This window comes from Oryzobacter faecalis (genome assembly GCF_046764005.1).
Taxonomy (GTDB): domain Bacteria; phylum Actinomycetota; class Actinomycetes; order Actinomycetales; family Dermatophilaceae; genus Oryzobacter; species Oryzobacter faecalis.
In genome coordinates this window covers 54,860-167,702 of sequence record NZ_JBKOFW010000001.1, presented here as the reverse complement: position 1 = coordinate 167,702, position 112,843 = coordinate 54,860, and the positions used below count along the sequence as shown (strand labels likewise).

106 protein-coding genes and 2 tRNA genes (2 of these 108 cut by a window edge) are annotated in these 112,843 nt (G+C 72.8%); 31 read left to right on the top strand and 77 right to left on the bottom strand.

What is annotated here, in order from left to right:
* A protein-coding gene (gene glgB / locus ACK8HX_RS00820) for a 1,4-alpha-glucan branching protein GlgB (RefSeq protein ID WP_411938744.1) crosses the window boundary here: on the top strand, nt 1-1,496 show its 3' portion. Its footprint begins 706 nt before the window's first position; 1,496 of the gene's 2,202 nt are visible here — the last part of the coding sequence; its start codon lies off the left edge, out of view; it ends in the stop codon at nt 1,494-1,496.
* Here glgB and ACK8HX_RS00815 read toward each other — a convergent pair.
* The 3 genes from ACK8HX_RS00815 to sqr are packed head-to-tail and all read right to left on the bottom strand — an operon-like array spanning nt 1,489 to nt 3,621.
* Nucleotides 1,489-2,040, bottom strand: coding sequence for a DsrE/DsrF/DrsH-like family protein (locus ACK8HX_RS00815; RefSeq protein WP_411938743.1), 552 nt, complete (start codon nt 2,038-2,040; stop codon nt 1,489-1,491). The genes glgB and ACK8HX_RS00815 overlap by 8 nt on opposite strands.
* 2 nt (nt 2,041-2,042) lie before the next feature.
* Nucleotides 2,043-2,357, bottom strand: a complete 315-nt coding sequence (locus ACK8HX_RS00810; RefSeq protein ID WP_411938742.1) for a TusE/DsrC/DsvC family sulfur relay protein — start codon at nt 2,355-2,357, stop codon at nt 2,043-2,045.
* Between the two features lie 22 nt (nt 2,358-2,379).
* Entirely contained in the window at nt 2,380-3,621 is a 1,242-nt protein-coding gene (sqr, locus tag ACK8HX_RS00805; protein WP_411938741.1) for a type III sulfide quinone reductase, selenoprotein subtype, read from the bottom strand.
* Between the two features lie 116 nt (nt 3,622-3,737).
* On the opposite strand from sqr, the gene pgm reads away from it, so the two are divergent.
* A complete protein-coding gene (gene pgm / locus ACK8HX_RS00800) occupies nt 3,738-5,402 on the top strand; it encodes a phosphoglucomutase (alpha-D-glucose-1,6-bisphosphate-dependent) (protein WP_411938740.1) in 1,665 nt (554 codons plus the stop codon).
* Between the two features lie 98 nt (nt 5,403-5,500).
* Here pgm and ACK8HX_RS00795 read toward each other — a convergent pair whose 3' ends face one another.
* The 8 genes from ACK8HX_RS00795 to ACK8HX_RS00760 form a co-directional block, all read right to left on the bottom strand.
* Nucleotides 5,501-5,893: a YciI family protein gene (locus tag ACK8HX_RS00795; RefSeq protein ID WP_411938739.1), complete on the bottom strand. Its 393-nt coding sequence runs from the start codon at nt 5,891-5,893 to the stop codon at nt 5,501-5,503.
* Nucleotides 5,890-7,152: an ATP-grasp domain-containing protein gene (locus tag ACK8HX_RS00790; protein ID WP_411938738.1), complete on the bottom strand. Its 1,263-nt coding sequence runs from the start codon at nt 7,150-7,152 to the stop codon at nt 5,890-5,892. Before ACK8HX_RS00790 ends, ACK8HX_RS00795 begins: the two co-directional genes overlap by 4 nt.
* 30 nt (nt 7,153-7,182) lie before the next feature.
* Nucleotides 7,183-7,929: an esterase family protein gene (locus ACK8HX_RS00785; RefSeq protein ID WP_411938737.1), complete on the bottom strand. Its 747-nt coding sequence runs from the start codon at nt 7,927-7,929 to the stop codon at nt 7,183-7,185.
* A gap of 60 nt (nt 7,930-7,989) precedes the next feature.
* Complete coding sequence (locus ACK8HX_RS00780; RefSeq protein ID WP_411938736.1) at nt 7,990-9,021, bottom strand: alpha/beta hydrolase; 1,032 nt, start codon at nt 9,019-9,021, stop codon at nt 7,990-7,992.
* Nucleotides 9,022-9,024: 3 nt separating this feature from the next.
* A complete protein-coding gene (locus ACK8HX_RS00775; RefSeq protein WP_411938735.1) occupies nt 9,025-10,017 on the bottom strand; it encodes a co-chaperone YbbN in 993 nt (330 codons plus the stop codon).
* Nucleotides 10,018-10,059: 42 nt separating this feature from the next.
* Nucleotides 10,060-11,088 (bottom strand): hypothetical protein, encoded by a 1,029-nt coding sequence (locus ACK8HX_RS00770; RefSeq protein ID WP_411938734.1) that lies wholly within the window; start codon nt 11,086-11,088, stop codon nt 10,060-10,062.
* The gene (locus ACK8HX_RS00765) at nt 11,085-11,789 is read right to left on the bottom strand and encodes a hypothetical protein (protein ID WP_411938733.1); all 705 of its coding nucleotides are present in this window, start codon (nt 11,787-11,789) and stop codon (nt 11,085-11,087) included. Before ACK8HX_RS00765 ends, ACK8HX_RS00770 begins: the two co-directional genes overlap by 4 nt.
* A gap of 138 nt (nt 11,790-11,927) precedes the next feature.
* Nucleotides 11,928-12,443, bottom strand: coding sequence for a MarR family winged helix-turn-helix transcriptional regulator (locus ACK8HX_RS00760; RefSeq protein ID WP_411938732.1), 516 nt, complete (start codon nt 12,441-12,443; stop codon nt 11,928-11,930).
* Between the two features lie 120 nt (nt 12,444-12,563).
* Here ACK8HX_RS00760 and ACK8HX_RS00755 point away from each other — a divergent pair, with 120 nt between their 5' ends.
* Both ACK8HX_RS00755 and ACK8HX_RS00750 read left to right on the top strand, forming a co-directional pair.
* The gene (locus ACK8HX_RS00755) at nt 12,564-13,298 is read left to right on the top strand and encodes an HAD family hydrolase (protein ID WP_411938731.1); all 735 of its coding nucleotides are present in this window, start codon (nt 12,564-12,566) and stop codon (nt 13,296-13,298) included.
* Between the two features lie 11 nt (nt 13,299-13,309).
* Nucleotides 13,310-15,880 (top strand): glycoside hydrolase family 65 protein, encoded by a 2,571-nt coding sequence (locus ACK8HX_RS00750; protein ID WP_411938730.1) that lies wholly within the window; start codon nt 13,310-13,312, stop codon nt 15,878-15,880.
* 49 nt (nt 15,881-15,929) lie between these two features.
* Here the strand turns inward: ACK8HX_RS00750 and meaB are convergent, their stop codons facing one another.
* Both meaB and ACK8HX_RS00740 read right to left on the bottom strand, forming a co-directional pair.
* Nucleotides 15,930-16,910, bottom strand: a complete 981-nt coding sequence (meaB, locus tag ACK8HX_RS00745; protein ID WP_411939329.1) for a methylmalonyl Co-A mutase-associated GTPase MeaB — start codon at nt 16,908-16,910, stop codon at nt 15,930-15,932.
* A 5-nt stretch (nt 16,911-16,915) separates the two neighbouring features.
* Nucleotides 16,916-18,115 carry an acetyl-CoA C-acetyltransferase gene (locus ACK8HX_RS00740; protein ID WP_411938729.1) on the bottom strand — a complete coding sequence of 400 codons (1,200 nt, stop codon included), beginning with the start codon at nt 18,113-18,115 and terminating at the stop codon, nt 16,916-16,918.
* Nucleotides 18,116-18,251: 136 nt separating this feature from the next.
* Here ACK8HX_RS00740 and mce point away from each other — a divergent pair, with 136 nt between their 5' ends.
* Together mce and ACK8HX_RS00730 are read left to right on the top strand one after the other, a co-directional pair.
* Complete coding sequence (mce, locus tag ACK8HX_RS00735) at nt 18,252-18,695, top strand: methylmalonyl-CoA epimerase (RefSeq protein WP_411938728.1); 444 nt, start codon at nt 18,252-18,254, stop codon at nt 18,693-18,695.
* 162 nt (nt 18,696-18,857) lie between these two features.
* On the top strand, nt 18,858-20,345 hold the full coding sequence (locus tag ACK8HX_RS00730) for an MDR family MFS transporter (protein WP_411938727.1): 1,488 nt from the start codon (nt 18,858-18,860) through the stop codon (nt 20,343-20,345).
* Here ACK8HX_RS00730 and ACK8HX_RS00725 read toward each other — a convergent pair.
* On the bottom strand, nt 20,332-22,341 hold the full coding sequence (locus tag ACK8HX_RS00725) for a hypothetical protein (protein WP_411938726.1): 2,010 nt from the start codon (nt 22,339-22,341) through the stop codon (nt 20,332-20,334). The genes ACK8HX_RS00730 and ACK8HX_RS00725 overlap by 14 nt on opposite strands.
* Nucleotides 22,338-23,651, bottom strand: coding sequence for a glycoside hydrolase family 15 protein (locus ACK8HX_RS00720; RefSeq protein ID WP_411938725.1), 1,314 nt, complete (start codon nt 23,649-23,651; stop codon nt 22,338-22,340). The genes ACK8HX_RS00725 and ACK8HX_RS00720 overlap by 4 nt, the downstream gene beginning before the upstream one ends.
* Nucleotides 23,652-23,819: 168 nt before the next feature.
* On the opposite strand from ACK8HX_RS00720, the gene ccrA reads away from it, so the two are divergent.
* Nucleotides 23,820-25,160, top strand: a complete 1,341-nt coding sequence (gene ccrA / locus ACK8HX_RS00715; protein WP_411939328.1) for a crotonyl-CoA carboxylase/reductase — start codon at nt 23,820-23,822, stop codon at nt 25,158-25,160.
* A gap of 95 nt (nt 25,161-25,255) precedes the next feature.
* On the top strand, nt 25,256-26,599 hold the full coding sequence (locus tag ACK8HX_RS00710; protein ID WP_411938724.1) for an AI-2E family transporter: 1,344 nt from the start codon (nt 25,256-25,258) through the stop codon (nt 26,597-26,599).
* An 82-nt stretch (nt 26,600-26,681) separates the two neighbouring features.
* Here ACK8HX_RS00710 and ACK8HX_RS00705 read toward each other — a convergent pair whose 3' ends face one another.
* The 4 genes from ACK8HX_RS00705 to ACK8HX_RS00690 all read right to left on the bottom strand — a co-directional run bounded on the left by ACK8HX_RS00705 (nt 26,682) and on the right by ACK8HX_RS00690 (nt 32,982).
* Entirely contained in the window at nt 26,682-26,960 is a 279-nt protein-coding gene (locus tag ACK8HX_RS00705) for a hypothetical protein (RefSeq protein WP_411938723.1), read from the bottom strand.
* A 23-nt stretch (nt 26,961-26,983) separates the two neighbouring features.
* Entirely contained in the window at nt 26,984-29,500 is a 2,517-nt protein-coding gene (locus ACK8HX_RS00700) for a GcvT family protein (RefSeq protein WP_411938722.1), read from the bottom strand.
* Between the two features lie 1,166 nt (nt 29,501-30,666).
* Nucleotides 30,667-32,445 carry a 3-hydroxyacyl-CoA dehydrogenase family protein gene (locus ACK8HX_RS00695; RefSeq protein ID WP_411938721.1) on the bottom strand — a complete coding sequence of 593 codons (1,779 nt, stop codon included), beginning with the start codon at nt 32,443-32,445 and terminating at the stop codon, nt 30,667-30,669.
* A gap of 117 nt (nt 32,446-32,562) precedes the next feature.
* On the bottom strand, nt 32,563-32,982 hold the full coding sequence (locus ACK8HX_RS00690; RefSeq protein ID WP_411938720.1) for a hypothetical protein: 420 nt from the start codon (nt 32,980-32,982) through the stop codon (nt 32,563-32,565).
* Nucleotides 32,983-33,066: 84 nt separating this feature from the next.
* Here ACK8HX_RS00690 and nucS point away from each other — a divergent pair, with 84 nt between their 5' ends.
* The gene (nucS, locus tag ACK8HX_RS00685) at nt 33,067-33,762 is read left to right on the top strand and encodes an endonuclease NucS (protein ID WP_411938719.1); all 696 of its coding nucleotides are present in this window, start codon (nt 33,067-33,069) and stop codon (nt 33,760-33,762) included.
* 12 nt (nt 33,763-33,774) lie between these two features.
* On the opposite strand, the gene ACK8HX_RS00680 is transcribed toward nucS, so the two are convergent.
* On the bottom strand, nt 33,775-34,083 hold the full coding sequence (locus tag ACK8HX_RS00680; protein WP_411938718.1) for a hypothetical protein: 309 nt from the start codon (nt 34,081-34,083) through the stop codon (nt 33,775-33,777).
* Nucleotides 34,084-34,147: 64 nt separating this feature from the next.
* On the opposite strand from ACK8HX_RS00680, the gene ACK8HX_RS00675 reads away from it, so the two are divergent.
* A complete protein-coding gene (locus tag ACK8HX_RS00675; protein WP_411938717.1) occupies nt 34,148-34,699 on the top strand; it encodes a type 1 glutamine amidotransferase domain-containing protein in 552 nt (183 codons plus the stop codon).
* Here the strand turns inward: ACK8HX_RS00675 and ACK8HX_RS00670 are convergent.
* Together ACK8HX_RS00670 and ACK8HX_RS00665 are read right to left on the bottom strand one after the other, a co-directional pair.
* Nucleotides 34,668-36,743, bottom strand: a complete 2,076-nt coding sequence (locus tag ACK8HX_RS00670; protein ID WP_411938716.1) for a protein meaA — start codon at nt 36,741-36,743, stop codon at nt 34,668-34,670. The two genes, ACK8HX_RS00675 and ACK8HX_RS00670, sit on opposite strands and share 32 nt — an antisense overlap.
* Nucleotides 36,744-36,858: 115 nt before the next feature.
* Entirely contained in the window at nt 36,859-37,206 is a 348-nt protein-coding gene (locus ACK8HX_RS00665; protein WP_411938715.1) for an STAS domain-containing protein, read from the bottom strand.
* 148 nt (nt 37,207-37,354) lie between these two features.
* Between ACK8HX_RS00665 and ACK8HX_RS00660 the strand changes: the two genes are divergently transcribed.
* Nucleotides 37,355-37,975, top strand: coding sequence for a cob(I)yrinic acid a,c-diamide adenosyltransferase (locus ACK8HX_RS00660; RefSeq protein ID WP_411938714.1), 621 nt, complete (start codon nt 37,355-37,357; stop codon nt 37,973-37,975).
* 5 nt (nt 37,976-37,980) lie between these two features.
* Here ACK8HX_RS00660 and ACK8HX_RS00655 read toward each other — a convergent pair whose 3' ends face one another.
* The 19 genes from ACK8HX_RS00655 to ACK8HX_RS00565 all read right to left on the bottom strand — a co-directional run bounded on the left by ACK8HX_RS00655 (nt 37,981) and on the right by ACK8HX_RS00565 (nt 54,573).
* The gene (locus tag ACK8HX_RS00655; protein WP_411938713.1) at nt 37,981-38,787 is read right to left on the bottom strand and encodes an ABC transporter permease; all 807 of its coding nucleotides are present in this window, start codon (nt 38,785-38,787) and stop codon (nt 37,981-37,983) included.
* On the bottom strand, nt 38,784-39,686 hold the full coding sequence (locus ACK8HX_RS00650) for an ATP-binding cassette domain-containing protein (RefSeq protein ID WP_411938712.1): 903 nt from the start codon (nt 39,684-39,686) through the stop codon (nt 38,784-38,786). The genes ACK8HX_RS00655 and ACK8HX_RS00650 overlap by 4 nt, the downstream gene beginning before the upstream one ends.
* Before the next feature lie 97 nt (nt 39,687-39,783).
* Nucleotides 39,784-40,215: a DUF2550 family protein gene (locus ACK8HX_RS00645; RefSeq protein WP_411938711.1), complete on the bottom strand. Its 432-nt coding sequence runs from the start codon at nt 40,213-40,215 to the stop codon at nt 39,784-39,786.
* A 25-nt stretch (nt 40,216-40,240) separates the two neighbouring features.
* A complete protein-coding gene (locus tag ACK8HX_RS00640) occupies nt 40,241-40,510 on the bottom strand; it encodes a F0F1 ATP synthase subunit epsilon (RefSeq protein WP_411939327.1) in 270 nt (89 codons plus the stop codon).
* On the bottom strand, nt 40,507-41,964 hold the full coding sequence (gene atpD, locus ACK8HX_RS00635) for a F0F1 ATP synthase subunit beta (protein WP_411938710.1): 1,458 nt from the start codon (nt 41,962-41,964) through the stop codon (nt 40,507-40,509). The genes ACK8HX_RS00640 and atpD overlap by 4 nt, the downstream gene beginning before the upstream one ends.
* Before the next feature lie 14 nt (nt 41,965-41,978).
* On the bottom strand, nt 41,979-42,878 hold the full coding sequence (locus ACK8HX_RS00630) for a F0F1 ATP synthase subunit gamma (protein ID WP_411938709.1): 900 nt from the start codon (nt 42,876-42,878) through the stop codon (nt 41,979-41,981).
* 84 nt (nt 42,879-42,962) lie between these two features.
* The gene (gene atpA / locus ACK8HX_RS00625; protein ID WP_411938708.1) at nt 42,963-44,609 is read right to left on the bottom strand and encodes a F0F1 ATP synthase subunit alpha; all 1,647 of its coding nucleotides are present in this window, start codon (nt 44,607-44,609) and stop codon (nt 42,963-42,965) included.
* Nucleotides 44,610-44,698: 89 nt separating this feature from the next.
* A complete protein-coding gene (locus ACK8HX_RS00620) occupies nt 44,699-45,511 on the bottom strand; it encodes a F0F1 ATP synthase subunit delta (protein WP_411938707.1) in 813 nt (270 codons plus the stop codon).
* The gene (locus tag ACK8HX_RS00615) at nt 45,511-46,095 is read right to left on the bottom strand and encodes a F0F1 ATP synthase subunit B (protein WP_411938706.1); all 585 of its coding nucleotides are present in this window, start codon (nt 46,093-46,095) and stop codon (nt 45,511-45,513) included. The genes ACK8HX_RS00620 and ACK8HX_RS00615 overlap by 1 nt, the downstream gene beginning before the upstream one ends.
* 53 nt (nt 46,096-46,148) lie before the next feature.
* Entirely contained in the window at nt 46,149-46,358 is a 210-nt protein-coding gene (atpE, locus tag ACK8HX_RS00610) for an ATP synthase F0 subunit C (protein ID WP_215511021.1), read from the bottom strand.
* Between the two features lie 85 nt (nt 46,359-46,443).
* Nucleotides 46,444-47,277, bottom strand: a complete 834-nt coding sequence (gene atpB, locus ACK8HX_RS00605) for a F0F1 ATP synthase subunit A (protein ID WP_411938705.1) — start codon at nt 47,275-47,277, stop codon at nt 46,444-46,446.
* Nucleotides 47,278-47,392: 115 nt separating this feature from the next.
* Nucleotides 47,393-47,845 (bottom strand): hypothetical protein, encoded by a 453-nt coding sequence (locus ACK8HX_RS00600; RefSeq protein WP_411938704.1) that lies wholly within the window; start codon nt 47,843-47,845, stop codon nt 47,393-47,395.
* Between the two features lie 126 nt (nt 47,846-47,971).
* Nucleotides 47,972-49,360 (bottom strand): sugar transferase, encoded by a 1,389-nt coding sequence (locus ACK8HX_RS00595; protein WP_411938703.1) that lies wholly within the window; start codon nt 49,358-49,360, stop codon nt 47,972-47,974.
* Between the two features lie 13 nt (nt 49,361-49,373).
* Entirely contained in the window at nt 49,374-50,666 is a 1,293-nt protein-coding gene (locus ACK8HX_RS00590; protein WP_411938702.1) for a serine hydroxymethyltransferase, read from the bottom strand.
* A complete protein-coding gene (locus ACK8HX_RS00585) occupies nt 50,659-51,432 on the bottom strand; it encodes an L-threonylcarbamoyladenylate synthase (protein ID WP_411938701.1) in 774 nt (257 codons plus the stop codon). The genes ACK8HX_RS00590 and ACK8HX_RS00585 overlap by 8 nt, the downstream gene beginning before the upstream one ends.
* A 278-nt stretch (nt 51,433-51,710) precedes the next feature.
* Nucleotides 51,711-52,583 (bottom strand): peptide chain release factor N(5)-glutamine methyltransferase, encoded by an 873-nt coding sequence (prmC, locus tag ACK8HX_RS00580; protein ID WP_411938700.1) that lies wholly within the window; start codon nt 52,581-52,583, stop codon nt 51,711-51,713.
* The gene (gene prfA / locus ACK8HX_RS00575; protein ID WP_411938699.1) at nt 52,580-53,656 is read right to left on the bottom strand and encodes a peptide chain release factor 1; all 1,077 of its coding nucleotides are present in this window, start codon (nt 53,654-53,656) and stop codon (nt 52,580-52,582) included. The genes prmC and prfA overlap by 4 nt, the downstream gene beginning before the upstream one ends.
* 103 nt (nt 53,657-53,759) lie before the next feature.
* Nucleotides 53,760-53,975: a 50S ribosomal protein L31 gene (gene rpmE / locus ACK8HX_RS00570; RefSeq protein ID WP_411938698.1), complete on the bottom strand. Its 216-nt coding sequence runs from the start codon at nt 53,973-53,975 to the stop codon at nt 53,760-53,762.
* Between the two features lie 253 nt (nt 53,976-54,228).
* Nucleotides 54,229-54,573: a hypothetical protein gene (locus tag ACK8HX_RS00565; protein ID WP_411938697.1), complete on the bottom strand. Its 345-nt coding sequence runs from the start codon at nt 54,571-54,573 to the stop codon at nt 54,229-54,231.
* 731 nt (nt 54,574-55,304) lie between these two features.
* Between ACK8HX_RS00565 and ACK8HX_RS00560 the strand changes: the two genes are divergently transcribed.
* Nucleotides 55,305-56,159: an LLM class flavin-dependent oxidoreductase gene (locus ACK8HX_RS00560; protein ID WP_411938696.1), complete on the top strand. Its 855-nt coding sequence runs from the start codon at nt 55,305-55,307 to the stop codon at nt 56,157-56,159.
* An 86-nt stretch (nt 56,160-56,245) separates the two neighbouring features.
* The gene (locus ACK8HX_RS00555; protein WP_411938695.1) at nt 56,246-56,647 is read left to right on the top strand and encodes a GNAT family N-acetyltransferase; all 402 of its coding nucleotides are present in this window, start codon (nt 56,246-56,248) and stop codon (nt 56,645-56,647) included.
* A gap of 83 nt (nt 56,648-56,730) precedes the next feature.
* Here ACK8HX_RS00555 and rho read toward each other — a convergent pair whose 3' ends face one another.
* The 7 genes from rho to ACK8HX_RS00520 form a co-directional block, all read right to left on the bottom strand.
* Complete coding sequence (gene rho / locus ACK8HX_RS00550; protein WP_411938694.1) at nt 56,731-58,566, bottom strand: transcription termination factor Rho; 1,836 nt, start codon at nt 58,564-58,566, stop codon at nt 56,731-56,733.
* A gap of 235 nt (nt 58,567-58,801) precedes the next feature.
* The gene (gene thrB / locus ACK8HX_RS00545; protein ID WP_411938693.1) at nt 58,802-59,749 is read right to left on the bottom strand and encodes a homoserine kinase; all 948 of its coding nucleotides are present in this window, start codon (nt 59,747-59,749) and stop codon (nt 58,802-58,804) included.
* 2 nt (nt 59,750-59,751) lie between these two features.
* Entirely contained in the window at nt 59,752-60,855 is a 1,104-nt protein-coding gene (gene thrC, locus ACK8HX_RS00540) for a threonine synthase (RefSeq protein WP_411938692.1), read from the bottom strand.
* Nucleotide 60,856: 1 nt separating this feature from the next.
* The gene (locus ACK8HX_RS00535) at nt 60,857-62,170 is read right to left on the bottom strand and encodes a homoserine dehydrogenase (RefSeq protein ID WP_411938691.1); all 1,314 of its coding nucleotides are present in this window, start codon (nt 62,168-62,170) and stop codon (nt 60,857-60,859) included.
* Between the two features lie 27 nt (nt 62,171-62,197).
* Nucleotides 62,198-63,637, bottom strand: a complete 1,440-nt coding sequence (gene lysA, locus ACK8HX_RS00530; RefSeq protein WP_411938690.1) for a diaminopimelate decarboxylase — start codon at nt 63,635-63,637, stop codon at nt 62,198-62,200.
* 10 nt (nt 63,638-63,647) lie between these two features.
* Nucleotides 63,648-65,294 carry an arginine--tRNA ligase gene (gene argS, locus ACK8HX_RS00525; RefSeq protein WP_411938689.1) on the bottom strand — a complete coding sequence of 549 codons (1,647 nt, stop codon included), beginning with the start codon at nt 65,292-65,294 and terminating at the stop codon, nt 63,648-63,650.
* Between the two features lie 10 nt (nt 65,295-65,304).
* Nucleotides 65,305-65,733, bottom strand: a complete 429-nt coding sequence (locus ACK8HX_RS00520) for a response regulator (RefSeq protein WP_411938688.1) — start codon at nt 65,731-65,733, stop codon at nt 65,305-65,307.
* A gap of 66 nt (nt 65,734-65,799) precedes the next feature.
* Here ACK8HX_RS00520 and ACK8HX_RS00515 point away from each other — a divergent pair.
* Nucleotides 65,800-65,871 (top strand) — tRNA-Arg (locus ACK8HX_RS00515).
* Nucleotides 65,872-66,093: 222 nt separating this feature from the next.
* On the opposite strand, the gene ACK8HX_RS00510 is transcribed toward ACK8HX_RS00515, so the two are convergent.
* The 3 genes from ACK8HX_RS00510 to ACK8HX_RS00500 all read right to left on the bottom strand — a co-directional run bounded on the left by ACK8HX_RS00510 (nt 66,094) and on the right by ACK8HX_RS00500 (nt 68,932).
* Nucleotides 66,094-66,423, bottom strand: a complete 330-nt coding sequence (locus tag ACK8HX_RS00510) for a hypothetical protein (protein WP_411938687.1) — start codon at nt 66,421-66,423, stop codon at nt 66,094-66,096.
* A 113-nt stretch (nt 66,424-66,536) separates the two neighbouring features.
* A complete protein-coding gene (locus tag ACK8HX_RS00505; protein ID WP_411938686.1) occupies nt 66,537-67,574 on the bottom strand; it encodes a hemolysin family protein in 1,038 nt (345 codons plus the stop codon).
* Nucleotides 67,571-68,932 (bottom strand): hemolysin family protein, encoded by a 1,362-nt coding sequence (locus ACK8HX_RS00500; protein WP_411938685.1) that lies wholly within the window; start codon nt 68,930-68,932, stop codon nt 67,571-67,573. Before ACK8HX_RS00500 ends, ACK8HX_RS00505 begins: the two co-directional genes overlap by 4 nt.
* A gap of 146 nt (nt 68,933-69,078) precedes the next feature.
* Between ACK8HX_RS00500 and ACK8HX_RS00495 the strand changes: the two genes are divergently transcribed.
* The 5 genes from ACK8HX_RS00495 to ACK8HX_RS00475 all read left to right on the top strand — a co-directional run bounded on the left by ACK8HX_RS00495 (nt 69,079) and on the right by ACK8HX_RS00475 (nt 75,847).
* A complete protein-coding gene (locus ACK8HX_RS00495) occupies nt 69,079-70,047 on the top strand; it encodes an ABC transporter ATP-binding protein (protein ID WP_411938684.1) in 969 nt (322 codons plus the stop codon).
* On the top strand, nt 70,044-70,844 hold the full coding sequence (locus ACK8HX_RS00490) for an ABC transporter permease (RefSeq protein ID WP_411938683.1): 801 nt from the start codon (nt 70,044-70,046) through the stop codon (nt 70,842-70,844). The genes ACK8HX_RS00495 and ACK8HX_RS00490 overlap by 4 nt, the downstream gene beginning before the upstream one ends.
* A gap of 144 nt (nt 70,845-70,988) precedes the next feature.
* Nucleotides 70,989-74,963 carry a multifunctional oxoglutarate decarboxylase/oxoglutarate dehydrogenase thiamine pyrophosphate-binding subunit/dihydrolipoyllysine-residue succinyltransferase subunit gene (locus tag ACK8HX_RS00485; protein WP_411938682.1) on the top strand — a complete coding sequence of 1,325 codons (3,975 nt, stop codon included), beginning with the start codon at nt 70,989-70,991 and terminating at the stop codon, nt 74,961-74,963.
* Between the two features lie 27 nt (nt 74,964-74,990).
* Nucleotides 74,991-75,167, top strand: a complete 177-nt coding sequence (locus ACK8HX_RS00480; RefSeq protein ID WP_411938681.1) for a DUF6104 family protein — start codon at nt 74,991-74,993, stop codon at nt 75,165-75,167.
* Nucleotides 75,168-75,175: 8 nt separating this feature from the next.
* Complete coding sequence (locus ACK8HX_RS00475; RefSeq protein ID WP_411938680.1) at nt 75,176-75,847, top strand: GDSL-type esterase/lipase family protein; 672 nt, start codon at nt 75,176-75,178, stop codon at nt 75,845-75,847.
* A 51-nt stretch (nt 75,848-75,898) separates the two neighbouring features.
* On the opposite strand, the gene ACK8HX_RS00470 is transcribed toward ACK8HX_RS00475, so the two are convergent.
* The 4 genes from ACK8HX_RS00470 to rfbB form a co-directional block, all read right to left on the bottom strand.
* A complete protein-coding gene (locus ACK8HX_RS00470; protein ID WP_411938679.1) occupies nt 75,899-76,756 on the bottom strand; it encodes an alpha/beta fold hydrolase in 858 nt (285 codons plus the stop codon).
* 173 nt (nt 76,757-76,929) lie between these two features.
* On the bottom strand, nt 76,930-77,898 hold the full coding sequence (locus ACK8HX_RS00465) for a zinc-binding dehydrogenase (protein ID WP_411938678.1): 969 nt from the start codon (nt 77,896-77,898) through the stop codon (nt 76,930-76,932).
* 10 nt (nt 77,899-77,908) lie between these two features.
* Nucleotides 77,909-78,763, bottom strand: coding sequence for a dTDP-4-dehydrorhamnose reductase (rfbD, locus tag ACK8HX_RS00460; protein WP_411938677.1), 855 nt, complete (start codon nt 78,761-78,763; stop codon nt 77,909-77,911).
* A complete protein-coding gene (rfbB, locus tag ACK8HX_RS00455; protein WP_411938676.1) occupies nt 78,763-79,770 on the bottom strand; it encodes a dTDP-glucose 4,6-dehydratase in 1,008 nt (335 codons plus the stop codon). The genes rfbD and rfbB overlap by 1 nt, the downstream gene beginning before the upstream one ends.
* A gap of 85 nt (nt 79,771-79,855) precedes the next feature.
* Between rfbB and rfbA the strand changes: the two genes are divergently transcribed.
* The gene (gene rfbA, locus ACK8HX_RS00450; RefSeq protein ID WP_411938675.1) at nt 79,856-80,728 is read left to right on the top strand and encodes a glucose-1-phosphate thymidylyltransferase RfbA; all 873 of its coding nucleotides are present in this window, start codon (nt 79,856-79,858) and stop codon (nt 80,726-80,728) included.
* On the top strand, nt 80,728-81,345 hold the full coding sequence (locus ACK8HX_RS00445; RefSeq protein WP_411938674.1) for a dTDP-4-dehydrorhamnose 3,5-epimerase family protein: 618 nt from the start codon (nt 80,728-80,730) through the stop codon (nt 81,343-81,345). The genes rfbA and ACK8HX_RS00445 overlap by 1 nt, the downstream gene beginning before the upstream one ends.
* Here ACK8HX_RS00445 and ACK8HX_RS00440 read toward each other — a convergent pair.
* Together ACK8HX_RS00440 and ACK8HX_RS00435 are read right to left on the bottom strand one after the other, a co-directional pair.
* On the bottom strand, nt 81,317-81,934 hold the full coding sequence (locus tag ACK8HX_RS00440; protein ID WP_411938673.1) for an arsenate reductase/protein-tyrosine-phosphatase family protein: 618 nt from the start codon (nt 81,932-81,934) through the stop codon (nt 81,317-81,319). The two genes, ACK8HX_RS00445 and ACK8HX_RS00440, sit on opposite strands and share 29 nt — an antisense overlap.
* A 17-nt stretch (nt 81,935-81,951) precedes the next feature.
* The gene (locus ACK8HX_RS00435) at nt 81,952-83,139 is read right to left on the bottom strand and encodes an NAD(P)-dependent malic enzyme (RefSeq protein WP_411938672.1); all 1,188 of its coding nucleotides are present in this window, start codon (nt 83,137-83,139) and stop codon (nt 81,952-81,954) included.
* Nucleotides 83,140-83,450: 311 nt separating this feature from the next.
* Here ACK8HX_RS00435 and ACK8HX_RS00430 point away from each other — a divergent pair, with 311 nt between their 5' ends.
* Genes ACK8HX_RS00430 through sodN form a run of 5 tightly spaced genes read left to right on the top strand, consistent with a single transcriptional unit; the run spans nt 83,451 to nt 86,978 of the window.
* Nucleotides 83,451-84,368 carry an ABC transporter substrate-binding protein gene (locus ACK8HX_RS00430; RefSeq protein WP_411938671.1) on the top strand — a complete coding sequence of 306 codons (918 nt, stop codon included), beginning with the start codon at nt 83,451-83,453 and terminating at the stop codon, nt 84,366-84,368.
* A gap of 4 nt (nt 84,369-84,372) precedes the next feature.
* The gene (locus ACK8HX_RS00425; RefSeq protein ID WP_411938670.1) at nt 84,373-85,317 is read left to right on the top strand and encodes an amino acid ABC transporter permease; all 945 of its coding nucleotides are present in this window, start codon (nt 84,373-84,375) and stop codon (nt 85,315-85,317) included.
* Complete coding sequence (locus tag ACK8HX_RS00420; RefSeq protein WP_411938669.1) at nt 85,317-86,222, top strand: amino acid ABC transporter ATP-binding protein; 906 nt, start codon at nt 85,317-85,319, stop codon at nt 86,220-86,222. The genes ACK8HX_RS00425 and ACK8HX_RS00420 overlap by 1 nt, the downstream gene beginning before the upstream one ends.
* On the top strand, nt 86,219-86,575 hold the full coding sequence (locus ACK8HX_RS00415) for a S24 family peptidase (protein ID WP_411938668.1): 357 nt from the start codon (nt 86,219-86,221) through the stop codon (nt 86,573-86,575). Before ACK8HX_RS00420 ends, ACK8HX_RS00415 begins: the two co-directional genes overlap by 4 nt.
* A 7-nt stretch (nt 86,576-86,582) precedes the next feature.
* Nucleotides 86,583-86,978 carry a superoxide dismutase, Ni gene (gene sodN, locus ACK8HX_RS00410; RefSeq protein ID WP_411938667.1) on the top strand — a complete coding sequence of 132 codons (396 nt, stop codon included), beginning with the start codon at nt 86,583-86,585 and terminating at the stop codon, nt 86,976-86,978.
* Nucleotides 86,979-86,999: 21 nt separating this feature from the next.
* Here the strand turns inward: sodN and manA are convergent, their stop codons facing one another.
* From manA to ACK8HX_RS00390, 4 genes are read right to left on the bottom strand one after another with little or no spacing between them, the layout of a single operon-like run.
* Complete coding sequence (manA, locus tag ACK8HX_RS00405; protein WP_411938666.1) at nt 87,000-88,157, bottom strand: mannose-6-phosphate isomerase, class I; 1,158 nt, start codon at nt 88,155-88,157, stop codon at nt 87,000-87,002.
* A gap of 36 nt (nt 88,158-88,193) precedes the next feature.
* Nucleotides 88,194-89,525 (bottom strand): HD-GYP domain-containing protein, encoded by a 1,332-nt coding sequence (locus tag ACK8HX_RS00400; RefSeq protein ID WP_411938665.1) that lies wholly within the window; start codon nt 89,523-89,525, stop codon nt 88,194-88,196.
* Nucleotides 89,522-90,802: an HD-GYP domain-containing protein gene (locus ACK8HX_RS00395; protein ID WP_411938664.1), complete on the bottom strand. Its 1,281-nt coding sequence runs from the start codon at nt 90,800-90,802 to the stop codon at nt 89,522-89,524. Before ACK8HX_RS00395 ends, ACK8HX_RS00400 begins: the two co-directional genes overlap by 4 nt.
* 23 nt (nt 90,803-90,825) lie before the next feature.
* Nucleotides 90,826-90,960 (bottom strand): hypothetical protein, encoded by a 135-nt coding sequence (locus ACK8HX_RS00390; RefSeq protein ID WP_411938663.1) that lies wholly within the window; start codon nt 90,958-90,960, stop codon nt 90,826-90,828.
* Nucleotides 90,961-91,111: 151 nt separating this feature from the next.
* On the opposite strand from ACK8HX_RS00390, the gene ACK8HX_RS00385 reads away from it, so the two are divergent.
* Complete coding sequence (locus ACK8HX_RS00385) at nt 91,112-91,186, top strand: 50S ribosomal protein bL37 (protein ID WP_009775747.1); 75 nt, start codon at nt 91,112-91,114, stop codon at nt 91,184-91,186.
* Between the two features lie 77 nt (nt 91,187-91,263).
* Here the strand turns inward: ACK8HX_RS00385 and rsrA are convergent, their stop codons facing one another.
* From rsrA to ACK8HX_RS00365, 4 genes are all read right to left on the bottom strand, one after another.
* Nucleotides 91,264-91,533, bottom strand: a complete 270-nt coding sequence (gene rsrA, locus ACK8HX_RS00380) for a mycothiol system anti-sigma-R factor (protein ID WP_411938662.1) — start codon at nt 91,531-91,533, stop codon at nt 91,264-91,266.
* Nucleotides 91,530-92,165, bottom strand: coding sequence for a sigma-70 family RNA polymerase sigma factor (locus tag ACK8HX_RS00375; RefSeq protein WP_411939326.1), 636 nt, complete (start codon nt 92,163-92,165; stop codon nt 91,530-91,532). Before ACK8HX_RS00375 ends, rsrA begins: the two co-directional genes overlap by 4 nt.
* A 109-nt stretch (nt 92,166-92,274) precedes the next feature.
* Entirely contained in the window at nt 92,275-92,895 is a 621-nt protein-coding gene (locus tag ACK8HX_RS00370) for an alpha/beta hydrolase family protein (RefSeq protein WP_411939325.1), read from the bottom strand.
* 5 nt (nt 92,896-92,900) lie between these two features.
* On the bottom strand, nt 92,901-93,734 hold the full coding sequence (locus ACK8HX_RS00365) for an SOS response-associated peptidase (RefSeq protein WP_411938661.1): 834 nt from the start codon (nt 93,732-93,734) through the stop codon (nt 92,901-92,903).
* A gap of 89 nt (nt 93,735-93,823) precedes the next feature.
* On the opposite strand from ACK8HX_RS00365, the gene ACK8HX_RS00360 reads away from it, so the two are divergent.
* The 3 genes from ACK8HX_RS00360 to rsgA are packed head-to-tail and all read left to right on the top strand — an operon-like array spanning nt 93,824 to nt 96,679.
* Nucleotides 93,824-94,366 carry a DoxX family protein gene (locus tag ACK8HX_RS00360; protein WP_411938660.1) on the top strand — a complete coding sequence of 181 codons (543 nt, stop codon included), beginning with the start codon at nt 93,824-93,826 and terminating at the stop codon, nt 94,364-94,366.
* Entirely contained in the window at nt 94,353-95,645 is a 1,293-nt protein-coding gene (gene aroA / locus ACK8HX_RS00355; RefSeq protein ID WP_411938659.1) for a 3-phosphoshikimate 1-carboxyvinyltransferase, read from the top strand. The genes ACK8HX_RS00360 and aroA overlap by 14 nt, the downstream gene beginning before the upstream one ends.
* Nucleotides 95,645-96,679: a ribosome small subunit-dependent GTPase A gene (gene rsgA, locus ACK8HX_RS00350; RefSeq protein ID WP_411938658.1), complete on the top strand. Its 1,035-nt coding sequence runs from the start codon at nt 95,645-95,647 to the stop codon at nt 96,677-96,679. Before aroA ends, rsgA begins: the two co-directional genes overlap by 1 nt.
* 61 nt (nt 96,680-96,740) lie before the next feature.
* Here the strand turns inward: rsgA and ACK8HX_RS00345 are convergent, their stop codons facing one another.
* From ACK8HX_RS00345 to ACK8HX_RS00325, 5 genes are all read right to left on the bottom strand, one after another.
* On the bottom strand, nt 96,741-97,943 hold the full coding sequence (locus ACK8HX_RS00345; protein ID WP_411938657.1) for an ABC transporter ATP-binding protein: 1,203 nt from the start codon (nt 97,941-97,943) through the stop codon (nt 96,741-96,743).
* On the bottom strand, nt 97,936-98,973 hold the full coding sequence (locus ACK8HX_RS00340) for an ABC transporter ATP-binding protein (RefSeq protein ID WP_411938656.1): 1,038 nt from the start codon (nt 98,971-98,973) through the stop codon (nt 97,936-97,938). The genes ACK8HX_RS00345 and ACK8HX_RS00340 overlap by 8 nt, the downstream gene beginning before the upstream one ends.
* A 10-nt stretch (nt 98,974-98,983) precedes the next feature.
* Nucleotides 98,984-99,913, bottom strand: coding sequence for an ABC transporter permease (locus tag ACK8HX_RS00335; protein WP_411938655.1), 930 nt, complete (start codon nt 99,911-99,913; stop codon nt 98,984-98,986).
* Nucleotides 99,906-100,835, bottom strand: coding sequence for an ABC transporter permease (locus ACK8HX_RS00330; protein WP_411938654.1), 930 nt, complete (start codon nt 100,833-100,835; stop codon nt 99,906-99,908). The genes ACK8HX_RS00335 and ACK8HX_RS00330 overlap by 8 nt, the downstream gene beginning before the upstream one ends.
* A gap of 209 nt (nt 100,836-101,044) precedes the next feature.
* Nucleotides 101,045-102,703 carry a peptide ABC transporter substrate-binding protein gene (locus ACK8HX_RS00325; protein WP_411938653.1) on the bottom strand — a complete coding sequence of 553 codons (1,659 nt, stop codon included), beginning with the start codon at nt 102,701-102,703 and terminating at the stop codon, nt 101,045-101,047.
* A 240-nt stretch (nt 102,704-102,943) separates the two neighbouring features.
* Between ACK8HX_RS00325 and hisN the strand changes: the two genes are divergently transcribed.
* A complete protein-coding gene (gene hisN / locus ACK8HX_RS00320; protein WP_411938652.1) occupies nt 102,944-103,750 on the top strand; it encodes a histidinol-phosphatase in 807 nt (268 codons plus the stop codon).
* Here hisN and ACK8HX_RS00315 read toward each other — a convergent pair.
* The 7 genes from ACK8HX_RS00315 to ACK8HX_RS00285 form a co-directional block, all read right to left on the bottom strand.
* Entirely contained in the window at nt 103,747-104,262 is a 516-nt protein-coding gene (locus ACK8HX_RS00315; RefSeq protein WP_411938651.1) for a methylated-DNA--[protein]-cysteine S-methyltransferase, read from the bottom strand. The genes hisN and ACK8HX_RS00315 overlap by 4 nt on opposite strands.
* Nucleotides 104,252-105,610 carry a M16 family metallopeptidase gene (locus tag ACK8HX_RS00310; RefSeq protein ID WP_411938650.1) on the bottom strand — a complete coding sequence of 453 codons (1,359 nt, stop codon included), beginning with the start codon at nt 105,608-105,610 and terminating at the stop codon, nt 104,252-104,254. Before ACK8HX_RS00310 ends, ACK8HX_RS00315 begins: the two co-directional genes overlap by 11 nt.
* Nucleotides 105,607-106,911: a M16 family metallopeptidase gene (locus ACK8HX_RS00305; RefSeq protein WP_411938649.1), complete on the bottom strand. Its 1,305-nt coding sequence runs from the start codon at nt 106,909-106,911 to the stop codon at nt 105,607-105,609. The genes ACK8HX_RS00310 and ACK8HX_RS00305 overlap by 4 nt, the downstream gene beginning before the upstream one ends.
* A gap of 51 nt (nt 106,912-106,962) precedes the next feature.
* The gene (locus tag ACK8HX_RS00300; protein ID WP_411938648.1) at nt 106,963-108,390 is read right to left on the bottom strand and encodes an NAD(P)/FAD-dependent oxidoreductase; all 1,428 of its coding nucleotides are present in this window, start codon (nt 108,388-108,390) and stop codon (nt 106,963-106,965) included.
* 148 nt (nt 108,391-108,538) lie between these two features.
* Entirely contained in the window at nt 108,539-109,936 is a 1,398-nt protein-coding gene (locus ACK8HX_RS00295) for an exonuclease/endonuclease/phosphatase family protein (protein WP_411938647.1), read from the bottom strand.
* Between the two features lie 237 nt (nt 109,937-110,173).
* Nucleotides 110,174-110,250: transfer RNA gene (locus ACK8HX_RS00290), tRNA-Met, on the bottom strand.
* Between the two features lie 77 nt (nt 110,251-110,327).
* Nucleotides 110,328-112,843 carry the 3' portion of a UPF0182 family membrane protein gene (locus ACK8HX_RS00285; protein WP_411938646.1) on the bottom strand. It continues 532 nt past the right edge of the window, so only the last 2,516 of its 3,048 coding nucleotides appear in the window; its start codon lies off the right edge, out of view — the gene reads right to left on this strand; it ends in the stop codon at nt 110,328-110,330.

Here is a 112,843-nt window from a genome sequence, read left to right as displayed (position 1 = left end):
ACTGGATGACGCGACGCCGGGACACCGACCCGCACAGCGGCCCGATGAGCGTCTACGAGGTGCACCTCGGCTCGTGGCGGCAGGGGATGTCGTACCGCGACCTCGCCGAGCACCTCGTCAACTACGTCGTCGACCTCGGCTTCACCCACGTCGAGCTGCTGCCCGTCATGGAGCACCCGTACGGGCCCTCGTGGGGCTACCAGGTCACGGGCTACTACGCCCCCACGGCCCGGTTCGGCACGCCGGACGACTTCAAGTACCTCGTCGACCGGCTGCACCAGGCCGGCATCGGCGTCCTCCTCGACTGGGTCCCCGGGCACTTCCCGCGCGACGCCTTCGCGCTGGCCCGGTTCGACGGCCTCCCGCTCTACGAGCACCCGGACCCGCGGCGCGGCGACCAGCCGGACTGGGGGACCCACGTCTTCGACTTCGGCCGGCTCGAGGTCCGCAACTTCCTCGTCGCGAACGCGCTGTACTGGCTCGAGGAGTTCCACATCGACGGGCTGCGCGTCGACGCCGTCGCCTCGATGCTCTACCTCGACTACTCGCGCAAGGACGGCGAGTGGATCCCCAACGTGCACGGCGGCCGCGAGCACCTCGAGGCGATCGGCCTGCTCCAGGAGGCCAACGCCACGGCGTACAAGCGCGTCCCCGGCATCGTGACCGTGGCGGAGGAGTCGACGTCGTGGCCGGGGGTCACGAGGTCGACGTCCGCCGGCGGGCTGGGCTTCGGGCTCAAGTGGAACATGGGCTGGATGAACGACACCCTCCGCTACCTGCACGAGGAGCCGATCCACCGCCAGTACCACCACAACCTGCTGACCTTCTCGCTCATGTACGCGTTCAGCGAGAACTTCGTCCTGCCGATCAGCCACGACGAGGTCGTCCACGGCAAGGGGTCGCTGCTCACCAAGATCCCCGGCGACCGCTACGACCAGCTGGCGACGCTGCGGGCCTTCCTCGCCTACATGTGGAGCCACCCCGGCAAGCAGCTGCTGTTCATGGGGTGCGAGTTCGCCCAGCCGGGCGAGTGGGCCGACGGTCGTTCCCTCGACTGGTGGCTGCTCGACCACGCGGCGCACTTCCGGGTGCACAACCTCGTCAAGGAGCTCAACCGGGTCTACCGCGAGCACCCGGCCCTGTGGGCGCTCGACAGCCAGCCCGCCGGCTTCCGCTGGCTGGACGCCGACGACAACACCGGCAACCTGCTGTCGTACCTGCGCTTCGCGCAGGCCGACGGCTCCGGCGACGTCGTGGCGACCGTCGTCAACTACGGCGGCGAGGACAAGGCGTGGGTGCGCGTCGGCCTGCCCCGCGGGGGGCGCTGGGAGGTCGTCCTCGACACCAACGGGTTCGACGAGCACGGGTCGGCCAGCCAGGCCGGCATCGTCCTCGAGGCCGAGAACACGCCGTGGAACGACCAGCCGTACTCGGTGACCATCGGGGTCTCGCGGCTCTCGGCCGTCTACCTCACCCCCGTCGCCGAGGTCAGATGAAGAGCAGCTGGGCGCCCTCGGTGAGCTCGATGAAGTCGCTCGCGGAGATGATGCCCTCGACACCCTCGTAGAGGTCGTCCTGCGTCAGGTGGTTCATGTCGGCCGACATCCGGCAGGCCCACAGGTGCGCTCCCGAGCCGTGGAGCAGGTCGAGGAACTCGGGGACGTCGGGGACGTCGAGCTCGGCGATCTGCCGGCGCATCATCCGGGTCGCCATCGACGTGGCACCGGGCAGAGCGCCGAGCATGTGGTGGATCCCGATGCCGCTGTGGCCCGGAGGGTGCATTGCGGTGTTGCCGACGAAGCTGAACTTCAGGTCGCCCATCGTCGCCCTCGTGATGATGTCGAAGCCCCAGAAGGTGAAGAACAGGTGGACCTCGACACCCTCGCCGACGGCGGCGTTCGCGAGGATCAGCCCGGGGTACGCCATGTCGAGGTTGCCCTTGGAACAGATGATGGCGAGCCTGCGCCCGCTCGTGGCCGGGTCGTCGAAGGACGGGACGACGAGGGTGTCGTCGCTCGGGGCGGTGTCGGTGGCGGTCATGGTCACACGCATCCCTTCGGCTTGGGCAGGCCCGCGACGTAGGCGAGCTTCTTCGCGGGCTTGCCGGGGAAGAGCACGAAGAGGTCCTTGACGGGCGTCCCGGTCTGCGCCGAGACCCGGCGCAAGGTGGCGGTCTCGCCCTGGGCCTCGTGGTCGGCGCGCAGGAACCTGATGAGGCGCCAGTGCGCGTCGGTGAGCTCGAGCCCGATGAGGCGGGCGAGCTCAAGTGCGAGGTCCTCGGTCCACTGCTGCGGGTGGGTGAGGAAGCCCTCGCCGTCGACGTCGACCTGGTGGCCGGCGATCGTCGTGGCGGTCATGACTGCTCCTTCCGGTGGGGGTTCAGGCGGGGTGCTTGCCCGCCAGGGACATCTCGGCGGGCAGGCCGAGCGGGCGGCCGGGCAGGAGGGCATTCCAGTAGAGGTGGCGGAACGCCAGCTTGCCCAGGTGGTTGAGCCGGGACTCGCCGAGGAGGGTCAGGGGACCGACGACCGGGAGGGGGAACCGACCGGCGAGCGGCTCGGTGTCGTAGTTGAAGTCGAGGAGCAGCGCCTTGCCGTGGCCGGACTCGACGAAGCAGTTCGCGTGACCGTCGAAGCGCCGGCCCATCGGGCGTCCGGCGACGCGGTCGAGGAAGTTCTCGACGAACACGTCGACGGAGAAGTGGGCGACCGACCCCGCCTTCGACGTCGGCAGGTCTGCGGCGTCGCCGAGCGCCCAGACGTCCGGGTGGGCCCGTGACTGCATCGTGTGGGGGTCGACCGGCACGTAGTTGAGCTCGTCCCCCAGCCCCGAGCGCGCGACGAAGTCGGCACCCATGTTGAGCGGGACCGTGACGAGCTGGTCGTACGCGACCTCGCGCTCGTCGTAGGAGACGAGGACGCGGCGGTCCTGGTCGATGCGCTCGACCAGGAAGTCCGGCTCGACGAGGATGCCCTTGCTCTCGAGGAGGTGGCCGAGGGTCCGGCTGGCCACGGGCTTGGTGAACGCGCCGTCGAGCGGGGTGACGAAGACGAGCTCGGTCGCCTCGCGCAGCCCTCGCCGGCGGAGCCAGTCGTCGGCGAGGAAGGTGAACTCCAGGGGCGCCACCGGGCACTTGATCGGCATCTCGGTGACGTGGACGACGAGCCGGCCGCCCGTGAACCGCTCCAGCTGCTCGCGCAGGTCGAGCGCGCCCTGGAAGGTGTAGAACTCGCCGATCTCGCGGTGCCACTGGGGCCCCAGCGTGCCGGGCACCTGCTCGGGGTGGGGGGAGGTGCCGGTCGCGACGACGAGCTCGTCGTACGTGAGCACACGGCCGCCCTCGAGGTGCACGGCGCGGGCGGTCGGGTCGACGCGCTCGACGGCCAGGCGCACGACCTCCACGCCCTGCCTCACGAGCTCGCTCGCGCGGCGTCGCACCTGGTCCGGCCGGGTCAGCCCGAACGGCAGGAACAGGTACCCCGGCTGGTAGTCGTGGTGCGAGGCCGGGTCGACGACCGTGACCGACCACTCGGCGGGGTCGAGCTCCCGATGCAGCCGGTTGACCACCATCGTCCCCGCCGTGCCGCAGCCCAGGACCACCAGCCTCTTCGTCGTCGTCATACCTCATTACTACTCTCCGTAGTACCTCCGCTCCACCCCGATGAGGCCCTGCCGCCTGTGATCCCCACGACATCGGAGGGTGACCGCGCGCGGGCCGGTCTGGAAGGATCGGCGCCATGAGCTCGCCCCGCGCCGGACAGCCGGCGGAACCCTCGGACCTCGTCGACCTCAGCTCCCTCGTCACCGCGTACTACACGCGACAGCCGGACCCCGAGAACGTCGACGAGCAGGTCGCGTTCGGCACGTCGGGGCACCGGGGGTCGAGCCTTCGGACGTCGTTCAACGAGGCCCACATCCTCGCCACGACGCAGGCGATCTGCGACTACCGGAAGGCCCAGGGGTACGACGGCCCGCTGTTCATCGGGCGCGACACGCACGGCCTGTCGGAGCCCGCCTGGGCGTCCGCCCTCGAGGTGCTCGTCGCGAACGACGTCACGGTCCTCGTCGACGCCGCCGACCGCTACACCCCGACCCCGGCGGTCTCGCACGCCATCCTCGTGGCCAACCGCGGCAAGGTCACCGGGGTCGACGGGATGCCGGCCGGTGCGGGTCTGGCGGACGGCATCGTCGTCACCCCCTCGCACAACCCGCCGAGCGACGGCGGCTTCAAGTACAACCCCCCGCACGGCGGTCCCGCCGACTCGGACGCGACGAAGGTCATCGCGGCCCGCGCCAACGAGCTGATCCGTGGCGGTCTCGCCGACGTGAAGCGAGTTCCGTTCTCGCGGGCCCGTTCCGCCGTCTCGACCTACGACTTCCTCGGCACCTACGTCGACGACCTGCCGAACGTCCTCGACGTCGACGCGATCCGCTCCGCCGGTGTCCGCATCGGCGCCGACCCGCTCGGCGGCGCGGCCGTCGACTACTGGGGCGCCATCGCCGAGCGGCACCGGCTCGACCTCACCGTGGTCAACCCGCTCGTCGACGCGACGTGGCGGTTCATGACCCTCGACTGGGACGGCAAGATCCGGATGGACTGCTCGTCACCGTCGGCGATGGCCTCGCTCATCGCCCGCCGCGACGAGTACGACATCGCGACCGGCAACGACGCCGACTCCGACCGGCACGGCATCGTCACCCCCGACGCCGGCCTCATGAACCCCAACCACTACCTCGCGGTGGCGATCCAGTACCTCTACGGCGGGGCCCGCCCGGACTGGCGCGCCGACGGCTTCATCGGCAAGACGCTCGTGTCGTCCTCGATGATCGACCGCGTCGCCGCCGACCTCGGCCGCCGACTCGTCGAGGTGCCCGTCGGGTTCAAGTGGTTCGTCCCGGGGCTGCTCGACGGGTCCGGGCCGTTCGGCGGCGAAGAGTCGGCCGGGGCGTCGTTCCTGCGGCGCGACGGGTCGGTGTGGACGACCGACAAGGACGGCATCCTCCTCGCCCTCCTCGCCTCCGAGATCCAGGCGACCACCGGCACGAGCCCCAGCGAGCACTACCGCTCGCTCGTCGAGCGCCACGGCGAGCCCGCCTACGCGCGCATCGACGCCGCGGCCTCGCGCGAGGAGAAGGCCAAGCTGGCCGCCCTCTCTCCCTCCGACGTCACGGCGACGACGCTCGCCGGCGAGGAGATCACCGCCCGGCTCACTGAGGCCCCCGGCAACGGCGCGGCGATCGGTGGCCTCAAGGTCGTCACCGCGTCGGCGTGGTTCGCGGCCCGGCCGAGCGGCACCGAGGACGTGTACAAGATCTACGCCGAGTCGTTCAAGGGGCCCGAGCACCTCGCGCGGGTCCAGGCCGAGGCCAAGGAGGTCGTGGGCGCCGCCCTCGGCGCCTGACCGTTGACACCGTCCGCCCTGCCCGTCCCGCCTCCGGTCGAGGTATTCGCCCGGTCTCCGACACCGGCCGAAGACCTCGACCCGTCGGACGCCTGCCGTCAGAGGTCCTCGAAGGCGACCCGCTCCCCCACCGGCCCGTCCTGCTCCGGGAAGGCGACCCGCCCCGCCGAGACGGCCCACCGGGCCGTGTCGACCCGGAACCGCCCGGCGAGGACGGCCGGGTCCTGCTCGGCGTGACGACGGGCCTCCTCCGGGGACACCGTCCAGAGCGACATCCCGCGGATCGTGTCGTCGCTCTTGTCGAGCAGCGGCCCGTTCGCCGCCACGAGCCCGCGCTCCCAGAGCGCGTGCAGGTACGCGAGGTGGGCGTGGTGGAGGGCGGTCGACGCCTCCTCGTCGAGGTCCGGCGGGCTCTCCCCGCTCCTCAGGTACACGACGGTGCGGACGTCGAACTCCTCCGGGACACCGTGCGGGCGGACCGGCTCGGTCACGCGGACCGCCCTGCGAGAGAGTCCTGCTCGTCGCTGACCCACATCCCGAGCAGCCCGCCGAAGTGCGCCTCGAACCGGTCCCACTCGTGCGGTGGGTAGGTCTGCTGGATCGTCGAGGTGAGGAGGGTGCGGAAGTCGGGCCCGGAGATCCACTCGAGCACCATCTCGTCGAGGTGCGGCAGCGTCGACTCGCAGAACGCCCGGTAGCGCTCGGTCTCGAAGTAGTCGTCGGCGAGGGACTGGTAGGCCGCGAGCCGCCCGGCGTAGTCGAGGACCTCGTCGTCGGCGACGGCGAACCACGGCCCCGTCTCGACCTGGGTGCGCGGCGACCGCCCGGTGACGACACAGAACGCCGTCCACCGCAGCAGCGCCTTCATCGCCCACGGGAAGTAGTAGTGCAGCGAGGTGACGGCGACGTCGGGACACGCGTTGGCGTAGTCGATGGGGTGGACGACGCCGTCCTTGACGAGCATCTCGCACGAGTTGAACTCCCAGCGGAAGAAGGCGTTGACCGTCTGGCTGATCGTCACGACCTCGCGGCCCACCTCCTCGGAGAGGAACCCGTGCCGGACGGCGTACCGGTGGTGCATCGGCTCGTCGGGCTGGAACTTCATGACCATCGTCTCGGGCCCGATGGTCAGCGACCGGGCGAAGTGCTCGAAGTCCGGCACCGACGCCTGCAGGTGCATGAGCATCTCGCCGGAGTCGTCGTACGCCTGGTGGAGGTCGGCCCGGTCCTTGACCTGCGAGACCCCGCGCCAGCCGCCGCCGTCGAACGGCTTCATGAACAGCGGGTACCCGAGCGAGTCGGCGATCGAGTCGAGGTCGAACCCTCGGTTGTACTTGGCCGACGTGTAGGCCCACCGGGCGTTGTCGACGGGGTTCTTGTACGGCACGAGCACGGTCTCGGGCACGTTCATGCCGAGGCGCATGAGGGCGCAGTAGGCCGAGTGCTTCTCCATCGACTGGAAGGTGAACGGGCTGTTGAGCAGGTACACGTCGTCCATGAGGGCGACCTTCTTCAGCCACTCGCGCGGGTGGTAGTACCAGTGGGCGAGCCGGTCGATGACGAGCTCGTGGCGGGGCTTGTCGCGCAGGTTGAACGGCTCGATGCTCACCCGCTCGGTCGTGATCGAGTGGCGCGTCCCGTCGGGGGCGGTGAGGACGCCGAGCCGCCGGGCGAGCGCCTCGAACGTCGTCGGCCAGTCCTCCTCGGCGCCGAGCAGCAGGCCGACGAGGTGGTCGGTGGTGGAGGCCACGGTCAGTTCTCCTTCGGTGGGACGCAGCGGTCAGACGAAGCGGGGCAGGTGGTGCGCGAGCTGGCGGTGCCACCACGGCCAGTCGTGGGCGCTGTCGTGGCCCCACACGTCGAGCTCGTGGCGGATCCCCCTGCGCGTTAGCAGGTCCGCGAAGGCCCGGGTGGACGACAGCGCCCGCGTGGGTGACTCCTCGAAGGGGCCCTGACCGACGACGAGGAGGATCGACGCACGGGAGCGAACCCAGTCGAGGTGGTCGCCCTCCATGTTGGCGACGTAGGCCGAGGGGTTGGCGAAGTACGTGGCGTCGCCGAGCTCGCCCCACCCGTTCCACGTCGTCGGGTCGTAGTTGCCGGAGAGCCCGATGGCGACAGGGGCGACGTCGGCGCGCTGCAGCGTCGTGTGGACCGCGTGGTAGGCGCCGAGCGAGACGCCGACGGTGACGACCTCGCTGTCACCCCCGGTCTCGGCGACGACGTGGGGCAGCACCTGCTCGGACACCCAGGCCGCGTACACCCCGGCCCGGTGGGCGCGTTCCTCGGTGGGAAGGTCCCGGTTCGACCAGGACCAGGCGTCGAGGGAGTCGACGCAGAACAGGCTGACCCGCCCCTCGTCGACGAGCCACCGGACGGCGTCGAGCATCCCGTTGCCCTCGGCGTCGTGCGCTCCCCCGGCCTCCGACGGGAAGAGGAGCACCGGCCTCCCCCACGACCCGTGGCGCACGACCTCGAGGGTCGCGTCGTGGCCCGGGACGGGCAGTCGGACGCTGCGGGTCTCCATGCGCCCACCCTGCCGCCCGGGGGACGGCCTCGCAACCACGCCCCCCGACCGCCACCGGCGTCACCACACGCGCTGGAGGACCTCCGTGAGGGTGGGGTCGAGGGCGTCGCGCCAGGCGGTGTAGTTGTGCAGGTCCGGCACCTCGCGCAGGCGCACCTCGTGCCCGGCGCGGGTCAGGGCGCTCGCCATGTCGCGGTTGTTGGCGAGGTTCTCCTCGAGCGTGCCGCACGTCATCCCGACGACGAGGGGGTGCTCGACGTGGCGCATGTCGAGGAGCGACTGCACCGTGCGCGAGATCCGCCCGAACCAGCGGTAGCCGCTCTCGGAGTCGTCGTGGCGCACCTGGAAGAACGACCCCGACTGCGCGAGGACGCCGCCGGTGCGGGGAGAGGCGAGGACGCCGAGGAGGAGCGCGGTCAGGCCCCCGAGGCTGGCCCCGGCGACGACGACCGGCGACCTCCGGGCGAAGCGGGCGTCGATCCGGTCCAGGCCGGCCTCCGCCACGGTCCGCAGGTACTGCGGCGACCCCGAGTACCACGCGTCACGGAGCACCGGGTGCGCGAGCGCGACCCGGTGCGGCGGGAGGTCACCGGACGCGACGAGGGCCGCCGAGTAGGTCGTCAGCGAGGCGAGCGAGTCGTACTCGGGGCCGTCGTGGACGAGGAGGAGGGGCGCCGGCTCGTCCTCCGGGAGGTCGGCGGGCGCCCAGACCGTGACGGGCACCTCGTCGGCGGTCTCCCCGACGAGGCTGAGGTCGGTGAGCCGCCCCTCGACGACCGGCGCGTCGAGCCACCACGGGGGTGCGTAGCCGGGCAGCTCGAGGACGCTGCGGTCACCGAACGCGGTGGCGACCCGGGCCGGGTTGAGCGGGTCGAGGACCGTCTCCGTCTCCGCACCACGGGAGACCGCGAACCGGTACTCCACGCGCTGCACCGGCGGCCGGGGCAGGTACAGGTGCCACCCGTCACCGTCGCGGTGCAGCGAGCGCGGACCCGGGACGGCGGGGTCGCAGTCGAGGTCGACGGCGGTGACCTCGGCGTCGTCGGGGTCGAACCGGAAGCGGACGAGACCGCCCCCGAGGGTCGTCGTCACCGCTCAGAACAGGGCGCTCATGAGCGCCGTGCGGCCCTTGCGAACCCGCTCGTCGTGGTTGCCCACGACCGCGAACAGGTCGAGCAGGTGGGTGCGGACCCGGTCGCGCTCCTCGCCCGACGTCGACCGGACGAGGTCGAGGAGGCGGGTGAAGGCGTCCTCGACGTGCCCGCCGAGGACGTCGAGGTCGGCCACCGTCATCGCGGCGTCGAGGTCCGAGGGGTCGGCGGCCGCGGCCGCCCGAACCGCCTGGGCGTCGACCCCGCTCGTGCGCTCCATGAGCCGGACCTGCGCGAGGCCGAGCTCGGCGTCGTGGTCCTTCGGGTTCTCGGCGAGGGCCTGTTCGTAGGCCGCGACGGCGGCGGCGTGGTCGCCGCGCTCGATGGCGTCGAAGGCGGCCTGGTGCAGCGGCGGGAGGGCGTCGTCCTCCTCCGCACCCTCGACCGGGGCGAGGTCGACGCGCCCGGTGATGCCGTTCTGGACGGCCGCCTGGAGGAGCTGGTCGAGGACGGCACGCACCTCGGACTCGGGCTGCAGGCCCGGGAAGAGCGGCACCGGCTGCCCCTGGAGGAGCCCGAACGTCGCGGGCACCGTCGGCTGCCCGAAGGCCTGGACGAGGAGCGGCTGGAAGGCCTGGAGCAGCTCGGGCTGGGCGGACAGGTCGGCGGTGAGGACGAGGACACGACCCTCGAGCCCGGCGGCGACGCGGGCGACGGTGTCGACGAGCTCGCGGGTCTGCGGGTGCTCCGAGGACCACAGGACGAGGACCCCCGCGACCTGGAGGGTGCGGCCCAGGGCGCTCTGGAGGTTCGTCGCGTCGACCTCGACGACGAGGCCGTCGGGGATGGAGCCGCCCGGGGCTGCGCCTCCTGCGGGCGCGGCCCCGGCGGGCGCGGCCCCGGCGGGCGCGCCGGTGGGGGCACCGGCGGCCGGGCCGCCCATCGCGGAGAGGTCGACGGCGCCGCGGGTGCCGGCGGGACGGGGGGTCTCGGTCATGGACCCGATTCTGTCAAACGCGGTGGTGGTGCAGGCGGCGGGTCAGCGCCCGGTCCCGGAGACGAGCAGCTCGCTCGCCCCGATGACGCTCGCGGCACCGCTCTCGGGGACGACGACCGCGACGGCCTCGAGGTTCTCGAGCTTCATCGACCGCGTGACCTTCGCCTTGCCGACGACGTCGGCGTACTCCTTGGGGAGGACGAGCTCCTTGGCCGTCGGCTTCAGCGTGATCGTGTCGGTGCGCTTGACGAGGGCGAACGTCACGGCGCCACCGTCGGCGAGGCGGAAGGTCAGGGCGTGCTCGAGCTGCGGGGAATGCACCTGGGACAGCGTCGCGAGCTTGCCGAGCGCCTTCGCCTGCCCGGCCGCGGCCCGGGTCAGGCCCTCGGCGAACGGGTCGGTGACGTCGACGACCTTCGTCGGCCTCGGCTTCGGGTACGCGAGCGCGCCGGCCCACGCCTTGAGGACGGCCTCCGGCGAGGCCGCGAGGCCCTCCTTCGAGCCGGTGTCGAGCAGCGGCGCCCCCTCCGAGGCCGACCCGACGGCGGGGAGCTGCGCCCCGGCGAACATCGGCACGGTGGCCGCGATCCGGAAGGCCTCATCGGGCTGCTCCGAGAGCAGGACGTGGAGGTACTGGGTGTTGTCGTCGGCGTCGAGGCTCGTCGCGAGGATGGCCCTCGGCCAGGCGCGGCCCTGCGACTGGGCGAGCACCTTCGGGGTCGGGCCGGTCACGAGGGCGGTGCCGGTCGGCGGCTGCGCCTTGCGCGCGGCGCGGGCCTCGGCGAGGGTCAGGGCGTCGCCGGTGAAGGTCCTCGCGCGGGCGGCCTTCTGCGCGGCCGCGTCGCCGTCGGCCGGGGCCTCGGCGGCCGTGAGCAGCCGGGTCGCGATGGCGGTGGCGCCGTCGGTGTCGAGCGGCGCCGCGGCGGTGCGCTCGGCCGGGGCGGGCTCGATCCCGACGAGGGCGTCGGTCGCGGTGCCGCAGCCACCGGCCACGAGCGCGACGGCGAGGGCCCCGACGACGGGGAGCAGGCGGGCGGCGGGACGGGCGGGACGGGGAGTGGGGCGGCTCATCGGGCGGCCTCCTCGGGGTCACGGGGCAGGGCGACGGTCTGCTCGGCGTCGGAGCGGGCCGGCACCGGGGGTGCGACCTCGAGGTGGTGCTCGTCGCCCTCACGGGACGCCCGCCGCGGCCACAGGAGCAGCACGCCGACGACGAGGACGAAGAGGCCGACGAGCGCGGCGACGACGGCCTCGACGAACCAGGTCTTGTCGGTGATGGTGAGGGTCAGCGACTGCAGCGGGGCGCCGTCGGTCGTGGCGACGAGGGTCTCGGGGGCCTCGTCCTGCTGCACCGTGAGGGTCACCGGGCCCTCGGCGTCGTCCTGCTGGCGCCACAGGTCGGCCGTGCCGAGTCCCTCGCTCGCCGGGCCGGATCCGCGGGTCGCGGTGGTGAGGAGCCAGTCCTGCACCTCGACGCCGGTGACCTCCGTGTGGCGGGCGTCCCCCAGCACGGCGGTCGCGTCCGAGGGGTTGGCGAGCGCCATCCAGGCCCGGGTTCCGGCGGCGGGCGTCGCCGTGACGACGACGTCGGCGTCGACGCGGTTGAGGACGTCGGGCCGGATGACGACGGGCTCGGCGCCGTCCGGTCGCACGGTGAACTCCGCGGTGCCGGAGCTCCCGAGCTGGGTCGCGAACCACACGCCGAGGGCGGTGAGCGCCAGGCCGGCGAGGGCCAGGAGCGCACCGACGACGCGTCTGACGACAGTGAGCATGGGGTGTTCCTTGTGCTGGTTCCGGGGCGTCCCGGGCACCGGCCCGGGGGTGAGGCTGCCTTCCACCATGACAAACCCCGAGGGGCCGCGACAAATCCCTCGTGCGCGGAGGTGACCGAGGCCACGCCCGGCGACGGCTCAGTCGTCGAAGTCGCGTGACCCCACGCGCACCAGCCGCAACAGGGCGTACAGCGCCTCGTGCTGGTCCTCGTCGAGCATCGACAGGCCGAAGTCGGCCGCCTCGAGGTCGGCGGTGACGGCCTCCATGGCCTCGCGACCGGCGTCGGTGATGACGGCGAACGCGCCGCGCCGGTCGGCCGGGTTCGGCACCCGCTCGACGAACCCCTGGGCGGCGAGGCGCTGGACGATGTTCGTCGCGCTCGTCGGGTGCACCATGAGCCGCTCCCCGATCCGCGACATCGACAGCCGGCCCTCGCGGCTGAACGCGAGGAGGACGAGGGCCTCGTAGCGCGCGAAGGTGAGGCCGTGGCGCCCGGCGATGGCGTCGAACTGTCCGAGGAGCAGCTGCTGCACGCGCATGACCGACGTCGCCGTCGCCATCGACACCGCCCGCGACTGCGGGCCCCACCGCTTCCGCCACAGCTCCGCGGCCCGGGCGATCGGGTCGAAGGGCAGGCGGACGGGCTGGCTCACAGCGTGCACGCTAGCCGAGGCGGGAGCGCCCCTCGCGGACCGACCGCTCGGCGAACGCTGCGGACCGCGACCGCGAGGCGCGTTGCGCAAGCGCTCTCGCCCTCCCTAGCGTTGCGGCCCATGAGCGGTTCCCCCGTGACCTGGACCGACCACGCCGCGGTCCTGTTCGACCTCGACGGCGTCCTCACCCCCACCGCGGAGGTGCACCGGCGCGCGTGGGCCGAGATGTTCGACGCCTTCCTCGCCTCGTGGTCGGGTGAGGGGGACACCTCGCCGTGGACCGAGCAGGACTACTACGACCACGTCGACGGCAAGCCGCGCTACGACGGCGTCCGCGACCTCCTCCTCTCGCGCGGGATCACGCTGCCGGAGGGTGCGCCCTCCGACGCGCCCGACGCCGTCACCGTGTGCGGGCTCGGCAACCGCAAGAACGACGCGTTCAACGCCGTCCTCGACCGCGACGGCGTCGAGCCCTACCCCGGCTCCGTCGCCCTCCTCGACGTGCTGCGCGACCTCGGCACCCCGCTCGCCGTCGTCTCCTCCTCCGCCAACGCCCCGGCCGTCCTCGAGGCGGCGGGCCTGGCCGACCGGTTCGTCACGGTCGTCGACGGGCGGGTCGCCGGCGAGCTCGGCCTGGCCGGCAAGCCGGCGCCCGACACCTTCGTCCACGCGGCGCAGGAGTGCGGCACGGTCCCCGCGCGGGCCGTCGTCGTCGAGGACGCCGTCTCCGGCGTGCGGGCCGGCGCGGCGGGCGACTTCGCCCTCGTCATCGGGGTCGACCGGGGGGCGGGCGCCGACGCGCTCACGGCCGCGGGCGCCGACGTCGTCGTCGCCGACCTCGGGGTCCTCGCGTGAAGGCGGGGCACGTGACGGGCGACCCGCTCGACCGCAGCCGCTTCCCCGCCGACCCGTGGCGGCTCGTCGAGCGCGACTTCGACCCCTCCGACCTCGGCGTCACCGAGACCCTCTTCTCCGTGGCCAACGGCTACATCGGGATGCGCGGCAACCCCGAGGAGGGCCGCGAGGCGTTCGAGCACGGGACCTTCGTCAACGGCTTCCACGAGACCTGGCCGATCCGGCACGCCGAGGGGGCCTTCGGCTTCGCCCGCACCGGGCAGACCATCGTCAACGTCCCCGACGCCAAGCTGATGAAGCTCTACGTCGACGACGAGCCCCTCGTCATCGGGATGGCCGACCTCGAGCGCTACGAGCGCACCCTGGACTTCCGCGACGGCATCCTGCGCCGCTCCCTGCTGTGGCGCACGCCCTCGGGCAAGCGGGTCCTCGTCGACTCGACCCGCATGGTGTCGATGACCCAGCGCCACCTCGCCGTCCTCACCCTCGAGGTGACGATGCTCGAGGGCGACGCCCCGGTCCTGGTCTCGAGCCAGCTGCTGAACCGGCAGGACGGCGAGGACGAGTACCACGAGCCGGCGCAGGGCCGGGTCGCGACCGCCGACCCCCGCAAGGCGGGCGTGTTCGAGGGGCGCGTGCTCGTGCCGCGGGTCCACCGGGCCACGGAGGACCGGATGACTCTCGGCTACCGGTGCGCGAACTCCGGGATGACGGTCGCCGTGGCGGCCGACCACACCCTGCTCACCGACGACCCCTACGAGGTCGTCGTCCGCGCGGAGGAGGACCTCGCGAAGATGGTCTTCCGGGTGGACGCCACGCAGGGGCGCACGGTCCGGATCGAGAAGACCGTCGCGTACCACACCTCCCGCAGCTTGCCGGTGCGCGAGCTGTCCGACCGGTGCGACCGCACGCTCGACCGCGCGGCCCGCTACGACGTCGACCACTACCGCTCGGAGCAGCGGGCCTGGTACGACCGGTTCTGGGAGCGCAGCGACGTGGAGATCGGCTCCGAGGACCCGGAGACGACCGCCGTCCAGCAGGCGATCCGCTTCAACCTGTTCACGCTCGCGCAGGCCGCCGGCCGCGCCGACGGTCAGGGGGTCCCGGCCAAGGGCGTCACGGGGTCCGGCTACGAGGGCCACTACTTCTGGGACAGCGAGGTGTACGTCGCGCCCTTCCTCACCTACACCAGCCCCGACCTCGCCCGGAACCTCATGCACTTCCGCAGCCGGATGCTGCCCGCCGCCCGCGACCGGGCCCGCGAGCTGTCCCAGCGCGGCGCCCTCTTCCCGTGGCGGACGATCAACGGCGAGGAGGCGTCGGCCTACTACGCGGCCGGGACCGCCCAGGTCCACATCGACGCCGACGTCGTCCACGCCCTCGTGCAGTTCGTCAACGCGAGCGGCGACGAGGGGTTCCTCCTGCGCGACGGGCTGCCGATCCTCGTCGAGACCGCTCGCCTGTACGCCGACCTCGGGTTCTGGCGGAACAACGGCGCCCGGTCCTTCCACATCCACGGGGTCACCGGCCCGGACGAGTACACGACCGTCGTCAACAACAACCTGTTCACCAACGTCATGGCCCGCGACAACCTCGAGCAGGCGGTCGCCTGGGTCGAGTGGGCCCGCACCGAGCACCCCGACGAGTACGCGCGCCTCGCGCAGAAGCTGCACCTCGACGACAGCGAGATCGCCGAGTGGGCCGAGTGCGCCGGCGGGATGCACATCCCCTTCGACACCGGCCTGGGAATCCACCCCCAGGACGACTTCTTCCTCGACCGCGAGGTCTGGGACCTCAGCCGGACCCCGGACGAGCTGCGGCCCCTGCTCCTGCACTACCACCCCCTCGTCATCTACCGCTTCCAGGTGCTCAAGCAGGCCGACGTCGTGCTCGCCCTGTTCCTCCAGGGCGACCGGTTCACCGCCGAGGAGAAGCGCAAGGACTTCGAGTACTACGACCCGATCACCACGGGCGACTCCACGCTGTCGGCCGTCGTCCAGTCGGTCGTCGCGGCGGAGGTCGGCTACCACGAGGTCGCGTGGGACTACTTCCTCCAGGGGCTGTTCGTCGACCTCGCGAACCTGCACGGCAACACCGTCGACGGGCTGCACATCGCCTCCACCGGCGGGGTGTGGGCCTCGCTCGTCAACGGCTTCGCGGGGATGCGCGACCACGACGGGCGGCTGCGGTTCGACCCGCGCCTGCCCGACCGGTGGTCCTCGCTCACCTTCCCCCTCACGTGGCGGGGCACGCGGGTGCGGGTCACGCTGACCCCCGACGCGCTGCGGCTCGAGGTCGAGGACGGACAGGTCCCGGTGGCGGTCGACGTCCGGGGCGAGGCGCACGAGGTGGCGCCGGGTGCACCGGTCGAGGTCGCCCTCGACGGCCACGGCGAGCGGCTCGCCGGGGTGCTCGGGGACCGCCCGAAGACCGGGGGCACCCGAGCCGACGGCAGCCGGATCACGGCGGGGGTCCCCGACCCCATGCCGCTCGAGGAGGGCGAGGTGCCCGAGCCGCTGCTCACCGAGACGGGGATCCCCGACCCCGGGCTGTCCGACGCCACGCTCGCCGGCCACGGCTGAGGCCCACCGGCCGACCGCCCGCCCGTGGCCGGGGCCGGGCGGCGCCGCGTCACCCGGGATCGGCGGCGGTGGTGTCAGAGGTACCGGCGAGCGCGTCGGCCGCGGCGTACGGGTCGAGCCGACCCGCGACGACGTCGGCGGCGAGCGCGTCCAGCCGCGCCCCGTCGATGCCGCCGAGCCGCCGTCGCACGGCCTCGAGGGCCAGCGCCTCGACCTCACGGGCCGCCCGCCGGGTCCGCCGCCGACGCAGCCCGGCGTCGCCGAGGTGGGCGAGGTGGTCCGCGAGCGCGCCGACGACGTCCTCGACGCCGGTGCCGCTCAGGGCCTCGGTCCGCAGCACGGGCGGACGCCACGTGCCGGGCTCGGACCTGTCCGCGAGGGAGACGGCGTGCCGCAGGTCGCGCACCGTTCGGTCGGCGCCCTCGCGGTCGGCCTTGTTGACGACGAGGACGTCGGCGACCTCGAGGATGCCGGCCTTGGCCGCCTGGATGCCGTCCCCCATCCCCGGTGCGAGCAGGACGAGGGTCGTGTCGGCGGTCGACGCCACCTCGACCTCGCTCTGGCCCACCCCGACCGTCTCGAGGAGGACGACGTCGCACCCCGCGGCGTCGAGCACTCGCACGGCCTGCGGCGCCGCCCACGACAGACCGCCGAGGTGGCCACGCGCGGCCATCGAGCGGATGAAGACCTCGGGGTCGGCGGCGTGGTCGGACATCCGGATCCGGTCGCCGAGCAGCGCTCCCCCGGAGAAGGGCGAGGACGGGTCGACCGCGAGCACCCCGACGCGCGCGCCGCGGGAGCGGTAGGCCGCGACGAGCGCGTTCGTCGTCGTCGACTTCCCGACCCCCGGCGCCCCGGTGATGCCGACGACGTGGGCCCGGCCGGTGTGCGGGGCGAGCGCGGCCATGACCTCGCGCAGCGCGGGGTGGGCGTCCTCGACGAGGGAGATGAGACGCGCCACCGCACGCGGACGCCCCTCCCTCGCGTCGGACACGAGGGAGGGGACGTCGACGTCGCGGGCTGCCTTCAGCGGCGTCAGCCCTGCGCGGGGACCTTGACGACGAGCGCGTCGCCCTGGCCGCCGCCGCCGCACAGGGCGGCCGCGCCGATCCCGCCGCCGCGGCGCTTGAGCTCGAGGGCGAGGTGGAGGGTGATGCGGGCGCCGGACATGCCGATCGGGTGGCCGAGGGCGATGGCGCCGCCGTTGACGTTGACCCTGTCCTCGTCGAGGCCGAGCTCCTTCGTCGAGGCCAGGCCGACCGCGGCGAACGCCTCGTTGATCTCGACGAGGTCGAGGTCGGCGGGCGAGATGCCCTCGCGCTCACAGGCCTTGGCGATGGCGCGGGCCGGCTGGCTCTGCAGGGTCGAGTCGGGACCGGCGACGACGCCGTGCGCGCCGATCTCGGCGAGCCAGTCCAGGCCCAGCTCCTCGGCCTTCGACCTCCGCATGACGACGACCGCGCAGGCGCCGTCGCTGATCTGCGAGGCCGAGCCGGCGGTGATGGTGCCGTCCTTGCGGAACGCGGGGCGCAGGCCGCCGAGCGACTCGGTGGTCGTGTCGGGGCGGATGCCCTCGTCAGCCTTGAACTCGAGCGGCTCGCCCTTGCGCTGCGGGATGGAGACCGCGACGACCTCGTCGTCGAGGAGCCCGTCCTTCCAGGCGCGGGCGGCGAGCTGGTGGCTGCGCGCCGCGAAGGCGTCCTGCTCCTCGCGGGTGAAGGCGAGGTCGCCGGTGTTCGCCGACTCGGTGAGCAGGCCCATCGCCTGGTCGGTGAAGGCGTCCCACAGCCCGTCCTGCGCCATGTGGTCGTGGAGGGTGACGTCGCCGTACTTGAACCCGTCGCGGCTCTTCTCGAGCAGGTGCGGGGCGTTCGTCATCGACTCCTGCCCACCCGCGACGACGACCTCGAACTCGCCCGCACGGACGAGCTGGTCGGCGAGAGCGATGGCGTCGACCCCGGAGAGGCAGACCTTGTTGATCGTCAGCGCGGGCACCGACATCGGGATGCCGGCCTTGACCGCCGCCTGCCGGGCGGGGATCTGGCCCTCACCGGCCGTGAGGACCTGGCCCATGATCACGTAGTCGACGGCCTCCGGGGCCACACCGGCCTTCTCCAGGGCGCCCTTGATGGCGATGCCGCCGAGGTCCGAGCCGCTGAAGCCCTTGAGCGAGCCGCTCATCCGCCCCATCGGGGTACGGGCGCCGGCGACGATGACGGTCGGGTCGGTGGACATGAGGAGGCCTCCGGAGGTGGTGTCTGAGGGGACGTCCTCGACTGTAGTGCGGCGGCCGGACGCTGCCATCCCCGGAGGTCGGTGACCCTCGCCACCCGTGCGGCGGGACGCCCCGACACGCTCCTACGCTGGCCCCATGAGCGAGCTCCCCACCGACCTCTTCACCGCGATCGACCACGTCGGCGTCGCCGTCGCCGACCTCGACGAGGCGGTCTCGTTCCACGAGCGGGTCTACGGGATGCGCAAGCTCCACGAGGAGGTCAACGAGGAGCAGGGCGTCCGAGAGGCGATGATGGCGGTCGGCGACTCGGGGTCGTGCATCCAGCTCCTCGCGCCCCTCTCCCCCGAGTCGACGATCGCGAGGTTCCTCGAGCGCAGCGGCCCGGGCATCCAGCAGCTCGCGTACCGCGTCGCCGACCTCGACGCCGTGAGCGCCACCCTGCGCGAGCGTGGCCTGCGCCTGCTCTACGACGCCCCGAAGCGCGGCACGAGCAACAGCCGGGTCAACTTCATCCACCCCAAGGACGCGGGCGGGATCCTCGTCGAGCTCGTCGAGCCAGCGCAGGTTGCCGCACACTGACCCGGGCCGGGGGCCGGTCGCCGCGAGGCGCGCCGGCCCGGCGGCCCGGCGGCGGAATAAACCGGTCGTCCGGGTGACTTGCGACACGTAGCCTCGAGCTGCCGGCCCTCCCCGACGACGTGACGGACCGGGCACCCAGACCGACCCACCGTCAGGACCCCCGTGACCTCGCCTGCCCCGACCGCACCCGCCCCCGCGGGCACCGACCCCGTCACCCCGGCCGGCGAGGCCCGCGCACCCGCGCGCGGCACCCCGCCCGTCATCCGGTGGCTCGTCCTCGCGACCTTCGTCGTCATCCTCAACGAGACGATCATGATCAACGCGATCCCGCGGCTCATGAGCGACCTCGGGGTCACGGCGCAGGCCGCCCAGTGGCTCTCCACCGCCTTCATGCTGACGATGGCGGCCGTCATCCCGGTGACCGGCTGGTTCCTCCAGCGCTTCGCGACCCGCACCGCCTACCTCACGGCGATGGCGACCTTCCTCACCGGCACGGCGCTGGCCGCCGTCGCCCCGAGCTTCGAGGTGCTCCTCGGTGCGCGCATCGTCCAGGCGGGCGGCACGGCGGTGATGATCCCGCTCCTCATGACCACCCTCATGACCGTCGTGCCCGAGCGCGACCGCGGCCGGGTCATGGGCAACGTCACGCTCGCGATGTCGGTGGCACCCGCGATGGGTCCGGCGGTGTCCGGCGTGGTCCTCCAGGCCGGCTCGTGGCGCCTGCTGTTCCTCCTCGTGCTCCCGATCGCCGCCGCCGTCACGTGGGCCGGGTTCCGCCGGCTGGAGAACGTCGGCGAGACGACCCCGGGTGAGGTCGACTGGCTCTCGGTCGTCGTCGCGGCGCTCGGCTTCGGCGGGCTCGTCTACGGGCTCAGCCGGTTCTCCGAGGGTGAGGTCGGCACGCCGGTCGCGCTCATCGTCGCCGGCCTGCTCGCCATCGCCGGCTTCGCCCTGCGCCAGCGCTCGCTGCAGCGCAGCGGCTCACCGCTCATGGACCTTCGCGTCCTGACGCACCGCACCTACGCGCTCTCGCTGGCCCTCATGGCCGTGTCCTTCATGTCGATGCTCGGCGCGATGATCCTGCTCCCCATGTACCTGCAGGAGGTGCGGGGGCTGAGCCCGCTCCAGACCGGCCTGCTCGTCATGCCGGGCGGTCTCGCGATGGGCCTGCTCGGCCCGACGGTCGGGCGCGTCTTCGACCGCCTCGGCGGGCGGGTGCTCGTGGTCCCGGGGGCGGTCGGGCTCGTGCTGGCCCTCGCGGGCCTCGCCCAGGTCGGTGCCGGGACGCCGTACGCCTTCGTCCTCGGCGTGCACGTCCTGCTGTCCGTCGCGCTGGCCGCGGTGTTCACCCCGGTGTTCACGCTTGGGCTGGGTTCGCTTCCGGCACACCTGTACTCGCACGGGAGCTCGATGCTCGGCACGCTCCAGCAGGTCGCCGCCGCCTTCGGCACGGCCCTCGTCATCACGGTGATGACGACCCGCGCCACCTCCCTCGCCGCGGTCGGGACCGACGAGGTCGGCGCCCTCCTCGGCGGGCTCCGGTCGGCGTTCCTCGTCGGCGCGGTGATCTCGGTGGCCGTCATCGCCCTCGCCGTCCTGCTGCCCAACCGCGCGGCCAACCCGGAGGGCGCCCCCGTCACCGGCCACTGACCCGGTCCGCCCCGCTCCTCGCGCCCGCTGCGACGAGGAGCGGGGCGAGGACGGCCGCGACGAACGCGGGGATGACGAGCCCGGAGTCGTTCACGGCGAAGCCGACCAGGGCCATGACCGCGGCACCGCGCAGGACGACGCCCCCCGGCGCGCTCGGTCCTCGCCCGGTGCGCCACGCGACCGTGACGAGGACGAGGGCGGCCACCGTCATCGCCAGCAGCGGCGGAGAGCCGAGGTTGGCGAGGTTCTGGGCGACCTTGCGCCCGACCACCTCGTCGGCACCACCGGTGACGACCGTCTCGACGAACGCTCCGAGGTGGGTGCGGGAGCCCGCCGGACGGAGCCAGTCGAGGACGGCCACCCCGGCGACGAGCGCCACCGACCCGAGCGCCGCCAGCACGACGCGAACGACGGTGAGCCGCAGGCCTGTTGCTGTCGCGAGGACGAGCAGCCCGCCGAGTAGCAGCCCCGGCGGGCCCCCGAAGTCGGCGCCGAGGCTCGGCAGGGCCTCGAGGCCGAGGGCGGCGACGAGGACTCCGAGCCCGAGCGCGGGTCCACCCCACCGGCCGAACCGGCCCGGGGCCGCCAGTGCCGCGACGACGGCGAGCACCGCGACCCCGTAGAGCGCGAACGAGGTGTTCCCGAACCCGTAGAACCGCCCCCCGACGGTGGGGTTCTGCCCGAACACCGACCCCAGCTGGAGCCGCGACCCGAGGAGGACGTCGCCGCCGAGGACGAGGAGCGTCACGACCGCGACGACGAGCAGGCCGCCGAGGTGGCGCCGGCGCTCGGCCAGCAGGGCGGCCCCACCGACGAGGGCCACCACGCCCAGCAGGAGGGCGACGAACGCGGCCGCCGGGGCACCCGACCGCCACCACGGCACGAGGTTGGCGACGAAGGTCGCCACCGGCACCGACGCGACCGCCACGCCGGCGACCACGAGGCCTCGAGGGAGGGGCGTCCCGGCCTCCCTCCGCCACCACACCACGGCCACGGCGAGGCACCAGAGCGCGAACCCCGCGGCGAGCCAGCCGGTCACCTGCGGGCTGACCGACCGCAGGGTGGCCGCCCTCTCCTCGAAGCCGACGCGGTCGGCCACCCGCTCGGCCACCGGCGAGCCGTCTGCCGAGGCGGTGAGGACTCGGCCGGTCACCCCCTCCGTCCCGGCCCCGGCGCGCGCGAGCGCGGTCGCCGTGAGGTCCTGGAGCTGGGCCACCCCGGGCTGACGCGTCGAGGCCGAGCTGAGCAGGCCCGCAGGGAAGGAGGGCCCCGCGGCGACGACCGCGCGCGGGCGCACCGGGGAGACGCCGTCGCCCAGACCGGCCACGACGACGTCGGCGCCCGATGCGTCCGCCACGGCGACCACCCGCCCGACGAGGTCGTCGGCGCGGGCGAGCACGGTGGTCCGGGCCGGCCCCTCCGTCGGCAGCACCTCGCCGTCGATGAGGGTGATGACGCAGTCGAACCGGTCCGGCAGCGCCTCCGAGTGGTGGGCGACCCGCCCCGACGCGTCGGCCCCCCCGATGGCGGCTCCCGGGCCCACCGTCGCGACGCACCCGCCCGCCGCCGCGACCGCCGTGCCCAGCGTCCCCGGCCGCGCCCCGTAGCCGGCGCCACGCGCGGCCGCCACGAACTCCTCCCAGAGCGGGACGGTCCCGCCGACGACGGGGCCGGGGTCTCGGCAGCCCGCGAGCGCGTCGGCGGCCCGGCGGCCCGAGGAGAGCGTGAGCCACCCGTCGGTCGCGCACGAGGTGCTCCGGACCGCCCGGACGGTCAGCGAGCCGAGGGAGCCGCGGTCGGCGAGGCCGGTGACGTGGGGCAGGTCGCCGTCCCGGACGTCGGACCAGGTGAGCCCGGGGATCCCGACGACGACGAGCGGGCGGGCGTCCTCCGAGCCGGCCGCCGCCGGGGTCGCGGTCGCCGCGGCGAGCGTGAGCCCGAGGAACGCGACGAGGGTGACGACGAGGCCCGCCCACGACGAGCCGCGCCTCGTCATCGGGCGCGCACCTCCTCGTGCCGGGCGATGACGACGAGGGCGGCGGTCCAGGCCAGCGGCGCGACCGCGGCCGGCCGACCGTCGTGGAGGACCTTCTCCGGGTAGGAGCCGGCGTCGGTCCGGTGCGCGCCGAGCCAGGTGAGGAGGGCGTCGGCCTTGCCGGCGTGACCGTTCGCCGCCCAGGCCGACGCGAAGAGCGCCGTCTGCGGGGTCCAGCTGACGCCGTCGTTCTTCCACTCCTCGCCCGGCGCCAGGCCGCCCGCCGGGCGCAGCATCGCGGTCTGGGCCCGGTCGAGGGCGGACAGCACCTCGACGTCGGCCGCGGTGGGCCCGATCGGGGGCACGAGGAACGCCACGGCGGCATCGGGCGCCGACCCGCCGAGCCGCCGCGGGTAGCCGCCCGGCCCGAACCGGTCGCGGACGGCCGCGGCGAGCACCTCGGCGGCGCGGGCCGTGCGGTCGGCCAGGGCCATCTCGCCGACGTACGGCAGGACGTCACCGACGCAGCGCAGCCCGGCGAGGACGGCCGCGGCCGTCCCGAGGGTCAGGGTGTCCTCGACGCGCTCCCAGTAGTCCGACGACGGCTGCGGCAGGTCGGTCTCGCCGTCGATCGAGGCCAGCAGGCGGCGGGCGCAGCGCACGAGCATCGGCCGCAGGGGCGCGAGCCTGTCGACCGCTCGCTCCGGGTCGGCCGCGGCGATCTGGGCGGCGCCCCAGACGACCCACCCGGTGCCGTCGAGCTGCGGCACCCGGTCATCCGGCCGCCGCCGCCTCGAGATGTCGTAGCGGGCCTCGAACCAGCCGTCACGTCGCTGGACCCGCTGGAGGAAGCCGAGGTGTCGCGCCGCCTGGTCGGCGTGACCGGCCCGGGCGAGCGCGGCCGACGCGAACGAGACGTCCCGGGGCCAGGCGTACCGCCAGCGGTCGGTCCAGCCGGCCACCGACACCGGGAGACCGTCCGAGAGCACGCGCAGGTCGAGCAGCGCCGAGCGCAGCAGCCCGTCGCCGTCGTCCAGGCGCCGTCGAACCCAGGGGGCGCAGTCCTCCAGCCAGGCCCGCTCGTCCTCGACGAGGCGGTTCGTGAAGGGCCGGCCGGCGAGCACGCGGGTCCCCGGCACGACCCGGTCGGCGTGGCCCCGCGGGACGAGCTCGCGGGCGCCGCCGCCGGAGAAGGCGACCGTCTCGCTGTAGAGGAGGATCTCGGCCCGCATGATCCGCTGCGTGATGCTCCAGTGCGCGGCCGCCGAGTAGGCCCCCACACCGACCGCGCCGAGCACCGCTCGACGGGGGGTGAGGAACGAACCGGCCACGACCGCACGGTATCCCGGGCCCCCGAACGCCGTCCCCGACCCCGGTGAGCCGGATCACGTCGTGAGCGCCGTCATAGGTCCCCGCCCGCGTCCCGCGGTGGCCGCTAGGTTCGCCGGCAGGTGTCTGCCGACGACGCTGTCCGACTCAACTCCAAGGAGCACGACCGCATGGACCAGATCCGCGAGGCCATCCTCTCCGGGGACCGGAGCGAGGCCACCTACGCCGGCATCGCCATCCCCGAGGCGTACCGGGCCGCCACGGTGCACAAGGACGAGGTCGAGATGTTCGCCGACCTTCCGACGAAGGAGAAGGATCCCCGCAAGTCCCTCCACGTCGAGGACGTCCCGGTCCCCGAGCTCGCCCCCGGTGAGGCCCTCGTGGCGGTCATGGCGAGCGCCATCAACTACAACACCGTGTGGACCTCGATCTTCGAGCCGGTCTCGACCTTCGGCTTCCTCGAACGCTACGGGCGCACCTCGGAGTTCGCCAAGCGGCACGACCTGCCGTACCACGTCGTCGGCTCCGACCTCGCGGGCGTCGTCCTGCGCACCGGCCCCGGCGTCACGAAGTGGAAGCCGGGCACCGAGGTCGTCGCGCACTGCCTCTCGGTCGAGCTCGAGGACGCCGAGGGCCACGACGACACGATGATGGACCCGCAGCAGCGGATCTGGGGGTTCGAGACGAACTTCGGCGGCCTCGCCGAGCTCGCGGTCGTCAAGGCGAACCAGCTGATGCCCAAGCCCGCGCACCTGTCGTGGGAGGAGGCCGCCTCCCCCGGCCTCGTCAACAGCACCGCCTACCGCCAGCTCGTCAGCAAGAACGGCGCCGCGATGAAGCTCGGCGACCGCGTCCTCATCTGGGGGGCGTCCGGCGGTCTCGGCTCCTACGCGACCCAGATGGCCCTCGCCGGGGGCGCCACCCCGATCTGCGTCGTCTCCTCCCCCGAGAAGGCCGAGATCTGCCGGTCGATGGGCGCCGAGCTCATCATCGACCGGTCCGCCGAGGGCTATCGGTTCTGGAACGAGGACAACACCGCGCAGGACCCCAAGGAGTGGCAGCGCCTGGGCAAGAAGATCCGCGAGCTCACCGGCGGCCACGACGTCGACATCGTCTTCGAGCACCCGGGCCGCGAGACCTTCGGCGCCTCGGTCTACGTCGCGCGCAAGGGCGGCACGATCGTCACCTGCGCCTCGACCTCCGGGTACCTGCACGAGTACGACAACCGCTACCTGTGGATGAACCTCAAGCGGATCGTCAGCTCGCACTTCGCGAACTACCGCGAGGCGTGGGAGGCCAACGACCTCGTGGCCCGCGGCATCGTCCACCCGACGCTGTCGAAGACCTACCGGCTCGAGGACGTCGGGCAGGCCGCGCTGGACGTCCACCGCAACGCCCACCAGGGCAAGGTCGGCGTCCTCACCCTCTCGCCCGAGCCGGGGCTGGGGGTCACCGACACCGACAAGCGCGCCCGCTTCGAGTCGGCCATCAACCGCTTCAGCGACGCCTGAGACCACGTCCCGACGGCGAGGGAGACCCACCCTCCCGGTCCCGTCGTCGCAGGCCCGGGCGCCACTAGGGTGGCCGCGGGAGGTACGACGTGGACGTGTCGAGGCTGTGGGCTCCGGTCACCCGGTGGGGTGAGTTCCGGCGGCGTCAGCTCGCCGCGCTCGAGGAGAGCAACCGCATCGCGGCCCGGGCCGCCGACGCCTCCGACCCCGGCGCACCGTCCTCCGGCGCCGGGAAGGAGCTCGACGGCGGCGACACGGTCGACGAGCTCCTCGCCGAGGCCGAGGGCGGTCCGGCGGCGGGCGCGTCCGGTCCGCCGCCCGGTCCGCCGGACGGTCCGCCGGACGGTCTGCCGTCCGGCGCGCTGCCCGGGGGCGCGCCCTTCGGTGTCGTGGGACGGCCGCTGAACCGGCACTCGCCCTTCTACATCGGGTTCTTCGGCGCCACCGGGGCGATGCTCGCGGTGGGGCTCTGGCACATGGTCGGCCGGCTGACGACGACGCTCACCGTCCTCGTCGTCGCGGTCTTCCTCACCCTCGCCCTCAACCCGATCGTCGACCGGCTCGTCGCCCGCGGGGTGCGCCGGTCCGGGTCGGTGACGATCGTCTTCTCCGGCGTCATCGTCGTCTTCGTCCTCCTCGGCTTCCTCGTGATCCCGCCCGTCGTGGCCCAGGGGGCCGAGCTGGCCCAGAGCGCGCCCGGATGGGTCCAGGACACCCTCAACAGCCGGTGGGTCCGCGAGCTCGACCGCAACTACGACGTCATCGACAAGCTCCAGGCCGAGCTGTCGGCGAAGCTCGCGGACCAGCGGTTCCTCGAGGGGATCCTCGGCGGTCTGCTCGGAGCCGGACGCGCCGTCGTCAGCGGGGCGTTCCAGGTGCTGACCATCCTCGTCCTCACCCTGTACTTCCTCGCGTCGCTCCCCCGCGTCAAGCACGCCGCCTACGCGGTGGTCCCTGCCTCGCGACGCACCCGCGTCGTGTCGCTGTCCGAGGAGATCATGCGGCGCGTCGGCTCCTACGCGATCGGCCAGGTCGCCATCGCGACCCTCAACGCGGTCCTGTCGTGGGTGATGATGTCGATCGTCGGCATCCCCTACGCCGCCGTCCTCGCCGTGTCGGTGGGCCTCCTCGGCCTCATCCCGATGGTCGGCGCCACCCTCGGCGCGGTGCTCGTCTGCCTTGTCGCGTTCTTCGACGAGCCGCAGAAGGCGATCGTCGCCGGCGTCTACTACCTGGTCTACCAGCAGATCGAGAACTACCTCGTCGCACCGAGGATCATGCAGCGCACGGTGTCGGTGCCCGGACCGGTCACCGTCGTCGCAGCCCTCGTCGGCGGCGCGCTGCTCGGGGTGCTCGGCGCCCTGCTCGCCATCCCCGTGGCGGCGGGGCTGCTCCTGCTCTACGAGGAGGTCCTCGTCCCCCGCCAGCGCCAGCACTGAGCCGGGACACACACCCTCCCGTCCGGACACCGACCAGGACGTCGATCTCGGTACGGCCCCCTCGCCCGGGACGACGACCGGGTCAGGGGCGGGCGGAGTGGCGCGCCTGCCAGCAGCGCGAGTGCCAGTGACGCCGCTGCTCGACCCCGCCCACGCCCTCGGCGGGCCACACGACGACGTGCGCCACCCCCGGCGGCAGCCCTTGGTGGCAGCCCGGGCAGGTGTACTCGCGGGTGGAACTCGCGCCGGTCAGCTGCCGCACGTACCAGGGCCGCCCGCCCCAGGACTGCGTCGACACCTCGCCGGAACCGCCGAGCGGGCGCGACTCGAGGTCACGGCGTCGGCGGTTGGCGCGGGGCATCGCGCCATCCTCCCAGACGCGCGTCAGGCGAGGACGCGGGCACTCCTGGGGTCGTAGAGGGGACGCAGGGAGACCCGGGCCGGATGACGCGTGCCGGCGACGTCGACCTCCCACGACCCGTCGGCGAGCCACTGCGCGGTCACCGGCCCGTCGTGACCGACGAAGGCGAGGCCGACCGCCGCCCCGAGCGTCCAGCCGTACGAGGCGGCCCGCACGTACCCGACGACGACGCCGTCGCGCAGCACCGGCTCGGCGTGGAACAACAGCGGCTCGGGGTCGTCGAGGAGCACCTGCACGAGGCGCTCGTGCGGGGTGCCGCGCTCCTTGGCGGCGCGCGTCGCCTCCTGCCCCACGAACCCGCCCGGCTTGTCGAGGGCGACGGCGAACCCGAGCCCGACGCCCCACACGTCGTCGGTGTTGTCGATGTCGTGGCCGTAGTCGCGGTAGGCCTTCTCCATGCGCAGGCTCGACAGCGCGCGGAGGCCGACGGGCGAGATCCCGTGTGCCGCACCGGCATCCAGTACCGCATCCCAGACGTCGATGGCCCGGTCGGCGGGGACGTAGAGCTCCCAGCCCAGCTCGCCGAGGTAGGTGATGCGGACGGCGAGCACCTCGACACCCGCGAGCTCGACCCGCCGGGCGTCCCGGAAGGCGATCGCCGTAGCGCTCCAGTCCGTGCCGGGGGCGGCGGCGGCGAGGGTGTCACGGCTCGCGGGGCCCTGCACGGTGAGGAGCGCGAGGTCGGTCGTGACGTCCTCGACGGTGGCAGCCGCGTCACCGACCCCCTGGCGGAGCAGCCCCTCGACCCTCCCGTGAGCCGTGTCCGAGGCGACGAGGAGGAAGTCGTCCGCGGCGAGACGGGTGACCGTGACGTCGGCGAGGATCCGGCCGTCGTCGTCGAGCCACTGGGTGTAGGTGATGCGGCCGTCGGCGGCGTTGACCGCGCCGGCCGAGAGCCGGTCGAGGACGTCACCCGCGTCCGGACCCCGGACCGCGAGCTTGGCCATGAACGACATGTCCATGAGGCCGACCCGCTCGCGGACCGCCTCGTGCTCGGCCTTCCACCGTGGGTACCAGGGGCGGTGGCCCCAGCCGGGCTCACCCGGGTCGGGGGTCTCGCCCTCCCCCGCGTACCACTCCGCCGACTCCCACCCGCTGACGTCGCGCAGCTTGGCCCCGTGGGCGACGAGGCGGTCGTGGACCGGCGAGCGGAAGGCACCGCGCGCCGTCCTCAGCTCGATGCCGGGGGCGTGCGATCCGTAGACCGTGCCGAGGACCTCTGCCGTGCGCTCGCGGCGCCGCGTGGGGTCGAGCTGCCAGTCCCGGAAGCGGGCGACGTCGATGCCCGTCACGTCGACGTCGGGGCGACCGGTCGCCATCCACTGCGCGACGACCCGGCCCAGACCGCCCGCCGACAGCACGCCCACCGAGTTCAGCCCGGCGCACACGAAGTAGCCGTGGATGCCGGGCGCCTCCCCCACGGCTGGCGAGAGGTCCGGGGTGAAGGACTCCGGGCCGCAGAAGAAGGTCCGGATGCCGACCGTCTCGACGACCGGGACCCGGCTCACCGCCCTCTCGACGAACGGCGCCATCCGGTCCCAGTCGGGCTGGAGGGTCGTGAAGCTCGCGTCCTGCGGGATGCCGTCGACCTTCCACGCGGCGGCCACCGGTTCGAAGAGCCCGACCATCATGCCGCCGCCCTCCTCGCGGTAGTAGCCGTACGCGGCGGGATCCTCGAAGACCGGCGCGTCGGGGCTCATGCCGTCGATCGGCTCGGTGACGAGGTAGTAGTGCTCGGCCGCCTGGTTGGGCACGACGACGCCGTTGCGCTGGCCGAGCTCGCGGGCCCACATCCCGGCACAGTTCACGACGAGCTCGCACTCGACGTCGCCGGCAGCGGTCCGCACGCCCACGACCTCCTCGACGAGACCGCGCGGGCGCGTGAGCACCTGCTCGACCGACACGCCCTCGACGACGCGGACGCCGAGGTTCCGCGCCCCGCGGGCCAGGCTCATCGTCAGGTCGACCGGGTTGACCCGGCCGTCACCGGGGACGTGGAAGCCCGCGAGGAGGTCGTCGGTGCGGGCCAAGGGGAACAGGTCGGCCATCTCGCGGGGGCCGATCTCCTCGACCTCGAGGCCGAGGTGGCGCTGGAACGCGGCGACCCGGCGGTACTCCTCGAGCCGGTCCGCGTCGGCCGCGGCCTCGATGAGCCCGACCGGCTTGAACCCGGTGGCGACGCCGGTCTCCTCCTCGAGGCGCGCGTAGAGGTCACGCGAGTAGAGGCGAAGCCGCGTGCTCGTCTCGCTGAAGGAGCCGAAGCACGTCATCAGGCCGGCCGCGTGCCACGTCGTGCCGGAGGTGAGCCGGTCGCGCTCGAGGACGAGGACGTCGGTGACGCCCAGGTGGGCCAGGTGATAGGCGATCGAGGTCCCGATGACCCCGCCGCCGATGACGACGACACGCGCTCGGGCGGGCAGGTCGGGCGTCCGGAGGGGGGAGGTCTGCGGGGCGGCGGGGTCCGGGTCAGCGCTGCTCACCCGCGCGACTCTAGTGACCGACCCACCTGCGCCTCCACGACCCCGCCCGCCTCCACCATGCAGGACACGCCGACAAACGGGGCTGGCAATCGGCGTGTCCTGCAACCCGAGGAGGGCCTGTGGATGACGCCACCGCGGCTCGCCGTCGATGCGTCACCGTGGCGAGGTGCCCGCGGCCCGACCTCGACGCTTCCCCGGCGTGGTGTTCACCCCGGACGAGCTCGTGCGCAGCGACGCACCGCTCTGGCACCTGCGGGACCCCGCGCTCGTCACCGCCACACGGGGTGTTCGACGCGTGGGCAGACCCTCGACCACGCGGGAGCGGGCGGAGGTGGTGGCCCGCGTCCTGCGGCACGGGCAGGTGTTCTCCCACGTCACGGCCGCCGTGCTGTGGGGCCTGCCCCTGCCCCGCCCGCTCGAGGACCGGGGCGCGCTCGACGTCATCGGGCCGACCGGCAAGGCCGTGGTGCGCCGCAGGGGGTGCATCGGCCACCTCGGCGTCGAGGTGCGCGAGACCGACACCGCTGCGGGCGTCCCCGTCACCGGCCTGGCCGACACGTGGGTCGATCTCGGGTCGGTCCACGCGAGGCCACTCACGGTCGACGACCTGGTCGTGGCCGGCGATGCGGCCCTCGCCCGAGGCGTGTCGACCGACGCCCTCCGTGCAGCGCTCGACCGCAGGGGGCGCGTGCCGGGTGCGGGCCGGCTCCGGCAGGCCCTGGACCTCGTGCGACCCGGGGTCAGGTCACCGATGGAGTCACGGACGCGACTCGTCGTCGTTCGGGCAGGCTTCCCCCACCCGCGGGTCAACGCCGCCGTCCACGACCGCCACGGCGGCTGGCTGCTCGAGGGGGACCTCGTGTGGGATGCCGAGCGCGTCATCGTGGAGTACCAGGGCGAGGTCCACGGCGGCATCGGGGCGCGCTCGGCGGACGCGCACCGCCGTGGGCTCGCCGAGGCCGAAGGGTGGTCGTCATCGAGGTCTTCGCGGCGGACCACACGAGTACGACCCGCCGCGACCTCTTCCTGCGCAGGCTCCACCTGGCCCTCACCCGCTCGATCCCTGCGCCCTGACACCTCCCCAGGTCGCAGGACACGCCGACATCTCGGGCGTGTTGTCGGCGTGTCCTGCTACGCGGAGCGGGCCGAGGGGGGAGAGAACTGGGTCAGGCGTGGGTGCGGAAGCCGCGGCCGGTCTTGCGGCCGAGGTAGCCCGCCGTCACGAGGTGCTCCAGCAGCGGCGCCGGCGCGAACCCGGGCTCGCGGAACTCGAGGTACAGCTCGCGCTGGATCGCCAGCGACACGTCGAGGCCGACCACGTCGAGCAGCTCGAACGGCCCCATGGGCAGCCCGCACCCGGTCTTCATCGCGGTGTCGATGTCGTCGGCCGTGGCGTAGTTCGCGGCGAGCATCTTCACGGCGTCGTTGAGGTACGGGAAGAGCAGCGCGTTGACGATGAAGCCCGAGCGGTCCCCGCACGTCACCGCCACCTTGCCGACCCGCGCGCAGAGGTCCTGCACGGTCGCCACGACGTCGGGCGCGGTCGAGACGGTGTGGACGACCTCGACGAGCTTCATCACCTGGGCCGGGTTGAAGAAGTGCATCCCGACGACGTCCTCGGGCCGCGAGGTGACCTTCGCGCAGTCGATGACGGGCAGCGAGGACGTCGTCGTCGCGAGGACTGCACCGGGCTTGCAGATCCGGTCGAGGTCGCGGAAGAGGTCCTGCTTGACCTCGAGGTCCTCGGCGATCGCCTCGACGACGAGGTCGGCGTCGGCGAGCGCCTCGCGCCCGGTGGCACCGGCGACCCGGCCGAGCAGGGCGTCGGCCTCCTCGGCCGTCATCCGCCCCTTCTCGACCGCCCGGGCACAGCTGCGGCCGAGCGAGGTCACCACGGCGGCCACCTTCTCGTCGGAACGGGCCACGAACGTCACGGGGAACCCGGCCCTGGCGAAGACCTCGATGATGCCGGTCGCCATCGTCCCCGACCCGACGACGCCGACCGAGGCGACCGGTCGCAGCGTGACCCCGCTGGGCACCCCGCCGGTCGGCGTCCGGGCGTCGGCGACGACCTGGGGTGAGCCCGGCTCGGCATAGGTGTAGAAGCCGCGCCCGGACTTCCGCCCGAGCAGTCCGGCCGAGACCATCTGCTTGATGATCGGGCTCGGCGCGTGGAGGCGGTCGCGTCCCTGCTTGTACATCGTGTCGAGGATCTCGTAGGCCGTGTCGAGGCCGATGAGGTCGAGCAGCTGGAGCGGGCCCATCGGGTAGCCGCAGCCGAAGCGCATCGCCGCGTCGAGGTCCTCGCGGGTGGCGTAGTGCGACTCGACCATCGACACCGCGTGGTTGAGGTATCCGAAGAGCAGGGCGTTGGCGATGAAGCCGGCCTTGTCGCCGACGACGACGGGCCGCTTGCCGATCCGCTCGGCGAGCGCCTTGACGTCCTCGAACACGTCGTCGGCGGTCACGACCGTGCGGATGACCTCGACGAACTGCAGGACGGGCGCGGGGTTGAAGAAGTGCATGCCCACGACCCGCTTGGGGTCCGACGTGGCGACCGCGATCTCGGTGACCGGGAGCGAGGAGGTGTTCGTCGCGAGGACCGCGTCCGGCCCGACCACCTTGTCGACCCGGCTGAGGACCTCCTTCTTGAGGTCGAGGTGCTCCGGGACGGCCTCGACGACGAGCTGGCAGTCGGCGAGGTCGTCGAGCGAGGTCGTGAAGCGCACGCGCGCGTGGAGGGCGTCGTGCTCCTCCTGGGTCATCTTCCCGCGGGCGAGCGCGCGGCCGGTGGAGCCACCGAGCACCTGCTTGCCGTGCTCGACACCGGCGTCGTCGATCTCGACCGCCACGACGTCGATCCCGTTGCGGGCGAACACCTCCACGATGCCCGCACCCATCGTGCCGAGTCCGATCACACCCACGCTGGTGAAGTCACGCGCCATGCCGGCGATCCTCCCAGAGCCCCGACCCCCCGACGAGGGCACCCCGGCGTGACGCTGCCCACCCCACGCGCGGGTGCGACGGACGTCACGTCGGGGCCGCGGTCACGTCGGGCGGGGTCACCAGTCGTGACCGGCGGCCACGAGCTCGGCCTCGAGCGCGAGGCGCTCCCCCGACGGCAGCGGCGGCAGCCCGACGTCGGTCTCGACGCCGACCCGTTCGCACAGCTGGAGGAGGAGGCAGTCGTACGCCGCGAGCGCTGCCCGCATCCGCATCGCGCGGTGCGGTGCGTCGCCCTCCTCGACCCGCCGGACCTCGGCCTCGAGGCGCCGCAGCTCCATCGCGAGGAGGACCGACGGCAGGGGCTCGGGCTCGCGGCGCCGCCGGACCCTGGCCCACGCGCGCGAGGCGGCGGGGACGAGCGGGCGCACGAGCCAGGGCGGTGGTCCGCCCCCGACCCACCGGACGCACTCGGCGAGGAGGATGAAGCAGACCGAGGGCAGCGCGACGAGCAACCCGGTCGCCAGGGCTGCCCTCATCGGCCTCACCTCTGCCGACAGTGTGCGCCCCGCACCCGGGGCACGGCAACGGAAGGCCATTCGCGCTGTCTAGGATGGGCGACCGTGCGCCTGGTGATCGCGACGTGCAGCGTCGACTACGAGGGGCGGCTCACCGCCCACCTCCCGCTCGCGACCCGCCTCCTCCTCGTCAAGGCCGACGGGTCGGTGCTGGTCCACTCCGACGGCGGCTCGTACAAGCCGCTCAACTGGATGTCGCCGCCGTGCGCGATGGCCGAGGTCGAGCCGGACGAGGCCGAGGCCGCCGAGGGTGTCACCGCCGTCTGGGTCGTCCAGCACGCCAAGTCCGAGGACCGGCTGCGCGTTCGCCTCCACGAGGTCCACAGCGACAGCAGCCACGACCTCGGGGTCGACCCCGGGCTCGTCAAGGACGGTGTCGAGGCCCACCTCCAGAGACTCCTCGCCGAGCACATCACGACCCTCGGCGAGGGGTACACGCTGACCCGACGCGAGTACATGACGCCCATCGGCCCGGTCGACATCCTGTGCCGCGACGGCTCGGGCGCCACGGTGGCGGTCGAGATCAAGCGCCGCGGCGAGATCGACGGCGTCGAGCAGCTGACCCGCTACCTCGAGCTGATGAACCGCGACCCGCACCTCGCGCCGGTGAGCGGGGTCTTCGCCGCGCAGGCCATCAAGCCGCAGGCACGCACGCTCGCCGAGGACCGCGGCATCCGCTGCGTCGTCCTCGACTACGACGCGCTGCGCGGGATCGACGACACCGAGCACCGGCTGTTCTGAGGGCCCGGGCGGTCAGCCCTCGTCCGCGTCGTCCCAGGGACGCACGAGCCAGCCGTCGTCGCCGACCTCGAGCCGGAAACCGGGCCCGGGCGCGTCGTCGGGAACGACGCGGCCGAGGACGCGGAGCACGTGCGCCGCGCCACCCCGGGCCACCGTGACGAGCACCCGTTCACCGCGGTGGAGGTCGGCGACGGCCTGCAGCTCGGCCACGACGTCCGCGTCGGGCGCCCACGGCCCGTGCTCGGCCGCCAGGCCCGTCAGCTCCGGCACCGGGATGCCCTCCTCGACGAGGAAGAGGGTCGCGGGGCAGTGCAGGGCCATGCCGTCGACGGTACCCCTGTCCGGGCGGGCGCATGCCCGGCGCGACCGCGGGTAGGCCCCGGGCATGACCACCACGACAGACCGCACCGAGCCCACCCGCACCGTCGCCTTCCTCGTCGCCCCCGAGGGCATCGAGCAGGTCGAGCTGACGGGGCCGTGGCAGGCCGTCGAGGAGTCGGGCGGGCGACCCGTGCTGCTCTCGACCGAGGACGGCGAGGTCCAGGCCTTCCACCACCTCGACAGGGGCGACACCTTCCCCGTCGACGTGGTCGTGGGCGACGCCGACGTGGCGGACTACGACGCCCTCGTCCTTCCCGGCGGGGTGGCGAACCCCGACGCCCTCCGCACGCACGAGGAGGCGGTCGCGTTCGTCCGCGACTTCGTCGCCTCCGGCAAGCCCGTCGCGGCGATCTGCCACGCGCCGTGGACCCTCGTCGAGGCGGGGGTCGTCGGGGGGCGCACGCTCACCTCGTGGCCGAGCCTGCGGACCGACCTGCGCAACGCCGGTGCGACCTGGCAGGACGAGGAGGTCGTCGTCGACGGCAACCTCGTGACGAGCCGCAAGCCCGACGACCTCCCGGCGTTCAACCGCGAGCTGCTGGCTGCCCTGCGCTGACCAGGGGCAGGCCGCGCGACTCCCGGATGACGTCGACGAACCGGGCCATGATCTCGGTGAGGCCGAAGTCCTTCGGCGTGAACACCTCGGCGACCCCCAGCTCCTTGAGCCGCGCCGCGTCGGACTCGGGGATGATGCCGCCCACGATGACGGGCACGTCAGCGGCGCCGGCAGCCCGCATCCGCTCGAGCACCTCGGGGACGAGCTCCATGTGCGACCCGGACAGGATCGAGATGCCGACGAGGTGGACGTCCTCGGCGACGGCCGCGGCGACGATCTGCTCGGGAGTGAGGCGGATGCCCTGGTAGACGACCTCGAAGCCGGCGTCCCGGGCGCGCACGGCCACCTGTTCGGCGCCGTTCGAGTGCCCGTCGAGGCCCGGCTTGCCGACGAGCACGCGCAGCCTCTCGCCGAGCTCCTCACCCGTACGACGGACCGAGGCCCGCACCTCTGACAGCGCCTCGGAGCCACGCGTGACCCCGACCGAACCGGAAACGCCTGTGGGAGCGCGGAACTCGCCGAACACCTCGCGCAGCGCCCCGGCCCACTCCCCCGTGGTCAGCCCGGCGCGGGCACACTCGAGCGTCGCGGCCATGAGGTTGGTGTCCGTGCCCGCGTCCGCCCGGAGGCGGTCGAGGGCGGCAGCCGCCCGGTCGCGCGCGGCAGGGTCGGCGTCGCGCTCCTCGCGCCAGCGCCGCACCGCCTCCGCAGCGGCGGCCTCGACCCCGGGGTCGACCGTCTGGATGGCGGTGCCCAGGTCCGCGGTCAGGGGGTTGGGCTCGGTGGTCTGGAAGCGGTTGACGCCGACGACGACGTCCTCGCCCGCCTCGATGCGGGCGCGCCGCCGCGCGTGGGACGCCACGAGCTCGGACTTCATGTAGCCGCCCTCGACGGCCGGGACGGCCCCGCCCATCGACTGCACCCGCTCGATCTCCGCCCGTGCCCCCGCCACGAGCTCGGCGACCTTGGCCTCGACGACCACCGACCCCTCGAAGAGGTCGTCGTGCTCGAGGAGGTCGGACTCGTAGGCGAGCACCTGCTGGATGCGCAACGACCACTGCTGGTCCCAGGGCCGTGGCAGCCCGAGCGCCTCGTTCCACGCCGGCAGCTGCACGGCGCGCGCCCGGGCGTCCTTGGACAGCGTCACCGCGAGCATCTCCAGGACGATGCGCTGGACGTTGTTCTCCGGCTGGGCCTCGGTGAGCCCGAGGGAGTTGACCTGCACCCCGTAGCGGAACCGCCGCTGCTTCGGGTCCTCGACCCCGTAGCGCTCACGGGTCAGCTCGTCCCAGAGGCGGACGAAGGCGCGCATCTTGCACATCTCCTCGACGAACCGCACGCCGGCGTTGACGAAGAAGGAGATGCGGGCGACGACCTCGCCGAACCGCTCCGGCGGCACCTGGCCCGAGTCGCGGACCGCGTCGAGCACGGCGATCGCCGTCGACATCGCGTAGGCGATCTCCTGCACGGGCGTCGCGCCGGCCTCCTGCAGGTGGTAGCTGCAGATGTTGATAGGGTTCCAGGTCGGGATCTCGGCGACCGTGTACGCGACCATGTCGGTGATGAGCCGCAGCGACGGGCCGGGCGCGAAGACGTAGGTCCCGCGCGAGAGGTACTCCTTGATGATGTCGTTCTGCGTCGTCCCCGCCAGCGCGCGCACTGCGGCCGCCGGGTCCTCCCCGGCCGCCTCGGCCTGCTCCTCGGCGACGACCTGGTAGAGCGCGAGGAGCCACATCGCGGTCGCGTTGATCGTCATCGAGGTGTTCATCCGCGAGAGCGGGATGTCGGCGAAGAGGGCGCGCATGTCACCCACGTGGGAGACCGGGACCCCCACCTTTCCGACCTCGCCGCGGGCCAGCGGGTGGTCCGGGTCGTAGCCGGTCTGCGTGGGGAGGTCGAAGGCCACCGAGAGGCCGGTCTGGCCCTTGTCGAGGTTGCGGCGGTAGAGCGCGTTCGACGCGGCGGCGCTGGAGTGGCCGGCGTACGTCCGCATCACCCACGGGCGGTCGCGCTCGGGCCGGGGGGCGTCGCTGCTCTCGGGCATGGGGGAGACGCTAGTGCGGGGTGGCGGACGCCCGGGGCCACGGTGAGCGCGCCCACACGGTGACGGTCGACACAGGACGGGGCCGGGACCTGCGCGGACGGTGGGACGAACCGCTTCAGCCGAGGGCGGCCGTCAGCACCTCGTCGGCGAGCAGCGACCCCATCCGGGCCCGTCGCAGCAGGCGCCGGCTGCGGTCGTCGGCGGCGACGATGAGCAGCGGGCGACCGGCCCGCCGCGCCCGACGCAGCACCTCGACGAGGACACCGAACCCGGTGGCGTCGCCGATGTGCGCCCGACCGAGGTCGAGGTGGACCGCCGTGGACCCCGCGGCGATCGACCGGTGCAGCGTCAGGCGCAGGTCGGCGGCGGTGCGCACGTCGAGCGGTCCGGCGATCGCCAGGTGGCACCCGCGCTCGTCGTGCGCCTCGATGACCGCCACCACGGCCTCCCCCGCTCGGGTCACGGCTCCCCCTCTCGCGTCGTGGACCCATTGAACCGACCGTCGGCCCGTTCCACGAGACGCAACAGCGCCACGCGCTGGCAGGGAAGGGACATTGTCACCTTGATGCCACCACGCAGGTCAGGTCGGCGGGTCTGAGAGGCTGGGCCGCATGGTCAACCTCACCAGGATCTACACGCGCACCGGCGACGACGGCAGCACCTCGCTCGGTGACCTGAGCCGCACCCGCAAGACCGACCTCCGGCTCGCCGCGTACGCCGACGCGAACGAGGCGAACGCCGCGCTCGGCGTGGTCCTGGCCTGCGGCGACCTGGACGACGACGTCCGCGCCGTCCTCCTGCGGGTGCAGAACGACCTCTTCGACGTCGGGGCGGACCTGTCGACCCCGCTCCAGCGGGAGTACGAGTACCCGCCGCTGCGGGTCAAGGCCGAGTGGGTCGCCGAGCTCGAAACCGACTGCGACCGCTTCCTCGAGCCGCTCCAGAAGCTGCGCTCCTTCATCCTCCCCGGTGGCACGGCCACGGCCGCCCACCTCCACGTCGCGCTCACCGTGGTGCGGCGGGCGGAACGGTCGGTGTGGGCGGCCGTCGAGGCCTACGGCACCGAGCCCGGCGAGGTCCGTGGCGAGGGCGGGGTCAACCCCGTCACTGCCACGTACCTCAACCGGCTCTCGGACCTGCTCTTCGTCCTCGCCCGCACGGCCAACGTGGCGGCGGGCGGCGACGTCCTCTGGGCCCCGGGTGGCGGCCGCGAGGAGAACCCGAAGGGCTGACCCGCTCACTTGACCTCGGCGCGCCGCACGAGCAGGAGCCCGACGCCGAGCGGCACGAGCAGCCAGAGGGTGCCGGCCGACGCGAGCTGCTGCCACTGCTCGGTGGACAGCGCGCCGTTGAAGAGCGGCATCTGCGCGAACTGGAGGTCGACCCACGGCTGCAGGTCGCGGAACCACGCCTGGTTGGCCGCGAGCAGCCCGAGCAGCGGCGGCAGCACGAGGGTGTAGACGAAGTAGGTGACGATCGCACCCGAGGAGTTGCGGACCAGCACACCGAGGGTGAACCCGAGGAGCATGCCGAGGACGCTGCCGAGGACGATGTGGAGGAACTCGCCCGGCGAGGAGTTCCACACCGGGTCCAGCCCCGTGACGGCGCTCCCGACGAGCGTGCCCAGCGTGCCCACCGCGAGGGCCACGACCATCGCGACGACGCCGACGGTGACGGCGGCGAGCAGCTTGGCCCCGAGGACCCGCCCGCGGTGCGGCACGAGGGTGAAGGTCGTCAGGCCCGAGCGCTGGGTCCACTCGCTCGTCACGGCGAGGATGCCGATCATCGGCAGGATGACCGTCATCGGGATGCCGATGGCGGCGGCGAAGTTGTCGAAGGTCAGCTCGGCGTCGTCCGCGAAGACGATGAGCGCGGCCGTCGCGAGGACGCTCGTGATGACGATGCTCGCCATGAGCCAGAAGCCCGAGCGGGTGTCGAACATCTTGCGCAGCTCGACCGCGACGAGGCGGACGAGCGGGATGGGGGCACCTGCGGTGCGGGTGCGGACGACGGTGGTGGCGTCGTCGAGGACGGCGGTGGTCATGCCACGGCTCCTTCACGCTGGGTGTCGGCGGTGAGGTCGAGGAACATCTCCTCCAGCCCCGCGCCGTCGGCGGCGCGGAGCTCGGTGAGGGCGAGGCCGAGCGAGAGCGCGACCTCCCCGACGAGGGTGGTGGCCGCGTCGGTGTGCAGGCTGCCGTCGGCGCGGAGGGTGACGCCGTGGCCGGTGCGCTCGAGCGCGGCGGCCAGGGTGGTCGTCGACGTCGCCCGGGCGATGGTCCCGGCCCCGGCGAGCAGCTCGGTCTTCGTGCCGCTCGCGACGATGCGCCCGCCCCCGATGACGACGATGTCGTCGGCGACGACCTCGATCTCGTGGAGCAGGTGCGAGGACAGCAGCACGGTGCCCCCGCTGTCGGCGAACCCGCGCAGCAGGTCGCGCATCCACCGGATCCCGGCCGGGTCCAGGCCGTTGGCGGGCTCGTCGAGGACGAGGACGTGCGGCTGACCGAGCAGGGCGGTGGCGATGCCGAGCCGCTGGCGCATCCCGAGCGAGTAGTTGCGCACGCGGCGGTCGGCCTCGACGGCGGTGAGCCCGACGAGGTCGAGCATCGCCTCGACCCGGCCCCGGGGCAGCCCCATCGTGCGCTGGGCCAGGGTGAGGATCTCGCGGCCGGTGCGGCCGGCGTGCTGGGCGGAGGCGTCGAGCAGGACCCCGACCTCGGTGCCCGGGTTCGGCAGCTCGACGAACCGCCGGCCGTCGATGGTGGCGGTGCCGGACGTGGCCGGCGTCAGGCCGACCATGATCCGCATCGTCGTGGACTTGCCGGCGCCGTTGGGCCCGAGGAAGCCGGTGACGCGGCCCGTGGCCGCCGTGAAGGTGACGTCGTCGACGGCGAGGGCGCCGCCGCCGTAGCGCTTGGTGAGGTGTTCGACCGTGATCATGCCGGGTAGCCTGTCGTCACCGGCCCGGTCGGCACATCAGGGAGGGGCCCGATGTCGTCCCCCAGGCGACCCCGAGCGGGTCAGGGTCGCACCCCGGTCAGGCCACGTTGACGTTGTAGCCGGGTGGGCTCGACTCGAGCCACGCTCGGATGGCGGTGTACGCCGCTGGGGCGAAGGCGAACTCGCACACCGAACCCCGCGCACCGCCGCGGACGGCGACGGCCTCGACGAGGCCGGGGATGGGGTCCGACAGCGGTTCCGGGACCCCGAGGTCGAGCTCGCCGCGCACCCAGGAGACCTCCGGCCGCAGCGACGGCCCGACGATCGAGAACCACTCGAAGCGGTCGGCGCCGAGGCGCGCGAGCCCGAGGCGCCAGCGGCCGACGGGCTCGTCGCGCCGGGCGCAGAGCATGACGGGGCGCCCGTCCCCGGAGATGAAGCGTCGGCGCGCCCACACGAAGGTGAGCGCGCCGACGACGAGGAGGACGACCAGGGCGAGGACCAGCTCGGTCACGACGAGTGGCGTCATGGCGAGCGGTCCCCTGCCCGTCGTCTCAGCTGCCCATGCCGCTGGCGTCGACGCTCTCGGCGACGATCGTCACGCGGTCGTGGTCGACCGAGAGGAAGCCCCCGTCGACCACGGCGGAGCGCCAGGACCCGCCGGAGTTGACCCGCACCTCGCCCTCCGCCAGCACGCAGAGGATCGGGGTGTGGCCCGGCAGGATGCCGAGGTCGCCGTCGATCGAGCGGGCGCTGACCTGGCTCGCCTCGCCCTCCCAGACCTTGCGGTCGGCGGCGACGAGCTCGACCTGGAGCGCCATCAGAGGTTCTTCTGGATCTCGGCCCACTGGCGCTCGACGTCGTCGAGGCCACCGCACATGAAGAAGGCCTGCTCACCGACGTGGTCGTAGTCGCCGTCGCAGATCTTCGTGAAGGCCTCGATGGTGTCGGACAGCGGGACCGTGGAGCCCTCGATGCCGGTGAACTGCTTCGCGACGTAGGTGTTCTGCGACAGGAAGCGCTGGATTCGGCGGGCGCGGTTGACGAGGATCTTGTCCTCCTCCGACAGCTCGTCGATGCCGAGGATCGCGATGATGTCCTGCAGCTCCTTGTTGCGCTGGAGGATCTGCTTGACGCGCACCGCCGTGGTGTAGTGCTCCTCGGTGATGTACCGACGGTCGAGGATGCGGCTGGTCGACGTCAGCGGGTCGACCGCGGGGTAGATGCCCAGCGAGGCGATCTCGCGCGAGAGCTCGGTGGTGGCGTCGAGGTGCGCGAACGTCGTGGCCGGCGCCGGGTCGGTGTAGTCGTCGGCGGGGACGTAGATCGCCTGCATCGAGGTGATCGAGTGACCGCGCGTGGAGGTGATGCGCTCCTGGAGCACGCCCATCTCGTCGGCGAGGGTCGGCTGGTAGCCGACGGCCGAGGGCATGCGGCCCAGCAGGGTCGACACCTCGGAGCCGGCCTGGGTGAACCGGAAGATGTTGTCGATGAACAGCAGCACGTCCTGGGCCTGGACGTCACGGAAGTACTCCGCCATCGTCAGGGCCGACAGGGCGACGCGCAGGCGGGTGCCCGGGGGCTCGTCCATCTGACCGAAGACGAGCGCGGTCTGGCCGAGGACCCCGGCCTCCTCCATCTCGACCATGAGGTCGTTGCCCTCACGGGTGCGCTCGCCGACGCCGGCGAACACCGAGACACCGCCGTGGTCGCGCGCGACACGGGCGATCATCTCCTGGATGAGGACCGTCTTGCCGACGCCCGCACCACCGAACAGGCCGATCTTGCCGCCCTGCACGTAGGGGGTGAGCAGGTCGATGACCTTGATGCCGGTCTCGAACATCTGGGTCTTGCTCTCGAGCTGGTCGAACGCCGGCGCGGTGCGGTGGATGCCCCACCGCTCCTTGACGTCGAGGGTCTCGCCCTCCTCGAGGTTGAGGCAGACGCCCGTCGTGTTGAAGACCTTGCCGAGGGTGACGTCGCCGACCGGCACCGTGATCGGGCCGCCGGTGTCCTGCACGGCGGTGCCGCGGACGAGGCCGTCGGTCGGCTGGAGGGAGATGGCGCGGACCATGTTGTCGCCGATGTGCTGGGCGACCTCGAGGTTCAGCGCCTTCTTCTCGCCGGCCAGCTCGACCTCGGTGGTCAGCAGGTTGTACTGCTCGGGCATGGCGTCGACGGGGAACTCGACGTCGACGACCGGGCCGATGATGCGGGAGACCCGGCCGACGCCGCCGGCGGGGGGAGCCTGGTAGGTCTCGGTGACAGTGGAGGTCATGGTCTCTCTCTCGCTCACTTGCTCTCGGCCAGCGCGCTGGCGCCACCGACGATTTCGCTGATCTCTTGGGTGATCTCGGCCTGGCGGGCCTGGTTGGCCAGCCGGGTGTACTTCTTGATGAGCTCCTCCGCGTTGTCGGTCGCCGACTTCATCGCGCGCTGGCGGGCGGCGAGCTCGGACGCGGCGGCCTGGAGCATGCAGTTGAACAGGCGCGCGTTGACGTACTTCGGCAGCAGGGCGTCGAGGACCTTCTCGGCGCTCGGCTCGAAGGCGTACAGCGGCAGCAGGTCGTCGGCGTCGGGCGCCTCGGTGCCCTCGACCACCTCGAGCGGGAGGAGGCGGATGACCTCGGGCTCCTGCGTCACCATCGAGACGAAGCGCGTGAAGACGACGTGGACCTCGTCGACACCGCCCTCCTCGGTCGGCGTCGTGAAGTCGGCGACGAGCCGCTCACCCACCTCGCGGGCCGTCTCGAAGACGGGCTTCTCGGAGTTGCCGGTCCACTCGGCGGCGTACTCGCGCTGGCGGAACTTGTAGAAGCCGACGGCCTTGCGGCCGAGGAGGTACGGGACGACCTCCTTGCCGTCCTCGCGCAGGGCGGCGACGAGGCGCTCGCTCTCCTTGAGGACCGAGCTGCTGTAGGCGCCCGCGAGCCCGCGGTCGGAGGTGATGATGACGACCGCGGCGCGCGTGACGTCGGTCTTCTCCGTCGTCAGCGGGTGGTCCTCGTTGGAGAAGGTCGCCACCGCGGACACCGCGCGGGTGAGCGCACGGGCGTAGGGGCTCGACTCGCGCACGGCCTGCTGGGCCTTGACGACGCGCGAGGCCGCCATGAGCTCCATCGCGCGCGTGATCTTCTTCGTCGAGCTGACGGCTCGGATGCGCTGCCGGTACTCCCGGATCTGCGCTCCCATACGTTTCCGCCTTCCTGGTTCTTCTGGTCGGTGCCGTGGGCCTGACCGGCGGCCGGGTGCCTGTGCGGCACCCGGCCTCCCGGGTCAGCGCTTCTGCTTGACGATCTGCTCCTGCTCGGACTCCTGGGCCTTGGCCGCGGCGTCGTCCTCGGCCTCGTTGCCCGCCCGGAGCCCGTCGGCACCCTTGCCCTCGAAGAGCCTGCTCTTGAAGGTCTCGACCTCGCCCTCGAGCGCCTGCTCGGTCTCCTCCTCGAACTTCCCCGTCTCGCGGATCGCCGCGAGGAGGTCGCCCTTGGTGCGGCGCAGGTGGTCGAGGAACTCGGCCTCGAAGCGGCGCACGTCCTCGACGGCGACGCTGTCGAGCTTGCCGGTGGTCCCGAGCCAGATCGAGACGACCTGCTCCTCGACCGGGAACGGCGCGGCCTGGCGCTGCTTGAGCAGCTCGACGAGGCGGGCGCCCTTGGCGAGCTGGGCCCGCGACGCGGGGTCGAGGTCGGAGGCGAACATCGCGAAGGCCTCGAGGGCGCGGTACTGCGCGAGGTCGAGCTTGAGGCGGCCCGCGACCGACTTCATCGCCTTGATCTGCGCGGCACCACCGACACGCGACACCGAGACACCGACGTCGATGGCGGGGCGGACGTTGGAGTTGAACAGGTCGGCCTGGAGGTAGATCTGGCCGTCGGTGATCGAGATGACGTTGGTCGGGATGTACGCGGAGACGTCACCCGCCTTGGTCTCGATGATCGGCAGGCCCGTCATGGAGCCGTGGCCCAGCTCGTCGGAGAGCTTGGCGCAGCGCTCGAGCAGCCGGCTGTGCAGGTAGAAGACGTCACCGGGGTAGGCCTCGCGGCCCGGCGGGCGGCGCAGCAGCAGCGACACGGCGCGGTAGGCCTCGGCCTGCTTGCTCAGGTCGTCGAAGACGATGAGGACGTGCTTGCCCTGGTACATCCAGTGCTGGCCGATGGCCGAGCCGGTGTAGGGCGCGAGGTACTTGAAGCCCGCGGAGTCGGAGGCGGGAGCCGCGACGATGGTCGTGTACTCCATCGCGCCGGCCTCCTCGAGGGTGCCGCGGACCGCCGCGATGGTCGAGCCCTTCTGGCCGATGGCGACGTAGATGCAGCGCACCTGCTTGTCGGGGTCGCCGGTGTCCCAGAACTCCTTCTGGTTGATGATCGTGTCGACCGCGACCGTGGTCTTGCCGGTCTGGCGGTCACCGATGATCAGCTGGCGCTGGCCGCGACCGATGGGGGTCATGGCGTCGACGGCCTTCAGGCCCGTCTGCAGCGGCTCGTGCACCGACTTGCGCTGCACGACCGTGGGCGCCTGGAGCTCGAGGGCGCGGCGCTCCTCGGCCTCGATGTCGCCGAGGCCGTCGATCGGGACGCCGAGCGGGTTGACGACGCGGCCGAGGAACTTGTCGCCGACGGGGACCGAGAGGACCTCGCCGGTGCGCTTGACCTCCTGGCCCTCCTCGATGCCCGAGAACTCGCCGAGGATGACGACGCCGATGTCGTGGACGTCGAGGTTGAGCGCGAGGCCCAGCGTGCCGTCCTCGAACTGCAGCAGCTCGTTGGTCATCGCCGAGGGCAGGCCCTCGACGTGGGCGATGCCGTCACCGGCGTCGATGACGCGGCCGACCTCCTCGCGGGAGGCCGCGCCGGGCTCGTAGGACCGGACATAGCTGTCCAGCGCGTCGCGGATCTCCTCCGGACGGATCGAGAGCTCCGTCATGTCTGATCTTCTCCTCGGTCACCGGCCCCCTGTGGGGCCGAAGGTCGGTGGGTGGTGCGTCTGTGCGGTTCTGGGGCGGTGCGGGCGGCTCAGCCGCCGGTGACGTGCCGGCGGGCCTCGTCGAGGCGGCGCAGGACGGTGCCGTCGACGACCTCGTCGCCGACCTGCACCCGGATGCCGCCCATGACGGTGGGGTCGAGGACGACCTGGAGGGTGACCGACTTGCCGTAGTGCGCCTCGAGCGCCGAGCGCAGCCGCGCCGACTGCTGCTCGTCGAGGGGCGCGGCGACCGTCACGAGGGCGGTCAGCTCGTCGCGCCGGCGGGAGGCGAGCTCGAGGTAGGTCTGCATGACCCGGTCGAGGCGGCGCCCGCGGGGGGCGCGCACCGCCTGCTCGGCGAGGCGCACCGTCTCGGGCGCGGCCTTGCCCTCGAGCAGGCTGCGGACGAGGGCGACCTTGCCGTCGGCGTCGGTGTTGCGGCTCGAGAGGGCGTCGCGCAGCGCGTGGTCACCGGCGACGATGCGGTCGAAGCGGAACAGCTCGTCCTCGACCCGGTCGATGCGGCCCTCCCGCTCGGCGGACGCGAGGAGCGTCTGGACCGCGAGGCTCTCGAGGATGTCGCCGAGGTCACGCTCGGCCGACCACCGCTGGCCGGCCACCTCCGCGACGAGGCCGGTGGTGGTCTCACCGACCTTGCCGCCGAAGAGCGCCCGCGCGAGGCCCTGCTTGTCGGCGGCGTCGCGCGAGGGGTCGGCGAGCGCCCGGCGGAGCGAGGCGTTGCCGTCGACGACGGCCGACACCGCGAAGAGCTCCTCGGCGAGCGTGACGCCGGTGCCCTGGGCGAGCGCGGCGTCGAAGGCGGCCTGGACCGCCTTGGCCGCACCCCGTGACGAACCGCGCATCAGGCGTCCTGACCGGCCGGGGCGACCTTCTCGGGCTTGACCTCGCCGGCCTCGAGCTCGGCGAGGAAGCGGTCGACGATGCCCTTCTGCCGGACCTCGTCCTCGAGCGACTCGCCGACGATCTTGCTGGCGAGGGCGGTCGAGAGCGTGCCGACCTCCTGGCGCAGCTGGACGACGGCCTGCTGGCGCTCGGCCTCGACCTGGCGCTTCGCCGACTCGGTGATGCGGGCGGCCTCGGCCTGGGCCTGGCTGCGCATCTCCGCGACGATGGACGCACCCTGCTCACGAGCCGACTCGCGGATCTCGTTGGCCTCGGTGCGGGCTTCGGCGAGCTGGGCGTTGTACTTCTCCAGCGCGGCCTTGGCCTCGGCCTGGGCGGCCTCGGCCTGCTGCATGCCACCCTCGATGGCGGCGGCACGCTCCTCGTACATCGCCTCCATCCTCGGGACGACCTTCGTGGAGAAGAGCCAGTAGAGGATGCCGAAGGCGATGGCGCCGATGACGATCTCGGCCGGGTGCGGCAGGAGGGGGAGCTGCTCGGGCCAGCCCACTCCCTCGGAGGCCTGGACGGATGCGAGGACCACGTCGCTTCCTTATCTGTCGGTCGAACTGCGGATGTGCGGGCTCGAAGCCGTCGTCAGCCTGCGAAGACGAAGACGAAGACGAGACCGAGGATCGCGAGCGCCTCGGTGAGCGCCATGCCGGTGAAGGCGATGGTCTGGAGCATGCCGCGCGCCTCGGGCTGGCGAGCCACGCCGTTGATGTAGGCGGCGAAGATGAGACCCACACCGATACCGGGGCCGATGGCGGCGAGGCCGTAGCCGAGGTACGTGATGTTCCCAGTCATTGCGTGTTCCTTTCGGAGGCGCCGGGGCGGTCCCGGCGTCGGTGTTCTGTTCTGGCGGGTCGTGCTACCGGACCTGGTCCGGGGGTCAGTGGTGCTCGCTCACCGCGTCGCTGATGTACAGGGCGGCGAGCAGCGTGAAGATGAAGGCCTGGAGGAACTGGACCAGCAGCTCGAAGAACGTCATGACGATGCCGAAGCCGAGGCCGAGGACGCCCGAGAGGTTGATGAAGATGTTGCTGCCGTGCAGGAGCAGGTACTCACCGCCGAGGATGAACACGAGCAGCATGAGGTGGCCGGCGAGCATGTTGCCGAACAGTCGCAGCGCGAGCGTGAGCGGGCGGATGATGAAGTACGTGAGGAACTCGAGCACGAACATGATCGGCCGCAGCCAGCCCGGCAGGCCGGGGGGCACGAGCGACTTCAGGTAGCCCCAGACGCCGTGCTTCCGGCGGATCGCGACCGTGTGGTAGACGACGTAGACGACGAGCGTCAGGACGATGGGGAAGGCGATCCGGCTCATCGAGGGGAACTGGACGAGCGGGAAGATCCCCATGACGTTGTTGAACAGGATCAGCGTGAAGAGCGTGAGGAGCAGCGGCACGAACGGGCGGAAGTCCTTGGCGCCGATGATGTCGCGCGCGATGCTGTTGCGGACGAAGCCGTAGGCCTGCTCGGCGATCCACTGCCGCTTCGACGGGACGACGGTCAGCCGGCCGGCGACGGTGAGGAAGAACCAGCCGATGACGACGACCGAGATGATGACGACCGCGGCGGGCCGGGTGAGCGTCCAGTTGCTCGTGTCGCTGCCGATGAGGGGCCACCAGAAGTCCTCGGGACCGGGGGCCTGGAAGCCCTCGCCGTCGGCGGCGGCCACGGCGCCGGTCTGAAGCCAGTGTGCGGGAACCACGCTCGGGCTCACAGCCTCTCCTCGGGGGTTTCACAGGCGCGCGCCAGGGGCGCCCGTAGGAACGGGACGTACGCTACCGGACCCCCACGGGTGGGTGCGACGGCGGGTTGGACGCACGAGCGGCGGCTCATCGGGGCCCTTCCTCCTCGTCCGGGAGGTCGTAGACGGGGACACGGGCGCGGCGCAGGGCGCGCATCGCGAACAGCTGCCACGCGATCGTCACGACGAACGCGACCGCGCCCAAAGCGACGCCGTCGACCCAGTCGGCGTCCTTGAACGCCATGATGACGAGCAGCAGCGCGATGACCTGGCCGAGGTAGACCGCCATCGCGACCGCGAAGAAGGACGCGGGGTTGGCGGTGCGGACGAGCCGGCTCAGGAGGAACATCCCCGAGGCGAAGAACCCGACGGCGACGACGAGGCCGATGAGGGCGCCGGCGAGCACCCCTCCCCCACGGACGACGACGAGGGCGACGACGGCCACCAGGCCCGCGACGGTCGAGGGGACGAGGGCCCCTCGGAGCATCGCCCCGAACGGCGCACCGGCGTGCGGCTCGTGGTTCGGCTGGCGGTCGGTCATCGGCAATCGGCCTCTTCAACACTCGGGCGGACGGGGCTTCCGGACTGCTTGTGAAAGTTATCACAAGCGTTCGAGCGGCCCCAAACCCTGCCGGGGAGACCGGGGCCGGGGGCCGTCCGGACCGGGTCAGACCCGGCGCGCGAGGACGACCCAGATCGTCCGCGCGATGATCTCCAGGTCGAGGATCGGCGACCAGTTGACGAGGTACTGCAGGTCGTAGCCGAGCTTGTACTCGGCGTCGGTGTGGTACCGCCCGTGGATCTGGGCCAGTCCGGTCAGGCCCGGGGGCACCTCGTGCCGGCGGGTGTACCCGGCGATCTCCTTCTCGAAACCGGCCGTCAGCTCGGGGCGCTCCGGACGCGGGCCGACGATCGACATCCGGCCGGTGATGATGTGGAGGATCTGCGGCAGCTCGTCGGCGCGGGTCGCGCGCAGCCACCGGCACGCCGGGATGACGCGGGCGTCGCCGGGGGTCGACAGCTGCGCCCCGCCCTCGGCCTCGGCGTCGACGCGCATCGTGCGGAACTTCAGCATCTCGAAGGTCTCGCCGCCGACCCCCACGCGCGTCTGGCGGTACAGGAGCGGTCGGCCCGCGGCGAACAGCTGGTAGAGCGCCACGCCGCCGAGCACGACGGCCCACACCGGCAGGGTCAGCACGAGCAGCGCGAGGTCGAGCAGGCGCTTGAAGTGCCGCTGCGAGCTCGGCATGGTCTGCGGCAGGAGGAGGACGAACGGCAGGCCCGCGACCTCGCGCAGCCGGTCGAGCCCGAAGAGGGTCTCGCGGCCGGTGACCCGCAGGAGGATCGTCGTCCCCATCCGGTCCAGGCGCCCGATCGTGCGCGGGTACCAGTCGTCGAGCCAGCTGCCGGACATGAGGAGGACGTCCGTGGCCCGCGCCTCGTGGGCGGCGTCGACGACCGCGCGCCGGTCGTCGACCTCGGCGACGACGACGAAGGAGTCGTCGTGCGCGATCTCGAGGTGGCGCCGGGCGAGCTCGAGGTCGCTCTCGTCACCGGCGACGAGCACCCGCGGCGGCCCCTCGCGCCGGGTGCGCAGGTGGTGCACGAAGGTCCGGTTGAGCGTCACCGCCACGGCCGCGAGGACGATGACCGCGACGAGGTTCTGGATCGGGAACGGCAGCGCCCGCTCGATGAGCGATCCCCGCTGCTGCGCGAGACCGGTCAGGGCGAGGTTGAGCAGGGCGACGAAGCTGCCCGCGGCGAGCGAGAGCCGGGCCGCGTGGGCGAGCACCGGGACACCGCCGAGGCGCGGCTCGCGCTCGTAGAGCCCACCGAAGTAGAAGGCCACGACGAAGATCAGCGTCGAGACCGAGAACGAGAACGCGTACGCGCCGAGGGTGTAGGTCGGCCACGGCGGGACGCCGAAGCGGTAGAGCATGACCCCCACCGCGAGCAGCAGGACCGCCAGCGCGTCGAGGAGCATGACGAGCCGGAAGCCCCGGCGGTTGAGCCGTCCGAGCAGGGGGCGGCGGCGCCCGCGGCTCGGTTCGCTCACGGGGGCCCCGCCGTCAGCCGAGGGGGGCACCCGCGCGCGGATACGCGGGGAAGGCGCCGACGAGCTCGCTGACCTCCGCGCGGACCGCGCGCGAGACGGCGTGCCCGGGGTCGGCGTCGCCCTCGGTCACGGCCCGGGCGATGAGCGCCCCGACGGTGCGCATCTCGTCCTCCCCCATCCCCTGCGTCGTGACGCACGGGGTGCCGACCCGGATGCCGGAGGCGATGTTCGGCTTCTGCGGGTCGAAGGGGATCGCGTTCTTGTTCAGGGTGATGCCGGCGGCGTCGCAGCGGGCCTCGGCGTCGACACCGGTGACCATGACCGGCTGGAGGTCGTGGAGCGACAGGTGGGTGTCGGTGCCGCCCGTCGTGGGGCGGATGCCCCTCTCCCCGAGGGTCTCGGCGAGGACCTTGGCGTTGGCGACGACCTGACGGGTGTACGCGGCGTACTCGGGCGTCGCGCACTCCTTGAAGTTGACCGCCTTGGCGGCGATCGTGTGCATCTGCGGCCCGCCCTGCATCATCGGGAACACGCCCTTGTCGATGGCCGCGGCGTGCTCCTCGCGGCAGACGATCGCGCCCGAGCGGGGGCCGCGCAGCACCTTGTGCGTCGTGAACGACACGACGTCGGCGTGCGGCACGGGGCTCGGGATGGCCCCGCCGGCGACGAGGCCGATGAAGTGGGCGGCGTCGACCCAGAAGATCGCGCCCACCTCGTCGGCGATGGCCCGGAACCGGGCGAAGTCGATGAGCCGCGGGATGGCCGATCCGCCGGCCAGGATCACCTTGGGGCGGTGCTCCTTCGCGAGGCGCTCGACCTCGTCGTAGTCGATGTCCTCGGTGTCCTTGTCGACGCCGTAGTGGACGGCGTCGAACCACTTGCCGGAGAAGGAGACCTTGGTCCCGTGGGTGAGGTGCCCGCCGTGCGGCAGGCTCATCGCGAGGATCGTCTCGCCCGGCTTGAGGAACGCGCCGTAGACGGCCTGGTTGGCGCTGGCACCGGAGTGCGGCTGGACGTTCGCGTGGTCGGCGCCGAAGAGGGCCTTGCACCGCTCGATGGCGAGCGTCTCGGCCTTGTCGACCTCGGAGCAGCCGCCGTAGTAGCGCCGCCCCGGGTACCCCTCGGCGTACTTGTTCGACAGCGTCGAGCCGAGGGCGGTGAGCACCTCGGGGCTGGAGAAGTTCTCGCTCGCGATGAGCTGGAGGCCGCCGCGCAGGCGGTCGAGCTCGGAGACGAGCACGCCGGCGATCTCGGGGTCGAAGGCCTCGAGGGCACCGAAGTCGGAACCGTAGAAGGTGTCACTCATCGTCGCTGGTCTCTCGCTTCTCGCTGGACGGGGACGCGTCGCTCGCATCGGGCGCGTCGGGCCCGGTGGTTCCCGGGAGGTCCTCCGGCGGCGCAGCGGGCTCGGCGCCCGACAACTCTAGGGCGTCGGCCCGTGCGCGCTCGACGACGTCCATGACGTCCTGCTCGGAGATGGCGCCGACCCGGAGGAGGACCGGCTCCTCGCGCGTGCAGTCGACGATCGTCGAGGCGAGGCCGCCGGTGACGGGCCCGCCGTCGAGGTAGAACTCGACGCTCGCGCCGAGCTGGCTCGCGGCCTCGACGACCGTGCGCGACGCCGGGTGGCCGGTGCGGTTGGCGCTGCTCACCGCCATCGGCCCGACCTCGCGGAGCAGCTCGAGGGCCACGGGGTGGTCGGGCATGCGCAGGGCGACGGTGCCGCCGGTGTCGCCGAGGTCCCAGAGCAGGCTGGGCTGCGCCCGCAGGACCACGGTGAGGGCGCCGGGCCAGAAGGCCGCGACGAGCGCGCGGGCGTAGTCGGGGACGTCGGTCGCCAGCCCGTCGATGGTGCGGGTGTCGGGCACGAGGACGGGCGGGGGCATGTCGCTCCCGCGGCCCTTCGCGGCGAGCAGCGCGCGCACGGCCTCGGGCGAGAAGGCGTCGGCGCCGATGCCGTAGAGGGTGTCGGTGGGGAGCACGGCGAGCTTGCCCTCGCGGACCCCGGTGGCGGCCTTCGCGATCGCGTCGGCCCGACCGGAGTCGGTCGTGCAGTCGAAGACGGGGCTCATGAGGACCAGCCTAGGGTTCTCGATCCGTGGGCACGCGGAGGGCTCACCGTCGCCGGCGACGCGTAGGTTCTGGGTGGGCGCCCGACCGGGCGCCCTTCCCGAGGAAAGGACATGACGTGCGTGGATCCGGTCTCATCTGGACCATCGTCGGGGTGCTGGCCATCATCGCCCTGCTGATCTTCATCCTCCCGCAGCTCTGACCTGCGGCCGCGTGGGCCACGGTCAAGACGTGGCCGGTCCCGCGCGGGATGCCTCCGGCTCCACCGAGGGCGCCGCCCTCACGCCCGTCGTGCCGTCGTCGCCCGCGGGCGCCCCGCCAGGTCCAGGTGGTCGATGACGTCCTCCCACTCCCCCGTGGCGCGCAGGCCCCGGGGCAGGCTCGCGCCCTGGCTGTCGGCGTGCTCCATGACGAGAACGCCGCCGGGGCGCAGCAGGACCGCCGCCCGCGCAGCGACGGCGAGCGGGACGCCGAGGCCGTCCTCGGAGCGCCCGTAGAGCGCCACCTCCGGGTCGTGGTCGCGGACCTCGGGGTCGAGGGGCACGGCCCCGTCGGGGATGTACGGGGGGTTGCTCACGACGACGTCGACCCGGCCCTCGAGGTCCTCGAAGGCGGTGGTGGCGTCCCCGTGGCGGACGTCGACGTCGAGCCCGGTGCGGTCCCGGTTGGCGAGCGCCCAGCCGTGGGCGAGGTCGGAGAGCTCCACGGCGTGGACCCTCGCGCCCGGGACCTCGTCCTTGACGGCGAGCGCGATGGCGCCGGACCCGGTGCAGAGGTCGACGACGAGCGGGCTCTCCCCCGCCGCCCTCGCGGCCTCGACGGCGAGCCCCGCGGCGACCTCCGTCTCGGGGCGCGGCACGAAGACGCCCGGGCCGACGGCGAGCGTGAGGCGCCGGAAGTGCGCGCAGCCGGTGAGGTGCTGCAGGGGGACCCGCGTCGCGCGCTCGTCGACGAGCGCGTCGAGGCGGTCGAGCTCGGCCGGGTCGAGGGGGGTGCGGAGCACCATCCGGCGGCGGACCTCGGCGTCGTCGACGCCGAGGACGAACGCGGCGAGCGTGACCGCATCGGCTTCCGGTGAGGGGACCCCGACCCCGCCGAGGGTGACGCGGGCGCGGGTGACGGCCTCGTGGACCGTGGCCGCCGCCCTCGTCATCGCTGGGCGACCGCGGCGAGGCGGGCGGCCTCGTCGGCGTCGACGGCCGACTGGATGACGGGGTCGAGGTCGCCGTCGAGGACCGCGTCGAGGTTGTACGCCTTGAAGCCGGTGCGGTGGTCGCTGATCCGGTTCTCGGGGAAGTTGTACGTGCGGATCCGCTCCGACCGGTCGACGGTGCGCACCTGGCTCGCACGGACGCTCGCGTCGGCGGCGTGGCGCTCGTCCATGGCGATCTGGTGGAGGCGGGCGCGCAGCACCCGCATCGCGGCCTCGCGGTTCTGCAGCTGGCTCTTCTCGTTCTGGCACGAGACGACGAGGCCGGTGGGCAGGTGGGTGATCCGCACCGCCGAGTCGGTGGTGTTGACGCTCTGCCCACCGGGGCCGCTGGAGCGGAAGACGTCGATGCGCAGGTCGTTGGGGTCGATGCTCACCTCGACCTCCTCGGCCTCCGGCATGACCCAGACCCCGGCGGCGCTCGTGTGGATGCGCCCCTGGCTCTCGGTGACGGGCACGCGCTGCACCCGGTGCACGCCGCCCTCGAACTTCAGCCGCGCCCACGGGGCCTCGCCGGGGGCGACCGTGCCGCGCGCCTTCACCGCGACCCGCACGTCCTTGTATCCGCCGAGGTCGGACTCGGTGGCGTCGAGGACCTCGGTGCGCCAGCCGCGGCGCTCGGCGTGGCGCAGGTACATCCGCAGCAGGTCACCGGCGAACAGGGCCGACTCCTCGCCGCCCTCCCCCGCCTTCACCTCGAGGATGACGTCGCGGTCGTCGTCGGGGTCGCGCGGGACGAGGAGGCGGCGGAGGCGGTCCTCGGCGGCGGCGAGGGCCTCCTCGAGGGCGGGCACCTCCTCGGCGAACGCGGCGTCCTCGCGGGCCAGCTCACGGGCGGCGCCGAGGTCGTCGCGCGCGCGGGTCCAGGCCTGGTGGGCGGCGACCGTCGGCCCGAGCGCGGCGTAGCGCTTGTTGACCTCGCGGAGGCGGTCGGGGTCCGACGCGACCGCGGGGTCGGCCATCTCGCGCTCGAGCGCGGCGTGCTCGTCGACGAGCGACTGCGCGGACTCCTGCACGGCGGCCTCCTCGGGCGGTCGGGGTGGTGCGGGTGACGGTGGGGGCGGGGAAACGCGACGCGCCGGTCCACCTCACGAGGAGGGGACCGGCGCGTCGGGGGTGCTACTTGGCGGCCTTCTTGCCGTAGCGGGCCTCGAAGCGGGCCACGCGGCCACCGGTGTCGAGGATCTTCTGCTTGCCCGTGTAGAACGGGTGGCAGCTGCTGCAGACGTCGGCGTGGATGACGCCGTTCTTCGCCGTGCTGCGCGTGGTGAACGTGTTGCCACAGGTGCAGGTGACCGTGGTCTCCACGTAGTCCGGGTGGATGTCCTTCTTCACGAGGTTCTTCTCCTTGGATGTCTCCGGGTCGGCGGGTGCAGCACGGTGCTGCTCACCCCTGGCGCCCCGACTGCGACCCTCGTGGGGAGGTCGCTCAGGAAACGCGTCGATGCCGTGAACCGGTCCAGCGCTCAAGTGTGCCAGAGCAGGCACACCGTCACCTAAACGGCGGCAGGCGGGCTGGCCATTCCCTGTGCGGGGCGCTCGAGGGGGGACGGATCGCGCGGTATGGCGCGCGATCCGTCCCCGTGCATCAGGCCGCGGCGGACCACTGGGCATGAGCGCGGACGACCTGAGCCATGAAGTCGTCCGGGAGCAGCCGCAGCCCGAGGACGGGCAACCGCAGCACGTGCTCCCCGCCGAGGACGACCTCGTTCTGGCGCAGCGCGTCATCGACCGGGTTGAGGGCCAGGGCGTGGTGGCCACCGTCGATCTCGACGACGAGGCCGATGTCCTCCCACGCCACGTCGAGGTAGACCCTTCCGTCGGGCGTCGAGCGGACGACCTGCCGGCTCGGTCCGGGGAGCCCTCGTGCCCGGCACAGCCGTCCGAAGTCCAGCTCCCCCAAGGAGTGGGCGCCGTCGCACAGATCGGCCACGACCAGTTCCAGTAGCTGCCGCCGCGCGGGACCCATTCGCCACGACCCGCCCGCCAGGCCGACAGCAACCGGTCGGGTGAGGTCAAGCGCTGCTGCAGGACGAGGCAGAGCAGGAGCATCGCCGTCCGATCGCTCGACGCCCGGGCGGCGGCGAGGACCGTGGCCTCCGGAACCCGAACCCTCGGGATCCCGGCACCCACCACAGGAGGCATGACCATGCGGCGATGGCGCCGGACGCCCTCGACCTGGTGGCTGCGGTTCGCCCGGGGAACGGAGACGTCGAGCGTCAAGGGGGCGAACCCGGCGAGACCCGATGCGACGAGCGCGACCGCACCGTCGAGGGCCGCGCCGGCACCGGTCTCCCAGAGCGCCCGCCACCAGAGTGCCCGACCGACCGGAGCAGTGTTCCCGATCACGACCGTGTGGCGACCGGCGGTCGACCACCGCCCGGCCTCGACCTCCGTCCGCACGTCCGCCCTGGTGACGCCGACGGCCCGGAGGTCCGCTCGGTGGGCGACGCCGTCGTGGTCGCGGGCGGGCCGTTCCGCACGGCGCGCGCGGACCTCGCGGGGCAGGCGTCGGCGGGGTGGCATCCACCCATGGTGTCGAGTCCGCGCGGGACGAGGCTCGCGTCATCCACAGGCGCCAAGGGGACGGGACGCGCGGTATGGCGCGCCTTGCGTCCCCACACGGCGAGCGTCCGTGTCGGTGGGCGGGGCTACGGTCGCGGGATGAGGTTCGGAGCCGTGATCCCCTACGCCACCGAGCGCGAGTTCACCGAGCTCGCCGCCGTCGCGGAGGAGGCGGGGTGGGACCAGGTCTTCACGTGGGAGGCGGTCTGGGGGCAGGACGCCTGGGTCACCCTCGGCGCTGCCGCGATGGCCACCGAACGGGTCCGCCTCGGCACCCTCCTCACGCCCGCGGCGCGCCACCGGCCGTGGGACCTCGCCTCGAAGGTCGCCTCCGTCGACCGGCTGTCCGGCGGACGGGTCACCCTCGGCGTGGGGCTCGGCGCCCTCCACGGCAACTGGCTCGCCTTCGAGGCCGACGAGGGGCGCGCCACACGCGCCCGGAAGCTCGACGAGGGTCTGGCGATCTACGCCGGGCTCATGGGCGGGCAGCCCTTCACGTTCGAGGGCGAGCACTACAGCGCCGGGCCCGTCACCGAGCTCGTGCCCCCTCCCCCGGTCCAGCGCCCGCACCCACCGGTCTGGTGCGTCGGCATGTTGGTGCCGGGCCGGGACCGCCAGCGCTCCCTCGAGCGGGCCGCCCGCTGGCAGGGCGTGTTCCCGGCCGTCGCCGGCGGCAGCCTCGAGGACCCCGGGTCCCGCCTCACCCACGACGGCCTGCGCGAGGTCGTCGACCGGATCGGCACGCTGCGGGCCGACGCCGGCCTGACGATGGACGGCTACGACGTCGTCGTCGAGGGTGACAGCCACGGCTCGTTCGGCGGCACCCGCCCGCCGGTGCAGCCGTGGGCCGACGCCGGCGCCACGTGGTGGGTGGAGTCCTGGTGGGACCTGGCCGACTCCCCCGAGGGCCGCGCGGAGACCAGGCGCCGTCTCGCCCTCGGCCCGCAGCGGTGATGGCGCCGGCTCCACCCCGCGTCCGGCGCGCCACGCCCGCCGACGCCTGGGCGCTGGTCGTCCTCCGGGCCCTGATGTTCGAGGCCATGGGAACCCCCGCCGACGACCTCGGCGACCCCACGTGGCGGCAGGCCTCCGCTCGCTGGTTCACCGAGCACGTCGACGACCCGCTCGTCCGGCTCGTGGTCGCCGAGGTCGACGGTGAGGCGGTGGCGAGCGCGGTCGGTGAGGTCACTCGGCTCATCCCCGGACCCAGCACCCCCGATGGCGCGGTCGGCCTCGTCTCCAACGTCGCGACCCTGCCCGGTCGCCGGGGGCGCGGGCTCGCCACGGCCTGCACCGAGGCCGTCCTCGACTGGCTGGTCACCGAGACCGGTGTGACGCGCATCGACCTGTTCGCCACACCCGACGGGGCCCGCATCTACGCCGCGCGCGGGTTCGTCACGAGCCCCTTTCCGGCGATGCGCCACCGGGTCGACCGGGGCTGACCCGGCCGGCTCGACGCGGACGCACGACGCCCCCGGCTCGCGCAGCGCGTGCCGGGGGCGTCGGTGGGTGACGTGCGGGTGGGTCAGGAGTCGTCGTCGTCGAGCTTGATCGAGCTCGTCTGCTGGACCTGCATGAGGAACTCGTAGTTGTTCTTCGTCTTGCGGATCCGGTCGAGGAGGAGCTCGATGCCCTGCTGGGAGTCGAGCGCGGCGAGGACGCGGCGCAGCTTCCACATGATCTTCAGCTCCTCGGGGGCGAGGAGGATCTCCTCGCGGCGCGTGCCCGAGTTGTTGACGTCGACCGCGGGGAAGATGCGGCGGTTCGCGAGCTGGCGGTCGAGCTTGAGCTCCATGTTGCCGGTGCCCTTGAACTCCTCGAAGATCACCTCGTCCATGCGCGAGCCGGTCTCGACGAGCGCGGTGGCGAGGATGGTGAGCGAGCCGCCGTTCTCGATGTTTCGCGCCGCACCGAAGAACTTCTTCGGCGGGTACAGCGCGGCCGAGTCGACACCACCGGAGAGGATGCGCCCGCTCGCGGGGGCCGCGAGGTTGTAGGCGCGCCCGAGCTTGGTGATCGAATCGAGGAGCACGACGACGTCGTGGCCCATCTCGACGAGGCGCTTGGCGCGCTCGATCGCGAGCTCGGCGACCGTGGTGTGGTCGTCGGCGGGCCGGTCGAAGGTCGAGGAGATGACCTCGCCCTTGACGGCGCGCTGCATGTCGGTGACCTCCTCGGGACGCTCGTCGACGAGGACGACCATGAGGTGGCACTCGGGGTTGTTCGTCGTGATGGCGTTGGCGATCGCCTGCATGACCATCGTCTTGCCGGCCTTGGCCGGGGCGACGATGAGCCCGCGCTGGCCCTTGCCGATGGGGGCGACGAGGTCGATGATCCGCGTCGTGACGATGCTCTGCTCGGTCTCCAGGCGCAGGCGGTCCTGCGGGTAGAGCGGGGTGAGCTTGCCGAACTCGGGGCGGCGGCGCGCCTCGTCGGGCGACATCCCGTTGATCGTGTCCAGTCGCGCGAGCGGGGTGTACTTCTGGCGGTTGTTGCGCCCGCCGACGGTCTGCTGCTGCGGCTCCTCGCCCTCGCGCGCGGCCTTGATCGACCCGGTGACGGCGTCCCCCTTGCGCAGCCCGTGGCGCTTGACCATCTGGAGCGGCACGTAGATGTCGCTCGAGCCCGGCAGGTAGCCGGTGGTCCGCACGAAGGCGTAGCTGTCGAGGATGTCGAGGATGCCCGCGACCGGCACGAGGACGTCGTCGTCGTGGATCTGGGGCTCGGGGGCGTCCTGCTGCTGCGGGGCCCCGCCGTCCTGCGGGCGGCGCTTGTCGCGGTTGCGCCCGCGGTTGCGGCGGCGGCGGCCGCGGCCCTCGCCGTCGTCGTCGGAGCGGTTCTGGCCCTGCTGGCCCCCGCCCTGGGTGCCGTTCTGGTGCTGGTTCTGCGGCTGGCCGCGGTCCTGGCGGTCACCGCGGTCCGAGCGGTCCTGCTGCTGGCCGCGGTCCTGGCGGTCACCGCGGTCCGGGCGCTCCTGGCGCTCGCCGCGGTCCTGCCGCTCGGGGCGCTCGCCGCGGTCCTGGCGCTCGCGGTTGTCGGTCCGCTCGGGGCGGTCACCGCGCTCAGGGCGCTCCTGGCGCCCAGCGCGGTCGTCGGCGCGGTGCTCGTGCACCGGCTGCTCGGCGCGGGCGGTCTCCGGCTCACGGCGACGCGGCTCACCGGCGCTGGCCGGTCCGCTCTCACCGTTCTGACGGGCCTTGATGGCGGCGACGAGGTCGCCCTTGCGCATCTTGCCCGTGCCGCTGATGCCCATGCTCGAGGCGAGTCCCTGGAGCTCGGCGAGCCGCATGGCGGTCAGTGCTCCGGAGCGACGCGGGCCTGAGCCCGAGGTCGCGGCCTCGAGTGTGGTGGTGTCTGTCACGAAGGATCCTTCCCCTCGTTCGTGGATGGCCTCGAAATGGCCGATCAGGTGGGGTTCCACGCAGGGGCACGCAGCCGCGGACTACATGGGGGCTGCGACCTGGTCGTGGGGGCGACTCGCGGCAGGCAGCGGGACCAACCCCGGCATCGACTGCGGTCGCGGGCTCAAGGATAGCACCGGGCGGGCCGGGCGGGCGCCGATCGCCACACCCCGGACCTCGTCCGCGTGGCGCGCGTCAGCCCCGTGCGAGGACCCGGACCGTGGCGCCCCGCTCGGGGATCCCGGGGGTGAGGACGCGCCAGCCCGGGCCGGCGTGCGTCCGCACGGCCTCGACCCGGTCACGCACCGCCAGCACGAGGACGGACGGCCCGGCCCCGGAGATCACGGCGGCGTGGCCGTCGGCGCGCAGCGCGTCGACGAGCGCCATCGAGGCGGCGTACGAGGGGCGCCGCGCCTCCTGGTGCAGCCACTCGCGGGTCGCGGCGAGCAGGTGCTCGGGCGCCGCGCCGACGGCGTGGACGAGGAGGGCGGTGCGGGCGGAGTTCGCCGCGGCGTCGGCGAGGCGCACCTGCTGCGGCAGCACCGAGCGCGCCTTGGCGGTCGACAGCTGGGCGTCGGGCGCGAGGACGACCGGCTCGAGGTCGGGGTGCACGGGCACGCGCACGGTCGTCACCGTGGCGAGGTCGTCGTCGGACCACGAGAGGGTCACGCCGCCGAGGACGCTGGCCGAGGAGTTGTCCGGGTGGCCCTCGAGCCGGGCGGCGAGGGTGTTGGCGAAGCCGAGGTCGACGGCCTCGCCCTCGGCCCCGCACGAGACGTCGTGGAGCGCCTGCGCCGCGACGACCCCGGTGACGATGGCGGTCGCGGACGAGCCCATCCCCCGCCCGTGCGGGACGGCGTTCTCGCAGTCCAGCCGCAGGCCAGCGGGGCCGGTGACGCCGAGCTCGGCCCACGCGACCTGCATCGCCCGGTGCACGAGGTGCGACGCGTCGAGCGGGACGACGCCCTCGCCCTCCCCGCGCACCGTGACGACGAGGCCGGGCTCGGCGGTGACGGTGGCGCGGCAGGTGTCCCAGACGCCGAGCGCGCAGCCGATGGAGTCGAAGCCCGGCCCGAGGTTCGCGCTGCTCGCCGGCACCCGCACCTCGACGGAGGCGCCGGGCCGCAGGACGTCAGCACGCACGGTCAGCCCTCGAGGCCGAGGGCGCTCGCCACGCTGAACGCGTCGACGGGCACGCGGACGGGCTGGACGTCCGAGCCGTCGGCGGTGCGCAGCGCCCACTGGGGGTCCTTGAGCCCGTGCCCGGTGACGGTGCACACGACCGTGGCGTCGGCGGGCACCCGCCCGGCCTCCGCCATCTTCATCAGGCCGGCGATCGACGCGGCCGACCCGGGCTCGACGAAGATCCCCTCGGTGGACGACAGCAGCCGGTGGGCGAGCAGGATCTCCTCGTCGGTGACCGAGTCGATGAGACCTGCGGACTCGTCGCGCGCGGCCTCCGCCTGCTGCCACGACGCCGGGTTGCCGATGCGGATGGCGGTGGCGATCGTCTCGGGCTCGTCGACGGGGTGGCCGAGGACGAGCGGCGCGGCACCCGCGGCCTGGAAGCCCCACATCCGCGGCCGGCGCGAGGCGACCGGCGCCAGCACCTCCCCGCCCAGGCCCGGGGTGGGCTCGGCGTACTCGGTGTACCCGCGCCAGTAGGCGGTGATGTTGCCGGCGTTGCCGACGGGCAGGACGTGGATGTCCGGGGCGTCGCCCAGCGCGTCGACGACCTCGAAGGCCGCCGTCTTCTGCCCCTCGATCCGCGCCGGGTTGACCGAGTTGACGAGCTCGACGGGATAGGCCTCGGCGAGCTTGCGGGCGACGGTGAGGCAGTCGTCGAAGTTGCCCTCGACCTGGAGCAGGGTGGCCCCGTGGGCGATGGCCTGGCTCAGCTTGCCCATCGCGATCTTGCCGTCGGGCACGAGGACGGCGCACGTCATCCCCGCCTTCGTCGCGTACGCCGCGGCGCTCGCGCTCGTGTTGCCGGTGCTCGCGCAGATGACGGCCTTCGCGCCGTTGCGCTTCGCCACCGACATCGCGGTCGTCATCCCGCGGTCCTTGAACGAGGCGGTGGGGTTCATCCCCTCGACCTTGACGAGGACGTTGGCGCCGGTGGCCTCGGACAGCCCCTCGCACGGGACGAGCGGCGTGCCCCCCTCGTGGAGGGTGACGACCGGAGCGCCCTCGATGAGCGGGAGGCGGGCGGCGTACTCGCGGATGACGCCGCGCCACTGGTGCGCCACGTCAGGCTCCTTCCACGCGCAGGACCGACGCGACGTCGTCGACGGCCTCGAGGCCGGCGAGCGCGTCGACGGTGGCGGCCAGCGCGGCGTCGGACGCCTGGTGGGTGACGATGATGAGCTTCGCCCGCTCCCCCTCGGGCGCCACCTGCTGGCGGACCGTCTCGATGGAGACGCCGTGCTCGGCGAACGCGGTGGCGACCTGTGCGAGGACGCCCGGGCGGTCGGCGACGTCGAGGCTGATGTGGTACCTCGTCAGCGCCTGGCCCATGTCGACGATCGGCAGGTCGGCGTAGGCCGACTCCCCCGGGCCGCGGCCGCCGGCCACGCGGTGCCGCGCGACGGCGACGACGTCGCCGAGGACCGCGCTGGCCGTCGGGTCGCCACCGGCACCGCGGCCGTAGAACATCAGCTGACCCGCCGCCGCGGCCTCGACGAAGACCGCGTTGAAGGCCTCGCGGACGCTGGCGAGCGGGTGGCTCCGGGGGATCATCGCGGGGTGCACGCGCACGCTGACGGCCTCGCCGCCGTCGCCGTTCGTGACCCGCTCGCAGATCGCGAGGAGCTTGACGACGGCGTCCATGTCACGGGCGGCCTGGATGTCGCCGGCGGTCACCTCGGTGATGCCCTCGCGGTGCACGTCGGCCGACGAGACGCGGGTGTGGAAGGCCAGGCTCGCGAGGATGGCGGCCTTCGCGGCGGCGTCGAAGCCCTCGACGTCGGCGGTCGGGTCGGCCTCGGCGTAGCCGAGCGCCTGGGCCCGCTCGACGGTCTCGGCGAAGCCGGCGCCCGTGCTGTCCATCGCGTCGAGGACGAAGTTCGTCGTGCCGTTGACGATGCCGAGCACCTTGCGCACGTCGTCACCGGCGAGCGACTCGCGGATCGGGCGCAGGATCGGGATGGCACCGGCGACCGCGGCCTCGTAGTAGAGGTCGACGCCGTGCTCGTCGGCGGCGGCGTAGAGGGCGGGGCCGTCCTCGGCGAGGAGCGCCTTGTTCGCCGAGACGACAGAGGCGCCGTGCTCCATCGCGCGCACGATGAGGTCGCGGGCCGGGTCGATGCCGCCGATGACCTCGATGACGATGTCGGCCCGGGTCACGAGCTCTGCGGCGTCGGCGGTGAAGAGCGAGGGGTCCACGGGGACGTCGGGACGGGGGCGCTGCGGGCGACGGACGGCGATGCCGACGAGCTCGAGCGGGGCGCCGACCCGGGCCGCGAGGTCGTCGGCGTTCTCGACGAGCTTCGTCGCGACGGCGGACCCCACGACACCGCAGCCGAGCAGCGCGACGCGCAGGGGGGCACCGGGTTCGTGCGCCATCGGGGTGTCTCTCCTCGGTCTCGGGGCTCAGGCCTCGGCCACGTCGAGGGCCAGGAGGTCCTCGATGGTCTCACGGCGCACGAGGACGCGGCTGCGCCCTCCACGGACGGCGACGACGGGCGGGCGGGGCGTGTGGTTGTACTGGCTGGACAGGCTGCGGCAGTACGCGCCGGTGCCCGGGACGGCGATGAGGTCGCCGGGCTCGAGGTCGGCCGGCAGGTACTCGTCGAGGACGACGATGTCGCCGCTCTCGCAGTGCCGCCCGACGACCCGGGACAGGCGCGGCGGGGCGCTGCTCGACCGGCTCGCGAGGGTGCACGAGTAGTCGGCCTCGTAGAGGGCCGGGCGCGCGTTGTCGCTCATCCCGCCGTCGACCGAGACGTACGTGCGGGTCGTCCCGCCGCCGACCTCGACGTCCTTGACGGTGCCGACCTCGTACAGGGTGAACGTGCTCGGTCCGACGATGGCGCGGCCGGGCTCGACGGACACCCGCGGCCGGCGGGGGTCGGCCCCGTCACCCACGGCCTTGAGCTCGCGCTCGACGATGCCGGCCATCTCCTCGGCGAGGACGGACGGCGGCAGCGGGGTGTGCTGCGAGGTGTACGCGATGCCGTAGCCACCGCCGAGGTCGAGCTCGGGGCAGTGGTGGCCGTGCTCGTCGGCGATGCGGGCGTGCAGCGAGACGAGGCGGTGCGCGGCCAGCTCGAAGCCGCCGGTCTCGAAGATCTGGCTCCCGATGTGGCTGTGCAGGCCGCGCAGGTCGAGGACGTCGTGGCGGGCGAGCACCCGGCGCACTGCCTCCTCCGCCGCCCCGCCGGCGAGGCTGAAGCCGAACTTCTGGTCCTCGTGGCCGGTGGCGATGAACTCGTGGGTGTGCGCCTCGACGCCGACGGTGACGCGCACCATCACCGGGGCGACGACCCCGAGCTCGGTCGCGACCGCCACGACGCGGTCGATCTCGTGGAAGGAGTCCAGGACGATGCGCCCCACGCCGTACGAGAGCGCGTCACGGATCTCGGCGACCGTCTTGTTGTTGCCGTGGAACCCGATCCGCTCGCCGGGGAAGCCCGCGCGCCGGGCCACGGCCAGCTCACCGCCCGTGCAGACGTCGAGGAAGAGCCCTTCCTCCTCGACCCACCGGGCGACGGCCGTGCAGAGGAACGCCTTGCCGGCGTAGTACACGTCGGCTCCGCCGACCGCCTCGAAGGCCGAGCCGAACGAGTCGCGGAAGTCCCTTGCGCGGGAACGGAAGTCGTCCTCGTCGAGGACGTACGCCGCGGTCCCGTGCTCGGCGGCCAGGGTGACGACGTCGACGCCGCCGACCGTCAGCCGTCCGTCGGCGTCCCGTCCGACCGTCCCGGGCCAGAGCTGCGGGAGCAGCTCCATGACGTCGGTCGGGTACGGCAGGTAGAGCGGGGGCCCGCCGTAGCCCTCGGCGTGGAGGGCGCCGGCCTCGTGCGCGCGCATCGGATCACCCTCACATCCGCTCGGGGGCGCTCACGCCGAGCAGCCCGAGGCCGTTGGCGAGCACCTGTCGGGTCGCGTCGTTGAGCCAGAGGCGGCTGCGGTGGAGGTCGGTGACCTCCTCGTCGGCGTTCATCGGGCGCACCCGGCACGTGTCGTACCACTTGTGGAACCGCGCCGCGAGCTCCTCGAGGTAGCGCGCGACCCGGTGCGGCTCGCGCAGGTGCGCGGCCTGGGCGACGACGCGCGGGAAGTCGCCGAGCGCCGCGAGCAGGGCCGCCTCGGTGGGGTCGGCGAGCAGCGAGGCGTCGAACCCGTCGGCCCGGTGCACGCCGTCCTCGGCGGCGAGCCGCGCGACGTTCGCGGTGCGGGCGTGGGCGTACTGGACGTAGAAGACCGGGTTGTCGTTCGTCTGCTTGCGCAGCTCCTCGCCGTCGAGCGAGAGCGGGCTGTCGGCCGGGTACCGGGCCAGCGAGTAGCGGATCGCGTCGGTGCCGATCCAGCCGATGAGGTCGCGCAGCTCGATGATGTTGCCCGCGCGCTTGGACAGCTTCGCGCCGCCGAGGTTGACGAGCTGGCCGATGCGGACCTCGATGTTGCGCTCCGGGTCGTCGCCGGCGCACGCGGCGATGGCCTTGAGGCGCCCGATGTACCCGTGGTGGTCGGCGCCGAGGAGGTAGATCTTCTCGTCGAACCCGCGGTCCTTCTTCGACAGGTAGTACGCGGCGTCGGCGGCGAAGTACGTGGGCTCGCCGTTGGCGCGGATGAGGACGCGGTCGCGGTCGTCGCCGAAGTCGGTGGTGCGCAGCCAGACCGCCCCCTCCTGGTCGAAGACGTGACCCTGTTCGCGCAGCCGCTCGACCGCCTGCTCCACGGCGCCGCCGTCGTGCAGTGACTTCTCGGAGAACCACACGTCGAAGGTCACGCCGAAGTCGGCGAGGGTGCTCTCGATGTCGGCGAGCTGGAGCGGGTAGGCGAGGTCACCGGCCACGGCGAGCGCCTCGTCCTCGGGCAGGTCGAGCAGGTCGGGGCGCTGCGCGAGCACCTCCGCCGCGAGCGCGTCGACGTACGCGCCGGGGTACCCGCCCTCGGGGGTCGGCTCACCCTTGGCCCGCGCGAGGACGCTGCGCGCGAAGTTCTGCATCTGGGTGCCGGCGTCGTTGAGGTAGTACTCGGTCGTCAGCGTGGCACCGGATGCCGCGAGGAGACGGCCCATGGCGTCGCCCAGGGCGGCCCAGCGGGTGTGGCCGAGGTGGAGGGGCCCGGTGGGGTTGGCCGAGATGTACTCGAGGTTGACGACGTGCCCGGCCTCGGAGTCGTTGCGGCCGTACGCCTCGCCCGCCTCGACGACGGTGCGGGCGAGCTCGCCCGCGCTCGCCGCATCGAGGGTGATGTTGAGGAAGCCGGGCCCGGCGACGTCGACCGCCTTGACGCCGGCCACACCGGCGAGGTGGGTGGCCAGGGTCGTCGCGAGGTCGCGCGGGGGGACGCCGGCACCCTTGGCGAGCTGGAGGGCGACGTTGGTCGACCAGTCCCCGTGGTCGCGGTTGCGCGGACGCTCGACCCTGACCTCCGCGGGCACGGTGACGTCGAGGTCACCGGCGTCGACGGCGGACAGGAGGGCGTCGCGGATCGCGGCGGAGAGCTGTTCGGGGGTCACCCGCGCCAGTCTACGGACGGCCCCGGGCCGCCCTCCCGGAGGCCGCGAGGCGTGAGACGGCCGCGACGAGCTCGTCCGGGTCGAACGGCTTGGTGACGATCCCGTCGAACCCCGCCTCGTCGACCTCGTAGCGGGCGTGGTCGCTCGCGGCGGCCGTGACGAGGAGGACGGGGACCGGGTCCAGGCGCGGGTGCGAGCGGATGGCCGCGATGGCCCACCAGCCGTCGTAGGGCGCCATCTGCGAGTCGAGGACGACGACGTCGGGTCGGCGCCGGACGACGTCGATGAGCCGTGCCATGGCCTCGTGCCCGTCGGTGGCCTCGTCGACCTCGAAGCCGGCGAGCTCGAGGTTGATGCGCAGGAGACGGCGGATCGGCTCGACGTCGTCACAGATGAGTACCAGCGGCGCCGACGTGGGGCCCTCGGTGCCGGATTGCATGAGCGCCAGCCTAGGCTGCTAACCTCGCCACGCGCTGCGAAACTTCGGTCCGCGGCGTGGTGGCCCGCCCCCGTAGCTCAGGGGATAGAGCACCGCCCTCCGGAGGCGGGAGCGTAGGTTCGAATCCTACCGGGGGCACATCGAAGGGGCCCGGTCCTCACGCGCGGAGCGCGTCCGGACCGGGCCCCTTCGCCGTGCCGGGGGCCCTTGGTCCGAGGTATCCGGGCCGGTTCCTGGGCCGGCGGGTCACCTCGACCCGCGGGGCCGGGCCAGCGCGAGGACGACCTCCGCGACACCGGCCGCGGCCACGACCGGCTGGAGGACGAAGAACTGCTGCATGACCGCGAGCTGCACCCCGATTCAGAGGACGAGGCCCACCCCGGCCGCGACGGACGCGACCCGTGCCAGCCGGTGCCGCCGCGCCACCAGCCAGGCCGTGGCCGCCTGGGGCACCCCCACCGTCAGCACGAGCGCCACGCCCGGCCACAGCCACGAGTCGACGGGAAGCGGCTCCAGCCACGAGTCGGGCATGCCGATCCCGGTGGTCGCGAGGCCGACGCCGCCGCCGAGCGCGTTGAGGGCCATGACGACCAGCAGTCCCAGCAGGGCGCCCCCGGACCACCCCAGCCGTGGTCGCACCTCCCGGCGGGCTCCAGTCCGCGCGTTCACCGGTGCCGTTGCGGCTGCCATGACGACCTCCTTCTCGTCGCCCCTCCCCTCCATGCTGCTCCGGTCCGGGGGACGGGAGCGGCGGCTGTCTCCGACGTCACGTCGGGGACGGCCGCCGCCCGGAGACCTCGGGGTCAGGTGCGCTGGGAGGCGTCGGACACCTCGCCGACGAGCTCCTCGATGACGTCCTCGAGGAAGACGACGCCGACGACCGACCCGTCCTCGGCGACGACCCGGGCGAGGTGTGACCCGGTGGCCTGCATGACCCCGAGCACGGACTCGACCTCGTCGTCGCGGCGCACGTTCGCCATCCGCCGGACGCGCTTGGCCGGCACCGGCTCGTCGCGCTCGGTCTCGTCGGCGTAGAGGACGTCCTTGAGGTGCAGGTAGCCCCCGAGGTCGCCGGACTCGTCGACGACCGGGTAGCGCGAGAAGCCGTGGCGGGCGACGAGGCGCTCGATGTCGACCGGCGTCGCCGCCGCCGTCACCGTGACGAGGGACGAGACCGGCACGCCGACGTCGGCGGCGTCCTTGTCACTGAACTCCAGTGCGGCACCGAGGCGTTCGTAGTGCTCGTCCTCGACGAGCCCCTCGTCGCGCGACTCGTCGAGGATGTGCGCGACCTCCTCGGCGGTGAAGGCCGACGCGATCTCGTCCTTGGGCTCGACACCGAACAGCCGCAGGATCGCCTTCGAGAGCCAGTCCATCGCGTTGATGACGGGGGCGACGACGCGCGACACCATGACGAGCGGCGGGACGAGCACGACCGCGGCCCGCTCGGGGCGGGCGATCGAGATGTTCTTGGGGATCATCTCGCCGTAGACGACGTGGAGGAACACGACGATCGCGAGCGCCAGGGCGAGCGCGACGGCGTCGGCGACGGTCTCGGGCAGGCCGGCCGCCTCGATGACCGGGGCGAGGGCGTGGTGCAGGGCCGCCTCGGACACGGCACCGAGCAGCACCGAGCAGACGGTGATGCCGAGCTGGCACGTGGCGAGCAGGAGCCCGGTGCGCTGCAACGCATCCAGCGCCACTCGGGCGCCCTTGCTCCCCTGGTCCGCGAGCGGTTCGAGCTGGCTCCGGCGCGCGGACATCGCCGCGAACTCGGCTCCGACGAAGAACGCGTTCGCGGCCAGGAGGACGACGGTGACGAAGACGGTCGACAGGCTCATGCCTCGTCCTCCCGCTCGTCGGCGCCGGCGTCCTGCGCGTCGTCCGCACCGTCACGCCCGGGCGCCGGCGGCGGGACGAGCCGGATGCGGTCGACGCGGTGCCCGTCCATGTCGATGACGCGGGCGGTCCACCCGTCGACGGTGGCCTCGTCGCCGACGGTCGGGACCCGGCCGAGCTCGGCCATGAGCCAGCCGGCGATCGTCTCGTAGGCGGGCCCGTCCGGGACGGCGACGCCGACGCGCGAGCGCACCTCGTCGGGACGCCAGAGGCCGGGCACGGTCCACGAGCCGTCGCGCAGGGCTCGTCCGGTGGTCTGCGAGCGGTCGTGCTCGTCGCTGACCTCCCCGACGATCTCCTCGACGAGGTCCTCGAGCGTCACGACGCCGGACGTGCCGCCGTACTCGTCGACGACGACGGCGAGCTGCATCCCGCCCTGGCGCAGCTCGAGGAGCAGGGGGTCGAGGCGCAGCGTCTCGGGCACGAGCACGACGGGGACCATGAGCGCCGACACCGGCACGTCCTCACGACGGTCGAACGGCACCGCGATGGCCTTCTTGACGTGGACGATCCCGTCGACGTCGTCCCAGTCGGCCCCGACGACGGGGAAGCGGGAGTGACCGGTGCGCCGGGCGAGGGCGACGAGGTCGGCCGCCGTGGCGGTGCGGTCGATCGACGTCGCCCGCGAGCGGGGCGTCATCACGTCGGCGGCGGTCTGGTCGGCGAAGCCGAGCGAGGCCGTGACGAGCCGCGCCGTGCCGAGGTCGAGCGTGCCGGCCTCGGCCGACGTGCGGACGAGCGAGGCGAGCTCGGCGGGGCTGCGGGCCGCGGACAGCTCCTCCTGCGGCTCGATGCCGATCGCGCGCAGGGTGCGGTTCGCGACGCCGTTGAGCACGGCGATCATCGGCTTGGTCGCGACGGCGAACCAGCGGACGGGCAGCGCCGAGACCTTGGCGGTCGCCATCGGGAGGGAGACGGCGAGGGTCTTGGGGACCATCTCGCCGACGATCATCGAGAAGACGGTGGCGATGAGCATCGCGAGCACCGAGGAGGCCGACGCCGCGGTGGCGGCCGAGAGGCCGAGCGACTCGAGCGGCCCCACGAGCAGGGCGCCGACCGACGGGCTGGCGATGAAGCCGAGCACGAGCGTCGTCAGCGTGATGCCGAGCTGGCAGGCGGAGAGCTGGGTGGAGAGCTGGCGGTGCGAGGCGAGGACGGAGCGGGCGCCGCGCTCGCCGTTGGCGACGGCGCGCTGCACGGCAGGGCGGTCGAGGGCGACGAGGGAGAACTCCGCGGCGACGAACAGCGCCGTCCCGACCGTGAGGACGACGCCGAGCAGGAGCAGGAGCCACTCGGTCATGGGCAGGGCGGACTGGGAGGGTGCATGACCACTCCATCGTATGGCCGCGGCACCCGGTTCCCGGCCCCCGCCCGGCTCCACCGACCGGCTGACGCGGACCGTGCGGCGCACTGAGAGGATCGGTGCATGACGCGACGAGGTACACGGTGAGTGCGGCGGCGGCCGGGGCCCGCATCGAGATCAGGGGGCTGACGAAGCACTTCGGCTCCTTCGTGGCCGTCGACGACCTGAGCTTCGACGTCGAGCCGGGCCGGATCACCGGCTTCCTCGGCCCGAACGGGGCGGGGAAGACGACGACCCTGCGCATGCTCCTCGGGCTGGTCCACCAGAGCAGCGGCACCGCGACGATCGACGGGCAGCGCTACGTCGACCTCGCCGACCCCCAGGGCACGGTCGGCGCCGCGCTCGAGGCGACGAACTTCCACCCGGGCCGCAGCGGACGCGACCACCTGCGCGTCCTCGCCGACGCCGGGCGAATCCCGCTCAGCCGGGTCGACGAGCTCCTCGAGCTCACCGGCATCCCCGCGGCGGCCCGCAAGCGCGCCGGCGAGTACAGCATGGGGATGAGGCAGCGGCTCGGCCTCGCGGCCGCCCTCCTCGGCGACCCCCGGGTCCTCGTCCTCGACGAGCCGGCCAACGGCCTGGACCCCGAGGGCATCCGCTGGCTGCGCGGCTTCCTGCGCCACCTGAGCCGCGAGGGCAAGACGATCCTCGTCTCCAGCCACCTGCTCCAGGAGGTCGAGCAGACGGTCGACGAGGTCGTCATCATCGCCAACGGCCGGCTGGTCCGCGCCGGCCGGATCGGCGACCTCCGGGGCACCCCCAGCGCCCTGGTCCGCACCTCCGACCCCGCGCGGCTGGCCGGCGCCCTGCGGGTCGCCGACGTGACGTCGACACCCGGGCCGGACGGCGCCCTCGTCGCCGACACCGCGGACCTGCGCCTCGTCGGGGACGTCGCGCTCCGCGCCGGCCTGCCGATCTACGGGCTCGAGGTGCAGCGCGCCGACCTGGAGGACCTGTTCTTCCAGCTCACCGAGGGCACCAACCGCAACGAGGCGGCCGCGGCCCCCACCGAGCGAGACGCCGTCATCGGCGAGGAAGGGGCGAACCGGTGATCCCCGCGGTCCGCAGCGAGCTCCGCAAGTTCTTCACCACCCGCCTGTGGTGGGGGATGGCGATCGCCACGTTCGTGGCGGCCGGGCTGTTCGCCGTGCTGACCGGTGTCATCATCGCGAACCCGAGTGCGGCGGGAGGCCCCGGTGGTGGCCAGGTCATCGGTGACGACACCCAGGTGGCCAACTCCGTCTACACCGCCGGGACCGCCATCGGTCGGCTGCTCCTGCTCACGATCGGCATCGTCTCCATCGGGGGCGAGTTCCGCCACAAGACCATCTCCGCCACGTTCCTCGCGACGCCCCGACGTGCCCGCGCGATGTTGGCCAAGGCCACGGCCCTCGTGGGCATCGGGGTGCTGTACGGCCTCATCAGCCTCCTGGGGTCTGCCGTCGCGGGAGCCGTCACGCTGCGGGTCATCGACCGACCGGCGTTCCCGTCGACCGAGGTCGTCCGCACGCTCGCGCTCAGCCTCCTGGTCCTTGCCCTGTGGGCGCTCATCGGCCTCGGCATCGGCATCCTCATCCCCAACCAGGTCGCGGCACTCTTCATCGGGGTGGCGGTCGCGTGGATCGTCGAGCCGCTGCTGGGCCTCCTCCTCGGCATCTGGGACTTCAGCCGCGAGAACGTGGCGCCGTACCTGCCGACCAGTGCCACGAACGCCGCCTTCAACGCGATCTCGCAGACACCGGACGAGGTGCGTCTGGAGTGGTGGGGTGGAGCACTCGTCCTCACCGCCTACGCGGTGGTCCTCGCGGGCTTCGGGATCTGGCGGACGGTGCGCAGCGACGTCAGCTGAGCAGGGCGGACGGCCATTCGTGACCGCCCGTCGCGCAGGCCGGACCGGTCACCCAGCCGCCGGTGTGGCGGGATCGGCACGGGGCTAGGCTGGTGGGTACCCAACCACTCGTAGCCGACGAGCCGAGAAAGAGGCGCATCCTCCGTGGCCGAGCAGTCCCCGTCCAGCGATCCCCTGACCACCTTCGGGCCGAACGAATGGCTGGTCGACGAGCTGTACGAGCAGTACCAGCGGGACAAGAACAGCGTCGACAAGGCGTGGTGGGACTTCTTCAGGGACTACACCCCCGGTGACGCCACGTCGCGCCCCGTCGGCAACGGCGCGTCCGCCCCCACCCGCACCCCCTCGAACGGCACGCCGACCGTCGCGAAGGCCCCTGCCCTCGCCCCTGCCGCCGCTCCGGCCCCGGCTCCGTCCACGGCTGCCGAGCCGACCGCGAAGGAGGCGGCACCGGCCGCGAAGGAGGCGGCACCGGCCGCGAAGGAGGCGGCACCGGCCGCGAAGGAGGCGGCACCGGCCGCGAAGGAGGCGGCACCGGCCGCGAAGGAGGCGGCACCGGCCGCGAAGGAGGCGGCACCGGCCGCGAAGGAGGCGGCACCTTCCGCCAAGGAGGCGACGCCCGCGCCGGACTCGGCCCCCGCGGCCGCCACCCCCAAGCCGCGCGAGGCCGCCGCCCCCAAGGCCTCCGGCCCCCTCGGTGACGCCCGCCAGACCCCCATCCGCGGCGCCTCCGCCCGGGTCGTCACGAACATGGAGGCCTCGCTGGAGGTGCCCACCGCCACCTCGGTGCGCGCGGTCCCGGCGAAGCTGCTCATCGACAACCGCATCGTCATCAACAACCACCTCGCCCGCAGCCGCGGCGGCAAGGTGAGCTTCACCCACATCATCGGCTTCGCGCTCGTCAAGGCGCTCGAGGCGATGCCCGAGATGAACAACGGCTACGCCCTCGACGACAAGGGCAAGCCCGTCCTCGTCTCCCCCGCGCACGTCAACCTCGGCCTGGCCATCGACCTCGCGAAGCCCGACGGCACCCGCCAGCTGCTCGTGCCGTCGATCAAGGCCGCCGAGACGATGGACTTCGCCCACTTCTGGACCGCCTACGAGGAGATGGTCAAGAAGGCCCGCGGCGGCAAGCTCACCGTCGAGGACTTCCAGGGCACCTCCATCTCCCTGACCAACCCCGGCACCATCGGCACGGTCCACTCGGTGCCGCGCCTCATGGCCGGCCAGGGCGCCATCATCGGCGTCGGGGCGATGGACTACCCGGCCGAGTGGTCCGGCGCGAGCCAGGAGACGCTCAACCGCAACGCGGTGAGCAAGACCCTCACGCTGACGAGCACGTACGACCACCGGATCATCCAGGGCGCGCAGTCCGGCGACTTCCTGCGCATCGTCCACGGCCTGCTCCTCGGCGACCACGCGTTCTACGACGAGATCTTCGAGAGCCTGCGCATCCCCTACGAGCCGATCCGCTGGGTCCGCGACGTCGACACCTCGCACGACGACGACATCAACAAGGTCGCCCGCGTGCAGGAGCTCATCCACTCCTACCGGGTCCGCGGTCACCTCATGGCCGACACCGACCCGCTGGAGTACAAGCAGCGCCGCCACCACGACCTCGACGTCACGACGCACGGGCTGACCCTCTGGGACCTCGACCGCACGTTCGCCACGGGCGGCTTCGGCGGCCAGCCGTTCCTCCCCCTGCGCAAGATCCTCGGCATCCTGCGCGACTCGTACTGCCGCACCATCGGCGTCGAGTACATGCACATCCAGGACCCCGAGCAGCGCCAGTGGATCCAGGACAAGATCGAGGTCGGCTACGCCAAGACGACCCGCGAGGAGCAGCTGCGCATCCTGCGCCGGCTCAACGCGGCCGAGGCGTTCGAGACCTTCCTGCAGACCAAGTTCGTCGGCCAGAAGCGGTTCTCCCTCGAGGGCGGCGAGTCGGTCATCGCCCTCCTCGACCGGGTCCTGTCGCGTGCCGCCGAGGACGAGCTCGACGAGGTCTGCATCGGGATGCCGCACCGCGGCCGGCTCAACGTCCTCGCGAACATCGCCGGCAAGAGCTACGGCCAGATCTTCCGCGAGTTCGAGGGCAAGCAGGACCCCAAGTCGGTCCAGGGCTCCGGGGACGTCAAGTACCACCTCGGCACGGAGGGCACGTTCACCGCCGAGTCGGGCGCGACGACCGCCGTCTACCTCGCCGCGAACCCGAGCCACCTCGAGGCCGTCAACCCCGTCCTCGAGGGCATCGTCCGCGCCAAGCAGGACCGCCTCAACCTCGCCGGCGAGGACTTCACCGTCCTCCCGGTCCTCCTGCACGGCGACGCGGCCTTCGCGGGCCAGGGAGTCGTCGCCGAGACGCTCAACCTCAGCCAGCTGCGCGGCTACCGCACCGGCGGCACGGTGCACGTCGTCATCAACAACCAGGTCGGGTTCACGACCTCGCCGAGCAGCTCGCGCTCCTCGACGTACTCCACCGACGTCGCGCGGATGATCCAGGCGCCGATCTTCCACGTCAACGGCGACGACCCCGAGGCGTGCGTGCGCGTCGCCGAGCTCGCCTACGAGTTCCGCAAGGAGTTCCACAAGGACGTCGTCGTCGACATGGTCTGCTACCGCCGTCGCGGCCACAACGAGGGCGACGACCCGTCGATGACGCAGCCGCTCATGTACAACCTCATCGAGGCCAAGCGCTCGGTCCGCAAGCTCTACACCGAGTCCCTCATCGGCCGCGGCGACATCACCGTCGAGGACGCCGAGGCCGCGCTGCGCGACTACCAGCAGCAGCTCGAGCGGGTGTTCGTCGAGACCAAGGCCGCGCTCAAGGAGGCCGAGACCGAGGCCGCCGACCGGTCGTACTCGGGCACCGACGTCGAGGGCCACACCGGCCTCGAGCCGCCGTCGGCACAGGCGAAGGACGCCGACGCGACGACGCACTCGGCCACGGAGACCGCGATCTCCACCGAGGTCCTGCACCGCATCGGCGACGCCTTCGTCGACGTCCCCGACGCCTTCACGGTCCACCCCAAGCTGCGCCAGATGCTCGAGAAGCGCGCCTCCAGCACTCGCGAGGGCGGGATCGACTGGGGCACCGGCGAGCTGCTCGCGTTCGGCTCCCTCCTCATCGAGGGCACCCCGGTGCGCCTCGCCGGCCAGGACAGCCGCCGCGGCACCTTCGTCCAGCGCCACGCGGTCCTCATCGACAAGGAGAACGCGGCCGAGTGGACGCCGCTGCTCTACCTCGGCGACGGCCAGGCGAAGTTCTGGGTCTACGACAGCCTGCTGTCCGAGTTCGCGGCGATGGGCTTCGAGTACGGCTACTCCGTCGAGCGCCCGGACGCCCTCGTGTTGTGGGAGGCGCAGTTCGGCGACTTCTTCAACGGCGCGCAGACCATCGTCGACGAGTTCATCTCGAGCTCGGAGCAGAAGTGGGGACAGCGCTCCTCGGTCGTCCTGCTCCTCCCCCACGGATACGAGGGCCAGGGCCCGGACCACTCCTCCGCCCGCATCGAGCGCTTCCTCACGATGTGTGCCGAGAACAACATGACCGTCGCGTACCCCTCGACCCCGGCGTCGTACTTCCACCTGCTCCGCCGGCAGGCCTATGCCCGCCCGCGCCGCCCGCTCATCGTCTTCACCCCGAAGTCGATGCTGCGGCTGAAGGCGGCGGCCAGCCCGGCCGAGGCGTTCACCACGGGCACCTTCCTCCCGGTCGCACCCGACCGCGAGGGCGCGACGAGCGGCGAGGTGACCCGCGTGCTCATCGCGGCGGGCAAGGTGGTCTACGACCTCGAGGCCGAGCGCGAGAAGCGCGGCGACACCTCGACGGCCATCGTGCGGCTCGAGCAGTACTACCCGCTGCCCGCGGCCGAGCTGGCGGCCGAGCTGCGCCACCACCCCGGCGCCGAGGTCGTCTACGTCCAGGACGAGCCGCAGAACCAGGGCGCCTGGCCGTTCATCGCGCTCAACCTGCCCGAGGCCCTCGCCGAGCACGGCGAGCACCGGCGCATCTCCGTCGTCGCGCGCAAGGCATCCGCCTCGCCCGCCACCGGCTCGACGAAGAAGCACCAGGTCGAGCAGGCCGAGCTCGTCGCGCGCGCCTTCGACCGCTGAGGTCCGGGCCTATCTAGGCTCGACGGCGTGTACTTCACCGACCGCGGCATCGAGGAGCTGCAGGCCCGCCGGGGTGACGAGGAGGTCTCCTTCGACTGGCTGGCCGAGCAGCTGCGCACCTTCGTCGACCTCAACCCCGACTTCGAGGTGCCCGTCGAGCGCCTCGCGACGTGGCTGGCCCGGCTCGACGACGAGGACGAGTGAGCGCCCGGATGACTGACGAGACCCCCGACGACGGGATCCACCCCATCGAGTTCCGCCCGAGTGCCCAGGTGGCCGTCACCGCCGAGGGCCCGCGCGACGTCGCGGTCGTCTTCCTCGGCGCCTCCCTCGTGGCCGGCGTCGGCGACCCCAAGGGGCAGGGCTGGGTGACGCGGGTCGTCGGGCGCACGGCCCACCCCGACCTCGAGATGACCGCCTACAACCTCGGCATCCGCGGCAACACCTCGGCCGACGTGCTGCGCCAGTGGGCCGCCGAGGTCCCGGCCCGGTGGGTCGGGCGCACCGAGCGGCGCGTCGTCGTCTCGGTGGGCACGGACGACGTCGCGGGCGGCATCTCCCTCGCCCGGCACCGCCTCAACCTCGCGAACCTCCTCGACGAGGCCGCGGGCACCGGCGTGCACACCTTCGTCGTCAGCCCACCACCCACCGACGACGCCGACCTCAACGGCCGCCTCGAGGTGCTCGTCGAGGCCCAGGCCGACGTCTGCGCCCGCCGGGGGGTGCCCTTCGTCGACTGCTACACGCCGCTGTCGGGGCACGACCAGTGGCGAACCGACCTCGCGGCGAGCACGGTCCCCCACCACCCGGGGCAGGCGGGCTACGGCCTCATCGCGTGGCTCGTCCTCCACCACGGCTGGACCGACTGGCTCCAGATCTCCTGATCCGGGTCCCTGGCCGGTCCGTGGCGGCCGCCGGGGCTGCTCGTGAGGCGCCTACGCCGGCGCGCGCACGAACTCCCTCACCACCGCCGCGAAGCGGTCGGGGTCGTCGAGGTGTGGGAAGTGCCCCGCGCCCTGGAACAGCTCCACCCGGCAGTTCTGGATCGACGACGTGGCGGATGCCGCGTGCCAGGCGGGGATCATCCGGTCCTTGGTGCCCCACACGACGAGGGTCGGGATGGGCGTGGCCTCGGGCAGGTAGTCGTGGGCGCTGACGCTCTGGCCGCCGGGGTCGATGACGGCACGTGTCGTGGCGAGGAAGGCACGGCGGGTGTCGCCGTCGCCGAGCGAGGTGAAGCCGGTCCAGACCTCGCGCACGTCCGGGCCCGGACGGAGCCCCACCGCGCCGAGCAGTCGTCCGGCCGAGGCGAGCCGCTCGCGCATCCAGCCCGAGGCGATGACCGGGAGGACGTACTCGGCGCCGGGCAGGGTGGCGGAGCGGAGCAGCGGGCTCACCTCGCGGCCCAGCCCGCCGCTGGCGACGAGCACGAGGCGCTCGACGCGTTCCGGGAACAGGTAGGAGAACACCATCGCGATGCCGCCCCCGAGCGAGTGGCCGACGAGGGTCACCTGCTCGATGCCGAGCCGGTCGAGCAGGTCGCGCAGTGTCGCCGCGTGGGCGCCCAGGGAGTAGTCACCAACCGGCTTCGCCGAGGAGCCGTGCCCGAACAGGTCCGGGACCACGAGCCGGTGGCTGTCGTCGAGCCGGTCGACGAGGTGGGCCCACTGCCGCTGCGAACCGAGGAGGCCGTGGATGAAGAGCAGCACCGGGCCGGTGCCGCTGTCGCTGTCGCTGTACGAGAACTCGTGGCCGTGCAGGGTGACGGTGTGCTCTTCGGTCGCCGCGCTCACGGGCGCTCCTCGGGTGGGTGGTGGTGCGCTCATGTTACCGCCCGGTAGTTCACCGTCGGACGGCGCAGACGACAGTCCCGGACGACGCACGAGCGATGACCAGAGGGAGTCACCGAAGGCGGTGGTGCAGAACGCGCGATATGGCGCGCATTCTGCACCACTGAGGGCTCCGGTCAGACGGTGAAGACGACCTTGCCCGACACCTGGCCGTCGACCATGCGCGCGAAGCCGTCCCGGGCGTCCGCCAGGGGGAGCACGGAGTCGACCTGGGGCTCGATGCCGGCGTCGACGACGAACCGGGTGAGCCGCTCGAGCTCGTCGCGGGTGCCCATCGTCGAGCCGACGACGCGCAGCTGCTTGAAGAAGATCTTCGTCAGCTCGGCCTTCGCCGGCGCGTCCCCCGAGGTGGCGCCGGAGATGACGATCGTGCCGCCCGGCCGCAGGGCGTTGACCGAGTGGGACCAGGTCGCGGCCCCGACCGTCTCCATGACGGCGTCGACCCGCTCGGGCAGCCGTGCCCCGTTCTCGAACGCGCGGTCGGCACCGAGCGCGACGGCGGCCTCGCCCCGGGCGGCGTCGCGGCTCGTCACCCACATCCGCAGGCCGGCGGCACGCCCGAGCTGGACGAGCGCGGTCGCCACCCCGCCCGCGGCGCCCTGCACGAGGACGGTCGCCCCGGGCTGCACCCCGGCGTTCGTGAAGAGCATCCGGTAGGCGGTGAGCCAGGCCGTGGGCAGGCACGCGGCCGACTCCCACGACAGCCCGGCCGGCTTCGGCACGACGTTGCCACGAGGGACGGCGACGACCTCGGCGAGCGTGCCGTCGTGGACCTCCGAGAGCAGGGACCGCCGCGGGTCGAGGGTCTCGTCGCCGGTCCAGCCCGGAGAGGCGACGACGGCGTGCACGACGACCTCGGACCCGTCCTCGGCGATCCCGGCGCCGTCGCAGCCCAGGACCATGGGCAGCCGGTCGGCGGGGAGGCCGACGCCGCGCAGCGACCACACGTCGTGGTGGTTGAGCGCGGCGGTCCGCAGGCGGACGGTGGTCCAGTCCTCGGGGACCGTCGGTTCGGGTCGCTGCCCGACCTCGAGGCCCGACAGGGGGTCGTCGGCGGACTGGCTGACGCAGGTGACGGCGAGCATGCCACCGACCCTAGGCGGTCGCGAGCACGGTGGGCGCGGCGCGGTGGAGTGCGTCACGCCAGTCGGGCAGCGGGTCGAGCCCGGCCGCCGCCCACATGTCGTGCGAGAGGACCGAGAACGCCGGGCGGGGTGCGGGACGCTCGAACGCCTCCGAGCTCGTGGGCGTCACGCGGGCCGGGTCGAGACCGAGCTCCTCGAACACCGCGCGCGCCAGGTCGAACCACGAGCACCGCCCCGACCCCGTCGCGTGCCACGTCCCGAAGGGCGCCCCCGAGTCGACGACGCGCAGGACGGCGTCGGCGAGGTCGACGGTCCACGTCGGCTGCCCGACCTGGTCGTCGACGACGCTGAGGACCTCGCGCTCGGCGGCGAGGCGCTTCATCGTCGCCGGGAAGCTCGCCCCGGAGGCGCCGTACAGCCAGGCGGTCCGCACGAGGTGCACGCGCGAGCACTGCGCCCGCACCGCCCACTCCCCCGCGGCCTTGGTCCGCCCGTACGCCGAGCGCGGCGCGACCGGCGCGTCGGCCGGGTAGGGCTCGGTGGCGTCGCCGGCGAACACGTAGTCGGTGGAGAGGTGGACGAGCGTCGCCCCGGTGGCCTCCGCCGCCCGCGCGAGGTTGGCCGCACCGACGGCGTTGACCGCGAAGGCCCGCGCCTCGTCGGTCTCGGCGGCATCCACGGCGGTGTAGGCGGCGCAGTTGACGACGACGTCGTGGCCGGCCACGACCGGGACCAGGGCGGGGAGGTCGAGGATGTCGACGTCCGGCAGGTCGGCGCGCGTCACCTCGTGACCCGCCGACCCGGCGGCGGCGCACAGGTCTCGACCGAGCATCCCGGCCGCACCGGCGACGAACCAGCGCGCCATCAGCGGGCCAGGACCTGCTGGGTCCGGGCGTACCTGGCCTCCGTGGCCTCCTTCATCGGCCGCCACCACGCCTCGTTCTCGCGGTACCACTCGATGGTGGCGGCGAGCCCGTCGCGGAAGGTGCCGTAGCGCGGGGTCCAGCCGAGCTCGGTGCGCAGCCGGCCGGCCTCGATGGCGTAGCGCAGGTCGTGTCCCGCGCGGTCGGTGACGTGGTCGAAGGCGTCGGGGTCCTGCCCCATGAGCTCGAGGACGAGCCGCACCACGGTGAGGTTGTCGACCTCCCCGTCGGCGCCGATGAGGTAGGTCTCGCCGATCCGGCCCTGCTCGACGATCGTCCACACGGCCTCGTTGTGGTCGTCGACGTGGATCCAGTCGCGGACGTTGAGGCCGGCACCGTAGAGCTTGGGCCGGACCCCGTCGATGACGTTCGTGATCTGTCGCGGGATGAACTTCTCGACGTGCTGGCGCGGTCCGTAGTTGTTCGAGCAGTTCGAGATCGTCGCGCGGATCCCGAACGAGCGCACCCAGGCCCGCACGAGCAGGTCCGACCCGGCCTTGGTCGAGCTGTAGGGCGAGCTCGGGTTGTACGGGGTGTCCTCGGTGAACTTCTTCGGGTCGTCGAGCTCGAGGTCGCCGTACACCTCGTCGGTCGAGATGTGGTGGTAGCGCACGTCGTGGCGGCGCACCGCCTCCAGCAGGGCGAAGGTCCCGAGGAGGTTGGTGCGGACGAACGGGGCGGGGTCGTCGAGGGAGTTGTCGTTGTGCGACTCGGCGGCGAAGTGGACGACGAGGTCGGCGCCGGCGACGAGCCCGTCGACCAGCTCGGGGTCGGCGACGTCGCCCTCGACGAACCGCACCCGGTCGAGGACGCCGTCGAGCGAGGCGAGCGAGCCCGCGTAGGTCAGCTTGTCCAGGACCGTGATCTCGGCGTCCGGCCGGGTCGCGAGGGTCAGGTGGACGAAGTTGCTGCCGATGAACCCGGCCCCACCCGTGACGAGAACCTTCATGGGCGCCAGCGTACGGGTAGGCCGACCGGCCATCGTGTCGTCGCCGGGCCGACGGCCCCGTGGCGACGGGCTACGCTCGCCGACCATGAAGGGCATCATCCTCGCGGGCGGATCCGGCACGCGGCTGCACCCCATCACCCGGGGGATCTCCAAGCAGCTCATGCCGATCTACGACAAGCCGATGGTCTACTACCCGCTGTCCACCCTGATGATGGCCGGCATCCGCGAGGTCCTCGTCATCACGACCCCGCAGGACCGCGAGCAGTTCGAGCGCCTCCTCGGCGACGGGTCGCAGTGGGGCATCGAGATCTCGTACGCCGTGCAGCCACGGCCCGAGGGGCTGGCCCAGGCGTTCGTCATCGGGGCCGACTTCGTCGGTGACGAGACCGTCGCCCTCGTCCTCGGCGACAACATCTTCCACGGCACCGGGCTGGGCACCGCCCTGCGCAGCCTCACCGACCTGACCGGCGGGCACATCTTCGCCTACCACGTGAGCGACCCGCAGGCCTACGGCGTCGTGGAGTTCGCACCGGACGGCACGGTGCTGTCGATCGAGGAGAAGCCGGAGGAGCCGCGCTCCGACTACGCCGTGCCGGGGCTGTACTTCTACGACAACGACGTCCTCGAGATCGCGCGGGGCCTGACCCCCAGCGCCCGCGGCGAGCTCGAGATCACCGCCGTCAACGACGCCTACCTGCGGCGGGGCGACCTCACGGTCACCGTCCTCCCCCGCGGCACCGCGTGGCTCGACACCGGCACCTTCGAGGGCCTCATGGACGCCAGCCAGTTCGTCCACGTCGTCGAGGCACGCCAGGGCCACAAGATCGGCTGCGTCGAGGAGATCGCCTGGCGCGCCGGGTGGATCGACGACGACGCCTTCCGGGCACTCGGCGACGACCTGGAGAAGTCGGGGTACGGGGCCTACATCCACGCCTGCCTCGCCCGGGGACGCGGCTGATGGAGGTGCGCCCGCTGTCGATCGAGGGCGCCTTCGTCATCACCCCGCGGCAGTTCCCCGACGACCGCGGCCTGTTCCTCGAGTCCTTCCGCGGGGACCTCCTCGCCGAGCACCTCGGTCACCGCCCCGACGTCGTGCAGACCAACGTGTCGGTGTCCTCGCGGGGGACGGTCCGCGGCATCCACTTCGCCGAGGTCCCACCCGGGCAGGGGAAGTACGTCACCGCCGTGGCCGGATCGCTCGTCGACTACGTCGTCGACGTCCGCGTGGGGTCCCCGACGTTCGGGCGGTGGGAGTCCGTCGTCCTCGACACCGTCGACCGGCGCGCCCTGTGGATCTCCGAGGGCCTGGGCCACGCCATCTGCGCGCTCGAGGACGACACGACGCTCATGTACCTGTGCACGGCCACGTACAACCCCGCCGGCGAGCACGGGGTGCACCCCCTCGACCCCACCATCGGGCTCGCACTGCCCGACGGCATCACGCCGCGGGTGTCCCCGAAGGACGCCGCCGCTCCGTCGCTGGAGGAGGCGGTGGCCACGGGGGTGCTGCCCACGCTCGAGGCCACGACGGCGTGGGCGCGCCGGCTCAGCGGGGGAAGCGCCGCTCCCAGCTGACGATGGTCCGCACCGCCGGGTCGACCTCCTCGGCCATCCGCGCGAAGGCCTTCGCGCCGCGGCGGTACGGGTCGGCGACGTCGCGGTTCGCCCGTGACCGGCCTCGGGACCGGTGCTGCGCGACGAGGCCGGGCAGGGCCCGCCAGCGCGACACGACGTCGTCGGCGCCGGCTCGCTCCAGGAGCCAGGCCCAGTCCTCGCGCTCGCCGATGTCCGCGATGGCCTCGGCGAGCTCGCGCAGGGTCAGCGTGCGGCGGTGCACCGCCGGGGCCTCGTCGACGACCCAGTCGCGGTGGGAGCCCGCCATGACGAGGACGAGGTCCTGCTCGGCGAGGAGCGCCGGGGTGAGCCGCCGCGCCCGGAAGTCGGCGTGGGGCAGTCCCTTGGCGTCGAGGAGGGCGGCCGACCCCTCGTCGACCGGGTACCCCACGAGGGCCTGCGTTCCGGCGCTCTCGACGGTGAACGCGCCGGGGCGCGCCCACTCGAGCCCCGCCGCGAGGACCACCTGGGCGTACGGCGACCGGCAGATGTTCGCGGTGCACACCGTGAGGACGCGGACCCGGTCGGCGGGGGGCTGCTCGGCGCTCATGACGCCGTCAGCCTAGGTCACACCCCCGTCGGGCCCCGGCCGGCCGTCGGCGCGAGCCGCCGCACGGCCGCCGCGACGGCGTCGGCCACGCCCTCCTGGAACACCGAGGGCACGATCTGCTCGGGCGTCGGGTCCGGCACGAGGTCGGCGATCGCCTGCGCGGCCGCGAGCTTCATCGCCTCGGTGATCCGGGTGGCGCCGGCGTCCAGCGCCCCGCGGAAGATGCCCGGGAACGCGAGGACGTTGTTGATCTGGTTCGGGAAGTCCGAGCGTCCCGTCGCGACGACGGCGGCGTGGCGGCGCGCGACGTCGGGGTGCACCTCGGGCGTGGGGTTCGCGAGCGCGAAGACCATGCTGCCCGGCGCCATGGACGCCACCTCCTCCTCGGGCACCTGGCCGCCGGACACCCCGATGTAGACGTCGGCGTCGCGCAGGGCGGTCCCGAGGCGCCCGGTGAGGCCGCGTGGGTTCGTCGAGGCGGCGAGGCGCTCCTTGTGCTCGGTGAGGTCCTTGCGGGAGGGGTGGAGGATGCCGCGCGAGTCGCACACGACGACGTCACGCACCCCCGCCCGCTGGAGCAGCCTGGTGACGGCGACACCGGCGGCCCCCGCGCCCGCGACGACGACGCGGAGGTCCTCGAGCCGGCGGTCGAGGACGCGCACCCCGTTGAGCAGCCCGGCGAGGACGACGATGGCCGTCCCGTGCTGGTCGTCGTGGAAGACCGGGATGTCGAGGCGCTCCTTGAGCCGGTCCTCGATGTCGAAGCAGCGCGGCGCTGAGATGTCCTCGAGGTTGATCCCGCCGTACGACGGGGCGATCCGGGCGATGGCCTCGACGAGCTCGTCGACCGTGCCCGACTCCATGACGACCGGGACGGCGTCGATGCTGGCGAAGTGCTTGAACAGCACCGCCTTGCCCTCCATGACGGGCATCGCGGCCAGCGGGCCGATGTCGCCGAGCCCGAGGACCGCCGTGCCGTCGCTGATGACGGCCACGGTGTTGCCCCGGGCGGTGTAGCGGGTCGAGAGCGCCGGGTCGGCCGCGATGGCGAGGGAGACCTCGGCGACACCCGGCGTGTAGAGCAGCGACAGGTCGTCCTTGTCGCGCAGCGGCTTCGTCGCGTGTACGCCCAGCTTGCCGCCCTCGTGAGCGCGGAACACCGGGCTCTCGGGGTCGACGAACGGGACGTGGGGCGACGCGGCCATGGGGCAGCTCCTCGGACAGGGCACGATGACGCACCGCCGGGGCGGCAGGTGGTCGGGGGTGCGGCCCGAGGGGGGTGCGTCTCGGTGCGTTCGCGCGCCGCGAGGGTGGCCGCGGCAGGCCGCCATCATGGCACGTGGCGCCGCGCCGCGACAGGGACGGCGGTGTGACGCGCGTCGCGCAACGGGGCGCGCCACGCCGCCGGATAGTTACCGAGGCGTGACGCGCATCGCACGCTCCGGTGGCAGGATCACCCCCACAGCCCACCGCCGGGCAGGACCCCCTCGGCCCGGCACCGTGTGAAAGGACCACCATGTTCCGCTCCCGCGCGCTCGTCGTCGCCGCCGTGGCCACGACCGCACTCGCCCTGTCGGCCTGCGGCTCAGACTCGCTGTCCTCCGGCGGCGGCACGAGCTCGGCACCGGCCGCCTCGACCCCGGCCGGTGGGCCCGACCCGGCACTCGTCGCCAAGCTGCCCGAGAAGATCAAGAGCGCCGGCAAGATCGTCGTCGGCACCGACGCGACCTACCAGCCGAACGAGTACCTCGACACCGACGGCAAGACCGTCATCGGCATGGACGTCGAGCTCTTCGACGCCGTCATGGCCAAGTTCGGCGTCGAGACCGAGTGGGTCCCCTCCGCGTTCGACGCCATCATCCTCGGCGTCCAGAGCGGCAAGTACGACGTCGGCGTCTCGAGCTTCACCGTCAACGAGGAGCGGATGCAGCAGGCCACGATGGTCAGCTACTTCACCGCCGGCACCCAGTGGGTCACGCAGAAGGGCAACCCGAAGGGCATCGACCCCGACAACGCGTGCGGCAAGACGGTCGGCGTCCAGAAGGGCACCGTCCAGGCCGACGAGGACCTCCCCGCCCGCAACAAGGCGTGCACCGACGCCGGCAAGCCCGAGATCAAGGTGCTCGTCGACGCCGACCAGGCCAAGGTCACCGCGAGCGTGCAGTCCGGCAAGGCCGACGCCATGCTCGTCGACCTCCCGCCGGCCATCGCCGCCGTCGACCTCACCGGCGGCTCGCTCGAGCTCCTCGGCGAGCAGTACGACTCGGCCCCCTACGGCTACGTGCTGAAGAAGGAGGACACGGCGTTCGGCGAGGCCATCGTCGAGGCCCTCAAGCAGCTCGAGGCCGACGGCACCTACAAGCAGATCCTCACGAAGTGGAAGACCGAGGGCGGGGCCATCTCCGACTTCGCGGTGAACCCGAAGCTCTCCTGAGCCGATGACCTCCTCCACGCAGGACCGGCCGGGCGCCATCGACGCCCGGCCGGTCCGGCACCCCTGGCGCTGGGTGGCCGTCGTCCTCCTCGCGGTCGTCGCCGCGATGATGGTCAGCTCGTTCGTCACCAACGAGAAGTGGAACTTCCCGTTCGCGTTCGAGATCATGCAGCAGCGCCCCGTCATCGAGGGCCTGTGGAAGGGCACCGTCTTCGGCACCGTCGGGGCGATGGTCCTCGGCATCGTGCTCGGGGTCCTGCTCGCGGTGATGCGGCTGTCGACCAATCCGGTGCTGCGCGGCGTCGCGTTCGTCTACACGTGGTTCTTCCGGGCGATCCCGCGCTACGTGCTGCTCGTCCTCCTCGGCACGGGCATCGGGTTCCTCTACCCCGTCCTGGACGTCGGGCTCCCCTTCGGTCAGCAGCTCTCGGACGCGCTCGGCCTGAGCGGGGACCTGACCTTCCTCCAGCTCGACTACAACAGCATCTCCAGCACGATCTGGGTCGGCATCCTCGGCCTCGGGCTCTCCGAGGCGGCCTACATGGCCGAGATCGCCCGCGCCGGCATCCTCTCGGTCGACCGGGGCCAGACCGAGGCCGCCCAGGCCCTCGGGATGCCGCCCGGCCAGACGATGCGCCGGATCGTCCTGCCGCAGGCGATGCGCGTCATCGTGCCGCCCACGGGCAACGAGACGATCGCGATGGTCAAGGACACCTCGCTGCTCGCGGCCGTGCCCGTCATCGTCGAGCTGTTCTACCAGAGCTACCAGTTCGGCCAGCGCAGCTTCCAGATCATGCCGGGCATCGTCGCGGCGACGATCTGGTACCTCGTCGTCTGCTCCATCCTCATGGTCGGGCAGTCGCGCCTCGAGCGGTACTACGGCCGCGGGTTCGGCGCCGTCCCGCAGAAGACGCAGTTCAAGCTGACGAAGATCGGGGCCGACCACTGATGGCTGCCACCACCTCCGACGCCCCCCTCGTCCACGCCGTGAACGTCTCGAAGTCCTTCCACGGCAACGAGGTCCTCAAGGGCATCGACATGGACGTCCACCGCGGCGAGGTCGTCGTGCTCCTCGGGCCGTCCGGTTCGGGCAAGACGACCTTCCTGCGCTGCATCAACCAGCTCGAGTCGATCGACGGCGGCCGCATCTGGGTCGACGGCGACCTCATGGGCTACGAGGACCGCGCCGGCACGCTGCACCGCCTCACCGACAAGCGGATCGCCGAGCAGCGCCGCGGCATCGGCATGTGCTTCCAGCGCTTCAACCTCTTCCCGCACAAGACCGTCCTCGAGAACGTCATCGAGGCACCGGTGCAGGTCAAGGGCCAGAAGAAGAAGGAGGCGTCGGCGCGGGCCGTCGAGCTGCTCGAGCAGGTCGGCCTCGGCGACAAGCCGCAGGCCTACCCGAGCCAGCTGTCCGGCGGTCAGCAGCAGCGCGTCGCGATCGCCCGGGCCCTCGCGATGGACCCCAAGCTCATGCTCTTCGACGAGCCGACGTCGGCCCTGGACCCCGAGCTCGTCGGGGAGGTCCTCAAGGTCATGCGCGACCTGGCCCGCAAGGGGATGACGATGATCGTCGTCACCCACGAGATGGGCTTCGCCCGCGAGGTCGCCGACCGCGTCGTCTTCATGGACGGCGGGGTCGTCGTCGAGCAGGGGCCCCCGAGCGAGGTCATCGGCAACCCGCAGCACGGGCGCACCAAGGCGTTCCTGTCGCGGATGCGCCAGGAGGAGCAGGCCCACGCCGAGGCCGTGATCGCGTCGGTCAGCGAGAGCGCGCACGCCCTCGACGGCCTCCCCGGCGACGAGCGCACCGCCGACGAGCGCACCGCCGACGAGCCGCCGCGCGGGTGAGCCTGCCCCTGCCCGCCCTCGTGCGGGTGCGGGGCCGCTCGATGCTCCCCACCTACCGCGACGGCGACGTCCTCCTCGTCCTGCGCGGGGTGCGCCCGCGTGCGGGGCGCTCCCACGTCGTGCGGCTGCCTCCGGACGCCACGGGCGCCACGCGACCACTGTCGGTCAAGCGCCTCACCGGACGCGACCCGGACGACCCCTCGCGGTGGTGGGTCGACTCCGACAACCCCGCCGAGGGGGTGACCTCCTTCGACGTCGGGTCGCTCGCCGCGAGCGAGGTCGAGGCGGTCGTGCTGGCCGTCGTGCGCCGGGGTAGGTTGGGTTCGACCGCACGTCCAGACCGCAAGGAGTGAGCGACCCATGTTGTCCCTGTTCCGCGTCACCGACGTCTCGGCCCACTGCGACCTTCCCTGCGGCGTCTACGACCCCGCGCAGGCCCGCATCGAGGCCGAGTCGATCAAGGCGATCATCGCCAAGGTCGCCGACAACGACGACCCCGACTTCCGCACCCGCGCGATCCTCATCAAGGAGCAGCGCTCCGAGCTCGTCAAGCACCACCTGTGGGTGCTGTGGACCGACTACTTCAAGGCCCCGCACTTCGAGAAGTACCCGCAGCTGCACACGCTGTTCAACGAGGCGACCAAGCTCGCGGGTGCGTCCGGGACGAAGGGCGAGCTCGACGCCGCGAAGGCCGACGAGCTGCTCGCGAAGATCGACGAGATCGACGCGATCTTCAAGGAGACGAAGGCGGCCTGAGCCGCAGCGCTCCTCGCCTGCTCAGGAGGCGTCGGGGACGGTCACCAGGTAGACCTCCCCGGCGCCTTCGAGCGTCACGGCCCCCTCGCCCACGGGCAGGAACGCCGACTCGACGTCGCCGAGCTCCACGGCGCCCGACGCGGCGGTGAGCGTCACGCGGCCGCGCAGGCAGAACACGATGCGCGGCGAGGTGTCGCCGGGGAGCCGCCGCCCCGGGGTGACCCGCAGCAGCCTGAACCGGTCCGAGCCGCTGTCGAAGACCTCGACCCCCGGCTCGAGCACGCGGCCGCAGCCCGCGATGCCGTCGGCCCGTGGGTCGACGATGCGGAGCAGCTCGGGCACGTTGACCGGCTTGCTCGTGAGCCCGGCGCGCACGACGTTGTCGGAGTTCGCGAGGACCTCGACGCCGAGGCCGCGGACGTAGGAGTGCAGCACCCCGGCCGCGACGTCGATGTACTCGCCGGGCTGGAGCACCCGGTGGTTCATGAGGAGCAGGACGACCAGGCCGATGTCGTCGGGGTGCTCCTCGGCCACGCGGACCACCGCCGCGCAGTCGTCGCCGCGCGCCCCCTTGCTCCCCTCGAGCCGCACACAGCCCGCCACCACCGCGCGGGCCAGCTCGGCGACCTCGTCGGCCGGGGTCGCGAGCACCGCGGCGAGGAGGGCGTGCTCGGGGTCCTCGGCGCCCGCGGCGTCCGCGACGAGCCGGGAGAGCCGGGCGACCTGGAGGCCGTCGACGAGGGCGGCGACCTCGGCGAAGGAGCGCAGCCCGACGAAGACCTCGAACGGCGCGATGGCGAGGAGCAGCTCGGGCTTGGCCCAGTCGTCGACGTAGACGTCGGGGGGGCCGGACTCCCGCACGGACCGGGCCTGCTCGGCCGTGGGGTGCGCCTGGATCGAGATGGCGCGGCCGGGTGCGAGGACCTTGAGGAGGAAGGGCAGCCGCGGCCCGTAGCGCTCGACGCAAGCGGCGCCCAGCTCGCCGACGGGGTCGGCCTCGACGACGGCGGCGAGGGTCGGTGACCCGGGGCGGTCGGTGGGTGACGGGCCCTCCTCGTGCGCCCCCATCCACAGCTCGGACTCGGGCCGCGGGCTCGGGATGTCGCGCCCCTGGAGGCTCGCGATGGAGACGTGCGACCCCCAGGCGTCGTGGAAGACGACGGGGGTGAGGCGGTCCACAGGAGCCTTTCGGTGCGGGGCGGGGCGGCCCCGATGCTAGCGCGCGACCCGCCGCTGCTCGTCGACGGCACCGACCGTGGCGTCCGAGGTCACGGCGCCGAGGGCGTCGACGACGGCCGGGTCGTACTCGTAGCCGAGCCCGAGGTGGATCCGTTCGAGGGCGGCCTCGACCCGCAGCGGGTCGGCGCTGCCGCCGGTGAGGTCGTCGAAGGCGTTGGCCGCCTTGATGATCCGGCTCGCCACCGGGACCTCCTCGCCCAGCTCGCGCACGAGGCGGTACGGGGTCGTCTGCCCCTCGACCCGCAGCGCCACGGCGTCGAGGCCCTCGGCGTGCCGGATGATGCGCGCCCCCTCGGCCGCGATCTCGCGCTGGTCGGCCGGTGCCGCGAGGACGGTGGCACCGTCGGGGATCGGTGCGGTCAGCGAGATCTGGCCGAGGTCGTGGAGCAGGGCCGAGACCTCGAGGTCACGCAGCTCGCGCTCGGGGAGGCCGAGGACACGGCCGATGCGGACGCTGAGGTCGGCGACGCGCTCGGCGTGCCCGCGGGGGGTGTAGCCGCCCTCCTCGGTCAGGTGCGAGAGGGTCACGACGGTCTCCCGGTAGGTCTCGCGGTTGCGCGTGGACCGGGCGACGGCGACGTAGGTGAACGCCAGGGGGAACAGGGCGGCGACGAGGGCGAACAGCCCGAGCGGCGGTGCCATGAGGGCGACGAGCGGACCCGTGGTCGCGACGGCGAGGGTCAGCAGGTACACCTCGGCGGCGTCGCCCCGCAGGGTCGGCCACCACGGCGTGCGCTGGCGCTCCGCCCGCACGGCCGAGACGAGGACGATCTCGACGGCCAGGCTGACGACCGAGATGGCCACGAGCCCCAGCCCGGCCACCCAGTGGCTCGTCCCGGGCGACGAGGCGAGCCTCCACAGGCTGTCACCGTCGGCCCACGGCTCGCGGACGAGCCAGGCCGTGACCGTCACGGCGACGAGGCGGGCGGCCAGCTGCTCCAGGCCGACGGCCTGGTGCCGCAGCCGCCGGAGGATCGCGGCGACCGCCATGCCGAGCGCCACGAAGATGACGACGAAGCCGCTCGTGACGTCGAAGGTCGGCTCGCCCTGGACCACCCCGAGCATGGCCGCAGCCGTCACCGTCGCGGACGACACGGGGGCGGTGGTCCGCCCGCTCGGCATCCGCAGCCGCAACAGCTCGCCGACGACGACGGCGGTGAGGAGGACCACGACGGTGCGGCCGTGGAGGTCGGCGCTCCTCAGGACGTCGCCGCGGCCCACGACGACCGCCCAGGCGACGACGGCGGCTCCCAGTCCGAGCACGACGGCTCGCACGGCGCCCTCCGGGCGCCAACGCTCGCGGTTCACCCGGCGGTCACCCCGGGGTCGCGCCGGACGAGGACCTGTTCGAGGGCGTCGACGACGTCGTCGCGGACGCGGTCCCCGGTGCGCAGCCGCGCCACGGCCTCCTCCGGGGTCAGGACGACGCCGTCGGGCGTGCCGACCTCGGTGAGCACGTCGAACTCGTCGGCGACGCCGACGAGCAGCGGCGCCAGCGAGCCGGCGTCGGCCTTCTGCTCGAGGACGACGCGGTGGCGCACGATCGGGTCGAGGGAGCCGGCGAGGAAGGGCAGGCCGCGCAGCAGCGAGGCCCCGCGGGACGGGTACGTGGCCGACAGCGTGGAGCCGTCGGGTCGGCCCCCGCGCACGAGGTCGGTCGGGAGGGTCACCTGCCCGAGGTCGTGGAGCATGCCGGCCATCTTGACATCGGCGATGGTCTGCGGGCGCAGGCCGAGGTGTTCGGCCATGAGTGTCGTCAGCTCGGACACCCGGGCGCTGTGGCCGGTCAGGTGCGGCGCCTTGGCCTCGACGGCTGCGACGAGGACGTGGAGGGCGCGGTCGCGCGCCAGCTTCTCCTCGGCGTACTGCGCGTTGGCCCACTGCGCGACGAGGAGCGGGGCGAGGACCAGGAGCAGGCTCCCCGGGCCGACGTCGGCCGGCACCCAGAGGATGACGAGGATCAAGGTGACGGCCCCGTGCCCGAGCGCGGCCGGGAAGGTCGCGAAGAGCCGGGTCAGCACCGAGAGGGCGGGCACGCGGTCGAGGACGACGACGAGGCCGACGAAGAGCACCATGTTCGTGACGACCCCGGCGAGGTGGGCCAGGAACAGCGGGACCGCGAGGTTCCGCACGATCTCGGAGGTCCCCCCGAGCGCTCCCGGCTCGAGCGTGCCGAGGGCCCGGAAGACCAGGCCCGCGACGATGCCGGACGCCGCGTGCATCGCGCCGTTGTAGACGCGGAACGCCACGGGGATCGGCCCCCGTTCGGCCGGTCCGTGCAGGGCACCGACCAACCCGGCCGCGGCGGGCCCGAGAAGGACCGCCGCGGCCAGGAGGACGATGCTGGACACCGACAGGCTGGCGTTCTCCTCCACCACGAGGCTGCCGAACCATGTCGTGAGCGCCAGGATGACGCACAGGGCGACGAACGTCGGGTCGAGGACGAAGCCGTCACTCAAAGCCACCACCGCTTCGAGGACGAGGGTCCCGACCGTGACGCCGACGAGGATGGGAAGGAAGCGACGCGACGGTGTGGACGTGGGGTCGACGACGTCGTCGTCAGCCTCGTCGATCACACCGGACACGTCAGCTCGTCACCCCCTCGCGGTCAGGGGCGGTAGCTCCACCCGTTGGTCGTGTAGGTGGTCCCACCGTCCTTGGTGGCCGCGTGGGCCGACGCCGGGGCGGCGACGGCGAGGACGGCGAGGGCAGCGACGGCAAGGAGAGCACGCATACGGTTCATTTCAGGGGTTCCTCTCGGAAAAGGAGGGCCGGATCAGGGGTAGACCCTCGGTCCGTCGAGTTTGACACGCGCAGCGGTGTGCGACAATGAACGGGACACGCGCGTGGTGCCCGATCGCACCGCGCCGACACCCCCCGACGAAAGGCTCGAGATGAGCAAGCGTGCTCGGAAGCGCCGCTCTCGCAAGGGCAACAAGGCCAACCACGGCCGCAAGCCCAACGCCTGAGCGATCGCTGAGACGACGACGCCCGGTGTGCCTGTCGGCACCCCGGGCGTTCGTGTGTCCGCAGGTCGGACGGCCGGTCAGGACTCGCCCTCGACCCTCACCATCGTGATGCGCTGGAGGATCTGGAGCCGGACGGCGGCCGGCGCGGCCTCCTCGACGCACGAGCGGCGCACCGCGTCCTTGACGGCCCGGTCGAGGTCGTGCTCGGCGAGGCAGGGCTGGCACTCGGCGAGGTGGGCGGCGACCCGCTTGACGTCCGCGGGGCTCATCTCACCGTCGAGGTACTCGTAGATCCGGTGCAGGACCTCCGAACAGTCGCCGTGCCCGGCGTGCGCGTCGTGGCTCATGACTCGTCCTCCGTGCCGAACCCGCGCTCTCGCGCGTAACCCGATAGCAGCGCCCGCAGCTGGCGGCGGCCGCGGTGCAGGCGGGACATCACGGTCCCGATCGGAGTGCCCATGATCTCGGCGATCTCCTTGTACGCGAAGCCCTCGACGTCGGCGAGGTACACCGCCATCCGGAAGTCCTCGGGGAGGTCCTGGAGGGCACGCTTGACCTCGGTGTCGGGCAGGTGCTCGAGGGCCTGGACCTCGGCCGACTTCAGCCCCACCGAGGTGTGCGACTCCGCGCGGGCGAGCTGGTAGTCCTCGACCTCGGAGGCGTCGGACTGCAGCGGCTCGCGCTGCTTCTTGCGGTAGGTGTTGATGTAGGTGTTCGTGAGGATGCGGTACATCCAGGCCTTGAGGTTCGTCCCCGGCTGGTACTGGTGGAACGCGGCGTAGGCCTTGGCATACGTCTCCTGGAGCAGGTCCTCGGCGTCGGCGGGGTTGCGGGTGGTACGCATGGCGGCCGCGTAGAGCTGGTCCAGGAGGGGCAGGGCCTCGCGCTCGAAGCGGGCCTGGCGCTCGGCCTGGGTCTCGGTCGCGAGGTCGACCTCGGCCTCCGCGGTCTCCTCGACGGGAGTGGGTGGAGTCATCATCGCGTCCCAGCCTATCCGGGCCCGGCTGGGGGCGTTGGTGTCGAGGACGAGCACGGGAGACCTCTCGGTGGACGTCGGGACAGGGGTCACAACGCCGCGTCGCCGTGCCTCATTCCCCCGCGAGCCTGGCGCGGACGATCGCGGCGACCCGGTCGGCGACCCGTCCGAGGGAGTGTGGGCCGGGCACGACGTCCAGGGTCGTGAGGGGTGGGAGGACGGCCTCGACCTCGGCGGGAGTGCCGAACGGGTCGGTCGACCCCTGGACCACGTGGACCGGGATGCCGGCCGCGGACGGCTGCGCGAGCTCGCTCGCCCGCGAGGCCTGCGGCCGGCCGGGCAGGTGCAGCGGGAAGGACAGGCAGAGGACGGCGTCGGCGCCGGTGGCCGCGGCCGTCCGGCACGCGACGCGCGCTCCTGCGCTGCGCCCTCCGGTGACGAGCCTGCCTGTGCCGCAGCGCTGCCGGATGTCCTGCAGGACCGGGACCCACGCGAGGTCGAGCACCGGCGGGCGGGGTCCGACCTTGCGTTCGGCGACCCGCCAGGGCTGGTCGACGAGGACGACCCGCCACCCTGCGGCGACCATGACGTCGCGGGTCGCCGCGACGTCGAGGGTCCACCGCAGGCCGCCGGCCCCGTGCCCGAGGACGAGGGTGCCGACCGCCTCGCCGTCCGGGTCCGTGGTCGTCGTGCGTGCGGGGCCCTCGGGAGTGGCGACGAGCCGCTCGGTCATCGCCGTCACCCGCCGAGCACCTCGCCCGTCATGGGGTCGACGACCCCGACGAGCTCCTCGGGGGGTACCGGGTCGAGCAGGTGCGGCCCGTTGGCACGGTTGCTGCTCACCGCCCGCGTCACCGGCCGCGCGACGAACCGCCCCGGCCGGTGGGTCTCGAGGAGCGGGAGGACGTCGGCGGCGCCGGTGCCGGGGTCGAGCCACGTCGCCCAGTCGTCCTTCTCGATGACGAGCGGCTGGCGGTCGTGGATGCGGTCCAGCCCCGGCTCGGCGGGGCCGGTGACGACCGTGAAGGTCGTCAGCCACGCCATCGAGTCGTCCGGGTCGGTGACCGCCGGGTCGCGCCAGAACTCGTAGAGGCCGGCCATCGCGACGCTGGCGCCGTCGGCGCGCTCGGTGAAGAAGGGCTGCTTGCGCGGTTTCCCCTTGGCGTCCACGGCGGTGGGCGACGCCTGCCACTCGTACCAGCCCCGGGCCGGGACGAGGCAGCGGCGCGTCGCGAGGGCCCGCGCGAAGGCCGGCTTGTCGGCGACCGACTCGACCCGCGCGTTGATCATGCGCGCGCCACCGCGGGGGTCCTTGGACCAGCTCGGCACGAGACCCCAGGTGAGCAGCCGCAGCTGCCGCCGCGGGGCTCCCCCGCGGTCGTCACGGGGCACGCGGGTGAGGACGACGGGGGCCTGCTTCGTGGGGGCCATGTTGTGGTCGGGGCGACCGGGTGGGGGCTCCTGCGGGTTGACGAGCACGCTGCGGCCGACCTCGGCCGAGCGGTCGTCCTCGACCTCGAACTCGAGCACGAGCTCGTCCGGGTTCGCCGTCGCGGCGTAGCGACCACACATGGACCTGAAGGCTACGCCCCGGGGGCAGGACGACTACCGTAGGGATGACAGTCCTGACCAGCAGGAACCGATCCGGGAGGTCCTCCCTCATGACCCTGGTGCGACGTGTCGCCCGCCCGATGCTCGCCGCGATGTTCGTCGTCGGCGGCCTCGACCAGCTCAAGCACCCCGGGAGCAAGGCCGACACGGCCCGTCCCCTCGTCGAGAGGGTCGGGCCACGCCTGGGCCTCGGCGACGACCCGGAGCTCCTCGTGCGCGCCAACGGCGTGGCCATGGTCGGCGCCGGCGCGCTGCTCGCCCTGGGCCGCCTCCCCCGGGTCGCCTCGACCGTGCTCGCCGCGACCCTCGTGCCGACCACCCTTGCCGCACACGCCTACTGGGAGAAGCAGGACCCCGCGGAGCGCGAGAAGCAGAAGGTGCAGTTCCTCAAGAACCTCGGCCTCCTCGGTGGGCTCCTCCTTGCCGCGGTCGACACCGAGGGCAAGCCGGGACTCGCCTACCGTGCGCGGCTCGCGGGCGAGAGCGCCCAGCGGGCCACCCGGACCGCGCGGCGCGAGGCGCGCCACGCTGCCCACACCGCTGCCCGCGAGGCCCGGCTGAAGGCGGCACGCGCGCACCATGCCGTCAGCTGACTGGACGGCGCCGGCCTCCCGCGGGCCGGTCGGCGCCAGGGTCGTCCTGCCCGGGAGCAAGTCGCTCACCAACCGCTACCTCGTCCTCGCGGCGCTCGCGTCCGACGTCTCGCGCCTGCGGGCCCCGCTGCGCTCGCGCGACACGCTGCTCATGGCCCAGGCCCTGCGCACCCTCGGGGCCCGGGTCGACGACGTGGACGACGGTGACTGGGTCGTGACTCCCGGGCCGGTCGTCGGGGGCGGCGCGGTCGACTGCGGGCTCGCGGGCAACGTCATGCGGTTCGTGCCCCCGGTCGCCGGGCTCGCCGACGGGCCGGTCCGCTTCGACGGCGACGAGCACGCTCGAGTCCGGCCGATGGCCCCCGTGCTGGGCGCCCTGCGGACGCTCGGTGTCGACGTCGAGGACGAGGGTCGCGGCGGGCTCCCCTTCACGGTCGCCGGCCGCGGCTCGGTCGCCGGTGGCGCGGTCACCCTCGACGCCTCCGCCTCCTCGCAGTTCGTCTCGGGGCTGCTCCTGTCGGGGGCGCGCTTCGAGCGCGGGGTGACCGTCCACCACGACGGCCGGGCCGTCCCGAGCCTGCCGCACATCGAGATGACGGTCGAGACGCTGCGCGACGCCGGGGTCGTCGTCGACGACGCCGAGGTCCACACCTGGCGCGTCGAGCCGAGCGAGGTCAACGCCCTCGACGTGCAGGTCGAGCCCGACCTGTCCAACGCGGCCCAGTTCCTCGCGGCGGCGCTCGTCACCGGCGGCCGGGTCCACGTTCCCGGCTGGCCGCAGTACACGACCCAGGGCGGCGACTTCGTCCGCGAGGTCCTCGACATGATGGGCGCCGACGTCGTCCTCGACCGCTCCGGGCTCACCGTCAGCGGTGGCGACGGCATCTCCGGGGTCGACGTCGACCTCCACGACTCCAGCGAGCTGACCCCCGTGGTCGCGGCCCTCTGCGCCCTCGCGGACTCCCCCAGCGTCATTCGCGGCGTCGCCCACATCCGCGGCCACGAGACCGACCGCCTCGCCGCGCTCCGCACCGAGCTCGTCGCGCTCGGCGCCGAGGTCGACGAGACCCCCGACGGCCTGCGCATCACGCCGAAACCGTTGCGCCCCGGTCGTTTTCACACCTATGCGGACCACCGGATGGTCATGGCCGCGGCGGTCCTCGGGCTCGCCGTCCCGGGGATCGTCGTCGAGGACGTCGGCACGGTGGCCAAGACGATGCCCGCCTTCACCGAGCTGTGGGACGACATGCTGGCCCAGCGCCTCGACGCGGGGGCCTGATGGCCCGGTCCTCCCGCGACTACGACGAGTCGGATGTCCGGATCCGCCCCAACCGCAGGGGTTCTCGTCCGCGGAGCAAGGACCGCCCAGCCCACCTCGACGCCGTGCCCGCGCGCGTCACGGGTGTCGACCGCGGTCGGTACACGACCTACGTCGAGGAGGGTGACACGCGCCGGGTCGTCGTGGCGATGCGGGCGCGCGAGCTCGGGCGCAAGGGCATCGTCGTCGGCGATGCCGTCCACCTCGTCGGCGACACCACCGGTGACGACGGCTCGCTCGCCCGCATCGTGCGAGTCACCCCTCGGGAGACCGTTCTTCGCCGAACCGCCGACGACACCGACCCGGTCGAGCGGGTGCTCGTCGCCAACGCCGACCAGCTCGTCGTCGTCTCGTCCCTGACCAACCCCGAGCCACGTCCCCGCCTCATCGACCGCTGCCTCGTCGCGGCCTACGACGCCGGGATGGAGCCGCTGCTCGTCCTCACGAAGGCCGACCTCACCGACCCGGCCCCGTTCCTCGAGCAGTACGCGCCGCTCTCGGTCCCGGCGATCGTCACCTCGCGCCGCGACGGCCTGATCACCGGGCTCGACGACGTCCGCGATGCGCTGTCCGGTCGGGTCAGCGTTCTCGTCGGGCACTCCGGTGTCGGCAAGAGCACCTTGGTCAACGCCCTCGTCCCGCTGGCCCTGCGTGCCACCGGGGTCGTCAACGACGTCACCGGCAGGGGTCGCCACACGTCGACCTCCGCCGTCGCCCTCGCCCTCCCCGACGACGACGGGTGGGTCATCGACACCCCCGGCGTGCGGTCCTTCGGCCTGGCGCACGTCGACCTCAGCCGGATCGTCCACCACTTCCCCGACCTCGAGCCCGGGACGGCGCAGTGTCCGCGCGGCTGCACCCACGACGAGGAGGAGTGCGGCCTCGACGCGTGGGTCGAGAGCGGATCCGCCGGCCCCGCGGGCCCGGCCCGCCTCGACTCCCTCCGGCGGCTGCTGCGCGCCCGGACCCCCGTCACCGGCGACTCCCACGACTGAGGGCGCCCTGACGTGACGGGGCCCCGGGGAGCAGCGCTCCCCGGGGCCCCGTCAACGAGGGTCAGGCCTGCGGCGGCCGGTGGTCGCCCGGCTGCTCGTCGACCAGGCGCGTCGTGTCCTGCGGCGCGAGGTCCTCGTCCGCACGGGCGAGGTCGGCCTTCTCGGCGTCGACGCCGGCGGGCGACTCGGTCACCTCCGACAGGTCGGCGACCTCGGTCGTCGTGAAGCGCTCGTCGGGGACCTCGTCGCTGACGTCGACCGTCTCGACGATGACGCGGGGCTCGGCGAAGTGGCAGGCGGAGAGGTGCTCACCGCGGCCGTCGGCCCGCGGCACGAGCTGCGGCTCCTCGACCGAGCACTTCTCCTGCGCCTTCCAGCACCGCGTGTGGAAGCGGCAGCCGCTCGGCGGGTTGGCCGGCGAGGGCACGTCGCCCTGGAGGACGATCTGCTCGCGCTTGCCGCGCAGCGTCGGGTCGGGCACGGGCACGGCCGACAGGAGCGCCTGCGTGTACGGGTGCGTCGGGCGCGCGTAGACCTCGTCCTCCTCGCCCAGCTCGGCCATCTTGCCGAGGTACATGACCCCGACCCGGTCCGAGATGTGCCGCACGACCGACAGGTCGTGCGCGATGAAGACGTACGCGAGGCCGAGCTCGTCCTGGAGCTTCTCCATGAGGTTGACGACCTGCGCCTGCACCGAGACGTCGAGCGCGGAGACCGGCTCGTCGCAGATCAGCACCTTCGGGTTGAGCGCGATGCCGCGCGCGATGCCGATGCGCTGCCGCTGGCCACCCGAGAACTGGTGGGGGTAGCGGTTGATGTGCTCGGGGTTGAGGCCGACGAGGTCGAGGAGCTCCTGGACCCGCCGACGCCGGCCGCCCTTGGGGACGACGTCGGGGTGGATCTCGAAGGGCTCGCCGATGATGTCGCCGACCGTCATCCTCGGGTTCAGCGAGGTGTACGGGTCCTGGAACACGATCTGGATGTCGCGCCGGAGCCGGCGCATCTCGCGACCCGTGGCCGACGACCAGTTCTCGCCACCGAAGGTGACGGTGCCCGACGTGGGGTCCTCGAGACGCATGAGGAGACGCCCGAGGGTCGACTTCCCGCAGCCGGACTCACCGACGATGCCGAGTGTCTCGCCCTTGTGCAGGTCGAAGCTCACGCCGTCGACGGCCTTGACGTGACCGGCGGTGCGGCGCAGCACCCCCTTCTTGATGGGGTAGTGCTTGACCAGGTTCTGGGCGCTGAGGATGACCTCAGGCATCGATGACCTCCTCGGCGAAGTGGCAGGCCGAGAACCGGCCCGGGACGACCTCGCGCAGCTCGGGCCGGTCCTGGCGGCAGATGTCCTGCGCCATCCGGCAGCGGGGGTTGAACGGGCAGCCCGGCGGGATCCGCAGGAGGTTCGGCGGCAGGCCACCGATCGCGGCGAGGGTCTGGCCCTTCTGGTCCAGGCGCGGGATCGACTCGAGGAGGCCCCGGGTGTAGGGGTGCGCCGGGCCCGCGTACAGCTCGTGGACGTCGGCGGTCTCGACAAGCCGGCCCGCGTACATGACGGCGATCCGGTCGGCGACGTCGGCGACGACCCCGAGGTCGTGGGTGATGAGGATGAGCCCCATCTGGCGCTCCTCCTGCAGCTCCTCCAGGAGCGCCATGATCTGCGCCTGGACGGTGACGTCGAGGGCGGTGGTCGGCTCGTCGGCGATGAGCACCGCCGGGTCGAGCGCGATCGCCATCGCGATCATGATGCGCTGGCGCATGCCGCCGGAGAACTGGTGGGGGTAGGACCGCACCCGCTCACGGGCTGCGGGGATCTGGACCCGCTCCATGAGGCGGACGGCCTGCTCGAGCGCGTCGCTCTTGTTCATCCCGCGGTGGACGCGGAACATCTCGGCGATCTGCCAGCCCACCGGGAACACCGGGTTCAGCGAGGAGAGGGCGTCCTGGAAGATCATCGAGATCTCCGGTCCGCGCGTCCGGCGGCGCTCCTCCGGGGGCATCGAGAGCAGGTCCTGCCCGCAGTAGCGGACGTGCCCCTTCGGGATGACCGCCGGCGGCATGTCGAGGATGCCCATGATCGCCTGGGCGGTCACGGACTTCCCCGAGCCGGACTCCCCGAGGATGGCGAGCGACTCGCCCTGGCGCAGCTCGAAGGAGACGCCGTTGATGGCGGTGGCGACGCCGTCGGGGGTGTGGAACTCCACGTACAGGTCGTCGACCTCGAGGAGCACACCGTCCTGGGGCGTGTAGGTGGAACCCTGGCCGGAGGGCCGGGTCGTGGTGTCGGTGGTCATGGCGTCTCCGTCAGCGGTTCTTCGGGTCGAGGGCGTCACGCACGACGTCACCGAGCAGGATGAACGCCAGCACCGCGAGCGAGAGGAACAGGCTCGGGAAGAAGAGCATGTGCGGCGTGGTCCGCAGCCCGATGATGGCGGCGCTGATGTCGATGCCCCACGAGATGGCAGGGGCCCGCAGGCCGATACCGAGGTAGGACAGCGTCGCCTCGACCGCGATGTACGCCCCGAGGTTGATCGTCGCGACGACGATGACCGGCGCGAGGGCGTTGGGCAGGACGTGCGAGCGCACGATGCGCCACGGGCTGGCCCCGAGCGCACGGGCGGCCTGGACGTAGTCGTTCGGCTTGACCTGGATCACGCTCGACCTCATGAGGCGCGCCATGCTCGGCCAGCCGAGGACGACGAGCGCGATGACGACCTTGAGGACGATGAGCAGGTAGTTGTCGTTGAAGAACTCGGGCAGCGAGACGAGGAAGATGATCGCGCCGAGGAGCAGCGGGATCGCGAAGAACACGTCACCGATGCGCGACAGGATCGAGTCGGCCGCGCCGCCGAGGTAGCCCGAGAACACGCCGATGGTGCCGCCGACGAGGACGGTGCCGATCGTCGTGAAGAGGCCGACGAGGATCGACGCGCGCGCCCCGTAGATGCAGCGGGCGTAGATGTCGTAGCCCTGGATGTCGCGCCCGAAGAACGTGCCGTCGCCGGGACGCGAGCGCGACTCGGCGAGGATCGCCTCGCGCGGGTCGGTGCTCGTGAACAGGCTCGGCCAGGCGGCCATGAGGACGAAGACGACGATCATCGCCGCCGAGATCCAGAACATGGGGTTGCGGCGCATCGCGCGCCACGCGTCGGAGGCGAGCGAACGCTCCTCGTTGACGTCGCCGGCGTCGTGCGGGTCGCTGGCCTGCACCTCGGCGATGGCGGCTTCAGTCATGGCTGATCCTCGGGTCGAGCAGCCCGTAGAGCAGGTCCACGAGCAGGTTGACGAACAGGTAGACGATGACGAGCACCGTGACCGCCCCGACGACGCTCGCGCCGTCACGGGTGCGGATCGACCGGAAGATGTAGCCGCCGATGCCCTGGATGTTGAAGATGCTCTCGGTGACGATCGCGCCGCTGAGCAGGGCGCCGACGTCGAAGCCGATGTAGGTGACGACGGGGATCAGCGAGTTGCGCAGGGCGTGCAGGCCGATCGCACGCCGCTTGGTCAGGCCCTTGGCGACGGCCGTGCGCACGTAGTCGGCGCGCAGGTTCTCGACGAGGTTGGTCCGCGTCAGGCGCGTGACGTAGGCGACGGAGAGCGAGCCGAGGACGATCGCGGGGAGCAGCAGCTCGTAGACCGTGGGGTTGGACGAGGTCACCGTGACGGGGAACAGCCCCGCCTTGACGCCGAGGAAGTACTGCGACAGGCCCGCGATGACGAAGATCGGGATGGAGATGAGGACGAGGGTCGACACGAGGACGAGGTTGTCGAGGAACCCGTTCTTCCTGATGCCCGTGAGCACCCCGGCGGTGACGCCGATCACCGCCTCGATGAGCACCGCCATGAGGGCGAGCTTCGCGGTGACGGGGTAGCGCTCCTTGAGCTGGTCGGCGACCTTGATGCCGTTGTAGGTCTCGCCGAGGTCACCCTGCGCGAGGTTGCCCAGGTACTTGCCGTACTGGACGAGCAGCGGGTCGTCGAGGTTGTACTTCTCGCGGAAGGCCTGTGCGTAGGCCGGTGGGCACGGCCGCTCGCCACACTTGCCCGCCAGGGGGTCGCCCGGGAGGGCGAAGACCATGGCGAAGATGAGGAACGTCGCTCCCAGGATCACCGGGATCATCTGCAGCAGCCGTCGGATGATGTAAGTGCCCACGTCACCTCCTTGGCTGTTCTGGGCCGTCGACCGGGGTCGGGACGGCGTCGTCGGGTGTACCGGGGAAAGAACCTAGACCATGGCGGCCCGGACCCAGTATTCGCGCACCCCGGGGAAGGCGCGAGGGGTCCTCACACGACCGTCGGGCTGCCAGCGGACGCTGGCAGGCCGACGACGCGTGGTCGAGTGAACCTGTCGGTTCAGTCAGCTCACTTCAGCGAGACCGACGTGAGGTCGATCGTGCCGAACGCGGTGATCTTGACACCGGTCACCTTGTCGGACCAGCCCATGGTGGCCTTGCCGTACCAGAGCGGGATGGCCGGCATGTCCTGCGCGAGCAGGGCCTCGGCCTCCTGGTACTTGGCGTTCGACTCGGCCGGGTCGGTGGCGGCAGCGCCCTCGGTCAGCAGCTTGTCGAAGGCCGGGCTCGAGTAGTCCATGTAGTTGGAGTCGGCGCCGGTCTCGAAGACGGGGGCGAGGAAGTTCTCGATCGACGGGTAGTCCATCTGCCAGCCGAGGCGGAACATGCCCTTCATCTTGCGGTCACCGAGCTGCTTGAGGTAGGTCGAGAAGTCGACGACCGGGGTCGCGACGCACTCGACGCCGAGGGCCTGCTTGATGCTGTTGCAGGTGGCCTCGGTCCACTCCTTGTGGGCGGCGTCGGCGTTGTACGAGATCGTCAGCTTGTCACCCTTGTAGCCGCCGGCCTCCTCGAGGAGGGCCTTGGCCTTGGCCGGGTCGTACTTGCAGAACTCACCGCACTGCTCGGCCTTGTAGCCGTCGACGACCGGGGAGACCCAGCCGGTCGCGGGGACGCGGGTGTTGTTGAAGATCTGCTTGATGATCGTCGGCCGGTCGATGGCCATGGAGATCGCCTGGCGGATCTTCGGGTCGGCGACGTTCGGGTCGACCTTGGTGGGGGCGAACTCGAGGTACTGGAGGACGCCGGACTCCTTCTGCGCGTTGCGCTCGGGGAGGTCGGTCTTGTACTTGTCGTCGATGAGCGCGCTCGCCGGGATCTCGTCGGTGATGTCGAGGTTGTTGGCGAGGACGTCGTTGTAGGCCGCGTCGGCGTCCTGGTAGATCTTGAAGGTGACCTTGTCGACCTTGGCGCCGAACTCACCGCTGTAGTCGGCGAACTTCGACAGGACGATCGACTGCTCCTTGGTCCACGAGTCGACCTTGAACGGGCCGGTGCCGATCGGCTTGTCGCCGAAGGCCTTCGGGTCCGCGAAGAAGGCGTCGGGGAGCGGGGCGAAGGCGGTGTAGCCGAGGCGGACGGGGAGGTTCGCGACCTTCTCGGTGGTCTTGATGGTGAAGGTGTAGTCGTCGGTGACGGCCAGACCGGTCAGCTTGTCGGCCTTGGCCTTGCCGGCGCCGGCGCAGGGGTCGTCGCCCTCACCGGTGCACTGGAGGTCGCCGTAACCCTCGATCGGGGTCATGAAGTAGCCACCGCCCTGGGCGTTCGGGGCGTACGCGGCGTAGTTCCAGGCGTCGACGAAGTTCTTCGCCTTGACCTCGGTGCCGTCGTGGAACTTGTAGCCCTTCTTGAGCTTGACGGTGAAGTTCTGGTTGTCCGTGGTCTCGATCGACTCGGCGATGTCGTTCGCCGGCTTCGCCGTCTCGGGGTCGTAGTGGACGAGCTTCGCGAAGACCGCGTCGAGCACGTTGCCGCCACAGGTCTCGGACGTGTTGCTGGGCACGAGCGGGTTCTCGGGGTTGCAGCCGCGGACGGTGATCTCCCCGCCCGTCTTGGCGCCGGCCGAGGTCTCGGTGTCGCCGCTGCCGCCGCCGCTGCCGCACCCGGCGGCGAGCAGGGCCACGGCGGACAGGGCCGCCACGGCGACCGTGCGAGTGGTTCCTCGCATGGATGTCCTCCTACGTGAAGTGGTGTGTCACCCGTTGGTCGGGTTGACCGTGTTCCTGGGCCGCTCCCGATCGGGTGAGGCCCTGCGTGCAGCGCCTCCGGGCGTGCCGCGCACCATCAAAGACCACGGGCGGACCGTTTGGAAGTTTCGCAACACTCCGAGACCCGATTGTGACCGAAGCGCGACGCGACCGTGGCTGGGGCCGAAGGATCTTCGGAGGGAGCCGCTACGGTGAACTCCGTGCCCGGCTACGACGACGACCTGCGCCTCGCCCACGTGCTCGCGGACGCGGTCGAGAGGCTCACGACCTCACGCTTCCGGGCCGAGGACCTCCACGTCGAGGCCAAGCCCGACCTCACCCTCGTCAGCGACGCCGACCGCGACGCCGAGGAGCTGATCCGCTCCCAGCTCAAGCGCACCCGCCCGCGCGACGCCGTCATCGGCGAGGAGCTCCCACCGACGGGTTCCTCGCCGCGCCAGTGGGTCGTCGACCCCATCGACGGCACCCACAACTTCGTCCGGGGGGTCCCGGTGTGGGCCACGCTCATCGCCCTCGTCGACGACGGCCGCCCCGTCCTCGGCCTGGTCGCGGCACCAGCGCTGGGCCGTCGGTGGTGGGCCACGCTCGGTTCCGGGGCCTGGGCCGGCCGCAGCCTCACCTCCGCCAAGCAGCTGCACGTCAGCGGGGTGAGCCGGGTGGAGGACGCGTCGATCTCCTGCTCCAGCTGGACCTCGTGGGGTGCGGTGGGCCGGGAGCGTGAGGCGCTCGACCTCGCGCGGTCCTGCTGGCGCGAGCGGGCGTTCGGCGACTTCTGGTCCTACATGCTCCTCGCCGAGGGCGCGGTCGACATCGCCGCCGAGCCCGAGCTCGCCCTCCACGACATGGCCGCGCTCGTGCCGATCGTCACCGAGGCCGGTGGCCGGTTCACCTCGCTCGAGGGCGTCGACGGCCCGTTCGGCGGCAACGCCGTCGCCACGAACGGCCACCTCCACGACGAGGTGCTGCGCCGCCTGACCCCGCAGCCGCACGAGACCGACGGGCTCTAGAACAAGGCGCCCTGGTCGGCCTCGGTCGCCACGCCCTCGAGCCGGAGCAGCTCGGCCTTGCGCTCGAGCCCGCCGGCGTAGCCGGTGAGGGTGCCGTCGGCCCCGACCACCCGGTGGCAGGGCAGGACGACGGGGATCGGGTTGGCGCCGTTGGCCGCCCCGACCGCCCGCGAGGCGCCGGGGGGAAGTCCCAGCCGGTCGGCGATCCATCCGTAGGTCGTCGTCGTGCCCCACGGGATCGTCGCGAGGACGTCCCAGACGCGGCGCTGGAAGTCGGTGCCCGCCGGGCGCAGGGGCAGGTCGAACACCCGCCGGCGGCCGGCGAAGTACTCGGCCAGCTGGCGATGGGCCTCCGTGAGCAGCGGGCTCCCGACGTGCTCGTGCTGCGGTGAGCCCGTCGTCGAGGCGTCGAACCGGATCATGACGACGGCGCCCGCGGCCTCGACGACCTCGAGCAGCCCGATCGACGAACCGGTGACGAGCGAGCGCGTCGGCCCCGGGTCAGACGGCAACGGTGGTCACCGGGCCGGCCACGCGGCCCTCGAGGTCCGGGACGACCCTGGCCGCGTCCCCGACGAGGACGACGCTCCAGCCCCCCGTCGCGACGCGGCGGTAGGCGGCGTCGAGGGCGTCCAGGTCGAGGGCGGCGACGTCGCGCAGGGTGCGGGTGGAGAAGTCGGTGGGCAGGCCCTCGAGGGCGAGGGCGGCGCTCTCGTCCGCGACGGCGTCGGCGGTGGCGTACCTCCCGGGCGCCGTCTTGGCGACGTAGTCGACGCCCGTGCGCAGCTCGGCGTCGGTGAAGCCGTCGCGGGCGCGGTCGAGGATGCCGAGGAGGATCTCGACGGCGTCGCCCGTGACCTCGGAACGGACCGAACCCGAGGTGACGAACGAGCCTCCGGCGACCCGCGGCCGGAACGAGCTGCGGATGCCGTACGTGTAGCCCTTCTCCTCGCGCAGGACCGCGTCGATCCGGGCGCTGGGCGACCCGCCCAGGACGAAGGACAGCACGGGGTGCGGTGCCCACCCGTGCGGGGTCGACCGGTCGGGCCCGGGGACGGCGACGGCGATCTCGGTCTGGACCGAGCCGGGACGGTCCACGACGACGACCCGGGCACGGTCGTCGGCGGGGCGCGGGGCGGTCGGCCGCGGCGACGGGACGTGCCCCGGGGCGTGCCACCCGCCGAGGGTGGACTCGAGGACGCCGTGCACGTCGACGCCCCCGAGGTCACCGGCGAGCACGACGGTCGCCCCCTCCGGGCCGACGGCCGAGGCGTGGAAGGCGAGGACCTGCTCGCGCGTCAGGGCGCCGATCGTCTCCGGCGTGCCGCCGGTGGGGAGGGCGGCGCGCTCCCCCGGGGCCCAGAGGGTGCGGGCGACCTCGCGGGCCGCGCGGTGGGCCGACGAGGCCCGCTCCTGCTCGATCTCGGCCAGCCGGTTGCGCAGGATGCGGCGCACCTCGGCCTCGGGGAAGACCGCGTCGGCGAGCGCCTCGGTGACGAGCGCGGAGGCCGTGGCGAGGTGGCGCTGCGGCACGTCGACGTCGACGAGGAGCCCGCCGTCGCTCACGCCCGCCCCGAGGACCATCCCGTGCCGCTCCATCAGCTCGGCGAACTCCTCGGCCTCGTGACGGGACGTGCCCTCGTCGAGGAGGCGCGACGTCATCGAGGCGATGCCCTCCAGCCCGGCCGGCTCGGCCGCCAGGGAGATCGGGACGACGACGCGTAGCGAGAGCACGTACTGGCCCGGCAGGTCGTGCACGAGGACACGGACCCCGTTGGACAGGACGTGCTCCTCCGGCGCGGGGAAGGCCCACGGGCCCGGCGGCGCGACCTCGGGGCGCGGGACGAGCGGGCTGCTCACGCCACGGCCTCCTCGTCGTCGGCCTCGGTGGCGTCGTCCTCGACGAGGTACGCGACGACGGCGCGCTGGTCCGGCCGGAGCCAGCGGCGCGCGGCGGCGAGGACGTCGTCACCGGTCAGCGCCCGGAGCCGGTCGAGGTGGGTGTTGACGACGCCGGGGTCGTCGTGGAGGAGGTGGTGGTGGCTGATGACGTCGGCCCGCTCCTCCTGGCTGGCGAGCGCCGACAGCCACGAGCGCTCTGACTGGGCGAGCGACGCCTCGAGCTCGACGTCGGTGGGACCGTCCTCGAGGAAGGCCGACAGCTCCTCGACGAAGGCGTCCTCCACGGCCCGGGTGTCGACCCCGGGTGCGACGTCCAGCACGACGAAACCGAGCGAGCTGCCGTCGACGAAACCCCAGGCGGTGGCGTGGGCGCCGATCGCGGTCTGCTCGCGGCGCACGAGGCGCCGGACCAGCCGCGAGGTCGACAGCCCACCGACGCAGTCGAGGGCGACCGCGGCGGCGAGGAACTCGTCGGTGCCGTCGACGGGGAGCCGGAACGCGAGGTGCAGCCGGTCGTTGGGGACGGCCGAGCGCCGGTCGAGGCGGACCGGCCCGTCGAGCGGGTCGAGCTGGGGGAGGTTGGCCCGGGGCGGTTCAGCGCTCGCCGGCAGCGGGCCGAGGTACCGCTCGGCGAGCTCGAAGCCGCGCTCGGGCGTGATGTCTCCGCAGAGGGTGAGGACCGTGTTGTCGGGGCCGTAGTAGCGGCGGAAGAAGTCGTGGACGTCCTCGAGGCTCGCGGCGTCGAGGTCCTCCATCGACCCGATCGTCGGGTGGTGGTAGGGGTGGCCCTCGGGGAAGAGGGTGGCGTAGACGTCGATGAGGGCGTTGCCGTACGGCTGGTTGTCGTACCGCTGGCGCTTCTCCTCCTTGACGACGTCGCGCTGGTTGTCGAGGTTCTCCTGCGTCACGGCGTCGAGGAGGTGGCCGTGCCGGTCGGCCTCGAGCCAGAGGGCCAGCTCGACGGCACCGGTGGGGACGGTCTCGAAGTAGTTGGTGCGGTCGAACCACGTCGTCGCGTTGAGCCGGGCCCCCTCGGCCATGAGCGCCTCGAAGTGCTCGCCGCTGCGGACGTTGCGCGACCCCTGGAACATCAGGTGCTCGAAGAGGTGCGCGAACCCGGTGCGCCCCGGCGCCTCGTGCCGCGACCCGACCCCCACCCAGAGGTTCACCGTGACGTTCGGGACGGTGTGGTCGGGGCTCACGACCACCCGCAGCCCGTTGGGCAACGTCCTGCGGTGGAGGGGGTAGTCCAGCGGCATGGCGGTCACCCTACGTCGGTGCGCCGCCCTCCGACAGGAGGTTCCCGGGCCTCAGCCGGCGTGCCGGCGGCCCTCGTGCTCGCGGTGCCGGTCCTCGAGCTCGGCGACCCCGCTGACCTCGCCGTCGGCGGGGTCGGTGGGGATGGAGGGCAGCTCGTGGCCCGGGAGGGCGTCCATGGCACGGCGGCCGAACACCTGCTGCTCGGTGGCGACTCGCTCGGCGCGACCCCGGCCCAGGAAGCTGACGACCCAGTGGAGCAGGGTCGTGACGCGGTGCTTGAAGCCGATGATGTAGACGAGGTGGATGGCGAGCCAGAGCAGCCAGGCGAGGAAGCCGGCGAAGCGGAGCTTGCCGATCGACGCGACCGCACTGAACCGCGAGATCGTCGCCATCGAGCCCTTGTCGTGGTACTCGAACCGCTCGTCGGTGGGCCTGCCGTCGAGCCGGTGGGCGATCTGCCTCGCGGAGAAGCGAGCTCCCTGGATCGCGACCTGCGCGACCCCGGGGAGGTCGTCGAGCGCCATCATGTCGCCGACGACGTGCACCTCGGGGTGGCCCGGGAGGGTGAGGTCGGGGAGGACGTGGACCCTACCGGCGCGGTCGACCTCGGCGCCGGACTGCTCGGCGAGGCGGCGGGCGAGCGGGCTCGCCTGGACCCCGGCGGCCCACACCTTGGTGAGCGCCTCGATGCGGGTCGAGGAGCCGTCGGGCTCCCGGACGACGATGCCGGTGGAGTCGACGTCGGTGACCATCGTGCCGAGCCGCACGTCGACGCCCATCTGCTCGAGGCGGCGCTTGGCCGCGCCACCCAGCCGCTCGCCGAAGGAGGGCAGGACCTTGTCGACGGCGTCGACGAGGATGATCCGCGCCTTCGTCGGGTCGATGCGGCGGAAGTCGTTGCGCAGCGTGCGGTTGGCGAGCTCGGCGATCTGGCCGGCCATCTCGACCCCCGTGGGACCGGCGCCGACAACGACGAACGTGAGGGCGCGCTCGGCCTCGGCCGGGGTGCGCGCCAGCTCGGCGAGCTCGAACGCACCGAAGATCCGGCCGCGCAGCTCGAGCGCGTCGTCGATCGACTTCATCCCCGGGGCGTGGCGCGCGAAGTGGTCGTTCCCGAACCACGACTGCCCGGCGCCCGCGGCGACGAGGAGATCGTCGTACTCGGTGACCGTCTCGCGCCCGAGGACCTCAGACGTCACGGTGCGGTGCTCGAGGTCGACGTCGGTCACGGTGCCGAGGACGACCCGGGCGTTCTTCTGCCGGGCGAGCACCTCGCGGGTGCTCGGGGCGATCTCGCCCTCGGAGAGGATGCCGGTCGCGACCTGGTACAGCAGCGGCTGGAACAGGTGGTGGGTCGTCTTCGCGACGAGGGTGATCTCGAGGTCGGACCGCTTGCGGAGGGCCTGGGTGCCGAAGAGTCCGCCGAACCCGGACCCGATGACGACGACGCGGTGGGGGCTGGTGGCATGGCTGGTCACGTCTGCCTCAACGCGGACGAAGGGGCCGGTATGCCGGTCGGCGGGGGTGGTCCGGGTCACGGGGGCGCTCCTGGCGGTGGCGCGCGGCGGCTGGGGCCGCGTGTGCGGAGGGAGCGGCGGTGGTCCCGGGACGACACCACCATCGCACTCAGGGCAGCCGGATGTCGGCGACGACCATGTTGTGGTCGGAGGGCCGGTTGCAGTCGGTGACCGCCATGACGTTCTCCCAGCGCGGGGCGCCCCACACGCCCTTGACGGTCACGACGTCCAGCCGTGACCCCCAGCCGGTCGCCGGGACGGCGAGGGTGCAGGAGAAGTGGTTCATCGTCGTGTAGCGGCGGTTCACCTGCACCGTGGCGGCCGCGGTGTCGTAGTACCCGGCGGCGACGACCGCGTCGTGGGCGTCGTACCCGCCCTGGTTGTTCTGGTACGTGTTGAGGTCGCCGGCGAGCACGACCGGCAGCCCGGCGGTGTTGAGCTGCGCGAGGCGCGCCATGACGGTCTTCACCTGGTTCGCGCGCAACACCTCGTAGGTGCGCTCGGTGGCGGCGGCGGTGCTGTGCCGCTGGTCCAGGTGTGCGGACGCGACCCAGAAGCGCTTCCCCGTGGCCCGGTCGGCCAGCAGGGCGTACGACGCGCGCCGGCGCGTCCACTCGCCGTCGGTGCTCAGGGACGGCAGGAGAACCGTGCACGAGGAGGACCAGCTGCTGTTCGTCACCGCCTTCCCGTCGCTCGTCTCGGGGCACGGGGCGGCGAGGCTGTAGCGGGTCGTGTCGTAGAGGATCCGCGCACCCTGGACGGCCTCAGGCGTGCCCGGCGCCACGAAGCGGGTCCGGCGCACGAGCTGGTAGCGGCCCCCGCCGTTGGCCCGCAGGGTCTCGACGAGGCTGTCGGCCTGGGTGACGGCACCGGTCGTGGACGCGGAGGTCCCGTCGGCACGGTTGACGCCGAGCTCCTGGAGGGCGATGACCCCCGGGTCGCGCGAGAGGATCGTCCTCGCGATGCCCGGGACGCGCTGCAGCCACGGACGGACTCCGGTGGTGTCGGTCGCGGTGCGCACGTTGTAGGACGCGACGCGCAGGAGGGTTCCGGCGCTCGACGGGGTCCCGGGGCGCACGGCGACGTTCTGCAGGTACGGCCAGTTCCGCACGCTCGTGCCGGAGGAGGTCCGGTTGACCGCCTTGAACCGGTAGTACAGGTGGTTGCCGGACGACGCTCGCGCGCCCGCGGAGGCCACCTGGGCGGCGGTGAGGGTCACCGAGCGACGGGTCGGGGACACGGTGACGTACGTGGCCCCCCGGCCGTGGTCGGGCAGGACCGGGTCGCCGACCTTGAAGGTCGTCAGGCCGGTCTCGATCTGGAAGCTCGTCGTGTTGGTCCCGGACGCGGACCACGTGAAGGTCACCTGACCGGCCAGCGGGCCCGGGGTGGCCTTCACCGACGAGATGGTTCCTGGGACGGCCACGGCGGCCCGGGCCGGTGTGGCGAGCAGGACCGAGGACGCCGCGGTGGCGAGCACGGCCGCGGCGGCGGAGAGCGAGCGCATCAGCAGGGGCTCCTGGGCTGTCGAACGGATGCCAGGGGTACATCCGCCCGCCACCGTAGGTGCGGAGCGGGGGGCCGGGAGCCGGTTCGACCCGAGTCGGGCCGGACGGATGAGACCGGGAGCCGATCGGCCCACGGCGACGGGACCCGACGCGCCTTCACGCTCCCGGCTTTTGTCCCCCGCTACCAACGACGAAGGCCCTGGTTCCGGCTGCCGCCGGACCAGGGCCTTCGTCGTTGGTAGCGGGGGCAGGATTTGAACCTGCGACCTCCGGGTTATGAGCCCGGCGAGCTACCGAGCTGCTCCACCCCGCGTCGAGTGAAAGTCGGCCTTGCGGCCGCTCTCGGTATGTCCCGACCTTACGCGACGGAGCGTCCCGGCTCCAAATCGGCTACCCCGTCGGGGACGGGCTCGGCGACGGTGATGCCGGTGGGCTCCCCGACGGTGACGGGGTCGGGGTGGCGAGGCGGGGCGCGAGGGCGTTGGCCCGGCGGATGGCCTCGGCCAGCCGCTCCTGCGCCGCGCCGTAGGCGGCGAAGTCACCGGCCTTGAGGGCCTCCTGGCCGTCGGCGTAGGCCTCCTGGATGTCGGCGAGCGCGTCGGCGAGCTGCTGCGCCACCGTGGTGCCGGGCGGCGGCTGCTCTCCCTCACCGGGATCGGTGGGCGGTGGCTGCTCGCCCACGCCCTCACCCTCACCGAAGAGCCCGTTGATCGCCTGCTCGAGGGTGTCGCCCCACGCGACGTTGGTGCCGTAGACCGCGACGGTCACCTTGTTCTGGGGGAAGGACCCGGACCCGCTGGAGGCCCGGACGTAGATCGGCTGCACGTAGAACATCCGACCCTGCAGGGGGAAGGCGAGCAGGTTGCCGAAGGTCAGCTGCTTGCCCGAGCCGGAGTTGTTGGTGATGTACTGCGCGAGGTTGAGCGGCTCGGCCGGGTTCTGCGAGCGCGCCGTCGAGTTCTGGATCTGGTTGAGGACCTGCCCCGGACCCGGTGGTGTCGCCGCGCCGTACTCGAGCAGGCGCAGCGTGCCGTACCCCTCCCCCGGCTTGCCGGCCTCGTTGCCGGCGTCGGCGTCGACGGCGAGCAGGCCCCGCAGGATCTCGCGTCCCGCCTCGTTGTTGCTGGCGGGGACGAACGAGGAGGTGATCGAGAACGACGCCGCGTCCTCACCCGGCATCGCGATGGACTGGAAGACGACGGGCTGGTCCTGGGCCGGCGTCGCCGGGTCGCGCGGGGTGCGCCACCGGTCGGAGCCGCTGAAGAAGTCGCCGGGGTTGGTGACGTGGTACTCGGTGAGCAGCTCGCGCTGGACCTTGAGCAGGTCCTGCGGGTAGCGGATGTGCGACATCAGCTCACCGGAGATCTCGGACAGCGGTCGCACCGAGCCCGGGAACGCGTTGCCCCACGCCTTGAGCAGCGGGTCGCGGGTGTCCCAGCCGTAGAGCTTGACCGAGCCGTCGTACGCGTCGACGGTCGCCTTGACGGCGTTGCGGATGTAGTTGACCTCGCCGGCGCCGACGGTGACGACGTTGGAGCGCTGGGTGACCGAGTCGGAGGTCGCCTCGGCGAGGTCGACGAGCCGGCTGTTCGGGTAGCTGGCCGACGTCGTGAAGCCGTCGACGATCCACTGGACCCGGCCCTCGACGACCGCGGGGTAGACGTTGCCGTCGAGCCGCAGCCACGGCGCCACCCGCTCGACGCGCTCGACGGGAGACCGGTGGTCGAGGATGCGCGACTCGTCGTTGACCGCGTCGGAGAGGAGGAAGTTCGCCTCGCGGTACTTCACGGCGTAGGCGAGCCGCCGGACGAGCGACCCGATCTCGACGCCGCCGTCGCCCGTGTAGGTGTTGCTGACCTGGACGTCGCCCTCCCCCGCGGCAGGGAAGTCGAACTCGCGGGGCTGGGAGCCGCTCGGCGCGCCGACGACGGAGTACGACGGGGACAGCTCGCCGAAGTAGATCCGCGGCTCGTACTCGCCGAGGCTGGAGCGGCCCCCGCCCTCGAAGAAGACGGGGTCGCCCTCGGTCGTGCGCTGGTTGCTGTTGGCCGCGTAGAAGCCGTAGCCGTGCGTGTAGATCGTGTGGTCGTTGAGCCAGTTCCGTTGGCTGTCAGGCAGACCCGCGAGGTTGATCTCGCGGACAGCGACGACGGCGTCGCGCGTCTGGCCGTCGATCTGGTAGCGGTCGACGTCGAGGGTGTCGGGGAACGCGTAGTAGTCGCGCTGCCCCTCCAGCTGGCGGAACGAGGGCGCCACGACGTTCGGGTCGATGACGCGCACGCCGGGGATGGCCGTGGCGGCCGCGCGCTCGGCGGCCTTGTCCTCGGTCTCCGGTGGCGGGGGGTTCTGGATCCGCTTGACGCGGTCGAGGCCGAAGGCGGCACTCGTCGCGGTGATGTTGCGTCCGATGTACTCGGCCTCGAGGGTCTTCGCCGAGGGGCGGACCTTGAGCGACTGGACGAGCGCCGGGTAGGCCCCACCGGCGACGACGGCGGTGACGACGAGGAGCGCGACGCCGGTGACGGGCAGGCGCCAGCTGCGGCTCCAGATGGCCGCGAGGAAGAACCCGGCGCACATGATGGCCGCGACCGCGAGGATCGCCTTGGTCGGCAGCACCGCCTTGTCGTCGGTGTAGGTGATGCCGGTGAGGAGCGAACCCTTCTGGGTCGACAGGGAGTAGCGGTCGAGCCAGTAGGAGGCGGCGCGGGTCAGGGCGATGAGCGCACCGAGGATGCCGAGGTGCACGTAGGCCGCGCGGGTGGTCGGCCCGCGGCCCGGCAGCTGGAGGCCGCCGTAGACGTAGTGGGTGAAGGCGCCGGCGACGAAGGCGAGCGCGAGGACGACGGTGACGAAGCTGACGACGAACCGCAGCCACGGGAGGGTGAACACGAAGAAGCCGACGTCCA

Bases quoted from the DNA above. Each gene is read 5' to 3' on its own strand.
- ACK8HX_RS00815 (WP_411938743.1), bottom strand. From the start codon at position 2,040: ATGACCGCCACCGACACCGCCCCGAGCGACGACACCCTCGTCGTCCCG.
- ACK8HX_RS00810 (WP_411938742.1), bottom strand. From the start codon at position 2,357: ATGACCGCCACGACGATCGCCGGCCACCAGGTCGACGTCGACGGCGAG.
- sqr (WP_411938741.1), bottom strand. From the start codon at position 3,621: ATGACGACGACGAAGAGGCTGGTGGTCCTGGGCTGCGGCACGGCGGGG.
- pgm (WP_411938740.1), top strand. From the start codon at position 3,738: ATGAGCTCGCCCCGCGCCGGACAGCCGGCGGAACCCTCGGACCTCGTC.
- ACK8HX_RS00785 (WP_411938737.1), bottom strand. From the start codon at position 7,929: ATGGAGACCCGCAGCGTCCGACTGCCCGTCCCGGGCCACGACGCGACC.
- ACK8HX_RS00775 (WP_411938735.1), bottom strand. From the start codon at position 10,017: ATGACCGAGACCCCCCGTCCCGCCGGCACCCGCGGCGCCGTCGACCTC.
- ACK8HX_RS00770 (WP_411938734.1), bottom strand. From the start codon at position 11,088: ATGAGCCGCCCCACTCCCCGTCCCGCCCGTCCCGCCGCCCGCCTGCTC.
- ACK8HX_RS00765 (WP_411938733.1), bottom strand. From the start codon at position 11,789: ATGCTCACTGTCGTCAGACGCGTCGTCGGTGCGCTCCTGGCCCTCGCC.
- ACK8HX_RS00755 (WP_411938731.1), top strand. From the start codon at position 12,564: ATGAGCGGTTCCCCCGTGACCTGGACCGACCACGCCGCGGTCCTGTTC.
- ACK8HX_RS00740 (WP_411938729.1), bottom strand. From the start codon at position 18,115: ATGTCCACCGACCCGACCGTCATCGTCGCCGGCGCCCGTACCCCGATG.
- mce (WP_411938728.1), top strand. From the start codon at position 18,252: ATGAGCGAGCTCCCCACCGACCTCTTCACCGCGATCGACCACGTCGGC.
- ACK8HX_RS00725 (WP_411938726.1), bottom strand. From the start codon at position 22,341: ATGACGAGGCGCGGCTCGTCGTGGGCGGGCCTCGTCGTCACCCTCGTC.
- ccrA (WP_411939328.1), top strand. From the start codon at position 23,820: ATGGACCAGATCCGCGAGGCCATCCTCTCCGGGGACCGGAGCGAGGCC.
- ACK8HX_RS00705 (WP_411938723.1), bottom strand. From the start codon at position 26,960: ATGCCCCGCGCCAACCGCCGACGCCGTGACCTCGAGTCGCGCCCGCTC.
- ACK8HX_RS00695 (WP_411938721.1), bottom strand. From the start codon at position 32,445: ATGGCGCGTGACTTCACCAGCGTGGGTGTGATCGGACTCGGCACGATG.
- ACK8HX_RS00690 (WP_411938720.1), bottom strand. From the start codon at position 32,982: ATGAGGGCAGCCCTGGCGACCGGGTTGCTCGTCGCGCTGCCCTCGGTC.
- ACK8HX_RS00680 (WP_411938718.1), bottom strand. From the start codon at position 34,083: ATGGCCCTGCACTGCCCCGCGACCCTCTTCCTCGTCGAGGAGGGCATC.
- ACK8HX_RS00675 (WP_411938717.1), top strand. From the start codon at position 34,148: ATGACCACCACGACAGACCGCACCGAGCCCACCCGCACCGTCGCCTTC.
- ACK8HX_RS00670 (WP_411938716.1), bottom strand. From the start codon at position 36,743: ATGCCCGAGAGCAGCGACGCCCCCCGGCCCGAGCGCGACCGCCCGTGG.
- ACK8HX_RS00660 (WP_411938714.1), top strand. From the start codon at position 37,355: ATGGTCAACCTCACCAGGATCTACACGCGCACCGGCGACGACGGCAGC.
- ACK8HX_RS00655 (WP_411938713.1), bottom strand. From the start codon at position 38,787: ATGACCACCGCCGTCCTCGACGACGCCACCACCGTCGTCCGCACCCGC.
- ACK8HX_RS00650 (WP_411938712.1), bottom strand. From the start codon at position 39,686: ATGATCACGGTCGAACACCTCACCAAGCGCTACGGCGGCGGCGCCCTC.
- ACK8HX_RS00645 (WP_411938711.1), bottom strand. From the start codon at position 40,215: ATGACGCCACTCGTCGTGACCGAGCTGGTCCTCGCCCTGGTCGTCCTC.
- atpD (WP_411938710.1), bottom strand. From the start codon at position 41,964: ATGACCTCCACTGTCACCGAGACCTACCAGGCTCCCCCCGCCGGCGGC.
- ACK8HX_RS00630 (WP_411938709.1), bottom strand. From the start codon at position 42,878: ATGGGAGCGCAGATCCGGGAGTACCGGCAGCGCATCCGAGCCGTCAGC.
- atpA (WP_411938708.1), bottom strand. From the start codon at position 44,609: ATGACGGAGCTCTCGATCCGTCCGGAGGAGATCCGCGACGCGCTGGAC.
- ACK8HX_RS00620 (WP_411938707.1), bottom strand. From the start codon at position 45,511: ATGCGCGGTTCGTCACGGGGTGCGGCCAAGGCGGTCCAGGCCGCCTTC.
- atpE (WP_215511021.1), bottom strand. From the start codon at position 46,358: ATGACTGGGAACATCACGTACCTCGGCTACGGCCTCGCCGCCATCGGC.
- ACK8HX_RS00600 (WP_411938704.1), bottom strand. From the start codon at position 47,845: ATGACCGACCGCCAGCCGAACCACGAGCCGCACGCCGGTGCGCCGTTC.
- ACK8HX_RS00590 (WP_411938702.1), bottom strand. From the start codon at position 50,666: ATGAGTGACACCTTCTACGGTTCCGACTTCGGTGCCCTCGAGGCCTTC.
- ACK8HX_RS00585 (WP_411938701.1), bottom strand. From the start codon at position 51,432: ATGAGCCCCGTCTTCGACTGCACGACCGACTCCGGTCGGGCCGACGCG.
- prmC (WP_411938700.1), bottom strand. From the start codon at position 52,583: ATGACGAGGGCGGCGGCCACGGTCCACGAGGCCGTCACCCGCGCCCGC.
- ACK8HX_RS00560 (WP_411938696.1), top strand. From the start codon at position 55,305: ATGAGGTTCGGAGCCGTGATCCCCTACGCCACCGAGCGCGAGTTCACC.
- ACK8HX_RS00555 (WP_411938695.1), top strand. From the start codon at position 56,246: ATGGGAACCCCCGCCGACGACCTCGGCGACCCCACGTGGCGGCAGGCC.
- ACK8HX_RS00535 (WP_411938691.1), bottom strand. From the start codon at position 62,170: ATGGCGCACGAACCCGGTGCCCCCCTGCGCGTCGCGCTGCTCGGCTGC.
- lysA (WP_411938690.1), bottom strand. From the start codon at position 63,637: ATGCGCGCGCACGAGGCCGGCGCCCTCCACGCCGAGGGCTACGGCGGG.
- ACK8HX_RS00520 (WP_411938688.1), bottom strand. From the start codon at position 65,733: ATGCAATCCGGCACCGAGGGCCCCACGTCGGCGCCGCTGGTACTCATC.
- ACK8HX_RS00510 (WP_411938687.1), bottom strand. From the start codon at position 66,423: ATGGCAGCCGCAACGGCACCGGTGAACGCGCGGACTGGAGCCCGCCGG.
- ACK8HX_RS00505 (WP_411938686.1), bottom strand. From the start codon at position 67,574: ATGAGCCTGTCGACCGTCTTCGTCACCGTCGTCCTCCTGGCCGCGAAC.
- ACK8HX_RS00500 (WP_411938685.1), bottom strand. From the start codon at position 68,932: ATGACCGAGTGGCTCCTGCTCCTGCTCGGCGTCGTCCTCACGGTCGGG.
- ACK8HX_RS00475 (WP_411938680.1), top strand. From the start codon at position 75,176: ATGACTGACGAGACCCCCGACGACGGGATCCACCCCATCGAGTTCCGC.
- ACK8HX_RS00465 (WP_411938678.1), bottom strand. From the start codon at position 77,898: ATGCTCGCCGTCACCTGCGTCAGCCAGTCCGCCGACGACCCCCTGTCG.
- rfbD (WP_411938677.1), bottom strand. From the start codon at position 78,763: ATGGCGCGCTGGTTCGTCGCCGGTGCGGCCGGGATGCTCGGTCGAGAC.
- rfbB (WP_411938676.1), bottom strand. From the start codon at position 79,770: ATGAAGGTTCTCGTCACGGGTGGGGCCGGGTTCATCGGCAGCAACTTC.
- rfbA (WP_411938675.1), top strand. From the start codon at position 79,856: ATGAAGGGCATCATCCTCGCGGGCGGATCCGGCACGCGGCTGCACCCC.
- ACK8HX_RS00445 (WP_411938674.1), top strand. From the start codon at position 80,728: ATGGAGGTGCGCCCGCTGTCGATCGAGGGCGCCTTCGTCATCACCCCG.
- ACK8HX_RS00440 (WP_411938673.1), bottom strand. From the start codon at position 81,934: ATGAGCGCCGAGCAGCCCCCCGCCGACCGGGTCCGCGTCCTCACGGTG.
- ACK8HX_RS00435 (WP_411938672.1), bottom strand. From the start codon at position 83,139: ATGGCCGCGTCGCCCCACGTCCCGTTCGTCGACCCCGAGAGCCCGGTG.
- ACK8HX_RS00430 (WP_411938671.1), top strand. From the start codon at position 83,451: ATGTTCCGCTCCCGCGCGCTCGTCGTCGCCGCCGTGGCCACGACCGCA.
- ACK8HX_RS00425 (WP_411938670.1), top strand. From the start codon at position 84,373: ATGACCTCCTCCACGCAGGACCGGCCGGGCGCCATCGACGCCCGGCCG.
- ACK8HX_RS00420 (WP_411938669.1), top strand. From the start codon at position 85,317: ATGGCTGCCACCACCTCCGACGCCCCCCTCGTCCACGCCGTGAACGTC.
- sodN (WP_411938667.1), top strand. From the start codon at position 86,583: ATGTTGTCCCTGTTCCGCGTCACCGACGTCTCGGCCCACTGCGACCTT.
- ACK8HX_RS00390 (WP_411938663.1), bottom strand. From the start codon at position 90,960: ATGAACCGTATGCGTGCTCTCCTTGCCGTCGCTGCCCTCGCCGTCCTC.
- rsrA (WP_411938662.1), bottom strand. From the start codon at position 91,533: ATGAGCCACGACGCGCACGCCGGGCACGGCGACTGTTCGGAGGTCCTG.
- ACK8HX_RS00375 (WP_411939326.1), bottom strand. From the start codon at position 92,165: ATGATGACTCCACCCACTCCCGTCGAGGAGACCGCGGAGGCCGAGGTC.
- ACK8HX_RS00370 (WP_411939325.1), bottom strand. From the start codon at position 92,895: ATGACCGAGCGGCTCGTCGCCACTCCCGAGGGCCCCGCACGCACGACG.
- ACK8HX_RS00365 (WP_411938661.1), bottom strand. From the start codon at position 93,734: ATGTGTGGTCGCTACGCCGCGACGGCGAACCCGGACGAGCTCGTGCTC.
- ACK8HX_RS00360 (WP_411938660.1), top strand. From the start codon at position 93,824: ATGACCCTGGTGCGACGTGTCGCCCGCCCGATGCTCGCCGCGATGTTC.
- aroA (WP_411938659.1), top strand. From the start codon at position 94,353: ATGCCGTCAGCTGACTGGACGGCGCCGGCCTCCCGCGGGCCGGTCGGC.
- rsgA (WP_411938658.1), top strand. From the start codon at position 95,645: ATGGCCCGGTCCTCCCGCGACTACGACGAGTCGGATGTCCGGATCCGC.
- ACK8HX_RS00345 (WP_411938657.1), bottom strand. From the start codon at position 97,943: ATGCCTGAGGTCATCCTCAGCGCCCAGAACCTGGTCAAGCACTACCCC.
- ACK8HX_RS00340 (WP_411938656.1), bottom strand. From the start codon at position 98,973: ATGACCACCGACACCACGACCCGGCCCTCCGGCCAGGGTTCCACCTAC.
- ACK8HX_RS00335 (WP_411938655.1), bottom strand. From the start codon at position 99,913: ATGACTGAAGCCGCCATCGCCGAGGTGCAGGCCAGCGACCCGCACGAC.
- ACK8HX_RS00325 (WP_411938653.1), bottom strand. From the start codon at position 102,703: ATGCGAGGAACCACTCGCACGGTCGCCGTGGCGGCCCTGTCCGCCGTG.
- ACK8HX_RS00305 (WP_411938649.1), bottom strand. From the start codon at position 106,911: ATGCCGCTGGACTACCCCCTCCACCGCAGGACGTTGCCCAACGGGCTG.
- ACK8HX_RS00295 (WP_411938647.1), bottom strand. From the start codon at position 109,936: ATGCGCTCGCTCTCCGCCGCCGCGGCCGTGCTCGCCACCGCGGCGTCC.